Genomic DNA, 112,303 nt, shown 5'->3' with positions numbered 1-112,303 from the left:
CAGCCGCTGCGCAAACTGAGCGCCGGCGACCGTTTAATTAAGCCGCTGCTGGGTACACTGGAATACGGCCTGCCGCACCGCAACCTGGTGAAAGGGATCGCGGCGGCGATGCATTTCCGTAGCGAAGACGATCCGCAGGCTCAGGAGCTGGCGGCGCTGATCGCCGACAAGGGGCCGCAGGCCGCGCTGGCCCAGATTTCCGGCCTTGACGCGGCAAGCGATGTCGTCGCGGAGGCCGTTAACGACTACAACGCGGTAAAATGATGCACAACCTGGCGCGACCGACGTCGCGCCCATTACGACTCCTGTCAGATATGCAGGCAATGATGGAAGAAACACAAGCATTTGAAAACCGTGTGCTTGAGCGTCTGAATGCTGGCAAAACCGTACGAAGCTTCCTGATCGCCACCGTCGAGCTGTTAACGGAAGCGGTCAATATTCTGGTGCTTCAGGTGTTCCGTAAAGACGACTACGCGGTGAAATACGCCGTCGAGCCCTTGCTGGAGGGCAGCGGGCCGCTCGGCGATCTCTCTGTACGCCTGAAGCTGATTTATGGCCTTGGGGTGATAAGTCGTGCCGAATATGAAGACGCCGAGCTGCTGATGGCCCTGCGCGAGGAGCTTAATCACGACGGCAATGAGTACAGCTTTACCGACGACGAAATTATCGGTCCGTTCGGCGAACTGCACTGCGTCGCCGCCCTGCCGCCAACGCCGCAGTTTGATGACAGCGACGCCGAACTGCTGGCAATGCAGAAACTGCGTTACCAGCAGATGGTGCGTTCAACGATGGTGTTGTCCCTGACTGAGCTGATTTCACGAATCAGCTTAAAAAAAGCCTTCCAGAAATCAACGCTCTGATTCCGGCTCCGTCTGGTCGCAGGTCGGCCGGTAAAGCTGACGATAATATTCCAGACGCTGCAGAAACAACGCTTCCTTATCCTGCGGGATATCTCGCGGTACATGCTGCAGCCGCGGAGACTTTTTCAAATACTCCATAAACGCCTGACTGGAAGCCATAAAATCAACCGCTTTGTCGATTAAACGTGGTACGCCGTCGCCGATCTTTGCCATCACGTCCTCCTTTTGGGAATAATCTGATTAAGCATTAGCCAATTCACCGGCGTGGGTTAAGGAAAACGTGCTTATCTGCCGACCGGCTTCACAGAAATGAAATTAGAGCGGGTATCAGAAAGAATATTAATAAAATTCAAATTATTAGCAGGTTCAGGTATCGTATTCTGACGGCGATTAACGGCGAATTTTTGATAAATAGCTATCAACAATAGCGGTCACGGCACATACTATAGGCGAATGAAGCCCCTTTATTAACAGATCAAATCACCATGAAAGAAGTCGAAAAGAATGAAATCAAACGTCTGAGCGATCGTCTCGACGCCATCCGCCACCAGCAGGCCGAGCTGTCGCTGGTGGAAGCCGCCGATAAATACGCTGAGCTGGAAAAAGAAAAAGCCACTCTGGAAACGGAGATTGAACGTCTGCGTTCCGTCCAGAGCCAGAAGCTGAGCAAAGAGGCGCAAAAGCTGATGAGCCTGCCGTTCCGTCGCGCGATTACCAAAAAAGAGCAGGCCGATATGGGCAAGCTGAAGAAAAGCGTCCGCGGCCTGGTGGTCGTCCATCCGATGACCGCCCTGGGCCGGGAAATGGGTCTGAAAGAGATGACCGGTTTCGCCCGCAGCGAATTCTAATCCCCAGCCCTCTCCGTCCGGAGAGGGTTATTCTGTCCTACCGCCACCCTTTTTCGTCCCCTGCTGGCAGATTGGTCCAACCAATAAATTCATCTACCCCCCAGCAGTTCACAAATCCATCAAAATGCATCACAAACCCGTTGCCTAAGAGTAACATCTGGTTAACCATTCGTTGTCATCAACCCTGCTATCCCTAATTGGCCGGGCCAATTTTACCTAAGACGGATTCGGCAATGAGCGCAGACTCAGCCCACTCGTCCTGGCGGCCCGATGGAGACCCTGCATGAATCTCTGGCAACAAAACTACGATCCCGCCGGTAATATCTGGTTATCCAGTCTTATCGCATCGCTACCGATTCTGTTTTTCTTTTTTGCGCTGATTAAGCTCAAACTGAAAGGCTATCTCGCCGCTACCTGGACCGTTGCGATCGCCCTGGCCGTTGCATTGCTGTTCTATAAAATGCCGGTGGACCGCGCCCTGGCCTCGGTAGTGTATGGCTTCTTCTACGGACTGTGGCCCATCGCGTGGATTATTATCGCCGCGGTCTTTGTCTATAAAATCTCGGTGAAGACCGGACAGTTCGACATTATCCGCTCGTCGATCCTGTCAATTACGCCTGACCAACGCCTGCAGATGCTGATCGTCGGATTCTCGTTCGGCGCCTTTCTCGAAGGGGCAGCGGGGTTTGGCGCGCCGGTGGCGATTACCGCCGCGCTGCTGGTCGGCCTCGGGTTTAACCCGCTGTATGCGGCTGGCCTGTGCCTGATCGTCAACACCGCGCCGGTGGCCTTCGGCGCGATGGGCATCCCAATCCTGGTAGCCGGCCAGGTAACCGGTATCGACAGCTTCGCCATCGGCCAGATGGTGGGCCGCCAGCTGCCGTTCCTGACCATTATCGTGCTGTTCTGGATCATGGCCATCATGGATGGCTGGCGGGGCATCAAAGAGACCTGGCCGGCGGTGATGGTCGCAGGCGGCTCGTTCGCTATCGCCCAGTACCTCAGCTCTAACTTCCTTGGCCCGGAGCTGCCGGACATCATCTCATCGCTGGTCTCCCTGGTCTGCCTGACCCTGTTCCTCAAACGCTGGCAGCCGGTGCGCATCTTCCGCTTTGGCGACATCGGCGCCTCGCAGGTGGATATGACGCTGGCCCGCACGCGCTACACCGCAGGACAAGTGATCCGCGCCTGGTCGCCGTTCCTGTTCCTGACCGCCACCGTAACCCTGTGGAGCGTGCCGCCGTTCAAAGCGCTGTTCGCACCGGGCGGCGCGATGTATGACTTCGTCATCAATTTTTCGGTGCCGTTCCTCGACAAAATGGTCGCCCGCATGCCGCCGGTGGTCAGCGCCGCGACGCCTTACGCCGCCATCTATAAGTTTGACTGGCTGTCGGCAACCGGCACCGCCATTCTGTTCGCCGCCCTGCTGTCCATCGTCTGGCTGCGTATGAAGCCGAAAGACGCGCTGACCACCTTCGCCGGGACGCTGAAGGACCTGGCGCTGCCGATCTACTCTATCGGCATGGTGCTGGCGTTCGCCTTTATCTCCAACTACTCCGGGCTGTCGTCAACCCTGGCCCTGGCGCTGGCCCATACCGGCCACGCGTTTACCTTCTTCTCGCCGTTCCTGGGCTGGCTGGGGGTATTCCTGACCGGTTCGGACACCTCGTCTAACGCCCTGTTCGCCGCGCTGCAGGCAACGGCGGCGCAGCAGATTGGCGTCTCCGATATCCTGCTGGTCGCGGCCAATACCACCGGCGGCGTCACCGGCAAGATGATTTCCCCACAGTCGATCGCCATCGCCTGCGCCGCGGTTGGCCTGGTGGGTAAAGAGTCGGATCTGTTCCGCTTTACCGTCAAACACAGCCTGATCTTCACCTGTATGGTGGGCCTGATCACCACGCTGCAGGCCTACGTTTTAACCTGGATGATCCCGTGATAGTGATGCCTAAACGCCTGGCCGACGATGTAGCCCGTCGCGTCCGGGCGCTGATTGAAGAACAACAGCTGGAGGCGGGCATGCGACTGCCCGCCGAGCGTCAGCTCGCCGCTCAGCTCGGCGTCTCGCGCAATTCCCTGCGCGAAGCGCTGGCGATGCTGGTCAATGAAGGGGTACTGCTGAGCCGTCGAGGCGGTGGCACTTTCGTCCGCTTTCAGCATGAACCGTGGTCGGAGCAAAACATCGTCCAGCCGCTGAAGATGCTACTAGCCGATGACCCTGACTACAGCTTCGACATCCTCGAGGCCCGCCACGCCATCGAAGCCAGCACCGCGTGGCACGCGGCGATGCGGGCCACCGACGCTGATAAAGAAAAAATTCGCCTGTGCTTTGAAGCGACCCAGAGCGAAGACCCGGATATCGCCTCGCAGGCGGACGTCCGCTTCCATCTGGCCATCGCCGAAGCCTCACATAACGTGGTGCTCCTGCAAACCATGCGCGGCTTTTTCGACCTGCTGCACTCCTCCGTCAAGCAGAGCCGTCAGCGTATGTATCTGGTGCCGCCGGTATTTGCCCGCCTGACCGAACAGCACCAGGCCGTCATGGAGGCGATTGTCGCCGGCGACGCCGAGGCGGCGCGCCAGGCGATGATGGCCCACTTAGGCTTTGTCCACGCCACCATTAAACGTTTTGATGAAGACCAGGCCCGCCAGGCGCGAATTACCCGCCTGCCCGGCGATGCTATTGATAATTCCAGGGAGAATTCGTGATGATTATTTCCGCCGCCAGCGACTATCGCGCCGCCGCCCAGCGTATCCTGCCGCCTTTCCTGTTCCACTATATCGACGGCGGGGCTTACGCCGAACATACCCTGCGCCGCAACGTGGAAGATCTCTCCGACGTGGCGTTACGCCAGCGTATTCTGCGCAATATGTCGGACCTGAGCCTCGAGACCACCCTCTTCAACGAGAAGCTGGCGATGCCGACGGCGCTGGCGCCGGTGGGGCTGTGCGGGATGTACGCCCGCCGCGGCGAAGTGCAGGCCGCTGGCGCAGCGGATGACAAAGGTATTCCGTTTACCCTCTCCACCGTTTCCGTCTGCCCGATCGAAGAGGTCGCCCCGACTATCAAGCGGCCGATGTGGTTCCAGCTGTACGTTCTGCGCGACCGCGGCTTTATGCGCAATGCGCTGGAGCGCGCTAAGGCGGCGGGTTGTTCAACGCTGGTCTTTACCGTCGATATGCCGACCCCCGGCGCCCGCTACCGCGACGCCCATTCCGGCATGAGCGGCCCGAACGCCGCCCTGCGCCGCTACTGGCAGGCGGTCACCCATCCGCAGTGGGCATGGGACGTTGGCCTCAACGGCCGTCCGCACGATCTGGGGAATATCTCCGCCTATCTCGGCCAGCCGACCGGCCTGGAGGATTACATCGGCTGGCTGGCGAATAACTTCGATCCATCGATTTCATGGAAAGACCTCGAGTGGATCCGTGATTTCTGGGACGGTCCGATGGTGATCAAAGGGATCCTCGACCCGGAGGACGCCCGCGACGCGGTGCGCTTTGGCGCCGACGGTATTGTGGTCTCCAACCACGGCGGCCGCCAGCTTGACGGCGTGCTCTCCTCCGCTCGCGCCCTGCCGGCAATTGCCGACGCCGTGAAAGGTGACATTACCATTCTCGCCGACAGCGGCATCCGCAACGGTCTCGACGTCGTGCGGATGATCGCCCTGGGCGCCGACAGCGTACTGCTGGGCCGTGCTTACCTGTACGCCCTGGCGACCCATGGCAAGCAGGGGGTGGCGAATCTGCTGAATCTAATCGAGAAAGAGATGAAGGTGGCGATGACCCTGACCGGCGCGAAAACCATCGCGGACATTAGCCGTGATTCGCTGGTGCAGAACGCGGAGGCGCTGCAGACCTTCGATGCGCTGAAGCAGCATAACGCGGCATAAGCTGCGCCGTTGTGCTCTCTCTCCTCACCCTAACCCTCTCCGTCAGGGAGAGGGAACCGTCCGGCAGCCAGGCTAGCGGTAGCGTTCGCCTTACCCTACGTCCAGGTAAAGTACCGAAGGTTGGGTGAGTCCTTTTACCCGCGTCCTCCGGCCCACCGGCCGGCGCCGGTTTTCCCCCTCTCCCTCAGGGAGAGGGCCGGGGTGAGGGTTAACCAAATATCTGCTATTCTGCCCCCCGCAATTAAGGGGGCAGTATGCTGAACATCGTGTTATTCGAACCAGAGATCCCGCCGAACACCGGGAATATTATCCGCCTGTGCGCCAACACGGGCTTCAGTCTGCATATCATTGAGCCCATGGGCTTCACCTGGGACGATAAGCGCCTGAGACGCGCCGGACTGGACTATCACGAGTTCACCGCCGTGCAGCGCCACGCCGATTACGCGGCGTTTCTCGCCAGCGCACAGCCGCAGCGCCTGTTCGCCCTGACCACCAAAGGTACGCCGGCGCACAGCGCGGTCAGCTATCAGGATGGCGATTTCTTGATGTTTGGTCCGGAAACCCGCGGTCTGCCGGCGAGCATTCTGGATGCCCTGCCGCCGGAGCAGAAAATTCGGATTCCGATGATGCCGGACAGCCGCAGCATGAACCTGTCGAATGCGGTGTCGGTGGTGGTGTATGAAGCCTGGCGGCAGTTGGGGTATCCAGGCGCCGTGCTGCGCAGCTAGCCTGAGCGATTCCCGGATTGCAGCGCACGGCGCCTTATCCGGGCGACAGGCTGGCGGGATGAGATCGTAGGCCCGGTAAGCGCTGCGCCACCGGGCAAGACGTTAAATCCCGTCGCCGTACTCGAAAGTGTGGTGAATACCGTTGAAATGCTGATCCATATCCATCGCCGGCTTATCGCTCTCCGGCTTGCCGACGATGCGCGCAGGAACACCTGCGGCGGTGGTATGCGGCGGCACCGGCTGCAGCACCACTGAGCCTGCGCCGATTTTTGCCCCACGCCCGACTTCGATATTGCCGAGGATCTTCGCTCCGGCGCCAATCATCACGCCTTCGCGAATTTTCGGGTGACGGTCGCCGCTGGTTTTACCGGTACCGCCGAGGGTGACCGACTGCAGAATAGAGACGTCATCCTCAATCACCGCCGTTTCGCCAACCACAATACCGGTGGCGTGGTCGAGCATGATCCCGCGGCCGATTTTCGCCGCCGGGTGGATATCCACCTGGAAAGAGACGGAGACCTGGTTTTGCAGGAAAATCGCCAGCGCACGCCGGCCCTGCGTCCACAACCAGTGGCCGATACGATAGGCCTGCAGGGCATGGAAACCCTTCAGATAGAGCAGCGGCGTGGAGTATTTATCCACCGCCGGGTCACGCGTGCGCACCGCCTGAATATCGCAGGCGGCGGAGGCGATCATTTCCGGGTCGGCGGCGTAGGCTTCTTCCACCACTTCGCGAATGGCGATCGCCGGCATAATCGGGGAAGCCAGCTTGTTGGCCAACATATAGCTCAGTGCGCTGCCCAGATTTTCATGCTTGAGTAACGTTGCGTGGTAAAAACTGGCGAGCATTGGCTCACAGTCAGCCAGAGCCCGGGCTTCGGCTTTAATATTATTCCAGACGATATCCAGTTCTTCACACGGCATTGCATACTCCAGGCGATATGGTAATGACCTGCCAGTTCTGCGCTGGCAGGGTCATTCAGGTGACAAAGGAAAGCTAATTGCTGCTGCGCTCGTCCTTGCGGGCGCGACCCAATAAGGTCAATGCTGCCTCGCGCGCAATTTTTCCGCAATACAATACCTGATAAATTTCCTCGGTTATTGGCATTTCGACACCTAAACGCTGTGCCAGAACGCGAACTTCCTTGGTATTGCGGTAGCCTTCAACCACCTGGCCAATCTTTTCCTGGGCGCTTTGCACGTCCATCCCCTGGCCGAGCATCATGCCGAAGCGACGGTTACGGGACTGGTTGTCGGTGCAGGTGAGCACCAGGTCACCGAGGCCGGCCATCCCCATAAAGGTTTCCGGGTCGGCGCCCAGCGCCGCGCCAAGGCGAGACATTTCCACCAGGCCACGGGTAATCAGCGCCGTCCGCGCATTGGCGCCGAAGCCGATGCCGTCCGACATCCCCGCCCCGATGGCGATGACGTTTTTCACCGCGCCGCCGAGTTGTACGCCGATAAAATCCGGGTTGATGTAGACGCGGAAGCTCTTGCCGCAGTGCAGCAGGTGCTGCAGATCCTCGGCAAACTGCGGATCCGTCGCCGCCAGCGAAATCGCCGTCGGCAGGCCGGCGGCCAGCTCTTTGGCGAAGGTTGGCCCGGAGATCACCGCCAGCGGGATATCATCGCCCAGCGCTTCACGCGCCACGTCCTGCAGCAGACGACCGGTTTCGGCCTCAAGGCCTTTGGTCGCCCACACCAGACGCGCGTCAGGACGCATCAGCGGTTTAATCTGGCGTAACACCTGACCAAACACATGGCTTGGCACCACCACCAGAATATCGCGGCTGGCGGCCAGCGCGGTGGCCAGGTCGCTTTCAAGATGCAGCGTATCCGGGAAAGGCACATCGGGAAGGAACGCGGCGTTGCAGCGATCGTGTTGCAGCGTCGCGATATGTTTCGGGTCATGGCCCCAGAGCACAACGTGGTGGCCATTTCTTGCCAGGGTGATGGCAAGAGCGGTGCCGTAAGAGCCGGCACCGATCACAGTCATTGCAGCATTAAGTGCGTTCATCAGGCATCCTGATGTTGTTCAGCACCTTCGCCAGCCTGCTGCTGCAGATAGTTCATAAACAGCGCGTCGAAGTTCACTGGCGCAAGGTTAAGTTGCGGGAAGGTACCGCGGGAAACCAGGCTGGTGATGCACTCGCGCGCGTACGGGAACAGAATGTTCGGGCAGTATGCGCCAAGGCAGTGCGCCATCTGGGTGCCTTCGATGCCGTCGATGGAGAAAATACCGCCCTGCTGTACTTCGCAGAGGAACGCGGTCTCTTCGCCCAGAGCGGCGGTCACGGTTACACGCAGCACCACTTCATAAACGCCTTCAGCCAGCTGGGTGGAGGCGGTATCCAGATCAAGTTTAACTTCCGGCTGCCAGTCTTTCTGGAAAACTTGCGGCGCGTTCGGCGCTTCAAAAGAGATATCTTTGGTATAGATACGCTGGATCTGGAAGGTCATTTCGGTGCTGTTTTGTTCTGACATAGTAAAACCCTTTCGTGTTGTCCTTAAATACGCGCTTCCGGCAGGGAAAGCGCGCAAAAATTAGCGCAAGAGGGGATCAAGTCCACCACGTGAATCAAGCGCATACAAGTCGTCACAGCCGCCAATGTGCTGCGCATCAATAAAAATCTGCGGAACCGTCGTCCGTCCGCTGCGCTGGATCATCTCCTCACGCTTCGCGGCATCGCCATCGATCGGCAACTCATGGAACGTTACGCCTTTGCTGTTCAGCAGCGCTTTCGCGCGGATGCAGAACGGGCAGGTCGCTTTGGTGTAGATCTCAATATTGGCCATGACTTCACTCCTGTTATTACCCTGAGGGTTTTACGCCGCAGCCTGTGTTCCCCTCACGTCAGGCGCGACGGGGAAAACGCGGCGGCATCACCACGCGGGGTAAGTTATTTGCCGCGTACCAGAGGGAGGTTTTCGCCGCTCCAGCCAGCAATGCCCTCTTTCAGTACAAAGACTTTTTCAAACCCGGCTTTGTTCAGCGCGTTGGCTGGCTCTTGCGCCTGCATGCCGGAACCGTCTACCACAATAATGGGTTGCGATTTGTGTTTTTCCAACTCGCCGACGTTATTCGCTTTGATATCGCTGGGCAGCAGGTTGATGGCGCCGGCAATATGGCCTTTACGGAAATCGTCACGCTGACGCAGGTCGACCACTACCGCGTCTTCTTTATTGATAAGACGCGTCGCTTCACCACGGGTGATGACTTTAACTTTCGACATCAGGCCCTTGAAGGTGGTGAACAGCACCGCCCCCAGCAGCGCGATCCACGCGATGCTCAGAACAGGGTGACGGCCGATGAATTGCATAATTTCTTGCATGGGGGGTTACAACTCCCGACTAAGTGAGAAAAAAACCAGGAAAGGAGTATACCTGTGCCTTGCGGCAATTACAGCCAGTGAGCGCGATGTAATGTATTTTCTGCGGGCGGCGGCGAAAAAAAGCCGTTCTCGCTGACGCGCCGCGGACTGGCCGCTCCCTTTCTTTGATCTTTCACGGGGATTTAAACGATTCAGCTGTAGTAAAATTACGCAAAATTTCTGTCTTTGAGCATGAGGTTGTCGCAATGTCGGTTACTAAAAAACCTATGGTACTGGTGATTCTGGATGGCTACGGCTATCGCGAAGACCAACAGGATAACGCCATTTACAGCGCTAAAACGCCGGTAATGGACGCCCTGTGGGCCAAACGTCCGCATACCCTGATCGATGCATCCGGCCTGGAAGTTGGCCTGCCTGACCGTCAGATGGGGAACTCCGAAGTGGGTCACGTCAACCTGGGCGCCGGTCGTATCGTCTATCAGGACCTGACCCGTCTCGATGTGGAAATTAAAGAACGCACCTTCTTCGCCAACCCGGTACTGACCGCCGCGGTCGATAAAGCGGTTGCCGCCGGCAAAGCGGTACATATCATGGGTCTGATGTCGCCAGGCGGCGTCCACAGCCACGAAGATCACATCATGGCGATGGTGGAGCTGGCGGCAGAGCGCGGCGCTGAGAAGATCTACCTGCACGCCTTCCTCGACGGCCGTGATACGCCGCCGCGCAGCGCGGAAAAAACGCTGGCGACATTCGAAGCCAAATTTGCCGCGCTGGGCAAAGGCCGCATCGCGTCGCTCATCGGCCGCTACTACGCCATGGACCGCGACAACCGCTGGGATCGCGTTGAGCAGGCCTATGACCTGATGACCCTGGCGAAAGGCGAATTCCAGGCCGATACCGCCGTCGCCGGTCTGCAGGCTGCCTACGCCCGTGACGAAAACGACGAGTTCGTGAAAGCGACCGTGATCCGCGCCGCCGGCCAGGCCGATGCGGCGATGGAAGATGGCGATGCGCTGATCTTCATGAACTTCCGTGCTGACCGCGCGCGCGAAATCACCCGCGCCTTCGTCAACGCCGACTTCGACGGCTTTGCGCGTAAGAAAGTGGTTAACCTCGACTTCGTGATGCTCACCGAATATGCCGCCGACATCAAAGTGGCCTGCGCCTACCCGCCCGCCTCGCTGGCCAATACCTTCGGCGAGTGGATGGCGAAGCACGATAAAACCCAGCTGCGCATCTCCGAAACTGAGAAATACGCCCACGTCACCTTCTTCTTCAACGGCGGCGTAGAAGAGCCGTTCAAAGGCGAAGAGCGGATTCTGATTAATTCGCCGAAAGTAGCGACCTACGATCTGCAGCCGGAAATGAGCTCCGCCGAGCTGACCGAGAAACTGGTCGCGGCCATCAAAGGCGGCCAGTACGACACTATCATCTGTAACTACCCGAACGGCGATATGGTTGGCCATACCGGGGTGATGGAAGCCGCCGTAAAAGCCGTTGAAGCGCTGGATCACTGCATCGATCAGGTGGCGCAGGCGGTGGAATCCGTTGGCGGTCAGCTGCTGATCACCGCCGACCACGGTAACGCCGAGCAGATGCGCGACCCGGCCACCGGTCAGGCGCATACCGCCCACACCAACCTGCCGGTTCCGCTGATCTACGTCGGTAACAAAGCGGTTAAAGCGGTCAATGGCGGCAAACTTTCCGACATCGCCCCAACCATGCTGTCGCTGATGGGAATGGAAATCCCGCAAGAGATGACTGGCAAGCCGCTGTTCATCGTGGAATAATCCTTCCCCATGAGGGGAAAGGCGACGTATTCAACTACATGGATCGCAACGGCAGTTCGATCCGTCCTTTACGCCAGCGCGCTCAGCGCTGGCGTATTACTGTGCGCGTCATCTGCGCACGCCGACGATCGCGATCAGCTTAAGTCCATCCAGGCCGACATCGCCGCCAGGCAGCGGGCGATTAAGCAACAGCAGCAGCAGCGCGCAAGCCTGCTCGCCCAGCTCAAAGCGCAGGAAGAAGCGATCGCCGCCGCGGCCCGCAAACTGCGCGAAACCCAGGACAACCTGAACCAGCTCAATAAGCAGATTGACGAAATGAACGCCTCTCTCGCCAAGCTGGAGCGCCAGCGCGCGTCTCAGGAGCGTAACCTCGCCACGCAGCTTGACGCCGCGTTCCGCCAGGGGCCGCATACCGGCATCCAGATGGTGCTGAGCGGTGAAGAGGGCCAGCGCAATCAGCGGATGCAGGTCTACTTCAGCTATTTCAACCAGGCCCGTCAGGAAACCATCGCGGAACTGAAGAAAACGCGCGAAGAGATGGCGGTGCAAAAGTCGATGCTCGAAGAGAAGCAGAGCCAGCAGCAGACGCTGGTCTACGAGCAAAAAGCTCAGCAGGCGAAGCTGGAGCAGGCGCGTAACGAACGGAAAAAGACCCTTTCCGGACTGGAATCCTCCATTCAGCAAGGTCAGCAACAGTTAAGTGAATTGCGGGCTAACGAATCGCGCCTACGCGGTCGTATCGCCCAGGCGGAGGCTGCCGCCAAAGCCCGAGCCGATCGGGAAGCACGCGATGCGCAGGCGGTGCGCGACCGCCAGCAGGAAGCATCGCGCAAAGGCACCACCTATAAACCAACGGAAAGCGAGCGTTCGCTGATGTCACGCACCGGCGGGCTGGGCTCGCCGCGCGGTCAGGCGTTCTGGCCGGTTCGCGGTCCGCTCCTTCATCGATATGGCGAACAGCTGCAAGGTGAACTACGTTGGAAAGGGATGGTTATCGCCGCGTCTGAAGGCACCGAAGTCAGAGCCATTGCCGATGGTCGGGTCATTCTGGCCGACTGGCTGCAGGGCTATGGTCTGGTGGTGGTGGTCGAGCATGGCAAAGGCGACATGAGCCTGTATGGCTATAACCAAAGCGCGCTGGTCAGCGTCGGTACGCAGGTGCGTGCCGGTCAGCCTATCGCGCTCGTAGGCAGCAGCGGCGGTCAGGGCCGTCCGTCGCTCTATTTCGAAATTCGCCGCCAGGGTCAGGCGGTCAATCCACAGCCGTGGTTGGGAAGATAAGTTTTGCTTCAATTTCGCGCAATTGCTCTTGCCGTAGCCGGTTCGCTGGCTCTGGCGGCGCCAGCGTTCGCTGGCAAACTCTCCATCGTTATTGACGATTTTGGCTACCGCCCGCAGACCGAAAATCAGGTGCTGGCGCTGCCTTCCACTATCTCCGTCGCCGTGCTGCCGAACGCGCCGCACGCCCGGGAAATGGCCACGAAAGCGCATAATCTGGGCCATGAAGTGCTCATCCACCTGCCGATGGCGCCGCTCAGCAAACAGCCGCTGGAAAAAGACACCCTGCGTCCCGAAATGAGCAGCGAGGAGATCGAGCGCATCATTCGCGAAGCTTACGGCAAAGTCCCCTACGCCGTCGGGCTGAATAACCATATGGGCAGCGCGATGACCTCCAACCTGTTTGGCATGCAGAAGGTGATGCAGGCCCTGGAGCGCTACAATCTCTATTTTCTCGACAGCGTGACCATCGGCAATACCCAGGCCATGCGCGCCGCGCAGGGCACCGGGGTGAAGGTGATTAAGCGCAAGGTGTTTCTTGACGATACGCAGAATGAAGCCGATATCCGCACCCAGTTCAACCGCGCCATCGCCCTGGCGCGGCGTAACGGTTCGGCGATAGCCATTGGCCATCCGCATCCGACGACGGTGCGGGTGCTGCAGCAGATGGTCTATAATCTGCCGCCGGATATCACGCTGGTGCGCCCGAGCAGCCTGCTCAACGAGCCGCAGGTCGACAATTCGACGCCAAACTACGCTCAGCCGCCCGCGCAACAAACGGCGCCGCAGCAGCAGAAGCCGCGTAATCCGTTCCACGGCGTGAAGTATTGCAAGCCGAAGCGCCCGCTGGAGCCCGTGAACGCCAGCCGCTTCTTCACTATCCTCAGCGACAGCATCAGCCAGAGCGCGCTGGTCCAGTACTATCGCCTCAAATGGCAGGGCTGGGACAATCCCGGCAACTAGACCACTCAGGGGTCCGTTCGCTTTTGCGCGACGGGCGCCTGGTTATCTTCGTGGGCGTACCACGCCTTAAAATATTTGAGAAAGCTATAAAACGTGGCGTACAGGCCGGTGACCACGCCGACTTTGCCATAGCGCCACGCCCCGCTGAACAGATACCATTTAAAGAAAGCGCCAATCGCGCTGACGATCCCCCGCGCCAGCGAAGGTTTGATCTGCTGGTGCTTCACCAGCCGGGTGGTATAGCTGTTCAGCTTATTAAACACTTCATGCAGCGAATAAAAGGTGTCATGGCGTACAAAGCCCGGCAGCCTGACGGATCGCGCGTGTCCAACCACCTGGTCATCCACCGGCCGGTCGTTAAATCGCGCCTGCTGGCGGTTAAAGAGGCGCACCGGGTAATCCGGCGAGGAAATGGGGTAGATCGTCCGCACCTGCTTGCCGAGGACAAACCAGTAGCGCGGCAAACGCCAGGCGCATGCCGCGTCAGGCTCCTCCCCCGCTTTTAACGCCTGAATGGCCGACACGACGTCGTTATCAAGAATTTCATCGCTGTCCATGCACAGCACCCAGTCATGGCTGGCCAGCCCAATGGCATAGTTCATCTGCGCGCCGTGGGCTTTATAGGCATGGTGATGGACGGTGAGACCAAACTGCTGACAAATAGAGACCGTTTCGTCGGTGCTACCGGAGTCGACGACAATACACTCATCGGCCACCCTCAGCAGCGGGGGCAGCACCTCCATGAGCAGACGTGCAGAGTTACAGGTCAGTAAGCATACGGAGAGTTTAAGCATGATAGTTACAAAGTTAAACCGCGACTAAACACACTGTATAAGCGAATAACCGTAAAATCGATGTAGAAATTGTGCGCTTGATATTAAGCAGGCTAAAAATGTTATCCAAATCTAAATTAAGGCGCCCGCAGGCGCCTTTTTTGCTGGTTTTTACAACAGACCGGAGGCGTTATTCCCAGCTCAGAACCACTTTACCGGACTGGCCGGAGCGCATGGCGTCAAAACCCTTCTGGAAGTCGTCAATGCCGAAGCGGTGGGTGATGATCGGTGAAAGATCCAGACCAGACTGGATCAGCGCCGCCATCTTGTACCAGGTTTCGAACATCTCGCGGCCGTAGATCCCTTTGATAAACAGCCCCTTAAAGATGACCTTGGTCCAGTCAATGGACATATCTGACGGTGGAATACCCAGCATCGCGATACGACCGCCGTGGTTCATGGTATCCAGCATGCTGCGGAACGCCGGCGGCGCGCCGGACATCTCCAGGCCCACGTCGAAACCTTCGGTCATCCCCAGCTCGGCCATCACGTCATTGAGGTTCTCTTTCGCCACGTTCACCGCGCGAGTGACGCCCATTTTGCGCGCCAGCTCAAGACGGTACTCGTTAACGTCAGTGATCACCACATTACGCGCGCCGACGTGTTTCGCCACCGCCGCCGCCATCACGCCGATCGGGCCGGCGCCGGAGACCAGCACGTCTTCCCCCACCAGATCGAAGGAGAGCGCGGTGTGCACAGCGTTGCCGAACGGGTCGAAGATAGACGCCAGGTCATCAGAGATATTGTCGGGGATTTTAAAGGCGTTAAAGGCCGGGATCACCAGATACTCGGCAAAGCAGCCCGGGCGGTTGACGCCCACGCCAATGGTGTTGCGGCACAGGTGGGTACGGCCCGCGCGGCAGTTACGGCAGTGGCCGCAGGTGATATGCCCTTCGCCGGAGACGCGGTCGCCAATCTTAAAGCCGCGCACTTCCTGGCCAATCCCCACCACTTCGCCGACATATTCGTGCCCGACCACCATCGGTACCGGAATAGTCTTCTGCGACCACTCATCCCAGTTGTAGATGTGCACGTCGGTCCCGCAAATGGCGGTCTTGCGGATTTTAATCAGCAGATCGTTATGGCCGACTTCCGGTTCCGGTACGTCGGTCATCCAGATGCCTTCTTCCGCTTTCAGTTTGGATAACGCTTTCATCTCACACCCTTATTAGGCGATGACGCCCAGTTGTTTACCGATGCGGGTAAAGGCTTCCACCGCACGCTCAATTTGTTCAGGGGTATGCGCCGCCGACATCTGGGTGCGAATACGCGCCTGGCCTTTCGGTACCACCGGATAGAAGAAGCCGGTGACATAGATCCCTTCTTTCTGCAGCTCGCGGGCAAAGTTCTGCGCCACCACCGCTTCGCCCAGCATCACCGGAATGATGGCGTGGTCGGCGCCCGCCAGAGTGAAGCCTGCCGCGGTCATTTTTTCACGGAACAGACGCGCGTTGGCCCACAGGCGATCGCGCAGGTCTGCACCCTCTTCGACCATCTCCAGCACTTTGATGGAGGCGGCCACGATGGCCGGCGCCAGAGAGTTGGAGAACAGATACGGACGGGAACGCTGGCGCAGCCACTCGACCACCTCTTTGCGTGCGGCAGTGTAGCCGCCGGAGGCGCCGCCCAGCGCTTTACCCAGCGTGCCGGTGATAATGTCGACGCGACCCATCACGTCGCAGTATTCGTGGGAGCCGCGGCCGTTTTCGCCGACGAAGCCGACGGCGTGGGAGTCATCGACCATCACCAGCGCATCGTATTTATCCGCCAGATCGCATACGCCTTTCAGGTTGGCGATCACGCCGTCCATCGAGAAGACGCCGTCGGTGGCGATTAACACGTGACGCGCCCCGGCGTCGCGGGCTTCTTTCAGGCGCGCTTCCAGCTCCTGCATGTCGTTGTTGGCATAGCGGAAGCGTTTCGCTTTACACAGGCGTACGCCGTCGATGATAGAGGCATGGTTCAGGGCGTCGGAGATAATGGCGTCTTCCGGGCCGAGCAGCGTTTCAAACAGGCCGCCGTTGGCGTCGAAGCAAGAGGAGTAGAGGATCGCGTCTTCCATACCTAGGAAATCCGCCAGCTTCTTCTCCAGCTGCTTGTGCGTATCCTGGGTGCCGCAGATGAAGCGTACCGAGGCCATCCCGAAGCCGTGGCTGTCCATACCGGATTTCGCCGCGTCGATCAGCGCCGGGTGGTTGGCCAGACCCAGATAGTTATTGGCGCAGAAGTTAATCACGTGGCTGTCGCCGACGGTAATGTCCGCCTGCTGCGCCGAGGTGATGATGCGCTCTTCTTTAAACAAGCCTTCGGCCCGAGCGGTCTCCAGATTGCTAGTTAACTGTTTGTAGAAATCACCACGCATTGCAACTCTCCAGATTCGGCAAAATTTGGCACATATTACCCAAAGCTATACGCTGATACGAGATGATGCATGCCTGAATGAATTATTTGCAGCATAAATCACGTCAGCCCAGCACCTTATTCTGCGAATGGCTGTAGGCTTGCTCATGTGGTGATATGATATGAGCATTCATGTCCGGATTGTCTCCGGGCTCTCAACTTCAAAGGTACAGTTATGATCATCGTAACCGGCGGCGCAGGCTTTATCGGCAGCAACATCGTTAAAGCGCTGAACGACAAGGGCATTACCGACATTCTGGTTGTCGACAATCTGAAAGACGGCACCAAGTTTGTGAACCTGGTTGACCTGAACATCGCTGACTACATGGATAAAGAAGACTTTCTGATCCAGATTATGGCAGGCGAAGAGTTCGGCGACATTGACGCTATCTTCCACGAAGGCGCGTGCTCTTCCACCACGGAGTGGGACGGCAAGTACATGATGGACAACAACTATCAGTACTCCAAAGAGCTGCTGCACTACTGCCTGGAGCGCGAAATTCCGTTCCTGTACGCCTCTTCGGCAGCCACCTACGGTGGACGCACCAGCGATTTCATCGAGTCCCGCGAGTACGAGCAGCCGCTGAACGTCTACGGCTACTCCAAATTCCTGTTCGATGAATACGTCCGTCAGATCCTGCCTGAAGCCAATTCGCAGATCGTCGGCTTCCGCTACTTCAACGTTTACGGGCCGCGCGAAGGCCACAAAGGCAGCATGGCGAGCGTCGCTTTCCACCTCAACACCCAGCTGAATAATGGCGAAAGTCCGAAACTGTTCGAAGGCAGCGACGGCTTCAAGCGCGACTTCGTCTACGTCGGCGACGTGGCTGACGTCAACCTGTGGTTCTGGGAAAACGGCGTTTCCGGCATCTTCAACCTCGGCACCGGCCGCGCGGAATCCTTCCAGGCCGTCGCCGATGCGACCCTGGCGTACCACAAAAAAGGCAGCATCGAGTACATCCCGTTCCCGGACAAACTGAAAGGCCGCTACCAGGCGTTCACCCAGGCGGATCTGACTAACCTGCGTAAAGCGGGCTATGACAAACCGTTCAAAACCGTTGCCGAAGGCGTAACGGAGTATATGGCCTGGCTGAATCGGGGCGCGTAAGAGATAACATGAAAATTCTGGTGGTAGGCCCGTCTTGGGTGGGCGACATGATGATGTCGCAAAGTCTTTATCGTACGCTCAGGGCGCGCTATCCCCAGGCGATTATCGACGTGATGGCGCCTGCCTGGTGCCGTCCGTTGTTATCGCGCATGCCGGAAGTGAACGAAGCGCTCCCGATGCCGCTGGGCCACGGCGCGCTGGCTATCGGCGAACGCCGCAAGCTCGGGCACAGCCTGCGCGAGCGTCGCTACGATCGCGCTTACGTGCTGCCGAACTCGTTTAAATCGGCATTAGTCCCCTTCTTTGCCAACATCCCGCTGCGCACCGGCTGGCGCGGCGAGATGCGCTACGGCCTGCTCAACGACGCCCGGGTGCTGGACAAAGACGCCTGGCCGCTGATGGTGGAACGCTACGTGGCGCTGGCCTACGACAACGGCGTGATGCGCTGCGCCAAAGATCTGCCGCAGCCGCTGCTGTGGCCGCAGCTGCAGGTCAACGAAGGGGAAAAGTCGCAGGCCTGCAGCGCCTTTAACCTGTCCAACGATCGGCCGATCATCGGCTTCTGCCCCGGCGCGGAGTTCGGCCCGGCAAAACGCTGGCCGCACTATCACTATGCTGCGCTGGCGAAAAAGCTCATCGACGATGGTTATCAGATTGCGCTATTTGGCTCGGCAAAAGATAACGAGGCCGGCAAAGAGATCATCGCCGCCCTCAGCAGCGAGCAGCAGGCCTGGTGCCGGAATCTGGCGGGTGAAACCCAGCTGGAGCAGGCGGTGATCCTGATTGCCGCCTGTAAAGCGGTGGTGACTAACGATTCGGGGCTGATGCACGTCGCCGCGGCGCTGGACCGCCCGCTGGTGGCGCTGTATGGCCCGAGCAGTCCGGACTTTACCCCGCCGCTGTCGCATAAAGCGCGCGTGGTCCGCCTGATTAGCGGCTACCACAAAGTGCGCAAAGGCGATGCCGCCGAAGGCTATCATCAGAGCCTGATCGACATTACGCCAGAGCGCGTCCTGCAAGAGCTGAATGAATTGTTGACGGATAAAACCGGGCACGAGGAAGCGTAGCGGATGCGGGTATTGATTGTAAAAACCTCATCGATGGGCGACGTGCTGCACACGCTGCCCGCGCTGACCGACGCCGCGCAGGCTATCCCCGGCATCCGCTTCGACTGGGTAGTGGAAGAAGGCTTCGCGCAGATCCCCTCCTGGCATGAAAGCGTCGAGCGGGTGATCCCGGTGGCGATCCGCCGCTGGCGTAAAGCCTGGTTCTCCGCGCCGATCAAAGCGGAGCGTAAAGCCTTTCGCGAGGCCGTCCAGGCGGTAAAGTATGACGCCATCATCGACGCCCAGGGGCTGGTGAAAAGCGCTGCGCTAGTCACCCGCCTGGCGCACGGCGTCAAGCATGGTATGGACTGGCAAACGGCCCGCGAGCCGCTGGCCAGCCTGTTTTACAACCGCCGCCACCACATTGCGAAACAGCAGCACGCCGTGGAGCGTACCCGCGAGCTGTTCGCCAAAAGTCTCGGATACGCGAAACCCCAAACCCAGGGGGATTACGCCATTGCGCACCATTTCCTGCAGCACGAGGCTAGCGCTGCCGCCCCCTATCTGGTGTTCCTGCATGCCACCACCCGCGACGATAAGCACTGGCCGGAAAACCGCTGGCAGGAGCTGCTCGATCTGCTGGCCGACAGTGGCGTCCGCATTAAGCTGCCGTGGGGCGCCCCGCACGAAGAGGCGCGGGCGAAGCGGCTGGCGGAAGGCCGGGAGTATGTTGAAGTGCTGCCGCGCATGAGCCTTGAGCAGGTAGCGCAGGTTCTGGCCAGCGCCCGGGCCGTCGTCTCGGTCGATACCGGCCTCAGTCATCTGACCGCCGCGCTGGATAAACCGAACTTCACGCTTTACGGCCCGACCGATCCGGGGCTGATTGGCGGATACGGTAAAAACCAGCACATCGTGCGGCCGGAAAACAGCGCCAGCACCGGCGATATTACCGCCAGCCGGGTTCATCTTCTTCTGCACAATCAGGGGCTGCTCTGATGGGATCTCTGTTTAAGCAGATCTATCGCTACACCCGCCCTCGCGCTTATCGTCACAATGAAAATCTGTGGCCTTTTACCCGCATCACTCGCGCGCCGAGCGGCGAAATCAGCGCGTTGCGCTATAGAGGGAAAACGGTGCCGCTGGTCAGCCTGAGCGCGCTGAAAAACAGCATGCAGGGTGAAGTCCTGCTGACCGCCACCGGCCCTTCGACCCGCAATATCGATTTTTCCCTGTTGTCGAAAACGATCCCAGTGATGGGCGTCAATGGCGCCTGGCATCTTGCCGACCGCCTGCACTTTTCGCTCTATACCATCGTCGACATGGAGTTTTTCGATAAGAAGCCGGACATTATCCGCGCTATCGTCAGCCAACCGGACATTCTGCTGTTCACCACCATGCATGGGATCGCCAAAATCGTCGATCGCTATGCGGACGCGCTGCGCTGCCGTTTGGCGTTGATTGAGGACGGTTGCTATAAGATTTACCAGCCGAAAGTCGCCAGCGAAGCGATAAAGCGCACTTACCAGCAGAATACGGCGATGTGCTTTCATCCCCAGCGCCCGGATATCTGTTTTAGCACCGATATTCGCCAGGGCGTCTTCGATGCCGGTACGGTGGTCTACTGGGCGCTGCAAGTTCTCGCCTGGCTGGGCTTCAATACTATCCTGGTGAGCGGCCTGGATATGACCAATTTTAACCAGCCGCGATTCTACGAAACACAACAAGAAAAATTGCCTTCTTACCTAGCAACAAAAGTGGATACCCTCGTCATGCCCTCCTTTGCGCATGCCGCGCAGGTACTGCAGCAACGCCAGATCCGGGTGATTAATTTTTCCCCAGAAAGCGCTGTACCGGATACTATTTTCGAAAAGGTTGCGTTTAATGAGTACTTTAAAAGTGAGTAACTTCGCCCGACAGGGTTACTCGATTGTCTTTCCTTTGTTTTTATTTTTCAGCGCGATTTTTTGTATGTCCACCCGGACCAATAATCTGCTGCATTTATCGATCCTGCTGCTGTTGCTGTCGCTGGTACGCCAGGAAAATCGCCAGGCGCTGGCCGACGTGTTACGCGAGCAGTGGCAGACCTGGACGCTGCTGGCGGCCTTCTTTACCTATTACGCCCTCAGTAACCTGTGGGGCCATACGCCGCAGCATATTGATTCGCCGATCACCCACGGTGTGTATCTGACGGGCTATCTGTTGCTGATGGCGATGCTGCTTAGCGACGAACGAACCCGCCGCCTGGCCATGCTGGCGGTGGTTGGCGGGATCACCGTGCTCTCGCTGTGGACGCTGATGTTCGACCACACGCTGGTCCTCACCGAACGAGCGGTCTCCCCCGAGAACCCCGGGCCAACAAACGTTATCGACCTTGCCGGATACTGCGGCATCGGCATCTTAATCTGCGGCATGCTACTGAAAGAAAAAGCCAGCCACTGGCTCTATCTGCCGGTGGCCATCATGCTGGTGATGATGCTGCTGACCCAAAGCCGCGGGCCGATCATCGCCCTGGTGCTGGCGGTCGGCTGTACGCTGCACCTGCACGTCTTCACCCGCCGCAACCTGCTGATCGCCGCGGCGCTGGCCGTGCTGGTGGCTCTGCTTTTGGTCATGACGCCGGTGGGCGACATGCTGCTCGCCCGTTTCGAAGAGTTGGGCACCCAAAGCGGGCTGCGTCTGAGTATCTGGCACCATACGCTGTCGGAGATGGCCAGCCAGCCCTGGCTGGGACGCGGTTTCAGCTATGAACTGGATTTCATCAACTACAGCGGCGAACACATCACCACCACCCACAGCGTGTATATGGGCGCGCTGCTGAAAGGCGGCATCGTGGGTTTACTGCTGCTGCTGGCGGTCATTGCCTGCGGACTCTGGCAGGCGTGGCGCAAGCGCCGCTCCGACAGCCGCTACAGTCTGGCGATCCTGTTTTACGCTCTGGTGTTTATGGCCTCGCAGGGGATGTTTATCATCAGCAACCCCCGGGAGACCTGGGTGCTGTTCTGGCTGCCGCTGGGCATTGCGCTCAGCAAAGGGCTGGCGGAAAAGCGTTAACAAAAAAGGGCCGCTGACGGCCCTTTTTTATAGTCACTTTTATATTAACTGCGGGCGGCGACCAGCCGGTCGGCCTGCTCTTTAATCACCGGCCACACCGACTCAATCGCCACATCGGCGACATTCGCTTCTTCACAGACGATCTGCCTCGCTTTGTCATAGCCCGGCGCCCAGATATGATAGCCGGGCAGGCCGGTATCCTTGAGTTTACGTTTGTTATAGACCGCCACCATCGGTTTATCGAAGGCGCGGGCGATATGCACGATCGAGGTGTCCGGCGTAATGACTAAATCACAGCTGCGGATCACCTCCACGGCGGAGTTGATGGTACTGTCGGCGATGTACAGCGCCATATCCAGCCCCAGCTGCTGAATCTTCTCACTGCGCCCCACCATCACGATACAGACCCGGTAAGGCAGAGCATGTAGCCGCTCGACCAGGGTCGCCACCTGATGACGACAGAAGTCTTTATCTTCGGAGGCGGTAAAAGGGTTAATGGCGATGCGCAGTGCGACCTCTCCGGCCTGGGAAAGCAAGCGCGCCACCTTCTCCCGCTCATGGCGGCAGCCGGGGAGATGGTAGTGATACGGGTGGTCGTCAACGACGCCAAAAAGCTTCACCACCTGTTTATAGCGCTGGGAAATATGGCTGTTGCTGTCAAAAAAAGCGATCGAATGATCGTAAAGTTTATAGGGCTCTTTATTAAACCCAATCACGCTGGTCGCCCGTAAATCGGCGAGTAATTTAAAACGTTCATAGCTGGTCACGTCATCAAAATCGATAACCGCATCAAAACCCGCCGCCCGTAACGTATTTAAGGACATGCGTGGTCGATATAAATATACTTGCTCGATGAATTCTGAGCCGGCTAATATTTCGCAGCATATTGGTCCGGTTAACACCGAAACCTGATATCCCCGTTCGGCCAGTATTCTGGCGCAGCCGGTGGTCACCACCATATCGCCGACTTTATCGTCCAGACGCAATAGCAGCACGCGGCGCACGGGGACCGGGTCGAAGGGTTTGCGCGCCGGCTTATTTCTGTATCGATAGTTAATTAAATTAAATTTAATGCCGCGGAAAAAAGCGTTCTTTTTCCGCGTCAATTGTTTAAGGATACGCATACGGTACCTTGAGCTGTGTTAGCGCTGTGTGATTTTCCGCTGGTAATATTCTGCCAACGTCATGCCCTTCACCTGCGGCGCCAGCCAGCTAAAAAAGGCTTCAAGGTCAGCGTATAAACGCTCAATATCCCGTTCATTCTGGAACGTAGGGCTGCCGCCGGGCATATACTCTGAAGAGTGGAGCATATATTCCACGTAGTCATTGCCCTGCGTCAACGTTTGTTCGACGACTTTTTTCATCGTCTCCACATTGCCGCCCATCGGTCGCAGCCAGTGTACGGAGGGGGAACGCACTTTGCCGCGCAGGCGGTCGTAGCCCTGCTTCACGCTGTTCATCCACGCGGAGTGCTTGTACTGAATGCTCATCGGCACTTCCAGCAACGGCGAGTGGCCTTCGCGGCTGATGTCATTTTCATCGAGGAAATAGGCATGCTGCGGGAAGCGGCGATAATCGGTCCCGCCATCGCCCTGCGGCGCCCCCTTGGCGGTCTTCCAGTTCACCCGCGGGGTCACCGAGCAATCCACCTGATAACCGTGCTCCACCAGCAGACGCGCATAGCGCTCGTCAAAGGCCCAGCGCCCGGCGCGATGGCTAACCATTTTGGTCTGGAAGGTGTCCTCCAGCAGATGCGTCATATAGTCGACCTTTTCACGCATCATGGCATCGCTGTATTCAATGAGATAAGGCTTATGCCGCCAGTCGTCGGCGGTCAGCGGCTCGGTCGGCGGGCTGTTCCAGGCATGCAAATGCATACCGACTTCCGCGGTGCCGCGGGCAATCACGTCTCTGGCGAATTCGATATAAAAGGGGTCGATGGCCATTTCATAGTTGGTCAAATAGACCGGTTTAAAGCCATACTTTTCGCAAAGCTGCTGAAAACGCGGGAGATAACGCGCATTCTCGGTGGTGATGCTGTCATGTTTTTGCCAGAGGTTATCGCCCTCTGTATCAATCGTGATGAGAAATGCGGGATTGTGCACGAAAACGTCCTCAGGCCATACGTATCGGGTCATGGTAGAGCAATACAACGCTTCTCTCAATCTGTCTGATCCCCTAGAATCGGAACCCTTATCCTGGATGAAGAACAGAGTATGACGCCTGAAACCCTCTCCCGCAGCCCCTTGAACCCGGCGCGGATCCTGGTCATTAAGCTGCGCCATCATGGCGACATGCTGCTGATCACCCCGCTTATTCACGCGCTGAAACAGCAGTACCCCGCCGCCTGCGTGGATGTCCTGCTGTATGAAGAGACCCGGGATATGCTCGCCGCCAACCCCGATATTCACCAAATTTATGGTCTCGACCGCCGCTGGAAAAAGCAGGGGAAAAAGCATCAGTTGAAGATGCAATGGCAGCTCATTCAGACGCTGCGCCAGCAGCGATACGATATGGTGCTTAACCTTGCCGACCAGTGGCCGAGCGCGATTATCAGCAAACTGACCGGCGCCGCGACGCGGATCGGCTTTGATTTTCCGAAGCGTCGCCACCCGTTCTGGCGCTATTGCCACACCGCGCTGGCCGCCACCCAACAGCATAATCAGCTGCATACGGTACAGCAGAATCTCTCTATCCTCGCTCCGCTCGGTATCCAGTTGAACGACGCGCCGGCGCGGATGGGCTACAGCGAAGCAGACTGGGCCACCAGCCGCGCCCTGCTGCCGGAGGACTTCCGGGATAACTACATCGTCATCCAGCCAACGTCGCGTTGGTTCTTTAAATGCTGGCGCGAAGATCGGATGAGCGCGCTGATCAACGCGCTGTCCGCCGAAGGGTACGCGGTGGTGCTCACCTCCGGCCCCGACGACAGAGAGAAGCAGATGGTGGAGACCATCATCGCCGGCTGCCCGCAGGCGCGGCTGCACTCTTTAGCCGGTCAGTTAACGCTGCGCCAGCTGGCGGCGGTGATCGATCACGCCCGGCTGTTTATCGGCGTCGACTCGGTGCCGATGCATATGGCAGCGGCTCTCGGCACCCCGCTGGTCGCCCTGTTCGGCCCCTCGAAGCTGACCTTCTGGCGTCCGTGGCAGGCGAAAGGCGAGGTGATCTGGGCCGGCGACTTCGGACCGCTGCCCGACCCGGACGCCATCAACACCAACACCGACGAACGTTATCTCGATTTAATTCCTACCGACGCCGTGATCGCGGCGGCGAAAAAGGTACTGGCATGAGTAAATTCAGGCTGGCTCTGGTGCGGCAGAAGTACCGCCCGGACGGCGGCGCAGAACGGTTTGTCTCCCGCGCGCTGGAAGCCCTCGACAGCAGTCATCTGCAGCTGAACGTCATCACCCGCGAATGGCAGGGGCCGGTCAAGCCCGACTGGCAGATCCATATCTGTAACCCACGCAAATGGGGGCGCATCAGCCGCGAGCGTGGGTTTGCCAACGCCGCGCGAGCGCTCTGGCAGCGCGAGTCCTTCGACCTGGTGCAGAGCCATGAGCGTATTCCCGGCTGCGATCTCTACCGCGCCGGCGATGGCGTTCATCGCCGCTGGCTGCAACAGCGCTCGCGCATCTTACCGGCCTGGAAAAGCCGCCTGCTGTTCGCCGACCGCTACCACCGTTATGTGATGAAAGCGGAACGGGAGATGTACGAAGACCCGCATCTGCGCGGGGTGATCTGCAACGCCGAGATGATCAAGCGCGAGATCATTGAAGACTTTGGCCTGCCGGCGGACAAGATCCACGTTATCTATAACGCCATTGATAACCAGTGCTTCCTGCCGCCGGGCGAAGACACCTTTGCCGCCTTACGCGCCAAATGGCAGTTGCCGCTGCAGGCAACCTGCCTGATTTACGTCGGCTCCGGCTTTGAGCGTAAAGGGCTGGCGGCGGCGATCCGCGCCATCGCCCCGACCGATCGCTATCTGCTGGTGGTTGGCAAAGATAAGGATCAGCCGCGCTACCAGGCGCTGGCGAAAAGCCTGAACTGCGAAGCGCGGGTGCGCTTCTTCGGCATGCAGTCGGAGACGCTGCCGTTCTATCAGATGGCCGATGGCCTGCTGCTGCCCACTCTCTACGATCCGTTCCCCAACGTCATCCTCGAGGCAATGGCCTGCGGTCTGCCGGTGATCACCACCACCGGCTGCGGCGGGGCGGAGTTTATCGTCAACGGCCACAACGGTTACGTCTGCGACGCCCTGGATATCCCGGCGCTGCAGCAGGCGGTGATGGCCCTCCCCGCCCGCGCGCTGGGCTCCGTGGAAGGCGACCGCGCCCGCGAGCGCATCATGGCCTGCACCAGCGAGCGCCTCTCCACCCAGCTGCTTTCCCTTTATCAGGATCTGGTGAAATAACGATGCGCATCTTATTTGTGATTGATGGATTGCCCGGCGGCGGCGCGGAAAAAGTGGTCCTGACCCTGGCGGCACAGTTCCTGCGCGACGGCGATCGGGTATCACTCATTTCGCTACGCGACGTCTGCGAGTACCCCTTGCCCGAGGGGCTCGACTACCAGGTGGTGGCCGATCGCTGCCGCAAACCCTGGCGCAAGCTGACCGAGCTGTCCCGCCGCGCCCGCCAGCTGGACGCCGCGGTCATCCGGGCCGAGCAGCAGGGACAATTTGACCTTGTGCTCTCCAACCTGCATAAAACCGACCGCATCGTCGCCCGCAGCCGGGCGCTGCGCGAGCGCAACGTCTGGTTCTGCCTGCACGGCGTCTTCTCGGCCTCTTATCTCGGTCACCGTACCGGCTTTGACCGCTGGATGAAGCAGCAGAAAATTAAGCAGATTTACCAGGGACGCAACGTGGTGGCGGTTTCCGACGCCGTGGGGCGCGATCTGGTGGAAGCCTTCGCCCTGCGCCCGGCGCAGCTGAAAACCATCTATAACCCCTTCGATATCGCCGCCCTGCGCGCAGAAGCGGAAGCCGACAGCGAGCGCCCGGACGGCGACTACCTGATTCACGTCGGCCGCTTCCATCCCGGTAAACGTCACGACCGCCTGCTCGAAGCCTACGCGCAAAGCGGCATTGACGCGCCGCTGGTGCTGTTAGGACAGGGGAAACCGGAGCAAGAGCAACGCCTGCGCCAGCTGGCCAAAACGCTTGAGATTGAAGACCGGGTGTGGTTCAAGGGTTTTCAGAAAAACCCCTTACCGTGGATCAAAGGCGCGCGGATGCTGGTTTTGAGCTCGGATAGCGAAGGATTCGGCAATGTGGTAGTGGAGGCGCTGCTGTTACATACCCCGGTCGCCAGCACCCGCTGTCCCGGCGGCGTCACCGAGATCCTGACCGGCGAACTTGCCCGGGGTCTGGCGGATCTCACCAGTCCGGCGCTGGCTCAGACGATGCAAAGCATTTACCATAACCCGCCGGCCATCGACGATGCCGCGCTGGAAAAATTCAGCGTCGTGTCCATTTGTCAGCAGTACCGTCAGCTGCAGCGCACCTGACGCCGTTAGTTAACCAGGATCGAAGATTTATGAGTCAAACGCCTTTACTGAGCATCGTGGCTGCCGTCTACAACGGTGAGAAATTTCTTGCGCAATTCTTTGAGTGCATTGAACAGCAGCAGCTGGACAGCTATGAACTGATCCTGGTGAACGATGGGTCGACGGACAACAGCCTGGCGGTGATCGCCGAATGGCGGGATCGGCTGCAAAACGTCCAGGTGCTGGAGCAGGAAAACCAGGGCGTCTCGGTCGCGCGTAATACCGGCCTCGCCGCCGCCAGCGGCAAGTACCTCGCGTTTCCGGACATCGACGATAAACTCTATCCGGGCATGTATCGCACGCTGCTGGAAATGGCCGAGAAAGCACATCTCGATGTCGCCACCTGCAACGGCACCTACGTGTACGAAAAGCGCCGCGAGAGCCACCCGATCTTCCCGCTGGATCGCTTGCCCTCGACCGGCGTGTTGCCGGGCCATGTCTGGCTCAAGCAGGCCCTGGACTCGCGGAAATTTCTGCACGTCACCTGGCTCAATATCTATCGCCACGATTTTATCCGCCAGCATCACTTCCATTTCGAGCCCGGCCTGCGCCATCAGGATATCCCGTGGACCACCGAGGCGCTGCTGGCCGCGGAGCGCGTGCAGTACACCAGTCAGCAATTCTATGATTACTACATCCATTCTGAGTCGGTATCGCATAAGCCGGACAACGACGACACGCTGATGCGTTCGGCGCGCCATTACATGAAAATTCTGGAGATGCTGGAGGCGATCAACCAGCGTTACCCGGATAAAGTGCGCCATATCGCCGCCTGTCGCTGGCAGATCGCCAAAGAAGGCCTGGGGATCATCCACACCTTCGACAGCATGAAAGATGAGTCGAAAAAGCATGTTATTATTAAAGAATTCTTCGACCGCGGTATCTGGCGGTTAATCTGGAAAAACGCCTGTACTTTCCGTTTACGCTGGCGCCTGGGACGCCGTTATCTGCGTATTAAGCGTTATCGCCACGCGGGATAGACCAAAAACCCGCTGTTTCCGCCAAAGAGATAGCTTTACGCGGGCTAAATGCTTAGAATTTGCCCGCCAAAACAGAGAACGGATAAATAGTTTGGAATTGCTTTATACCACCCTACTTTACCTTATTCAGCCGCTGGTGTGGCTGCGGCTGCTGCTGCGCAGTCGTAAGGCTCCTGCCTACCGTAAACGCTGGGCGGAACGCTATGGCTTCTGTCAGAACAAGGTAGAGCCGGATGGCATTCTGCTGCACTCTGTTTCCGTCGGCGAGACCTTAGCCGCCATTCCGCTGGTTCGCGCCCTGCGCCACCGCTACCCTTCTCTGCCGATTACCGTCACCACCATGACGCCGACCGGCTCCGAGCGCGCCATGTCGGCCTTCGGCAAAGATGTCCATCACGTCTATCTGCCCTACGATCTGCCCGGCGCCATGAACCGCTTCCTGGACACCGTTCAGCCGAAGCTGGTGATCGTCATGGAGACCGAGCTGTGGCCGAACATGGTGGCCGCGCTGCATAAGCGTAAGATCCCGCTGGTGATTGCCAACGCCCGCCTGTCCGAACGTTCCGCCAAAGGCTATGCCAAACTGGGCGGCTTTATGCGCCGCCTGTTGAGCCGTATTACGCTTATCGCCGCTCAGAATGAAGAAGATGGCAACCGCTTCCTCGCGCTGGGACTGAAGCGCAATCAGCTGGCGGTCACCGGCAGCCTGAAATTCGATATCTCCGTTACGCCAGAGCTGGCGGCGCGCGCGGTGACGCTGCGTCGGCAATGGGCGCCGCACCGCAAAGTCTGGATTGCCACCAGCACCCACGATGGCGAAGAGCAAATTATCCTCCAGGCGCATAAAAAGCTGCTGGAGACCTTTCCGAACCTGCTGCTGATCCTTGTTCCCCGCCATCCGGAGCGCTTCCCTGACGCCCGCGACATGGTGCAAAAAGCCGGAATGAGCTTCACTCTACGCAGCACCGGCGAGATCCCCTCCTCCAGTACCCAGGTGGTCATTGGCGATACCATGGGCGAACTGATGCTGCTCTACGGCATTGCCGACCTCGCTTTCGTCGGCGGCAGCCTGGTGGAGCGCGGCGGCCATAACCCGCTCGAGCCGGCGGCGCACGCCATTCCGGTGCTGATGGGGCCGCATACCTTCAATTTCAAAGATATCTGCGCCAAGCTGCAGCAGGACGATGGCCTGATCACCGTCACCGACGCGAACTCGCTGGTCAAAGAGGTTTCCACGCTCCTGACCGATGAAGACTACCGCCTGTGGTATGGCCGTCACGCGGTGGAAGTGCTGCACCAGAACCAGGGCGCGCTGTCGCGTCTGCTACAGTTACTGCAACCTTACCTGCCGCAGCGGAGTCATTAATGTCTAACCGGCTTTCCGTGGTGATGATCGCCAAAAACGCAGCGGACCTGCTGCCGGATTGTCTGGACTCCGTTAGCTGGGCGGATGAAATTATCGTCCTCGACTCCGGCAGTACTGACAGCACCGTCGAGCTGGCTCGCCGCCTCGGGGCGCAGGTCTATACCCATACCGACTGGCGAGGCTATGGCATTCAGCGCCAGCGCGCGCAGGACTACGCCACCGGCGACTGGGTGTTGATGATCGATACCGATGAGCGCGTCACGCCAGAACTCAGGCAGGCTATTCTTAAGGTACTGGAAGCCCCGCAGCGCGGCGCCATCTACAGCATCGCCCGCCGTAACTATTTTCTCGGACGCTTTATGCGCCACAGCGGTTGGTACCCCGATCGCGTCCTGCGCCTGTACGAACGCGCCCGTTACCGCTATAACGATAATCTGGTCCATGAATCGCTGGATAGCCTGGGCGCCGAGATCATTCCGTTGACCGGCGATCTCCTGCATCTGACGTGCCGCGACTTCGCTGGCTTCCAGCAAAAACAGCTGGCGTATGCCGCCGCGTGGGCTCTGGAACGCCATCAGAAGGGCAAGAAGACCTCGATGGCGGGGATATTCAGCCATACGCTGGGGGCGTTCCTGAAAACGCTGCTGCTGCGCGGTGGGGTGCTGGACGGTAAGCAGGGCTGGTTACTGGCGATGGTCAACGCGCAGTATACGTTTACAAAATATACCGAGCTGTGGGCGCTGAGCCACGGCTACTCGGAGAAAGAGTCATCATGAGCACAAAAGCGATCTATCCGGGTACCTTCGATCCCATCACCAATGGCCATATCGATATTGTCACCCGCGCGGCGAGCATGTTCGATAAAGTGGTGCTGGCTATTGCCGCCAGCCCGAGCAAAAAGCCGATGTTCAGCCTTGATGAACGCATTGCGCTGGCGGAGCAGGCGACGGCCCACCTGGTGAACGTTCAGGTGGTCGGCTTCAGCGACCTGATGGCCAGCTTCGCGCGCGCGCAGCAGGCCAACATCCTGATCCGCGGCCTGCGGGCGGTGGCGGATTTCGAGTATGAGATGCAGCTGGCCCATATGAATCGCCATCTGATGCCCACCCTTGAGAGCGTGTTCCTGATGCCGTGCAAAGAGTGGTCGTTTATCTCCTCTTCGCTGGTGAAGGAAGTCGCGCGCCACCAAGGCGATGTCTCTCATTTCCTGCCAGCCAACGTCCACCAGGCGCTGTTGAATAAGCTGAAGTAACGCATCTGCTGGGGCGTGAGCCACACGGGCTGGCGCTGCGCTGCTGGGCCATCCACACCGGCTCTGTCTCTGTCTTGATGCCAGGTGGCGCTGCGCTTACCTGGCCTACAAACGCCCCGGGTCCGCCAGATGCGCACCCGCAGTTTCGCTGACCTGGCCGACAATCATTCCAGTTCCGGTGACTATTTCTGACACTGGCGGCAATAAAAGGTCGCCCGCTGGGCATGCTTGGTCCCGACGACCGGCGTGCCGCAGATCCGGCAGGGTTCGCCCTTGCGGCCATAGACCTGTAGCTCCTGGGCAAAATAACCGGGCTTGCCATCGCTTTGCAGGAAGTCCTTCAGCGTGGTGCCGCCCTGCTCTATCGAGCGCAGCAGGACCAGCTTAATCACCTTCACCAACTGCTCGCACTCGTCCCGCGACAGCGAGGACGCCAGCCTGTCAGGGTGGATCCCGGCGGAGAACAGCGATTCACTGGCGTAGATATTGCCGACGCCCACCACCAGCTTGTTATCCATCAGCCAGGGTTTGATCGCGGTTTTCTTCTTCGCGCATTTCTGCTGGAGATAGTCGGCGTTGAAGGCATCGCTTAGCGGTTCCGGCCCCAGATGCGCCAGCACCGGGTGGCCTTCCAGCTCTTTGGTCCATAGCCAGGCGCCAAAGCGGCGCGGATCGGTATAGCGCAGGACTTTACCGTTACTCATAACCAGATCAACGTGATCGTGTTTTTCCGCAGGCAGCTCTTCGCTCAGGATGCACAGGCTCCCCGACATCCCAAGATGGACGATGATCCAGCCGTCCGGGAGTTCCAGAAGCAAATATTTGGCGCGACGTCGCACGCTGAGCACCGGAACGTCGCTCAGGCGATAAATCTCTTCGGAAACCGGCCAGCGCAACCGTCCGTTGCGCACGACGGCGTGCAGAATGGTGGCGCCAACCAGGTGCGGCTCAATGCCGCGACGGCTGGTTTCAACCTCTGGTAATTCAGGCATGATTTTCCTCCATTAACCCGGCGTATTGTGCTTCACGGACAGGTGGCTGAAAAGGGAGTGTGTGAAAGCAATATGGGGGAGTTTTAAAAACAAAAAACCCCGCCGGAGCGGGGTTTTTATACAAGGAGGCTAAAATTATTTGATTTTAGCTTCTTTGTAGATAACGTGCTGACGTACAACCGGATCGTACTTTTTCAGTTCCATTTTTTCCGGTTTGGTACGTTTGTTCTTCGTGGTGGTGTAGAAGTGACCAGTACCAGCGGAAGAAACCAGCTTGATTTTCTCACGAATACCTTTAGCCATGATTTATTTCCTCTAAGTACTTAGTACTTTTCGCCACGGGCACGCAGTTCAGCCAGAACTGTATCGATGCCTTTCTTATCGATTACACGCATACCTTTAGCAGATACGCGCAGGGTGACAAAACGCTTCTCGCTCTCAACCCAGAAACGGTGAGAGTGCAGGTTCGGCAGGAAACGGCGTTTAGTCGCGTTCAGTGCGTGGGAACGGTTGTTACCGGTCACCGGACGCTTGCCAGTAACTTGGCAGACTCGGGACATGTCTATTCTCCAAAAATCAAATTAGCTCGAGCTTCGTATGGGGTATTGGCGCCTCGTCAGGCTTTACAGCCTGGTCATCGCAGTTCAATGTGAACTCTCGACTGCCAGGCCCAAATGCCAAACCCGAGATTCTCAAAGGTGGCGTAGTATACGCTGACTCGGCGATGTGCTCAAGTCCCGAACAGACAAAGATCCCGAAGGATCGCCAGTTCGGGGCTAAATCCAGCCACGTTCGGCAAAAGATACATACGCACCGCGGCCGATAACCAGATGGTCAAGCACACGTATCTCCATGAATCGACAACACTTTACCACCCTTTCGGTAATCAGCCTGTCAGCCTGACTCGGCTCCGGACTACCGGAGGGATGATTATGCGCAAGGATCACGGCGGCGGCGTTCACTTTGATGGCTTCGCGTACAATTTCTCGCGGATGCACCTCAACGTGGCTAAGAGTACCAGAAAAAAGGCGGCTATGTTTCAACACGCGGTTCTGATTATCTAAAAAGATCACCATAAAGATCTCGCGCTCCTCTTCCGTCAGCTGGCTTTGCAAAAATTCCCGCGTCATCGAGGGGGTGACCAGCGCGGCCTCCTCAACCAGCTGCGAGCTAAAATAGCGCCGCGCCAGCTCGGCAATCCCCTTCAGTTGCGCATATTTCGCCAGCCCCAGCCCGTCAACGGCAACCAGTTGCGCTTTATCAGCGGAAAGCAGAGCGTAGAGCGAACCAAAACGCTGCAATAACGCCTGGGCGTAGCTCAGCACATCCTGACGGCGTGTGCCAATGCGCAGAAACAGCGCCAGTAGCTCAACATCCGTCAGCGCCTCGATGCCGAATTGCAGCATCTTCTCCCGTGGCATCAGATTTTCCGTTCCGTCCATGCGCCCTCCTGCGTGAATCAGCCTATCCTGGCACAACCTGACGACGCTGCCGACCCGCCGCTTTTCACCCTGCGTAGCCGCTCGCAAAGTGAATGCCCGTCAGAGGCACGACCACGTCAGGATTGTGATAAGATGCGCGGATTCTGGTCTACGGCAACAGGAATACATCATGATGACTCTGGCGGGTAAAAAAATCGTCCTGGGCGTCAGCGGCGGTATCGCGGCGTATAAAACCCCGGAACTGGTGCGGCGACTGCGTGAACGCGGCGCGGAAGTGCGTGTCGCAATGACGGAGGCGGCAAAAGCGTTCATCACCCCACTCAGCCTGCAGGCGGTATCCGGCTATCCGGTTTCCGACAGCCTGCTCGATCCGGCGGCGGAAGCGGCCATGGGCCATATTGAGCTCGGAAAATGGGCCGACCTGGTGATCCTCGCCCCGGCGACCGCCGATTTGATCGCCCGCGTGGCGGCAGGCATGGCCAATGATTTGGTGTCGACGATCTGTCTCGCCACCCCTTCCCCGGTTGCCGTCTTGCCCGCCATGAACCAGCAGATGTATCGCGCGCAGGCCACCCAGCATAATCTGCAGACGCTCGCTTCCCGCGGCCTGCTGCTGTGGGGACCGGACAGCGGTAGCCAGGCCTGCGGCGACGTCGGCCCGGGGCGAATGCTCGATCCGTTAACCATCGTGGAGATGGTTGCACAGCATTTCGCCTCCCCTGTCAAAGATTTGCAACATCTCAACCTCATGATTACCGCGGGCCCGACCCGTGAGCCGTTGGATCCGGTGCGTTACATCTCAAACCACAGCTCCGGTAAGATGGGCTTCGCGATTGCCGCCGCCGCCGCACAGCGCGGCGCGAACGTGACCCTGGTCAGCGGACCGGTATCGCTACCGACACCGCCCTTTGTGCAGCGCATTGATGTCACTACCGCGCTGGAAATGGAAGCGGCCGTCCAGGCCAGCGCTCAGCAGCAGCACATTTTTATTGGCTGCGCCGCGGTGGCGGATTACCGCGCCGCCGCCATCGCCGAAGATAAAATAAAAAAACAAGGTGATGAATTAACAATAAAAATGGTTAAAAACCCGGATATCGTCGCCGGGGTTGCAGCGCTAAAATCGCATCGCCCCTACGTCGTTGGGTTTGCCGCCGAAACGAATAATGTGGAAGAATATGCGCGGCAAAAACGTGCCCGCAAAAACCTCGACCTGATTTGCGCCAACGATGTTTCCCAGCCTAATCAGGGATTTAACAGCGATAGCAACGCATTACACCTTTTCTGGCAGGATGGGGAAAAGCGCTTACCACTTGAGCGCAAGGAACTCCTGGGCCAATTATTACTCGACGAGATCGTGACCCGTTATGATGAAAAAAATCGACGTTAAGATTCTGGACCCGCGTGTCGGCCAGCAATTTCCGCTGCCGACCTATGCCACCTCCGGCTCCGCCGGACTTGACCTGCGAGCCTGTCTCGACGACGCCGTAGAGCTGGCGCCGGGCGCAACCACGCTGTTGCCGACCGGCCTTGCGATTCATATCGCCGATCCCTCTCTGGCGGCGGTGATCCTGCCGCGCTCGGGCCTGGGTCATAAGCACGGCGTGGTGCTGGGCAACCTGGTGGGCCTTATCGACTCCGATTACCAGGGGCAGCTGATGGTGTCCGTCTGGAACCGCGGTCAGCAGAGCTTTGTTATCGAGCCGGGCGAACGTATCGCGCAGATGGTCTTTGTGCCGGTCGTGCAGGCGGAATTTAACCTGGTGGAATCTTTCGATGCCACCGACCGCGGCGAAGGCGGCTTCGGTCACTCAGGGCGCAAATAGGCCCAGCAACACGGAATCTGCATCCCAACGCGCATAATGCAATAACACCACCGCAAACTCTGGTTTGCGGTCGCGTTGTGGATGTCTGCCTGACAAGTGCTTATTTTCAGGGGTATTTTAAAACATGGCAGAAAAGCAAACTGCGAAACGGAATCGTCGCGAAGAAATACTTCAATCTCTGGCGCTAATGCTGGAATCCAGCGATGGTAGTCAACGTATTACCACCGCGAAACTGGCAGCTTCCGTCGGCGTCTCTGAGGCCGCGCTGTATCGCCATTTTCCCAGTAAAACCCGCATGTTTGACAGCCTGATCGAGTTCATTGAAGACAGTCTGATTACGCGCATCAATTTGATTCTGAAAGATGAGAAGGACACGTCCGCGCGCCTGCGCCTGATTGTTCTGTTGATTCTTGGGTTTGGCGAGCGTAATCCTGGGCTGACGCGCATCCTCACCGGACACGCGCTGATGTTCGAACAGGACCGGCTGCAGGGCCGTATCAACCAGCTTTTTGAACGCATCGAAGTGCAGCTGCGTCAGGTGATGCGCGAGAAAAAAATGCGCGAAGGCGAAGGCTACACGCTCGACGAAACGCTGCTGGCCAGCCAGCTGCTCGCCTTCTGCGAGGGCATGCTGTCGCGCTTTGTGCGCAGCGAGTTCAAATACCGTCCGACGGATGATTTCGACGCCCGCTGGCCGCTGGTCGCCGCACAGCTGCAGTAGTTTTCTTTGCATTGCCCGGTAGCGCTCTGCTTACCGGGCTTTTTCGTTACACGCCGTAGGCTTCGCGATAAGCGCGAACGGCGGCCAGGTGTTCCGCCATCTCCGGTTTCTCTTCCAGATAAGCGATCAGCTCTTTCAGGGTTACGATCGAGATAACCTGGCAGCCGTAATCCCGCTCCACTTCCTGAATGGCGGAGATTTCACCGCGGCCGCGCTCCTGACGATCCAGGGAGATCAGCACGCCCGCCAGCTGCGCGCCGTTGGCCTGGATGATCTCCATGGATTCGCGAATCGCCGTACCGGCGGTGATCACGTCATCCACCAGCATGACCCGCCCTTGCAGTGGACTACCGACCAGATTGCCGCCTTCGCCGTGAGTCTTTGCCTCTTTACGGTTAAAGCAGTAAGGCAGGTCGCGGTCATGGTGTTCGGCTAACGCCACCGCGGTGGTGGTGGCGATCGGGATCCCTTTGTAGGCCGGGCCAAACAGCAGGTCGAACTCAATCCCGGAATCCACCAGCGCCTCGGCATAAAAACGGCCCAGCAGAGCCAGATCGCGCCCGGTGTTAAACAGGCCGGCGTTAAAGAAATAGGGGCTCTTACGCCCGGATTTCAGCGTAAACTCGCCAAACTTAAGAACCTGCTTGCTAAGCGCAAACTCAATAAACTGGCGCTGATACGGCTTCATGGATTCGCTCCTCATCTTACTTTTTTACGGTCAAAAAAAAGGCGACTTCTCAGTCGCCTTAAAAACTAATCTGCTAACGCCGCCTTCTGCGTCGTAATAATGGATTCGATCCCCCCTCGGGCTAACGCCAGGAGAGTGAGGAGCTCTTCATGGGTGAACGGCTCGCCTTCTGCCGTACCCTGCACCTCAATGATGCGACCATCTTCGGTCATCACCACGTTCATGTCGGTTTCCGCGGCAGAGTCTTCGATGTACTCCAGATCGCAGATGGCTTCGCCATTAACGATCCCAACAGAGACCGCCGCCACCATCCCTTTCATCGGGTTAGTTTTCAGCTTGCCGGCCGCCACCAGCTTATTCAGCGCGTCGGCCAGCGCCACGCAGGCACCGGTAATAGACGCGGTGCGGGTGCCGCCGTCGGCCTGCAGCACATCGCAGTCGAGGGTGATAGTAAATTCGCCCAGCGCTTTCAGATCAACCGCCGCGCGCAGCGCACGGGCGATCAGGCGCTGAATTTCCATCGTCCGGCCGCCCTGCTTGCCTTTTGCCGCTTCACGCGCGTTACGCGTGTGCGTTGAACGCGGCAGCATGCCATATTCAGCGGTGATCCACCCCTGTCCCTGTCCTTTCAGGAAACGCGGAACGCCTTCGTCAATGGAGGCGGTGCACAGCACTTTGGTATCACCGAATTCAACCAGCACAGAGCCTTCAGCGTGTTTTGTGTAATTACGGGTCAGGGTGACGGGGCGCACCTGGTTGGCGCTACGACCTGCTGGACGCATGATAGAAATCTCCGGCTTGAAACGAATGTGGCTGCGCATTATACGGATTAAAGGCGCTTATTCCTATCCTGATAAGGCCTCGAAAGCTATAATCCTCCCCACTCTCCTTTAAAAACAGGAACGACTATGATCCGCAGTATGACCGCCTATGCCCGCCGTGAAATCAAGGGTGACTGGGGTAGCGCCGCATGGGAGCTGCGCTCGGTAAACCAGCGCTATCTGGAAACGTACTTCCGCCTGCCGGAGCAGTTCCGTAGCCTGGAGCCCGTGGTACGCGAGCGCATTCGCGCCCGCCTGACTCGCGGTAAAGTCGAATGCACCCTGCGTTTTGAACAAGACCCCAGCGCTCAGGGCGAACTCATTCTCAACGAAAAACTGGCTAAACAGCTGGTTAACGCTGCCAACTGGGTGAAAATGCAGAGCGATGAAGGGGAAATCAATCCGGTTGATATCCTGCGCTGGCCGGGCGTGATGGCCGCCAAAGAGCAGGATCTTGACGCCATCGCCGCCGACATTCTGGCAGCCCTTGACGGCGCGCTGGATGACTTCATCGTCGCTCGCGAAACGGAAGGCCAGGCGCTGAAAACGCTTATCGAGCAGCGTCTTGAAGGCGTGAGCGGCGAAGTGGCGAAAGTTCGCGCTCATATGCCGGAAATTCTCCAGTGGCAGCGCGAGCGTCTGGTCGCCAAGCTGGAGGATGCGGAAGTGCAGCTGGAGAATAACCGTCTCGAGCAAGAGCTGGTGCTGATGGCGCAGCGTATCGACGTTGCCGAAGAGCTGGACCGCCTCGAAGCCCACGTGAAAGAGACCTACAACATTCTGAAAAAGAAAGAGGCCGTGGGTCGCCGTCTCGACTTTATGATGCAGGAGTTCAACCGTGAGTCGAACACCCTGGCGTCAAAATCGATCAATGCCGAGGTCACCAACTCTGCGATTGAGCTGAAAGTGCTGATCGAGCAAATGCGCGAGCAGATCCAGAATATCGAGTAACGCGCTCTCGTCTGTTAAAGTCTTTCCGTTCACAAGGCCATGATCAATCATGGCCTTTTTATTTATCTCTACCGCAGGCTGACGATAAGCTGCCGTAAAAAATAGTCGTCCAGTTTTCGGTTGTGGCCAATGAGCACAACGCGGCACAGTCAGGGGAAACACCACTGCGGGAGAAAAGAATGGACTTCAACGCGCTTCACCAGCAAAACCAACCTTTGTTGCTTGCCAACGTCTGGGACGCCAGCAGCGCTCAGGCCGCTCAGCAGGCCGATTACCAGGCGCTGGGAACCTCCAGCGCCGCTATCGCCGCGATGTTAGGCTATAAAGATGGCGAAGAGATGAGTTTTGACGAGCTGTTCTATATCGTCTCACGCATCAAAGCCGTTAGCGAACTGCCGTTAAGCGTCGATTTAGAGGCCGGCTACGGCGCCACAACCAGCCACATTATTGAGAATATTCAGCGTCTGGCGCATCTCGGCGTGAGCGGAATAAACCTCGAGGATAGTCAGGTGGTAAACAACAGGCGTCTTCTTGATGATCCGAAGCGCTTTGCCGTCAAACTGCAGGCAATCACCCGCGCCTGTCCCGGCATGTTTGTTAATGTCCGCACCGATACCTTTCTTCTCGACGTTCAAGATGCGCTGGATCAGACGCTCTATCGCGGTCAACTCTACGCGAACCACGGCGCAGACGGTTTTTTTGTGCCTTGCGTCACCCAAGCAGAGGATATTACCTCCATCGTTCGCCGCGTGCCTTTACCATTAAACGTAATGTGTATGCCTGAGCTGGCAGACTTCAGCGCCTTATCTGCGCTGGGCGTAAGACGTATTTCAATGGGCAATTTTTTGCACGCTGCCACACAGACCAAACTGAAAGACTTATTCTGTCAGGTACAAGCTCATCACTCTTTCTCGGACGTTTTTTTACCATGAAAATTACCGACAGTGTCCAGTGCGATATCTGGTATCAGGCGCTGCTTGAACGCGCAGTGGAATTCACCGGCGTCTTTTTCGTTGGCGTCAAAACCACCGGTGTATTTTGTATCTCGGTCTGCCGGGCGCGAAAACCCAGACGCGAAAACGTCGAATTTTATAATGACGTTAAATCCGCGCTGGATGCTGGATTCCGGCCATGCAAAGTCTGTCGCCCGACGGAGAATGCCCGGACGGCTCCCGCCTTTGTTGAGCAAGCGCTTCGCCTGCTGCGAGAAAATCCGAAGGTTCGCCTCAGCGATAACGAACTACGTCAGCATGATATTAGCCCGGAACGCGTTCGCCGCTGGTTCCTGCAAAATCACGGGATCACTTTTCAGGCTTTTCAACGGATGCAGCGCGTGAATATGGCGCTTCAGGAGCTGAAAGCAGGCCGCTCAACTACCGATGTCGCTTTCGATAGCGGCTACGAATCCTTAAGCGGCTTCGGCTATACCTGCAAAAAATTGACCGGTTCCGCTCCCAGCGCGCAACGCCAGATTGTTTTAATTCATCGCTTTACCACTCCGCTAGGACCAATGTTCGTGTGCGCAACGCAAGGGGGAATTTGTCTGCTGGAATTTGTCGACAGACGAGCGCTGGAGACAGAATTCAGCGACCTGCAGCGACGGTTCGACGCCAGCATCATCGCAGGAGAAAACGCCCACACCCGGCAGGCGCAACAAGAAATAACAGAGTATTTTGCCGGGCAGCGCCAATCATTCGAGGTGGCGCTTGATACGCCAGGCAGTGAGTTCCAGCGAGCGGTCTGGCACAGTTTACAGCGCGTTAGCTTCGGCGAGACGACGAATTATCAATCCATTGCCATGGATATAGGTAAGCCGACGGCCACGCGGGCGGTCGCTTCCGCAAATGGTGCCAATCGTGTCGCCATCATCATCCCCTGTCATCGAATTATCGGCAAAGATGGTTCGATGACGGGTTATGGCGGCGGCATTGCGCGTAAAAAATGGCTTATCAACCATGAGGCAACCATCAGGCAAAATTGCGGCTGATTTTACTTCCAGGATGAATGGCCCTCTCCCGGTTCACTTTCGCTGCAGCTCATTAACCGCTTTCTTATCCAGTACCCGGCAGGTCAAAAACGCCCCTGCCGCGCACAGCAGCGTCGGGGCCAGATAGCTGTGATCCATGTGGGTGAATTCCATCACCAGCACCACCGCCGTCAGCGGCATCTGCATGGAGGCGGCGAGAAAAGCGGCTGCTCCCACCAGGGCGAAACTACTTTCATCTCCGCCGGGGAACCCTGATTGCCAGAGCGCGCAGAGCAGCAGGCTGGCCAGCCCGCCCACCGCCAGCCCCGGGGTTAGCAACCCGCCCTCCGCGCCGCCGCGCAGCACCGCCAGGATCACCACCATCTTCAGCCCTAACAGGATCGCGACCATGGAGAGAGGCAGCCCGTCGCTGAGCGCCAGCTGCATCGGCCCCTTGCCATTGCCCGGTAGCGCAGGGAACCAGAGGCTCAGGACGGCAAGAAGTGAAAACGCCAGCAGACAGAACACTGGCATCTGCCAGTTACTTCGCACGCGTGAACGCGCTGCGTTGGTCGCTTTGCGAAAGAGCCAGGCGCCGGCGCCCAGAATCGGGCCCACCAGAATCGCCCACCAGAGAAAGGTGTGCGGAAGCGCGCTGGAAACAAAATGGTATTGCGATTCATCCCCTAACCCGAGGGTGGCCGTCCAGGCGGCAATCGCCGAGGTCATTATCGCCGCCAGCGTTTTTTCCCAGCTAAACGACAGCAGCATGACCTCGAGGGTGAACAACGCCCCTGCCAGCGGGACGTTATACACCGCCGCCAGGCCCGCGCCCGCCCCACAGGCAATCAGCGTGCGGGTGTCATCCTCCAGCAGGCTCAGCTTACGCGCCACCATCCCCCCTCCCAGCGCGCCCATTTCCCGCGGCGCCACTTCGCGGCCAAGCGGGGAACCCAGCGCTACGGTGACGATCTGCAACAGGGCGTGGATCGTCGTGGTGCCCGCGGGCATGGGGACGGAAGGGTTAGCCGCCGCCGCGGCAATGGAAACCCGCTTCTGCCCATAGCGACCAAGCAGCCACCAGCCAAATCCGGCGACGATGCCGCCGGCCACGATTGCCGCGATGCGACGTGGCCAGGGCGACGCCGTGACGCCCTGTAAAAATGACACCGAACCGACGATCTGCCCGGAACTGTAGCCAAAAGCCAGGTGCTGAATGGCGTGTAAAATCAGTGCCAAAACCATGCCGGACAGACCGGCCAAAATCCCGGTTAATACCACGGCCAACAGGCGAGTCAGAGAATGTTTGCTCCCGGCGGCGACACGCATTTTCTCATCTCCTCGAGAAAGAAAATAAAAGGATAAAGGTCGGGACTTAAACATTAGGTATTCGTAGCGTTTTCAATATAGAAAATCGATCGGGAACAAGTCATTACTTTTTCTAATCTTTAAAAATTCAAAAAATAGAAATCAACCGCCAATTAAAGCCAATTTAATCTATATTGGCATTAGTTTTTCCTAGCCTAACGATTTCACTTTAGAAAATCTCAATCGTGATCCTGCGCACAAATCGTTAACCTGCCGGCCACTGTCTGGGGGGATCTATGCTGCTTCATGTTCTGTATTTAATCGGTATCACCGCGGAAGCCATGACCGGAGCGCTGGCTGCCGGGCGTCGGCGGATGGATACGTTCGGCGTCATTATTATCGCCACCGCGACCGCGCTGGGCGGGGGTTCCGTTCGCGATATCCTGCTGGGACACTATCCTCTCGGCTGGGTGAAGCATCCGGAATACGTCATTATTGTCGCCGTCGCCGCCGTCCTTACCACAATTGCCGCCCCGGTAATGCCGCACCTGCGCCGGCTTTTCCTGGTGCTGGATGCGCTGGGGCTGATCGTATTTTCCATCATCGGTGCGCAAATCGCCCTGGATATGGGAGAAGGGCCGGTTATCGCCTCTATTGCTGCGGTCATCACCGGCGTTTTTGGCGGTGTACTGCGCGATATGTTCTGCAAACGCATTCCGCTGGTCTTCCAGAAAGAGCTGTACGCCGGGATCTCGTTTGCCGCAGCGGTACTCTATATAGCGCTGCAACATTACGTTAGCAGCCACGATGTGGTGGTCCTGGCCACGCTGCTGTTCGGCTTTACCGCCCGCATGCTGGCGCTGCGCTGGAAGCTCGGGCTACCGGTCTTCCACTACACCCACGACGCCCACTAACCGCCTCAAAACCCGGGGATGCGTTGCCCGCTAAGCCATTGCGCCAGCGCCGCCACGTCAGGGTGATGCAGGAAAGCCACCAGCTGTCGGGCTCTGATCGCCCCCACGCCCGGCAGCGTGCGCCATTGCGCTTCACTCTTTGCCGTGAGGAGGCGCCAGTTTTCATTTCCAGGCTGCGCCAGCGCCTCCTGGGGCACCGGGATCCCCATCGCCAGCACCCAGCGTATAAAAGGCCGTTTACGAATAAGATCAAACTGATGCCAGAGGTGCTGCCCACGGGCGGCCGAGATCCCAGGCATCGCCTGCAGCTGCTCCGACGTGAGCGCCAGCCAGGAAAAAAGATGCTCCATCGGGTGCTGCCGCTGAATGACGCGCCATACGTTTTCCCCTACGCCATCGATATCCAGCACCGACTTTGATGACAACCAGACCAGCCGGGAAAGAAACTGTTCGCTGCACTCAGGGGTGGCGAAATAGCAGGTTAGCGCATTGAATTTGGCCGCCGGCGGCGTCGGTTTAAGGCGCTCGGCCATCCGCCAGACGACCGCGTCGATCCGTGGAATACCCTGACCTGCCAGACTGATCTGCAGCTGATCGCCAACCCCAATATCCAGCGCCTGCCAGCGGGCCACAGAGCCAACGTTAACCCGCTGCACGCGTTTGTCATCCAGTCGCTGGGGCTCAAGCTCAGCCACTACGTTGACTCTACCGCTGCGGCCGGTACTGAAATGGATCGCCCGCACCTCCATCACCCGCGATGCCGGAGGATATTTCCAGGCTGCCAGCCATTCGCCCTTTCCCGGTGACCAGACGCGCCCCGCCGGTTCGCGCCCTTCACGCACAATCACGCCATCGCTGACGAAGGGCAGCGGCGAGCGATACCACCGCTGGCGCCACTCCGCCACCTGCTCAACACGCGTCACCGGATGGGTGTATTGTCCGCTGTAGATAAACCCCGCCTGCGCCAGCAGCTTCTGACGACGGCGCATATCCAACGGACCGTCTGGCCAGGCCCAGATAAAAACGTCCAGCTGGCTGAGGGGCGCCGCCGCGTCAGCCCGCATCATCAACCCGGCGACTTTCGCCCGCGCGTTCATTCCGCCAGCCTGCTGCTGAACATGCCCCTCCCGACGCAGAAACAGCTCCCCCTGCAGCACGCTGTTGGCCAGTTCGCCGGTCGTCAGCTTCGCCAGCGCCGGGATCTGCCGCGCTCGGGCGGTCCACAACTCACCGCGCAGGCCATCCCCGCGGCTGATAGCCTGAACCAGATGCCCCTGGCGATAGACCAGGGTTACCGCCACGCCGTCCACCTTAGGCTGTATCCACAGGTCGGTTTTATTTTTCATCCAGCGGGCCAGGCTGGCTTCATCCGCCAGCTTGCGTACGCCGGTATGGGCGACCGGATGACGCGTATCGCCGGTCGGTGGAGACAGACCGTCCTCCTCAGGCGTCGCGCCCGGAAAGCATTGCCGCCACTGCGTCAGGCGCTGGGTGAGCTGGTCGTAAACGTCATCACTCACCTCGCTGGCGCCCTGTCGCCAGTAAGCCTCGTTCCAGGCGTCAATCTGTTGATGAAGACGTGCAATCTCCTGTCTGCCTTTAGCCGGCGGCCAGTCCGGGCACGTCGCCAGCGCGCTGGCAGAGAACATCCCTATCGCCAGCCACCCCCCTCCTTTACGCATTGCAGTTCCCTCCTTCAGCACCTGACGGAGAGTCTGCGGCAGAATACCGGAAACCGCGACGGGGGCTTTTTCACCCTGCGAAGCGCCTTCCAGGATTTGCACCTCGTTGCAGCAACAGCTGGCGAATTCAGGAAAACGGCAGGCAAAATGAAAGAAACAGCGGCAAAAAGTGTGACAAGGACTGCGTCACGCCGCGGCGACGTGTATAATAGGCTCGTATGTAGGACCTCTTTCGATAACCACATACAAAAGACACTCATGGCTCAAGGCACGCTTTATATTGTTTCCGCCCCTAGCGGCGCGGGTAAATCCAGCCTGATTCAGGCTTTATTAAAAACCCAACCGTTGTATGACACCCAGGTATCGGTTTCCCATACCACGCGGGCGCCGCGTCCGGGTGAAGTGCACGGCGAACACTATTTCTTCGTGAATCACGACGAATTCCGCTCGATGATTGGCGAAAACGCGTTTCTGGAACATGCAGAGGTCTTTGGCAACTATTACGGCACGTCGCGTAAAGCGATCGAGCAGGTGCTGGCGACCGGTGTTGATGTCTTCCTCGATATCGACTGGCAGGGCGCGCAGCAGATCCGTAAAAGCATGCCGGGCGCACGCAGCATTTTTATTCTGCCGCCGTCAAAAGATGAACTGGACCGTCGCCTGCGCGGCCGCGGCCAGGACAGCGAAGAGGTGATCGCGAAACGAATGGCCCAGGCCGTTGCGGAAATGAGCCATTACGCCGAGTATGATTACCTGATTGTGAATGATGATTTTGACACCGCCCTGAGCGACCTGAAAAATATCATCCGCGCTGAACGTCTGCGCATGAGCCGCCAAAAGCAGCGACATGGCGCTTTAATCACCAAACTATTGGCAGACTGAACCCACATTCAGTATCATGCCCAGTCATTTCTTCACCTGTGGAGCATTTTAAGTATGGCACGCGTAACTGTTCAGGACGCTGTAGAGAAAATTGGTAACCGTTTTGACCTGGTACTGGTCGCCGCGCGTCGCGCTCGTCAGATGCAGGTAGGCGGAAAGGATCCGCTGGTACCGGAAGAAAACGATAAAACCACCGTAATCGCACTGCGCGAAATCGAAGAAGGTCTGATCAACAACCAGATCCTCGACGTACGTGAGCGCCAGGAACAGCAAGAGCAGGAAGCCGCTGAATTACAAGCCGTTACCGCGATTGCTGAAGGTCGTCGTTAATCACACAGCGGGTCGCCCTTGTATCTGTTTGAAAGCCTGAATCAGCTGATTCAAAACTACCTGCCGGAAGACCAGATCAAACGTCTGCGGCAGGCGTATCTCGTTGCACGTGACGCTCACGAGGGTCAGACACGTTCAAGCGGTGAACCTTATATTACGCACCCGGTCGCGGTAGCCTGTATTCTGGCCGAGATGAAGCTCGACTACGAAACGCTGATGGCCGCGCTGCTGCATGATGTGATTGAAGATACTCCCGCCACCTACCAGGACATGGAACAGCTTTTTGGTAAAAGCGTCGCCGAACTGGTAGAGGGGGTATCGAAACTTGATAAGCTCAAGTTCCGCGATAAGAAAGAGGCGCAGGCCGAAAACTTTCGTAAAATGATCATGGCGATGGTGCAGGACATCCGCGTCATCCTCATCAAGCTTGCCGACCGCACCCACAACATGCGTACCCTGGGCTCGCTACGCCCGGATAAACGCCGCCGCATCGCCCGCGAAACGCTGGAAATCTACAGCCCGCTGGCGCACCGTTTAGGTATCCATCACATCAAAACTGAGCTCGAAGAGCTGGGCTTTGAGGCGCTGTACCCGAACCGCTACCGCGTCATTAAAGAGGTGGTCAAAGCGGCGCGCGGCAACCGTAAAGAGATGATCCAAAAGATCCTCTCGGAAATCGAAGGGCGTTTGCAGGAAGCGGGGATCCCCTGCCGCGTCAGCGGTCGCGAAAAGCATCTGTACTCGATCTACTGCAAAATGGTGCTCAAAGAGCAGCGTTTTCACTCGATCATGGATATCTACGCCTTCCGCGTTATCGTCCACGATGCCGATGTCTGCTACCGCGTGCTTGGCCAGATGCACAGCCTCTATAAACCGCGTCCAGGTCGTTTCAAAGATTACATCGCCATTCCGAAAGCGAACGGCTATCAGTCTTTGCACACCTCGATGATCGGCCCCCACGGCGTCCCGGTCGAGGTACAAATTCGTACCGAAGACATGGATCAGATGGCGGAGATGGGGGTCGCAGCGCACTGGGCTTATAAAGAGCACGGCGGCGAAAGCAGCACCACCGCGCAAATCCGCGCCCAGCGCTGGATGCAAAGCCTGCTGGAGCTGCAGCAGAGCGCCGGCAGCTCGTTTGAATTTATTGAGAGCGTTAAATCCGATCTGTTCCCCGATGAGATTTACGTTTTCACCCCGGAAGGGCGCATTGTCGAACTGCCCGCTGGCGCCACGCCGGTGGACTTCGCCTATGCGGTGCATACCGATATCGGCCATGCCTGCGTCGGCGCGCGCGTCGACCGCCAGCCCTATCCACTGTCGCAGCCGCTCTCCAGCGGTCAGACTGTCGAAATTATTACCGCGCCGGGCGCACGTCCGAATGCCGCCTGGTTGAACTTTGTCGTCAGCTCGAAGGCGCGCGCCAAGATCCGTCAGCTGCTGAAAAACCTCAAGCGCGATGACTCGGTCAGCCTTGGCCGTCGTCTGCTCAACCACGCGCTGGGCGGTAGCCGCAAACTCGCCGAGATCCCGCCGGAGAATATCCAGCGCGAGCTCGACCGGATGAAGCTGGCCTCGCTTGACGATCTGCTGGCGGAGATCGGTCTGGGCAACGCCATGAGCGTGGTGGTGGCGAAAAACCTGCAGCAGGGCGAAGCCGCTGCGGCTCCGGTGCCGGCCAATGCCTCAAACCACGGCCATCTACCGATCAAAGGCGCCGATGGCGTGCTGATCACTTTTGCCAAATGCTGTCGTCCGATCCCCGGTGACCCGATTATCGCCCACGTCAGTCCCGGCAAAGGGCTGGTTATCCATCATGAATCCTGTCGTAACATCCGCGGCTACCAGAAAGAGCCGGAGAAATTTATGGCGGTTGAGTGGGATAAAGAGACCGCTCAGGAGTTCATTACGGAGATCAAGGTGGATATGTTTAACCACCAGGGCGCACTGGCTAACCTGACGGCGGCGATCAACACCGCCTCTTCCAATATCCAGAGTCTGAATACGGAAGAGAAAGATGGCCGCGTATACAGCGCCTTTATCCGCCTGACCGCCCGCGACCGCGTGCATCTGGCGAATATCATGCGCAAAATCCGCGTCATGCCGGACGTGATTAAAGTCACCCGTAACCGAAATTAGCTTTTAGACAAAACATTCGAATTGCATCAAGGCAGCAAGCGAATGACAAATCTGCCGGGAGCAGATTTGAACGCTGCTTGCAGGCCCCGTCAGGGGCGAGGTCCAGGGATGGGCCGCGTGATCCGCAGCGACTAAAGAGGTAATTCGAAGGATGAAGTGTAATGAATTCACAGCGTTATGCGCGTATCTGCGAGATGCTCGCCAGGCGTCAGCCTGACCTGACGGTCTGCATGGAGCAGGTCCATAAGCCCCATAACGTCTCTGCGGTCATCCGGACCGCAGACGCCGTTGGCGTACACGAGGTGCACGCGGTCTGGCCGAGCAGCCGGATGCGCACCATGGCCTCCGCCGCCGCGGGCAGCAACAGCTGGGTGCAGGTGAAAACCCACCGTACCATCGCAGATGCCGTCGGCCACCTCAAAGGCCAGGGTATGCAAATCCTCGCCACCCATCTTTCCAGCAAAGCCATCGATTTCCGTGAAATCGACTATACGCGCCCAACCTGCATCCTGATGGGTCAGGAGAAAACCGGCATCACTCAGGAAGCGCTGGCCCTGGCCGATCAGGACATTATTATCCCGATGATCGGCATGGTGCAGTCGCTGAACGTCTCCGTCGCCTCGGCGCTGATCCTGTATGAAGCCCAGCGGCAGCGACAAAACGCCGGGATGTACCAACGCGCCAACAGCATGCTGCCGCCGGAAGAGCAGCAGCGCCTGCTGTTTGAAGGCGGCTATCCGGTGCTGGCCCGCGTCGCGAGACAGAAAGGGCTGCCTTACCCCCACGTTAACGAGCAGGGCGAAGTGGAAGCCGATGCCGCGTGGTGGGCCACCATGCAGGCTGCGAGGTAAACCCCATGTCAGGCCGCCTGTTAGATGCCGTTCCGCTCAGTTCACTCACCGGCGTTGGGGCTGCGCAGAGCAGCAAGCTGGCGAAGATCGGCCTGCATACGGTACAGGATCTGCTGCTGCACCTGCCTTTGCGCTACGAAGATCGCACCCATCTTTACCCGATAGCCGATCTGCTGCCCGGGGTTTATGCCACCGTGGAAGGCGAAGTGCTCAACAGCAATATCACCTTCGGCGGCCGTCGAATGATGACCTGCCAGATCAGCGATGGCACCGGCATCCTCACCATGCGCTTTTTCAACTTCAACGCGGCGATGAAAAACAGCCTCGCGACCGGTCGACGAGTGCTGGCCTACGGTGAAGCCAAACGCGGGAAGTACGGCGCCGAAATGATCCACCCGGAATACCGCGTCCAGGGCGATATGAGCACCCCGGAGCTGCAGGAGACCCTGACGCCGGTCTACCCGACTACCGAAGGCATTAAGCAGGCGACCCTGCGCAAGCTCACCGATCAGGCGCTCGAGCTGCTCGAGACCTGCGCAATTAGCGAACTCCTGCCGCCGGAGCTGGCGCAGGGGATGATGAGCCTGCCCGAGGCGCTGCGTACGCTGCACCGTCCGCCTCCCTCCTTGCAACTTAGCGAGCTGGAAAGCGGCAAGCACCCGGCGCAGCAGCGCCTGATTCTGGAAGAGCTGCTGGCGCACAACCTTAGTATGCTGGCGCTACGGGCAGGCGCCCAGCGCTATCACGCCCTGCCGCTCGGCGCCAACGATACCCTGAAAAATCAGCTGCTGGCCTCCCTGCCCTTTAAGCCCACCGGCGCGCAGGCGCGGGTCACCGCCGAGATCGAGCGCGATATGGCGCTGGACGTGCCGATGATGCGCCTGGTGCAGGGCGACGTCGGCTCCGGTAAAACGCTGGTCGCCGCCCTGGCCGCTCTGCGCGCTATCGCCCACGGCAAACAGGTGGCGCTGATGGCGCCCACCGAACTGCTCGCCGAGCAGCACGCCAACAACTTCCGCAGCTGGTTTGCACCGCTGGGCATTGAGGTCGGCTGGCTGGCGGGCAAACAGAAAGGCAAAGCCCGCCAGGCGCAGCAGGACGCTATCGCCAGCGGCGAGGTGCAGATGATTGTCGGCACCCACGCCATCTTCCAGGAACAGGTGCAGTTTAACGGCCTGGCGCTGGTGATCATCGACGAACAGCACCGCTTCGGCGTACACCAGCGGCTGGCGCTGTGGGAGAAAGGTCAGCAGCAGGGTTTCCACCCGCATCAGCTGATCATGACCGCCACGCCGATCCCGCGCACCCTGGCGATGACCGCCTACGCCGACCTCGATACCTCGGTTATCGACGAGCTGCCGCCGGGCCGAACCCCGGTGACTACCGTCGCTATCCCGGACACCCGGCGCAGCGATATTATTGACCGCGTGCGCAACGCCTGCACCCACGAAGGCCGCCAGGCGTATTGGGTCTGTACGCTGATTGAGGAGTCCGATCTGCTGGAGGCCCAGGCGGCGGAAGCGACCTGGGAGGAGCTCAAGCTGGCGCTGCCGGAGCTGAATATCGGTCTGGTGCACGGGCGGATGAAACCGGCGGAGAAGCAGGCGGTGATGCAGGCTTTCAAGCAGGGCGAAATGCATCTGCTGGTGGCCACGACGGTCATTGAAGTCGGTGTCGACGTACCGAACTCGAGCCTGATGATTATCGAAAACCCGGAACGTCTGGGTCTGGCGCAGCTGCACCAGCTCAGAGGGCGCGTCGGGCGCGGCGCGGTCGCTTCCCACTGCGTGCTACTCTATAAATCGCCGCTCTCTAAAACGGCGCAGAAACGCCTGCAGGTGCTGCGTGACAGTAACGACGGTTTCGTCATCGCCCAGAAAGACCTTGAAATTCGCGGTCCCGGTGAGCTGCTCGGCACCCGCCAGACCGGCAACGCTGAGTTTAAAGTGGCGGATTTGCTGCGCGATCAGGCGATGATCCCCGACGTTCAGCGCATTGCGCGTCACATTCATGAACGCTATCCGCTGCAGGCCCAGGCGCTGATCGAGCGCTGGATGCCGGAAACCGAACGCTATTCCAACGCGTAGCGCGCTTTTGCCGCGCTGCGGGCAATCTTTCTACACAATGAGTGGATTATGAAACGAGAACTGGCCATCGAATTTTCGCGTGTCACCGAAGCCGCCGCGCTGGCGGGCTATAAATGGCTGGGCCGCGGCGATAAAAACTCCGCCGACGGCGCAGCGGTTAACGCCATGCGCATTATGCTTAACCTCGTCAATATCGACGGCACCATCGTCATCGGCGAGGGCGAAATCGATGAAGCGCCGATGCTCTATATCGGCGAAAAAGTGGGCACCGGCCAGGGCGATGCGGTGGATATCGCCGTCGATCCCATCGAAGGTACCCGGATGACGGCGATGGGCCAGGCTAATGCCCTGGCAGTGATGGCGGTCGGCGATAAAGGCTGCTTCCTCAACGCGCCGGATATGTATATGGAAAAGCTGATTGTCGGCCCAGGCGCTAAAGGCGCTATCGATCTCAATCTGCCGCTGGAAGAGAACCTGCGCAATATCGCCCGCGCGCTGAACAAGCCGCTGGGCGAGCTGACCGTCACCGTGCTGGCGAAACCGCGCCACGATGCGGCGATTGCTCAGCTGCAGCAGCTGGGCGTGCGCGTGTTCGCCATTCCCGATGGCGACGTCGCGGCCTCCATTCTTACCTGCATGCCGGATAGCGAAGTGGACGTGCTGTACGGCATCGGCGGCGCGCCGGAAGGGGTGGTTTCCGCCGCGGTGATCCGCGCGCTCGACGGCGATATGCAGGGCCGCCTGCTGGCTCGTCACCACGTGAAGGGCGACAGCGAAGAGAATCGCCGCATCGGTGAAAACGAGCTGGCGCGCTGCAAAACCATGGGCATCGAAGCGGGTAAAGTGCTGCGCCTTGATGAAATGGCGCGCAGCGATAACGTCGTCTTCTCCGCTACCGGCATCACCAAAGGCGATCTGCTGGACGGCATCACCCGTAAGGGCAATATGGCCACCACCGAGACGCTGCTGATCCGCGGCAAGTCGCGCACCATCCGTCGGATCCAGTCGATTCATTACCTCGACCGTAAAGATCCGGACGTCCAGCAGCACATCCTGTAATACCGCTTTCTCTCCTCCAGGCAACCGTCCGCGGGCGGTTGTCCTGTTCTTCGTTTATATTTGATCAATAGAGCTTTCTTGCGCCTGCGGGGTGGAAATCTTGCCCGTCTGGGCCGAAGATAAGGCATCGCTTGGCAACAGGAGAAGACGATGGCGGACTGGGTTAGCGGCAAAGTGACAAAAGTGGAGTACTGGACGGACGCCTTGTTCAGTTTATACGTGCGGGCGCCTGTCCATCCGTTTACCGCCGGGCAATTTACCAAGCTCGGGCTGGAAATCGACGGCGAACGCGTGCAGCGCGCCTATTCCTACGTCAACGCCCCCGGCAATCCCGATCTCGAGTTCTATCTGGTCACCGTCCCGGAAGGCAAGCTGAGCCCGCGTCTGGCGGCGCTGAAACCGGGCGATGAGGTCCAGGTGGTGAGCGAAGCGGCTGGCTTCTTCGTCCTCGAGGAAGTACCGGATTGCGATACTCTGTGGATGCTGGCGACCGGCACCGCCCTCGGGCCTTATCTGTCGATTCTCCAGGAAGGCAAAGATCTTGAGCGATTTAATCATCTGGTGCTGGTCCACGCCGTGCGCTACGCCGCGGACCTGAGCTATCTGCCGCTGATGCGCGAACTCGAGCAGCGCTACGCCGGCAAATTACGCATCCAGACGGTGGTCAGCCGCGAAACCGTGGCAGGCTCGCTGACCGGCCGGGTGCCGTTCCTGATTGAAACCGGGGCGCTGGAGGAGGCGGTCGGCCTGCCGATGACCCGCGACACCAGCCATGTGATGCTGTGCGGCAACCCGCAGATGGTGCGCGATACCCAACAGCTGTTAAAAGAGACCCGGCAGATGACCAAACATCTGCGTCGCCGGCCGGGCCACATGACGGCGGAGCACTACTGGTAATCAGGCGTCCGCTTTCCAGCGCACGTCCTGGGTCTCCTTGCCGAACTTATTCTCGCCCTGGGTGCCGACAAACGCCCCCAGGTCGATCAGCATCATGACGATAATCAGCGTCGGCACAAAGCGCCCAACGCCCCACTGCCAGACCTGCGGCAGCATCGCCCAGTTCCCCGCCAGCAGCATCCACGCCAGAATCATCAGCAGCGCCCACAGTCCGGATTTGCCGCGATCGTGCAGCCGCTTCACCACCACCGCCGCCGTCGGCCACAGCAGGCAGACAATAATAAACGCCGCCGTCTGCAGATTAAGCAGATTGCTGCCTGCCAGGGTGAACAGCGCGCTCATGGTCACCAGCCAAATGGCAATCCAGATCCAGAAATCGCGGCGGCCAATGCGCCCTTTAATTGAGAATAACCACTGCTGTAGGGTCATGCGTTTTTCCTTATCATCATCGTCTGCGTAGTTTACCCTGGCGTCGTGACTTTTTGACAAGCGCCGCGCTTCCCGATTTAATCGTCAGCAGGCAAAAAAAGGAACGACGGGCATGAAGAAGTGGACAATCTTGTGTTTCAGTGGGCTGATGGGCCTTGCCGTCGGCCCGCATGCGTTGTCCGCAGAAAGCGAATCGACGACCGCTGCCCCCTACCTGCTCGCCGGCGCGCCGAGCTTTGACCTGTCGATCAGCCAGTTCCGGGAAAAATTTAACGTCGATAACCCGAAGCTGCCTCTGAATGAATTCCGTTCCATATCAACCAGCCGCGATCGGGCTAACCTGACCCGCGCCGCCAGCAAGATTAACGAAAATCTCTATGCCTCCACCGCGCTGGAGCGCGGCACGCTGAAGATCAAATCCATGCAGATCACCTGGCTGCCGATCCAGGGGCCGGAGCAAAAGGCGGCGAAGGCCAAAGCGCTGGAGTATATGAGCGCCATGATCCGCGCCTTCGTGCCCACCCTTAGTCCGGCGCAGAGCCAGCAAAAACTGCAGAAACTGCTGACTGCCGGCAAAGGCAAACGCTACTTCTCCGACACCGAGGGCGCCGTGCGCTATGTGGTGGCAGATCATGGTGAAAAGGGTCTGACCTTCGCTGTTGAACCGATTAAGCTGGCGCTATCTGAAACGCTGGAAGGTAACAATAAATGACAAAAAGCAAAGCCTTTCCAGTGACGAGTCTCTATACTGTTTCACAGACCATGCTGCCCTCTGGGGCGGCTATATTCCTTAATTCGCTTAAGTAGCGTGGAGAATTAAAATGCGACATCCTTTAGTGATGGGTAACTGGAAACTGAACGGCAGCCGCCACATGGTAAACGAACTGGTTGCGAACCTGCGTACCGAGCTGGCTGGCGTAAGCGGCTGCGCAGTTGCCATCGCCCCGCCGGAAATGTATCTGGACCTGGCTAAGCGTGCGGCAGAAGGCAGCCACATCCACCTGGGCGCGCAGAACGTTGACGTAAACCTGTCCGGCGCTTTCACCGGTGAAACCTCCGCCGAAATGCTGAAAGATATCGGCGCACAGTACATCATCATCGGCCACTCCGAACGTCGTACCTACCACAAAGAATCCGACGAGCTGATTGCGAAGAAATTCGCCGTGTTGAAAGAGCAGGGTCTGACTCCGGTACTGTGCATCGGTGAAACCGAAGCCGAAAACGAAGCGGGCAAAACGGAAGAAGTTTGCGCACGTCAGATCGACGCGGTACTGAAAACGCAGGGCGCTGCCGCTTTCGAAGGCGTGGTTATCGCTTACGAACCTGTATGGGCTATCGGTACCGGCAAATCCGCGACCCCGGCTCAGGCTCAGGCGGTGCACAAATTCATCCGTGACCACATTGCTAAAGCTGACGCGAAAATCGCTGAGCAAGTGATCATCCAGTACGGCGGTTCCGTTAACGCTGGCAACGCCGCAGAGCTGTTCACCCAGCCGGACATCGACGGCGCGCTGGTTGGCGGCGCTTCCCTGAAAGCAGACGCTTTCGCGGTGATCGTGAAAGCTGCGGAAGCAGCGAAAAAAGCGTAATCCGCTTTTCCCGGTGGCGACACGCGACCGGGATGACTGATAAATCTCTGAGGCCCGGCTTCGCACAACGCAAGCCGGGCTTTTTTTGCCGCTACAGTTTTCCCAACAGCTGATACCAGGCGTAGTCCAGCGGCAGTAAAATCAAATAGCTCACCGCCGCCAGCGCCAGACAAAGCAACATCCCCGCCCTCGCCGGGACTTTGCCTAACCCCATCGCGACCACGATCGGCGACGCCTGATACGGCAGCAGCGGCGTGGAATAGCCCAGCACCTGAATCATAATCACGCTCAGCAGCGGGAAGCCGGTGGCGTCGGCAAAGCTCTGGGCAAAGGTGGTATACAGCGCCGGCACGCCGTTGGCGGTCATAATAAAGTTCAGCGCGCTGGTAATTCCGGTCAGCGCCAGGAAGCTGATGAAAGGATTGTCTTTATCCAGGGGCATCACCTGCAGCAGCGCATTGCCCACCACGCCGCCAATCCCGGTTTGGGTGACGGCGATCGCCAGCCCCAAAATCCCGGCAACATAAATACAGGTGCGCATATTCACCCCGCTGGCAAACTCTTCGCCGCTGATAAAGCCCACCCGCGGCAACAGCGTGACCACCGCCGCCGCCAGGCCGGTCCACGCCGGGCCGATGCCATGCCAGCTCTCGGTCACCCACAGCGTGAGGACCACCGCCAGCAGCCACGCCAGACGCTTCTCGTCGCGGCTCATCGCCGGCAGCGGCGCCAGGTCGCGCGGCGGATGCGGCTTACCGGGAAACAGCCAGCAGATCAGCGCCACCAGCGCCGCCCCTTTCAGCCAGCCAAGCACCGGTGTATGCAGCAGTAAATAAGGAACATAATTCAGATGGATACCGTACGACCCCTCCGCCGCGCCGCTCATCACCAGATTCGGCACGTTGGCGGGCAGAATGGTCGCCGACAGCTGAAAGGTGCCGAACCCCACCGCCAGCGCCAGGCCGTACCAGCCGCGGCTGCCGTCGGCAATGCCCGCCCGGCGGGCCATCGCCGCCACGATCGGCATCAGCAGCGCGATGCGCCCCATGTTGGAAGGCATCACGAACGCCAGGGCATAGCTCAGGAGTACCACGCTGGCGACCATCCGCGGCCAGGAGTCGGTTAGCCGCGCCGACAGCGCCTGCGCCGCCCGGTCCGCCAGCCCGGTTTTACGGATCGCGATGCCGAGCACAAAGCCGCTGAACACCAGCCAGAAGGCCGAGGAGGCAAAGCCGCCGAAGATCACCTCCGGCGGGGCGATTTTCGCCATCATCGCCGCAGCGAAAAACAGCAGCGCGGTGATAAATTCCGGCAGCAGCGACGTCGCCCAGAGCACAATGGTAACGCCGACAATCAGTGAAGGGAGGAACAGCGGGTGGGTAAGCCAGAGCGACATGCCTGTCTCCTGTCGTTTTTTTCAGCAAGAATACGACGACAGGTAAGACAGGTAAACGCCAGAACTAGTGGTTTGCGTTAAGGATGGCGCAGCGATGATCCTGAATTTCTTCCGCTGAAGCCCGGTTCAGGGACAGCAGGTTACGCTCCGTCGCCAGCAGCACCAGCGAGCCGTCGCTCTGCTGCGCCATCGCCAGCGCATAGCGTCCCATATGCTGACGCGCCTCCGGCACCTCTTCCGCCAGTATCAGGAACGGGCTGCGCTGGGCGAGCTCCGCCTCCGTCACCCGGCGCGCTAGATATTCATGGCCCTGAAGCCCACCCGGTAGTGGCAGCCAGCGGCTGCTGATCGCCGCCGAATCCTTGTCTAACTGCGCGCGCACATCGGGGCGTAGGCAGGAGATATGAATATGGAAATGGTTTTGCGTGCGTCCGCTGCGCGAGTTGATCGCCAGCGATACCGCGTTATCGGGAACCGGCGCGCCGTGGCGCTGGCTCATGATCTCACGCCCCTGCCAGGCCTGCCAGAAGAAGTTCGGCGTCAGTGGATCCAACAGCAGCGGGCTTTCGGTGCCGTTAATGCGGTAGGTCGGCATCAGCAAATACTGCAGCGGGCCGTTACGATCTTTAAACAGCACATAGCCGCCCTTGAGGTTCACTTCGGCGCACGGCGACGGGTTTTGCTGCTGTTGCTGATGGGGAACGCACTGCTGCAGAACAATCTTGCGCAACGCGTCCGGGTTGCCAGAGTGCAGCCAGTAGTAGCCGCCCGCCAGCGCCGCGAGGATCGCCACCAGCAGCGCCAGCAAAAAGTATCTTACTCTTCTCATTTTCATTCCCTGTTAAGCCTGAAGCGGAAGAGTAACGTAATTTGATGACTAAATGAAAACAGATGACGGGCGGAGCGTTTTCCGGGTCGCGGCTGGCGCCTTACCCGGGCTACGCACAGCGCAGAACTGTAGCCCTGCTAAGCCTAGTGCAAGCAGGGATTCCCGGGTGGCGTCTGGCGCCTTACCCGGGTTACGCACAGCGCAGAACTGTAGCCCTGCTAAGCCTAGTGCAAGCAGGGATTCCCGGGTGGCGTCTGGCGCCTTACCCGGGTTACGCACAGCGCAGAACTGTAGCCCTGCTAAGCGTAGCGCAAGCAGGGACAAGAGAATTAACGCTGGCTAATCTGGTCGAAGGTGCCGCCGTTGGAGAAGTGCTCTTTCTGCGCTTTCGTCCAGCCGCCGAACTCCTGATCGATAGTGAACAGTTTCAGTTTCGGGAATTCATTAGCATATTTCTTGGCCACGTTCGGATCGCGCGGACGGTAGAAGTTCTTCGCCGCAATCTCCTGGCCTTCCGGCGAGTAGAGATACTTCAGGTACGCTTCCGCCACCTGGCGGGTGCCTTTCTTATCCACGACTTTATCGACCACCGAAACGGTCGGCTCAGCCAGAATCGACTCACTCGGGGTCACGATTTCAAACTTGTCTTTGCCCAGTTCGTTGGTCGCCAGCAGCGCTTCGTTTTCCCAGGCGATCAGCACATCGCCGATCCCGCGTTCTACGAAGGTATTGGTCGAACCGCGCGCGCCGGAGTCCAGCACTTCCACGTTTTTATACAGCGCCTTGACGAAATCCTGGGCTTTCGCCTGGTCGCCATGGTTCTGATGCAGGGCATAGCCCCAGGCCGCCAGGTAGTTCCAGCGAGCGCCGCCGGAGCTTTTGGGGTTCGGGGTGATGACCGACACGCCCGGTTTGATCAGATCGTTCCAGTCATGGATCTGTTTCGGGTTGCCCTTACGGACGAGGAACACGATGGTGGAAGTATAGGGCGCGGAGTTATCCGGCAGGCGCTTCAGCCAGTTTTTATCGATACGGCCGCGCTCGGCGATCGCGTCGACGTCGTAGGCCAGCGCCAGCGTAACCACATCCGCTTCAATACCGTTAATCACCGAGGTCGCCTGCTTGCCGGAGCCGCCGTGCGACTGGCGGATCACCACGTTGTCGCCGGTCTCCTGCTTCCAGTGCGCGCTGAACGCTTTGTTGTACTGTTCGTACAGCTCGCGCGTTGGATCATAAGATACGTTTAATAGCTGAAAATCTTTTGCCAGAACGCTGGCGGATGCCAGCAACAGAGTTAACCCTACGCCCCACTTATTCATCGCACCGCTCTCTTTATGACGTGTTGTGATGGGCTAAGCGTGCCAGAAAGCGATTCAATGATTAAAGAATAAAAAAAGATTGGCTATAACTTGTGAGTATAAAGGAAGGGATAAGGATCACCCCCTCCCTGGCGGGAGAGGGCGTGAAGCGATTAGACTTCTTCCATGCGGCCCAGCAGCGCCTGCAGACGCTCCTGCCAGCCCTGCTGCTGCTCTTTCAGCTGGCTGTTTTCGCGCTCCAGCTCTTCACGACCATGCTGCGCGCTCTGAACTTCCTGCACCAGGGTGTTGTTCTTTTCTTTCAGCTCTTCGATTTCCATCTGCAACAGAGTGATGGTATCAATCGCCTGCTGAACCTTAGATTCTAATTTCTCAAACACTTCTAATGACATCGTCATACCTCTCCTGAACTTGCAAGGCGTTGATAGAAACTGGTGTTTCGTATACGCGGTCCCGCCTTAACGAAAATTAGCGCACATAGCGGTGTTATCGTCGATTGTATGAATCCCCGCCGCCCCTGTCCAGCGGCAAGCCGCGCAGATTGCGGTTTGCAACACTTTTCAGTCTTTACCTGGTACTTTCAGCGCAGTTCGCTCGTACTTCATGAGCCATTGTTAATATTATGGTTAACAAAATGCGAGGTGAAACGCTCCGGCAGCGCGCTTAATGCGCGCGAATGGCGCGAAAACGCTCATTTTCTTGACGTGGTACACACATTTGAAGTTCGATATTTCTCGTTTTTGCTCGTTAACGATAAATTAACACTATGCCTACATGGCAATATGGTCGTCTGTGACCACCCTACATACAATAATCATCACCACGCTTCAGGATTCGATTATGAGCCAAACATCAACCTTAAAAGGCCAGTGCATCGCAGAGTTCCTCGGTACCGGGTTGTTGATCTTTTTCGGCGTTGGGTGCGTGGCTGCGCTCAAGGTCGCGGGAGCCAGCTTCGGACAATGGGAAATCAGCATCATCTGGGGTCTGGGCGTCGCCATGGCGATCTACCTGACCGCAGGCGTATCCGGTGCGCACCTTAACCCTGCGGTGACTATCGCGCTCTGGCTGTTCGCCTGCTTCGATGGCCGCAAAGTGGTTCCTTTTATTATTTCGCAATTCGCTGGCGCCTTTTGCGCTGCGGCATTAGTTTACGGGCTTTATTACAATCTTTTCCTCGATTATGAAACCACCCACCATATGGTACGCGGCAGCGTGGAAAGCCTTGATCTGGCTGGCATCTTCTCCACTTACCCGAACCCGCATATCAATTTTGTGCAGGCCTTCGCGGTAGAGATGGTGATTACCGCTATCCTGATGGGCGTCATCCTGGCACTGACCGACGATGGCAACGGTGTGCCGCGCGGCCCGCTGGCGCCGCTGCTGATCGGCCTGCTGATCGCGGTGATTGGCGCCTCCATGGGACCGCTGACCGGCTTCGCCATGAACCCGGCGCGTGATATCGGCCCGAAAGCCTTCGCCTGGCTGGCCGGCTGGGGCGACGTCGCCTTCACCGGCGGTAAAGATATTCCTTATTTCCTGGTGCCGCTGTGCGCACCGGTGGTCGGCGCGGCGCTGGGCGCGTTCAGCTATCGTAAGCTGATTGGCCGCCACCTGCCTTGCGACACCTGCGTGGACGAAGAGCAAGAGAGCCCCTCCTCTTCCTCCACTCAACATAAAGCTTCGCTGTAATCTGACTACGGGACACCGACTATGACCGACAAAAAATATATCGTTGCGCTTGACCAGGGCACTACCAGCTCCCGGGCCGTTGTGATGGATCATGATGCCAATATCGTCAGCGTCTCCCAGCGAGAATTCGAACAAATTTATCCTAAGCCAGGCTGGGTTGAACACGACCCGATGGAAATCTGGGCGTCCCAAAGCTCGACGCTGGTCGAAGCGCTGGCCAAAGCGGATATCAACTCCGATCAGATCGCGGCCATCGGTATCACCAACCAGCGTGAGACCGTGGTGGTGTGGGAGCGCGAGACCGGCAAACCGATCTATAACGCCATCGTCTGGCAGTGCCGCCGCACCGCCGAGATCTGCGAGCAGCTCAAGCGTGACGGGATGGAGGAGTATATCCGCAAGGCCACTGGCCTGGTGGTGGACCCCTACTTCTCCGGCACCAAGGTGAAATGGATCCTCGACCATGTCGAAGGTTCCCGTGAGCGTGCGAAGCGCGGTGAGCTGCTGTTTGGCACCGTGGACACCTGGCTTATCTGGAAGATGACCCAGGGTCGCGTGCACGTCACCGACTACACCAACGCCTCGCGTACCATGCTGTTCAACATCCACGACCTGGACTGGGACGACAAGATGCTCGACGCGCTGGATATTCCGCGCGCCATGCTGCCGGAAGTGCGCAAGTCGTCCGAAGTGTACGGCCAGACCAACATCGGTGGTAAAGGCGGGACCCGTATTCCTATCGCCGGGATCGCCGGTGACCAGCAGGCGGCCCTGTTCGGCCAGCTGTGCGTCAAGGAAGGGATGGCGAAAAACACCTACGGCACCGGCTGCTTTATGCTGATGAACACCGGCGAAAAAGCGGTGACCTCCACTCACGGTCTGCTGACCACCATCGCCTGCGGTCCGCGCGGCGAGGTGAACTACGCACTGGAAGGGGCGGTGTTTATGGCTGGCGCCTCCATTCAGTGGCTGCGCGACGAGATGAAGCTCATCAGCGATGCGTTCGATTCCGAGTACTTCGCCACCAAAGTGAAGGACACCAACGGCGTGTACGTCGTGCCTGCGTTCACCGGTCTTGGCGCGCCGTACTGGGACCCCTATGCCCGCGGCGCGATTTTCGGCCTCACCCGTGGCGTGAACTCGAACCACATTATCCGTGCGACGCTGGAGTCCATCGCCTATCAGACCCGCGACGTGCTGGAAGCGATGCAGGCTGACTCCGGTATCCGTCTGCATGCGCTGCGCGTGGATGGCGGCGCGGTGGCCAACAACTTCCTCATGCAGTTCCAGTCCGATATCCTCGGCACCCGCGTGGAGCGTCCGGAAGTGCGCGAAGTTACAGCCCTGGGCGCCGCCTATCTGGCCGGTCTGGCGGTCGGCTTCTGGCAGAACCTCGATGAGCTGCAGGAAAAAGCGGTGATTGAGCGTGAATTCCGCCCGGGGATTGAAACCACTGAGCGTAACTATCGTTACAGCGGCTGGAAGAAAGCGGTGAAACGCGCGTTAGCGTGGGAAGAGCACGACGAAGCGTAAGATTGTGGAGGTATTCCCGGCTTGCGGCGTAAACGCCTTAGCCGGGCTACAAAACCCCAAACAGCACGATCTTGTAGCCCGGACAGGTGCGCAGCACCGCCTCCGGGTTTTTTATCAACCAAATATCGGCAGCAACAGGTACAGCTTAATCACCAGCGCGTTGACGATATCGATAAAGAACGCCCCCACCATCGGCACCACCAGGAAGGCCATATGTGACGGGCCGAAACGGTCGGTAATTGCCTGCATATTGGCGATCGCCGTCGGCGTTGCCCCCAGACCAAACCCGCAATGCCCGGCTGCCAGCACCGCGGCATCGTAGTTTTTACCCATCATCCGATAGGTGACGAACACCGCGTACAGCGCCATCGCTACCGCCTGCACCGCCAGGATAATAATCATCGGCAGCGCCAGAGAAGCCAGTTCCCAGAGCTTGAGGCTCATCAGCGCCATGGCGAGGAACAGCGACAGGCTGACGTTGCCCAGCACCGACACCGCGCGATCGAACACCCGATACAGCCCCGCCAGCGCCAGGCTGTTGCTGAGGATCACGCCGATAAACAGCACGCAGACAAAAGTCGGCAATTCAAAGACACTGCCCGCCAACAGTTGCGCAACCACCTTGCCCACCGTCAGACAGATAGCGATCAGGGCGATACTCTCGATCAGCACCAGCGAGGTGATCACCCGCCCCACGTCCGGCTTTTCGAAGGCGGTCGGCGCCACCTGATCGTCCGGCGTCCCGTCCGGCGAGGAAGAGTGTTTCACCAGGTAACGCGCCACCGGGCCGCCGATCAGGCCGCCGAGCACCAGGCCGAAAGTCGCGCAGGCCATCGCCACCTCGGTGGCGTTGGCAAAACCATAGCGCTCAACGAACAGCTTGCTCCATGCCGCCCCGGTGCCGTGGCCGCCGGAAAGGGTAATAGAACCGGCCAGCAGACCCATCAGCGGATCCAGGCCCAAAAGCTTCGCCATGCCGATACCGAGGGCGTTCTGCAGCAGCAACAGACCAACCACCACAATCAGAAAGGTACCCAGCACCTTGCCGCCAGCCCGCAGGCTGGCCAGGTTGGCGTTCAGACCGATGGTGGCGAAGAACGCCAGCATCAGCGGATCTTTGAGGCTCATATCGAAATCAATATCGATATCCATACTTTTTTTCAGCACCAGCAGCGCCAGCGCCACCAGCAGACCGCCGGCAACAGGTTCAGGAATGGTGTATTTCTTGAGGAGGGGTACGGTTTGGACGAGTTTTCTGCCGAGTAATAGCACAAGCGTTGCGGCAACGAGCGTCGATAAGGTATCGAGATGAAACATAAAAAGCTCCTTATGGGCGCATGATCCATTCACACGCGACGATATTCCTGGTGTCTTTAGCTTCTCTTCATGAGGAGGCAGAGGGGGATTTTACGCAGAACGGCGGAAAAAATGACAGAAAAAGATATTTTGTATCCTGAATGATGCGATTAAGCATACAAAATGTTAATAATCTCGTTGCGCATATTCACAGCATAAATTTTTATGGGCAAACGCTGGCAAACGTTTGCTTTTGGTCTACAGTCCGATAAAATTCCCGCTTTGCCACCTTGGGATTGCTTGTGATGTCCGTTAACACCGCAGAGTCAGAAAATGCGCAACCGGTTGCGCATAAACCAGCCAGCGAATTAATTTACCGCCTCGAAGATCGCCCGCCCCTACCGCAAACCCTGTTCGCCGCCTTCCAGCACCTGCTGGCGATGTTTGTCGCGGTGATCACCCCGGCGCTATTAATCTGCCAGGCTCTCGGTCTCCCGGCGCAAGATACCCAACATATCATCAGCATGTCGCTGTTCGCCTCCGGCGTGGCCTCCATTATTCAGATCAAAGCCTGGGGCCCGGTCGGTTCCGGACTGCTCTCCATCCAGGGCACCAGCTTCAACTTTGTCGCCCCGCTGATCATGGGCGGCACCGCGCTGAAAACCGGCGGCGCCGACGTCCCGACGATGATGGCCGCCCTGTTCGGCACCCTGATGCTGGCCAGCTGCACGGAAATGGTCCTCTCCCGCGTCCTGCACCTCGCGCGCCGCATCATTACCCCGCTGGTCTCCGGCGTGGTGGTGATGATCATCGGCCTGTCGCTGATTCAGGTTGGGTTGACCTCCATCGGCGGCGGCTACGCGGCGATGGCCGACCATACCTTCGGCGCGCCGAAGAACCTGCTGCTGGCGGGCATCGTGCTGGCGCTGATCATCATTCTCAACCGCCAGCGTAATCCCTATTTGCGCATCGCTTCGCTGGTGATTGCCATGGCGGCGGGCTATCTGGCGGCGTGGTTCCTCGATATGCTGCCGGCCAACACCGCCCCGACCAACAGCAGCCTCATCACCGTCCCGACGCCGCTCTACTATGGCCTCGGCATTGACTGGAGCCTGCTGCTGCCGCTGATGCTGGTGTTTATGATCACCTCCCTGGAAACCATCGGCGATATCACCGCCACCTCCGACGTCTCCGAACAGCCGGTCTCGGGTCCGCTGTATATGAAGCGCCTGAAAGGCGGCGTGCTGGCTAACGGCCTCAACTCCTTTGTGTCCGCGGTCTTCAACACCTTCCCGAACTCCTGCTTCGGCCAGAACAACGGCGTGATCCAGCTGACCGGCGTCGCCAGCCGCTACGTCGGCTTTGTGGTGGCGCTGATGCTGATCGTCCTCGGGCTGTTCCCGGCGGTGAGCGGCTTCGTACAGCATATCCCTGAGCCAGTGCTCGGCGGCGCCACGCTGGTGATGTTCGGCACCATCGCCGCGTCCGGCGTGCGCATCGTCTCCCGCGAGCCGCTGAATCGCCGGGCGATCCTGATTATCGCCCTGTCGCTGGCGGTGGGCCTCGGCGTGTCGCAGCAGCCGTTGATCCTGCAGTTCGCGCCGGACTGGCTGAAGAATCTGCTCTCCTCCGGTATCGCCGCCGGCGGTATCACGGCGATTGTTCTGAATTTAATTTTCCCGCCAGAAAAAGCCTGATTTAACGCGTCCCGGTCGTGCCATCGGCCGGGGCACCCTGGCGCTGCCCTCCACCGTCTGCCCCGTCACGGAAATAAACCACGCCTGCCTTGAGAAGTGCGCATAAATCGGGCATAACACGGTTATGTGCATCTCACAGAATGGAAGACCATGAAATTTCTTGGAAAGCTGATTCTCTGGCTGCTAGTCGCTCTGCTGCTCGTCATCGTTGGCGCGTGGTTCCTGCTGCAAACCCACTGGGGCGCCCGCCAGGCCAGCGCCTGGCTCAGCAATGGCACCGGCTGGCAGGTCTCCTTCGATGCGATGGACCACAATTTCTCCTCCCCTCTTCATGTGCAGTTGCAAAACGTCACCTTTGGCCGGGAAGGCAAGCCGGCAACCCTGGTGGCGAAAACGGTCGATATTGGCTTCAGCACCCGCCAGTTTAGCGACCCGCTGCATGCGGATGAGATTGTCCTTAACGACGGCACCCTGAATCTGTCACCCCACTCTGCCGACCTGCCGTTCGCTGCAGACCGGCTAATGTTGCGCAATATGGCCTTCAATAGTCCGGAAACCGGCTGGGCGCTCAGCGCGCAGCGCGTCACTGGCGGCGTCAGCCCGTGGGCGCCGGAGGCAGGCAATGTGCTGGGGAAAACGGCGCAGATCCAGATGAGCGCGGGCTCGATGACGCTCAATGGCGTCGAAGCCAGCAATGTTCTGATTCAGGGCAAGATTGATCAGGGCGAGGTCACCCTCTCCACCCTCGGCGCCGATGTCGCCCGCGGCACCTTAACCGGCAATGCGAAACGCAGCGCCGACGGCAGCTGGCTGGTGGATAACCTTCAGCTCAATGAGATCCGACTGCAGAGCGCCGCCTCGCTGGCCGACTTTTTCGCGCCGTTAACCACGGTCCCCTCTCTGCAGATTGGCCGCCTGGATATCACCGACGCGCGCCTGCAGGGGCCGGACTGGGCGGTAACCGACCTCGACCTGAGCCTGCGCAACCTGACGCTCAGTCACGGCGGCTGGCAGAGCCAGGACGGCACGCTGTCGATGAATGCCAGCGAATTTATCTACGGCTCGCTGCACTTTTTCGACCCGATCCTGAATGCCGAATTTTCACCCCAGGGTATTGCCCTGCGCCAGTTCTCCTCGCGCTGGGAGGGCGGCATGGTGCGAACCTCCGGCAACTGGCTGCGCGCCGGTAACGCGCTGGTGCTTGACGACACCGCCTTCGCCGGGCTGGAGTACACGCTGCCGGCGAACTGGAAGCCACTGTGGATGGCGCCGCTGCCGGCCTGGCTGCAAAGCCTGACGCTGAAAAAATTCAGCGCCAGCCGCAACCTGATCATCGATGTGGACCCAGCCTTCCCATGGCAAATTACCGCTCTCGATGGCTATGGCGGCGAGCTTCAGCTGGTGAAAAACGGCAGCTGGGGGGTGTGGAACGGTAGCGCGACGCTGAACGCCGCGGCGGCGACCTTTAACCGAATTGACGTGCGTCGCCCTTCACTCAAGCTGAGCGCCACGGCGTCGACGGTCAATATCACTGAGCTCAGCGCCTTCACCGAGCGCGGCATTCTGCAGGCCACCGCCGCCGTATCCCAGCTGCCGCAGCGCCAGGTCAATTTGAGCCTGAACGGCCGCGGCGTGCCGCTGAATATTCTGCAGGCCTGGGGCTGGCCTTCGCTCCCCATTAGCGGGGATGGTAACCTCCAGCTGACCGCCAGCGGCAGCGTGCAGGCCGATGCCCCGCTCAAGCCGACGGTCAACGCACAGCTTAGCGCCGTGAATATGGAGAAACAGCAGGTGGCGCAAACGATGCGCAACGGCGAGGTCAATACCGCCCCCGCCGCGCCAGCGCCCACTCCCGTCACGCCCTAGCGATGCCCCATCCCCCTCTCCCCCACGGGGAGAGGGAACGCTTCTCTGCAAACACTCCGCTCTGGCTACGCCCTTTCCCTTTCAGGGAGGGGGTCTGCAAGCATTCTGAAACCTGTGTGCAATAAGCGGCTATCTGTGCCTATTTACCGCTACTGGTTCCTTTCAAATATCAGAGTTGCTATAACCAAAATACTGGAAGTCGATAAAAACAAACCGCTCCCTGTACCTACAAAAATATAAAAGGATCAATCATGCCTGAAATACGTCAGCGTATTCTGGAGAATATGCAAAAATTCTCCCGGGCCATGATCGGCGCCGTATTGTTCTTGCCGGTCATTGGCTTAATTCTGGCCCTCAGTTCAGTATTAACTAATCCGACATTAATAGCTGAAACCAGTTTCCTGCACCAGCTTGGGCAGATGCTCGGCGACACCTTTTGGCCTCTATTTGGCAACCTCGGCTTATTATTTTGCGTCGGTATTAGCTATGGCCTGGCAAAAGATAAAAAAACCGAAGTCGCGCTGGTTGCGGTGATGTGCTTCATTATGTTTCTTGGCGCCAACCACTCCTGGCTGGAACACACCCACGGACTCGCCGAAAAAATTAACGGTGAATATTATGGCACCGGGCAAACCCAACTGCTGGGCTTTGTAGTGGTGGATATGGGCGTTTTCCTTGGCATTATTCTCGGCTGCACTATCGCGTGGGTGCACAATAAAGTCTCTACCATTGAGCTGCCCGGCGCGCTGTCGATGTACGGCGGCGCCAAGCTGACGCTGGTGGCGATGACGCCGGTGGTTATCTTCTACGCCATCGCCTTTACCTGGATTTGGCCGTTTATGACCCACGGCATCTCCGCCCTCACCGGCTTTATGAAAAATGCCGGGGTCGCCGGGGTCTTCGTCTATGGTTTCTTTGAAAAATTTCTTATCCCGACCGGCCTGCACCATTTTGTCTGGTCACCCTTCCAGCTCACCCAGATTGGCGGCACCCTGAACGTGGACGGTCAGGTGGTCTCCGGTACCCAGGCCATTTTTCTCGCCTATATGCGCCATCCGGATCTGACCCCGGTGATGAATGAGGCCCTACGCTTCTCACAGCAAGGGATGACCACCATCTTCGGCCTGGCCGGCGCCTCGCTGGCGTTCTACCACACCGCGAAGCCGGAGAAAAAAGTGATGGCCAAGGCGATTCTGCTGCCGGCAATTATCACCTCGATGCTGACTGGCATCACCGAGCCGATTGAGTTCACCTTCTTGTTTGTCTCGCCACTGCTGTGGGTGATCCATGCGACGTTAACCGCCGCCTCGCAGGCCATTTGCGACCTCTTCACCGTACGCCCCTGGGGAGCCTCGGGCCTGATCGAATTTCTGATCTATAACCTGCCGCTACCGGTCTCCTTAACGCGCTGGCCGGGATATGTCCTTATCGGTATCGGCCAGTTCGCCGTCTACTACGTGATTTTCCGCACTCTGGTGGTGAAGCTGAATCTGAAAACGCCGGGCCGGGAAGATGACGAGAACGTGAAGCTCTACAGCAAAGCGGAGTATCGCCAGAAAGTCGCGCAGCCGCAGTCGGTCACCGATGACATTATCCGCGGTCTCGGGGGTAAGGAGAATATTCTCTCCGTCGATAATTGTTTTACCCGCCTGCGCGTGGCCGTGCGCGATATGGCGCGGGTTGATGACGCGCAATTAAAAAATACCGGCGCCAACGGCGTAGTGCGCAATCGTAATGAGGTTCAGGTTATTTATGGCGTAAAAGTGGGACAGGTACGTTCCCGGGTTGATAACTGGTTAGCAGAAAATTAATGAGGAGTTTGTATGAAATTAACCGTATTAGGCGGGGGCGGCGTTCGCTCTGCATTTTTAGCGAAATCTCTGGCATATAATGCTCACCGCATTGGTTTAACGGAGGTGGTTTTTCTCGATAACTCTGCAGATAATCTGGCGATATTCGGCGAAATTGCCCGCTATGTATTTACGACCATTCGCCCGGATATTCATTTCACGACCACCACCGACCCGGTCGCGGCGCTACAAAACGCCAATTATATTATTACCACCCTGCGGGTCGGTGGTGATGAAAGCCGTATTCGCGACGAGCGCATTGCGCTGCAACATAACACCCTCGGCCAGGAGACCACCGGCGCCGGCGGCTTTGCGATGGCCATGCGTTCGATCCCGGCGATCCTCGACTATTGCCGGCTGATCGAAGCGCATGCCGCCGAAGACGCCATTCTGTTTAACTTTACCAACCCCTCAGGCCTGGTGACGGAAGCGATCGTTAAGTCCGGCTTTAAGCGTCGGGTCTACGGGATCTGCGATGCCCCCTCCGAGCTGATTCGTGAGCTGCCGGCGATCCTCGGCTGTGAGGAGCGCGACCTGAGCGTGGAATGCTATGGGCTGAACCATTTCTCCTGGTTTACCCACTTCACCGTGCGCGGGGAAGCGGTGACCGAGCGGCTGATCGCCAGCCCGGCGCTGTACCAGAAGACCGCGATGCAGTATTTCTCACCCGAACTGGTGCGGCTGTGCGATAACCAGTTACTCAACGAATATCTCTATTATTATTACTATCGTGACGAGGCGCTGAAGGCGATTCAGGGGGCAGGCGAAACGCGCGGGGAGCAGATCGCCCGTATCAATCAGGAGATGCGCCAGGCGCTGCGCACCGTGGATGCCAGAACGCAGCCGGAAGCCGCCTTCAATATCTGGATGCAGCACTACCTTCGCCGGGAAAACAGCTATATGCAGAACGAATCCCGGCAGGAGAAATTTCATACCCGCGAGCCGCTGACGCTGCGGCAGTTTATCGAAGAGCCGGACACCGGCGGCTATGCCGGGGTGGCGCTGGATATTCTGGAAGCGGTGAACAGCACCACCACCAAGCGGATCGTGGTGTCGATTCAGAATAATGGCACGCTCGACTTTTTGCGCCCTGACGACGTGATTGAGATCAGCTGCGACCTGAGCCGGGAGGGTCTCAAGCCGGTAACGCCGGTGAAGGTGCCGACGGCGCAGAAAAATATGATTTCCTGCGTGAAAGAGTATGAGCGGCTGGCGGTTGCGGCGATCCTACAGCAGGATAAGTCGCTGGCGGTGCGGGCGCTGATGGCGCACCCGCTGATCGGTTCCTATTCGCTGGCGAAAACCCTGGTCGAGGCCTACCTCGACGATGAGCAGTTCGCCGCCTGGCGGTAACCTGCTGCCGATGGGATTCCCCCGCTTGCGCTACGCTTAGCGGGGCTACGAACGGAGCGGTTTGTGTTTTATGTAGGTCGGGTCAGGCGTAAGCCGCCACCCGACAAATAGCCGCATCACCCGGTAGCCCGAATAAGGCGCCAGCCGCCATCCGGGAACTCCCCCGCTCGCACCGCGCTTAGCGGGGCTACGAACGGAGCGGTTATGATTTTATGTAGGTCGGGTCAGGCGTAAGCCGCCACCCGACAAATAGCTGCATCACCCGGTAGCCCGGATAAGGCGCCAGCCGCCATCCGGGAACTCCCCCGCTCGCACCGCGCTTAGCGGGGCTACGAACGGAGCGGTTATGATTTTATGTAGGTCGGTTCAAGCGTAAGCCGCCACCCGACAAATAGCTGCATCACCCGGTAGCCCGGATAAGGCGCCAGCCGCCATCCGGGAACTCCCCCCGCTCGCACCGCGCTTAGCGGGTCTAGCTATTGCTCCGTACGCGGGTAAACCACATCTTCAGTAGCCGCTCAAAGCCTAAGATGCAGTAGCCGAAAAACGGGTTGCTCCAGTAAATATCATCGTCAAACTTCTGCGGGTCGTGAATAATAAACGCCGTATCTGCAGCCTGCGCCAGCGGGCTCTGATAATCACCGGTAAAGCAGACCAGATTAATCTCCTTCCCCTCCAGGGCCTTCACCCAGTTAAGCGCTGAGCTGCTGCGCCCGGATTTCGAAATGATCCAGATGGAGTCGAAGCGAGCGGCGTTTTTCTGTTCAAGAATTTCGTAATCCGGCCACAGCGCCAGGCTGGCATTCACCCCAGTGACGAGAAACTTGTTATAAATATACTGGGCGATCAGCTGCGAAAAGCCGCTGCCGTGGATCAGGACGCGCTGCTGCGCGAGGCTTGCCAGCAGTGGCGTCAGCGCCTCCGCCGGCTGAATGCTCATATAGTCGATATCGTTGGTGACATCGAGCTTCGGCATGGTGATATTGAACTTGATGAAATAGACCAGCTCCAGCCAGCCGCTGAACTTAAGCTTTTTCGCCAGCCGTACCAGCGAGGAGGGATTACTGTAGCACTGCTCCGCCACGGCGCGGACCCCCTGGCGGATACACTGCTCCGGGTCGTTCTGGATAAAGCGCAGCACGGTCATTTCCGTTTTGCTTAGCTTCACGTCACGAAAGATATTTTCTACGTCCATGGCGGGCTCCTCTCAGCGGCAGAATACGCTATCACCGTTCAGCAACGGCGTCTGCGGCCTGAGTCACCAGACTGAAATGAATATTACTTTTTGTACAAAAATGGAATAAAAAACCCTCTCCGCCAGGCGAAGAGGGTCTCTGCCGTTAACGCAGTCTTTTACAACGTAATCGTCAGCGTATTGCCCTGGGCGCTCACCACCACACCCCATTCGCTGCCGGTCTGCGTGCCGCCCTGAACGCCGGCTATCTGCTGGATATTGCGCAGGCACAGCGTCCAGCCGCGGGCTTCGCCTTCGCCGCTCACGGCGATGGTGTTGCCCTGGCGCTTCGCCTTCAGGGTGAAGATCGTGGAACCGTCCGCCGCCGGAACCTGACAGCGCGCCTCGCGCCCCTCTTCGAGGTGGAACAGCTGGAAGGCGGTGCCTTCATGCCAGGCATAATCGGGTTTCTGGTCATTGTTGCCCAGCGCCAGCAGAGTATTGTCGCGAATGTAGACCGGCAGGCTCAGCGCATTATGATTCTGCTTATGCCAGCGGCTACCCGGCAATTCATCGTTATGCCACAGATGCGTCCAGCGCCCTTCCGGCAGATAAAACTGCACATCGCCCGCTTCGGAGAACACCGGCGCGACCAGCACTGAATCACCCAGCATGTACTGGCGGTCGAGATAGTCGCAGGTCGGATCGTCCGGGAACTCGAGCATCATCGCGCGCAGCATCGGGGTGCCGTACTCATTGGCCAATGCCGCCTGACGATAGAGATAGGGCATCATGCGGCATTTCAGCTGCGTGAAGTGGCGCACCACGTCGCAGGACTCTTCGTCGTAGGCCCATGGCACACGATAGGATTTACTGCCGTGCAGGCGGCTGTGGCTGGAAAGCAGGCCGAAGGCGCACCAGCGCTTGTAGACGTGGGCCGGGGCGGTATTCTCGAAACCGCCGATATCGTGGCTCCAGAAACCGAAGCCAGACATGCCGATCGACAACCCGCCGCGCAGGCTTTCCGCCATCGATTCGTAATTGGCGTAGCAGTCGCCGCCCCAGTGCACCGGGAACTGCTGTGCGCCCACCGAGGCGGAGCGAGCGAACAGCACCGCTTCTTTCTCGCCGACGGTCTCTTTCAGCACGTTCCACACCAGTTCGTTATAGATGAAGGCGTAATGGTTGTGCATTTTCTGCGGGTCAGAACCATCAAACCACTGCACATCGGTCGGGATGCGTTCGCCGAAGTCGGTCTTGAAGCAGTCGACGCCCATCGCCACCAGGCCTTTGAGTTTGTCGGCGTACCACTGACAGGCTTCCGGGTTGGTGAAGTCATATATCGCCAGCCCAGGCTGCCACTTATCCCACTGCCACAGCGAACCGTCCGGGCGCTTCAGCAGATAGCCCTTCTCTCTCAGCTCCTTGAACACCGGCGAGCGCTGGCCGATATACGGATTGATCCACACGCAGATCTTCAGCCCTTTCGCCTTCAGGCGCTTGATCATCCCTTCCGGGTCCGGGAAAGTCAGCGGATCCCATTCGAAATCGCACCACTGGAAGGCCTTCATCCAGAAACAGTCGAAATGGAAGACGTGCAGCGGCAGCTGGCGCTCGGCCATGCCGTCGATAAAGCGGTTCACCGTCGCTTCGTCATAGTTGGTGGTGAACGAGGTGGTCAGCCACAGACCAAACGACCATGCCGGCGGCAGCGCCGGGCGACCGGTGAGCTGCGTATAGCGGTTGAGCACCGCTTTCGGCGTCGGGCCATCGATCACGAAGTACTCAAGGTATTCACCTTCCACGCTAAACTGGACTTTCGAGACCTTCTCTGAGCCCACCTCGAAGGAGACGCGCTGCGGGTGATTGACCAGCACGCCGTAGCCGCGGTTGGTCAGGTAGAACGGAATGTTTTTATAGGATTGCTCGGTGCTGGTGCCGCCGTCTTCGTTCCAGGTTTCTACCGTCTGGCCGTTGCGCACCAGGGCGGTAAAGCGCTCGCCGAGACCGTAGACGGTTTCGCCGACACCGAGGTCGAGGCGCTCAAACAGATAATTGCGCTGGGTCTGACTATCCTGCACGTAGCCATTGTTTTTCAGCTGACTACCGGTGATACGCACGCCGTCGCGCAGAAAATCCAGCGCCCAGAATTCGCCTTTAGTAACGCGCACGCTAAGGCTACCGCTTTTCAGCTCGGCGAATTCGGCCGTATCCTCTATGGTGACATTGACGTCGTTCTGCACGTTCAGCGGGTAGTGCGGACCGTTATCCAGCGCGCCCTGGAAGTGCTCCATACGCACCCCGATCACCCCTTCCAGCGGGGAGAAAAAGCGCAGGGTGAATAACGGCGTATCCAGCTGCCAGGCGCGTTCGCGGACATCGCGCGGCGCGGCATAGACCACCATTTCATTCCCCTGCTGCTCCACCTCATAAACCTGTACGGGTTGGATCAGGGTGAGCCCTGGTTGAATGAGCCAGTTTCCATCACTGATTTTCATTAAAACGTCCTCTTAGTTTTGCCATTCTTTGTCGATCGGGGCTGTTGCGAAATCTTGTTCATTACGACGCGCGCCCTCGGCCAGCTCGGCCATCATTTTTTTCAGGAACGGCGTTTTCAGCGTGTAGTAGCGTTTGGCGATCGCCGCGCTCAGCAGGTAGCACACCGCTGGAACGAGGGTGAACAAGGCGATAATAATGGTGAGAGTGGCGCCGTTCTGGGTTTTGGCTGCGGCGTCGTAACCGCCGCCGGCCAGCATCCAGCCGATGAGCGCGCCGCCCAGCGCCAGGCCCAGCTTGAGCACAAACAGGGTGCCGGCAAAGCTGATGCCGGTCAGGCGTTTACCGTTGCACCATTCGCCGTAGTCGACGGTGTCGGACATCATCACCCACTGGATTGGCGTCACCAGCTGGTGCAGTACGCCAATGGCGAAGATAAAGACGAACATGGTGATTTCGGCATTCATCGGTACGAAAAACATCGCCACGCTGAGCACCGCCAGGAGGGCGTTGGTCCACCAGAAGACGCTGACTTTGCATTTCCAGTCGGTCAGCGGTTTCGCCAGCGCTGAGCCAATCAGGTTGCCGACGCAGTAAGTGGTGAGGAAGACGGTGAACAGCGCCGCCGAGCCCATGATCCAGGTGGTGTAGTACATCATCGCGCCGCCGCGAACGCAGACCGCGAGGATATTGAGGATGGTGAGCACGCCAACCACTCGCCACTGGTCATTGCGCCAGATATCGCGCAAATCTTCGCGCATCGAGGTGCTGCTCGGCGGCGCTTCGACACGCTCTTTGGTGGTAAAAAAGCAGAAGGCCAGCATCAGGAAGGCGATCGCCGACAGCACCGCGATGCCGCCCTGGAAGCCAAGCGCTTTGTCTTCGCCGCCGATAAAGTTGACCAGCGGCATCATCAGCACGGTGGAGAGCATGCCGCCTGCCGTCGCCAGCACAAAGCGCCAGGACTGGAGTGAGATGCGCTGTGTCGGGTTGTCGGTGATCACGCCGCCGAGCGCGCAGTAAGGGATATTCACCACGGTGTAGAGCAGGGTCAGCAGCGTGTAGGTTACCGCAGCGTAGATCAGCTTGCCGTGGTGGCTTAAGTCCGGCGAGCTGTAGGCTAGTACGCAGACGAGGCCGAACGGAATGGCGCCGAAGAGGATCCACGGGCGAAATTTACCCCAGCGGCTGCGGGTACGGTCGGCCAGCAGGCCCATGCACGGGTCGGAGATCGCATCCAGCGCGCGCGCCAGCAGGAACATGGTGCCGACAAAACCAGCGGGGATGCCGAAGATATCGGTGTAGAAAAACATCATATACAACATAACGTTATCAAAAATGATGTGGCTGGCGGCGTCACCCATGCCGTAGCCAATTTTCTCTTTGACGGACAAAATATGATCTTTCATATGGGCACAATTCCCTTAGCGGCGCCACGGATTGGTACCGGTTACATTTCTTGTAAACCTTTGCCGCAGGAAGATGAATTGCGATATCTCGTTATCAGATTACGTTTCTTGTTTTCTGTGATCGCGGTAGCCTGAAAGCGTATGAAAAAGTGTAACCCATGGATTTTGAACGGATTTGTTTCAGACTGTTCTGCAAAGTCCAGTTTTAACAGTAAAAAAGTGCGTTCAGGTATGTGGTAAACGGCTGAAAGTAGCTATAATGCGCCCCGCCTCCATGTAGCAATCGAGGCGCGGAAGATCGTCATCTCCGGTGAGGTGGCTGGACTTCAAATCCAGTTGGGGCCGCCAGCGGTCCCGGGCAGGTTCAACTCCTGTGATCTTCCGCCAGTTTGCCTCTGCTCCTCCACCGCCACGCCATACCAAACTGAGCCGCAAAACCCATCATCCCAGTCAATCATTTTCATCCAAACTCTGCGTTATTTTGTCTCCTGCGAACCCGTTACACTGGCGCAAAGGCCGCGTGCCGTTGCCAACCGAAACAGGAGAGCCATGATGACCCCCGAACTGAGACACTGTTTTTCCATTACCATCCAGGTTGATAAACCGATAATCGTTTCCCGCAGTCCGCAAACCGGCAAGCGCCAGCTGATCCCGATTCTCGGGGGCAGCGTTTCGGGTCAACTTCGCGGCCACGTGCTGCCCGGCGGCGTCGACAGCCAGATTATCGAGCCCGACGGCACGTGCAGGCTATCCGCCCGCTATGCCCTGCAGGTGGAGGAAGGAACGGTGTACGTGGAAAACAACGGTATTCGCCGGGTGCCGGCCCGCTATCATGACCAGCTGTTCGCCGACGATATGCGCTTTTTTAGCACTATTCCGCCGGAAGAAATCTATTTTCGCACCGTCCCCACCTTCGAGGTGGATACCCCCGCGCTCAGCTGGCTAACCACCTCGCTGTTTATCTGCGCGGGCGGACGTACTCAGGATGGGGTGATGCTCGATTTCTATCAGGTGGGCTGATTTTCACTTTCTGCATATAACTGTTATTGCCGTTAACCCGTTTTTCCCCTCCCGGCGCCGGTCTACTATCGCGTCATCGCTTTATTCACCCGATTCACAGACCGGAGCAGTTATGAAAGCTATCGCCATTACTCAAGCCGCCGCTGACGGCGACAATATCCCTTTTTTAACCGAGATCGACCTGCCGGTCCCTTCCGCCCACGGGCGTGATCTGCTGGTTGCCGTGAAGGCGGTCTCGGTCAATCCGGTGGACACCAAAGTGCGCGCCGGCTTCCAGGGCGACACGCCGCGGGTGCTGGGCTGGGACGCCGTTGGCGTGGTGCAGTCCGTCGGTGAGGAAGTGACGCTGTTCGCACCAGGCGATGAGGTCTGGTACGCCGGCGCCCTGGGCCGGGCCGGCAGCAACAGTGAATATCAGCTGGTGGATGAGCGCCTGGTGGCCCACAAACCGCGCACCCTCGATAACGCCTCCGCCGCCGCGCTGCCGCTGACGGCTATCACCGCCTGGGAGCTGCTGTTTCACCGTCTTGGCGTCACGGAAGGCGGCAACGCGGGCGACACGCTGCTGATCGTCGGCGCGGCGGGCGGCGTGGGGTCGATCCTGACCCAGCTGGCCAGCAAACTGACCGCCATGACGGTGATCGGCACCGCCTCGCGTCCGGAGAGCCAACGCTGGGTCCGCGAGGCGGGCGCGCACCATGTTATCGATCACAGCAAGCCGCTCTCCGACGAGCTGGCGCGCATCGGCATCAACGCGGTGACCCATGTCGCCAGCCTGACCAACACCGACCAGCACTTCAACGCGCTGATCGACGCCCTCGCCCCGCAGGGCAAGCTGGCGCTGATTGATGACCCGGAGACCCTGGACGTGGTGCCGCTGAAAGCCAAAAGCCTGTCCCTGCACTGGGAATTTATGTTCACCCGCTCAATGTTTGAGACGGATGACATGATCGCCCAGCATCAGTTGCTAACCCGCGTGGCGGCCCTGATCGACAACCACACGATCAAAACCACACTCGGCGAACACTACGGCGCTATCACCGCCGACAATCTGCAGAAAGCGCATCGCCAGCTGGAAACCGGACGCGCAGTGGGCAAGATTGTGCTGGAGGGATTTTAAGATGATAACCCTTCTCGCCGTGCTCAAGGCGAAACCAGGCCAAACGGACGCGCTGCGCAAGGTCCTGCAGGGTCTGCTCCTGCCGACGAGACAAGAGCCGGGCAATCTTGACTACGCGCTGTTCCAGCTGCGCGACGCGCCGGATACCTTCTACATGCGGGAGTCCTGGCGTGACCAGCAGGCGCTGGATGAGCATATCGACCAACCCTACTTTCAGGCCTTTATTGGCGAGATGGATTCCCTGCTCGCCGAGCCACTGCGCCTGGACTATCTGACGCCAGTCGCCCCCTGAAAAGTCTGCTCCTCACCCGGTGAGGAGCGGTTTTAACGCTTTGAGCTACCCGTCTCGCATCCCGGGCGCTCCAGGCTACGCTTATCCTTACCGCGCAAAAAACGCTCACCTCCGTCCGCCCGTTTTAACACCGATATAATCAAGAGGTTTCGCTATGCTGATCAACGCTATAGGTACCTACTCCGCCAGCCAACCGCTGGAATCAATGGCCATCACCCGCCGCGAACCGGGGCCGCAGGATGTGCAGATCGCCATCGCCTACTGCGGCGTCTGCCACTCCGATCTCCACCAGGCGCGATCGGAATGGGCCGGAACGCTCTACCCCTGCGTGCCGGGGCATGAAATTGTGGGCCGGGTCACCGCGGTCGGCGAGGCCGTCTCGCGCTACGCCGTCGGCGATCTGGTGGGCGTCGGCTGCATGGTCGATAGCTGTCAACAGTGCGAGGAGTGCGCTGAAGGGCTGGAGAACTACTGCGACCATATGGTGCTGACCTACAACGGACCGACCCAGGACGCGCCGGGCCACACCCTGGGCGGCTATTCACAGCAGATCGTGGTCAAAGAACACTACGTGCTGCGGATAACTCATCCCGAAGCGCAGCTGGCCGCCGTCGCGCCGCTGCTGTGCGCCGGGATCACAACCTACTCGCCGCTGCGCCACTGGCACGCCGGGCCGGGTAAAAAAGTCGGCGTGGTCGGCATTGGCGGCCTTGGACATATGGGAATCAAGTTGGCCCACGCCATGGGGGCCCACGTGGTGGCCTTTACCACCTCCGAATCCAAGCGTAATGCGGCCAGAGCGCTAGGCGCTGATGAAGTGGTGGTGTCGCGTAACGAAGAGGAAATGGCGGCCCACGTCAAAAGCTTCGATTTCATCCTCAACACCGTGGCGGCGCCGCATAATCTCGATGCCTTCACCACGCTGCTGAAGCGCGATGGCACGATGACGCTGGTAGGCGCGCCGGCCACACCGCATCCGTCGCCGGAAGTGTTCAATCTGATCATCCGTCGCCGGTCGATTGCCGGGTCGATGATTGGCGGGATCGCGGAAACTCAGGAGATGCTCGACTTCTGCGCTGAACACGGCATCGTCGCCGATATCGAACTGATCCGCGGCGATGAGATCAACGAAGCCTGGGAAAGAATGGTCAAGGGTGACGTGAAATACCGCTTCGTGATCGACAGCGCGACCCTCGGCGGCTAAGCGCCGCGGCGGAAGGTACGCCGCCATTCGGTCGGACTGACGCCAAAGCGCGCCTTAAACTGCTGACGCCAGGTGACGGCAGAGAGATAACCCACCGCCTCCGCCACCTGCTCGACCGGCAGATCCCCCGCCTCAAGCAGGCTCTGGCTGCGGCGCAGGCGTTCGGCGGTCAGCCAGTCGGTGATGCTCATCCCGGTCGCCCGGGCGAAGTGGCGGGTCAGGCTGCGGCGGCTCATCGCCACCACCCGGGCCAGCGAATCGAGATTATGCGGCTCGGCAATATGCTGCTGCAGATAATCCAGCAGGCAGTTGATTCGCGCATCGCGGGTATTTTTCGGCACCGGCTGAGCGATGAACTGCGCCTGGCCGCCCTCGCGGTGCGGCGAAACAATCAGCCGCCGGGCGATCTGGTTGGCCGCGAGGCTGCCGTAACGCTGGCGGATAATGTAGAGGCAACAGTCGAGCGCCGCCGCGGTGCCCGCTGAAGTAATGATCCGCTGATCGTCGACGTACAGGGCGTTGATATCCAGCCGCACCTGCGGAAACCGGTGCTGAAAATCCTGCTCAAACTCCCAGTGGGTCGCCGCGCGTTTCCCGTCCAGCAGCCCGGCGTAGCCAAGGACGAACGCGCCCAGGCACAGACCGACGATTTCCGCGCCGTTATTCCGGGCCCGCACCAGGCTATCAAGCAGCGCCTGCGGCGGGCGCCGGTCGACCTCGCCCCAGTAAGGCACCACCACGATATCCGCCTGTTCCAGCACGGCGTAATCGCCGCTGGCGTACAGCGCGAAGCCGTCGCGGGCGCGCAGCAGCCCCGGTCGCTCGGCGCAAATGTGCAGATTAAAGCGTTTGTTTTCAGAGACCGAATCGCCAAACAGCATGCAGGGAACGGCGTAATGAAACGGGCTAAAGCCCTCTACGGCAACAATCGCCACGTCGGTGAGCTTCATCGTTCCTTCCCCTTACGCACGTTAATAAACCACGGTTTCCCCATCCTGCGGGATACACACTACCTCGGCAATCTGATTATCCAGCGCATACTGGCGCATCTCTTCCCGACTCACCAGGCAGTGGTTGACCGCCTCCAGGTGGATAGCCATGATTTTCGCTTCCGGCAGGGTGAAGTGTACGTTCAGGAGATCCTCTTTGCCCATGATAATCGGGCCAAAGCCGATGACGTGGGCGTAGCCGGCGTTGAGGACCACCACGTCCGGACGCAGCTTCAGCAGGTCGGCCGCAATTTCATCACGCCAGATGGTATCCCCCACCAGCCACAGCGTCTTCTCCTGCGGATGGCGAAACAGCACGCCGCAGGCCTCGCCCAGGCGTTCGGCCATCGCCGGCACCGCGTAGGTGCGATCGCTGCCGTGCTGGCCGGAGGTGGTTTTCAGCAGGCGCACGCCGGCAAATTCGCTGTCTGCCGTCAGCAGGCGGATATCCTGGAATCCCTGGCTGCGCAGCAGCGCACCGTCGGCCTCGTGCTGGACGAACACCGGCAGGGTTTTCGGGATCGCGGCGATCGCCGCCTCGTCCCAGTGATCGTCATGGGTATGGGTGACGATCACTGCGTCAACGTCGATAATGTTATCGCGGGAAAAAGGCAAGGCCACCAGCGGGTTGCGCAGCTCGCTGCGCGCGGTGCCCGGAAATCCCGGCCAGGCGCCTTTGTCCGCCAGCATCGGATCGATCAGAAACTTTTTCCCGGCGTAGTCAATAATCTGGGTCGCGTTACGGATATGGGTGATGTTCATGTCGGCGTTCCTCAGGGGGTGATTTGACGAACATCGTACTGAGTACCAGCCTGGCGCAATAGGGGCATTTGGGCAAGGATCGATGAAATCGGGCCAACCTGCGGCGATTGCTATCCGTCTCCGGCTATGTTGTTCTGAAGGCTCCATTTTTGACAGGAGTGGCAGGATGAAGAAAAAACTGACCGCCGCCGATATGCACGACCCGCAGGTCATCGCCGAAACGCCGTGGTTCAGCATGCGCAAGGTGGGTATTGATATCGCCCCCGGCGAGCGCCGCGACTTTTACGCCATTCACTTTCCCCGCCCGGCGGTGGGGGTTGTGGCTATCCAGGAGGGCAAAGTGCTGCTGATTCGCCACTACCGCTACCTGATCGACAAGGTAGTGTGGGCCATTCCGTCAGGCGGCGTTGACGAAGGGGAAGATCCGGCGGCGGCCGCGCTGCGCGAGCTGCGGGAAGAGACCGGCTGGCAGGCGCAACGCGTCGAAGAGATCATTCGCTTCAACCCCTCCTACGGCAGCAGCGATCAGCTGTTTATCACCTGGCTGGCCACCGGTTTACGCTGGGTGGGGATGGATGCGGCTCAGGATGAGGTAATGGAAACCGGCTGGTTTACCTTTGAGGAGATAAACCAGCTGATCGCCCGCGGCGAAATGCCGGACGGGCTGTCGCTGGTGCCGCTGCTGCAATTGATGGCGCAGCCGCGCACCGGGCAGGCTACGGCTTAAGCATTCGCCAGCGGAACCACAGCTGGGCCACGAGGATCAGCACGCCGCCGATAATTTTCTGCAGCGGCAGCTGTTCGCCGTACCACAGCGCGGCGGCAATGACCGTCAGCAGCGGTTCGAGCACCATAATGATCGCCGCGCTGGCCACCGCCGCGTACTTTTGCCCCTTCATCTGCAGACCGAAGCGCAGGCTGGTGGCGATGACAATGCTGGCCACCAGCCAGCCGAAGGTCGGTAGGGTCATCGGCTGGTCCCAGCGTTCAACGGCAGCGGAGATGGTCAACCCGACGATACCAGTGATCGCCAGTTGCACGGTGGTCAGGGGGATCAGCGGTACTTCACGCGCGCAGCGGCTGGTGTAACAGAACCAGATCGACTGCACCAGCGCCGTCAGCAAAAACCAGCCCTGGCTGGGATGGAAGGCTATCGGCATGTGCAGGCTGAGCAGGCCCAGGCCCACCACCGCGATCGGCAGGCACTCCCACCAGGCCCGCGGCGGACGCACCTTCATCATCACCCACGCTGTCAGCGGGACGAACATCATCGACAGGCTCATAATAAACGCCCCTTCGCCGAGCGACGCCGTCGTGGAGACCGAGTAGATCCACAGGCAGAGGTTGAGCGCAAACCACAGCCCGCTGATGATGAGCTTTGGCCAGTGCTGCTTTTGCGGGCGAAACCCGCGGCAGAACGGCAGCAGCAGCAGCGCGGCGAAGAAGAAGCGCAGCCCAAGGAACGCGAATACCGGCATGCCGGCGATCGCCTCGCGGGAAAAAATCCAGCCGCAGGCGGCAATCACCGTCGCGGCAATCAGCAGCAGGTCAGCCTGCCGTTGGCGAACCATACGCGCCTCTCCCTGTGTGTTGGCTTACCAGCCCGGCACCGCGCCGCCGTTGAAGATAGTCTCTGCCGCCTTCGCCACCTCCGGCGACTGGTACGACTGCATAAACTCCTTCACGTTTTCCGCGTCTTTATTGTCTTCACGGGTCACGATGATGTTCACGTAGGGCGAGTTTTTATCTTCGATAAAGATGCCATCGCGAACCGGCGACAGCCCGGTTTGCTGCAGGTAGGTGGTGCTGATGATGGCCACGTCGACTTTAGGATCGTCGAGTACGCGCGGCAGCTGCGCCCCTTCCAGCTCCATAATTCTCAGGTGATGCGGGTTGTCGGTGATATCCACCGCCGTCGGCAGCAGGCCGGTGCCGGCTTTGAGGGTAATCAGCTTCTCTTTTTGCAACAGCAGCAGCGCCCGCCCGAGATTGGTCGGGTCGTTGGGGATGGCGATCGTCGCGCCGTCGTTCAGTTCGGCGACTGACTTGATCTTGCGCGAATAGCCGGCCATCGGGAAGACGAAGGTATTGCCGACCGCCACCAGATGGTAGTTATGCGCTTTGTTGTCCTGCTCAAGGAAAGGCCGATGCTGGAAGACGTTGGCGTCCAGATCCCCGGCGTTGGTCGATTCGTTAGGCAACAGCGAGCCGCTGAACCCCACCAGCTCAACCTCCAGACCATACTTCTCTTTGGCCACCTTCTTCGCCACTTCCGCCACATCCTGTTCAGCGCCATTAATCACGCCGACCTTAATGTGCTTCGCTTCATTACTCTTTTGGTCGCAGCCGACCAGCGCCAGACCCGCCAGCATTACCGCGGCGGCGGCACGTAAACGTAATCTCATCCTCTTCACCCTGTCCGTCCTGACTGTCATTGTTTTTTTCGTGCAAAACTATAGCGACTTTCGGGTGGGGTAATAAACAGCAAACCACGCAACCGGAAATAAAATCATCTTCCCCAGAGCGAAGCACTAGCCCCGTCGCCACTCGCCCGGCGTCACGCCATAGCGCATTTTGAAACGCTTCGAGAAGGACGCCAGCGACTGAAAGCCGCAGCGTTCGGCAATCACCTCGAGGTTGGTCTGACGCTCGAGGCGCAGCAGCCGGGCGGCCAGCGCCATTCGCAGCTGCGACAGCCACGCCTGCGGCGTCAGGTGATAAACGCGGGCAAAATGACGGGCAAAGGTGGCCCGCGACAGAAAGGCGCGGGCGGCCATGGTTTCCAGCGTCCACGGCTGCTCCGGGGTCGCCATCACCGCCAGCACCGCCGGCATCAGGCGTTCATCGCTCATCAGACGCAGCAGCCCGCCGGGCGGCTGCTGCTCGCCAAGCAGCATGCGCAGCAGCAGCACCAGCAGCGTATCGCCGAGGCTGCGCACGATAGCGCTGCCGCCGGGACGCTGCGCCAGGCTTTCGCGGACCAGTATGTTAAGCAACGGCTGCAGCTCCGGGCAGTCTTCGCGCGTATCGGTATGGAGATGGATCAGCGTCGATGCCTCAGTGAACAGCCAGCTAACGTGCGGACCAAAATAAAATTCGCCGCACAGCATCTCCAGCGCCCCCTCCGCCGGGCCGGCGCGCATTTCCGTCACCGTGCCGTTAAACCGGTGCGCTACCGGCAGCACCTGGCCCCACTCCACCAGGCTCTCCATCAGATGCGGCGAACCGTGCGGCAGGAGGACCACATCTCCCGCGCGCAGGTGATGAGTCTGGCCGCCGACGTTAAGCCGCCCCTCACCGCGCAGCACCACGTGCCACGGCACCACGCCGCTGCGCATTTGCTGGTGCCCGGCCTGCCAGCGGCCGCCGAAGCGACAGTGCAGGTTCACTTCGCAGCGCGGCGCCAGCAGCGCCAGCAGATGACTGAGACTGTCCATGCTTCTCCTGAGACGATAAGACAAAAAGGTGAGACGAAGACCGCCAGTCTAGCATGCGGCAACGGCCTAAGATGACCCCAATGCCAACACACACCCTCGATAACAACAGGAGTTAACTATGAGCCGTTTAGCTGATATCCGTGAACAAGACGCCACCGGCAAAGCCGCCGATATTTTCGCCGGGATCAAAAAAGCGATGGGCAAAGTGCCAAACGCCTACCTGACCATCGGCGGCCACTCGCCGGCGGCGTTGCAGCAGGCGCTGGCGCACAATGCGATGCTCCATAAAGGCAGCCTCAGCGCCCAACAGCTGGAGGCGATTAATCTGTCAGTCAGCGAAGCCACCGGCTGTGACTATTGCCTGGCCGCGCACACCCTGATGGCGAAAAAAGCCGGCTTCAGCAGCGAGCAGATCCACGCCCTGCGCCGCGGGGCGTATGCGGAAGAGACACAGCTTGATGCGCTGGTGAAATTTGCGCAGACTCTGGTCACCACCACCGGTACGCTGCCGGAAGCCGACGTCGCCGCGCTACGCAACGCCGGGTTTAGTGACCAGCAGGTGATTGAGATTATCAGCGCCATCAGCGCGATCCTGTTCACCAACATGGTGAACCGGGTTAACGACACGGTGGTCGACTTCCCGAAAGCCGATTAATCCGTCGCGCAGCGCCGGTTTTACAGCCCCAGATCGCTGAGCCCCGGATGATCGTCCGGGCGACGCCCCTGGGGCCAGTGGAACAGGCGCTCGCTTTCAGCGATCGGCAGATCGTTGATGCAGGCGTAGCGCGTCTGCATCAGTCCATGCTTATCAAACTCCCAGTTTTCATTGCCGTACGAGCGAAACCAGTTGCCGCTGTCGTCGCACCACTCGTAGGCGAAGCGCACGGCGATACGATTTTCCTGCCATGCCCACAGCTCCTTAATCAGCCGATATTGCTGCTCTTTGCGCCATTTTCGCTGCAGGAATTCGACAATTTCCCTCCTGCCATGAACAAACTCGCTGCGGTTGCGCCATTCGCTGTCCACGGTGTAGGCCAGAGCGACTTTTTCGGCATCGCGGCTGTTCCAGCCATCTTCTGCGGCGCGAACCTTCTGGATAGCGCTGTCACGGGTAAACGGCGGTAACGGGGGACGTTGTTCGGTCATGCTGACTCTCCTCTGCGAACTAATTGCTGCTGCAGGCGCTGATTCTCCTGCTCCAGGTCATGAATACGTTGCTGCAGGTTCTGGCTGTACTCCGCCACCTGCTGCGCGCTGTAGCGCGGCGTAATGTGCTGCGGGCAGTTCCAGTCAAACGCCTGCAAATGAAAAAGAAACAGACGTTCAATGCGGGCGCGATAGTTGGCCGGCGCCACCTGCGCCAGCAGCTGCGGGTGGTCCACTGCCGCCAGGACCTCGACGGTGGCGTAGATTTTCAGCCTGGCACGGCGTGGATAATCCATCAAAAACAGGCAGGCCCGGTCGCTGCCGCGCAGGTTGCCGGTGGTGATGTACTGACGGTTACCGCCGAAATCCGCCATCGCCAGGGTGGTGTCATCCAGCAGATGCAGAAACCCCGGCGGGCCGCCGCGGTGCTGGACATAGGGCCAGCCGCTCTGCGACACCGTCGCCAGATAGAAGCTGTCGCGGGTGGCGATCATACCCGCTTCGCTGTCGCCGAAGCGGTCGGCCTGGCGGCGGCTATGCGGCGTTTGCCACAGCTGGTCGCTGCCCATTTCATGCTGCACATCCATCACGTCCGGGGTGATGGCGATATCGAGAAAGGTTGCTGCCATAGCGCCTCCTGTTGTCTGGCGCCATCATGGACTGTACTGCGAAAAATGATAATACTGATTTAGTGGCAATCATCTTTCCAAAAATCGGGAGAATAATGGATCGATTAAGCGCGATGGCGCTGCTGGTGAAAGTGACCGAGCTGGGGAGTATGTCAGCGGCGGCGCGGGCGCTGAATATGCCGTTGACCACCGTCAGCCGCCATATCGGCGAGCTGGAGAACGCGCTGGGGGTGCGCCTGCTGGCGCGGACCACCCGCAAACTGACGCTCACCGACGCCGGGGTCGATTATGTCGCCGCCGCGCGGCGGATCCTCGAGGAGGTGGAAAACGCCGAACGCCAGGCGACGGGCGAGTATCAGGAGCCGAAAGGCGAGCTGGTGATCTCTGCGCCGACGATGTTTGGACGCCAGCACGTTCTCCCGGTGATCGCTGAATTTATCGCCCGTTACCCGCAAATTCGCGTCCGTTTGCTGCTCAGCGATCGTAACGCCGACCTGGTGGGCGACCATATCGATCTGGCGGTGCGGATTGGCGACCTGGCGGACAGCAGCATGGTGGCCACCCGCCTCGGCAGGATGCGCATTGTGGCCTGCGCCCATCCGGCGCTGCTGGCGAAATACGGCGAGCCGCAGCGGCCGCGCGATCTGGCGGCGCTGCCAATCATCCGCATTGAATCGCCGATGCCCTATCGCTGCTGGCGCTTTCGCGCCGCTGAGCGCGAGGACCAGCTAATTAATCTGCCGCCGGCGCTATCGGTCACCACGCCGGAGAGCGCTGCCGATGCCGCGCGGCTGGGGGTGGGCGTAGCTCGCTTACTGCACTATCAGGCGCTGGACGGCCTGCGACAGGGTGAGCTCCGTCTGCTGCTGGAACGCGTCGAGCCGGAACCGGCGCCGGTCCATTTGCTGTATACCGCGCGGGACCTGGCGCCGCTTAAGCTGCGCAAATTTATCGATTTTGCCGCGCCAGCGCTGCGTCAGGCGCTGCTGCGCATCGCCGGGGCCGCTTAGTGCGTCGCGGTCTTCAGCGGCGCCTCCTTTAACAGCCAGGAGAGGACAAACGCCACCGCCATAATGCCGGCCGCCATCAGGAACGCCGCATGGATCGCCGCGCCGAAGGCGTCGAGATAGTCGAGGCGGATATCCGCGGGCAGGTGCTGCACCGCCACCGGATTCATTCCCGGCGGCAGTACCGCGCCTTCCGGCAACAGCTTTTGCAGGTTGCTCTGCAGTACGTGTGTGAACACCGCGCCAAACAGCGCCACGCCGATGGAGCCGCCGATCGAGCGGAACAGGGTCACGCCGGAAGTGGCCACGCCGTACAGCTTCGCCGGCATCGCGTTCTGCACCGCCAGGACCAGCACCTGCATCACCAGCCCCAGACCCGCCCCCAGCACGCCGGTAAACAGGTACAGCTGCCACAGCGGCGAGTGAATGGTGATCCGGGTCAGCAGCACCATGCCGGTCACGCCAAGCAGGGTGCCGAGGATCGGAAACAGGCGATATTTACCGGTCCGGCTGATGATCCGCCCACTGATAACCGAGGTCAGCAGCAGGCCGCCCATCAGGGGGATCAGCTGCAGCCCGGCCTCGGTGGGGGTCGCCTCCTTCACCACCTGCAGATAGAGCGGCAGGAAGGTGACCGACCCGAACAGCGACATGCCGATGACGAAGCCGATCAGGCTGCACAGCAGGAAGCTGCGGTTGCGGAACAGCGACAGCGGAATAATCGGCTCGGCGGCCATCCGCTCTTCGTAGATAAAGCCGATGACACCCACGATGCCGAAGGCCAGAATGCACCACAGCTGCGGGTCATTCCAGGCATGGACGCTGCCCCCTTCCGAGGTAAACAGGATGATGCACAGCAACGCCATGCTGAGGTAAATCGCTCCCAGCCAGTCAATCTGATGCTGGCTGCGTTTATTGCTGCTGTGGAATACCGCGCCGATCACCAGCAGCGCGAAGAGGCCCAGCGGCAGATTGATGTAGAAGATCCAGCGCCAGGAGGCGTGTTGCACCAGAAAGCCGCCGATCAGCGGGCCGATCACCGTCGCCAGGCCAAAAACGCCGCCGAACAGCCCCTGATAGCGGCCGCGGTTGGCGGGCGGGATGACGTCGGCCACCGCCGCCATGCTGATCACCATCAGGCCGCCGCCGCCGAGCCCCTGCAGGCCGCGCATCAGCACCAGCTGGGTCATGTTTTGCGCCAGCCCGCAGAGGGCGGAGCCGACGAGAAACAGCCCAATCGCCACCTGCAGCACGATTTTGCGACCGAACAGATCGCCGAATTTACCGTACAGCGGCACCGCGATGGTGGAGCTGAGGATATAGGCGGTGACCACCCAGGAAAGCTTGTCCAGCCCCCCCAGTTCGCCGACAATCGTCGGCAGCGCGGTGGAGACAATGGTCTGATCCAGCGCGGAGAGCAGCATCACCAGCAGTAAGGCGCTAAACAGCAGGCGTATCGACTGCACCGGTGGGTTCGCGACTTGAGAAGTCATTACAACGCTCGCTTGAAATTAATTAAATGCATAATTAATATTTAGTGAAAGAATGAGTCGGGTCAAGAGATCGCCATATCATGACAGCACAAAAGGATCAGAATGCCCCCCGCCGCCCGGGGCGACCGCGCGGTAAAAAACCGGGTACCGCCAACCGCGAACAGCTGATGGACATCGCCCTGACGCTGTTTGCCCGCGACGGTGCGGCCCGCGTGTCGTTGAACGCCATCGCCAAAGAGGCCGGGGTAACGCCGGCGATGCTGCATTACTATTTCAGTTCGCGGGATGCGCTGGTGACGCAGCTGATTGAGGAGCGCTTTATGCCGCTGCGCAACCACATCAGCCGCATCTTTGTCGACCATCCGCAGGACCCGGTGCTGGCGCTGACGATGATGGTCGAAACGCTGGCGCATATGGCGGAGAAGAACGCCTGGTTCGCGCCGCTGTGGATGCAGGAGATCATCGGCGAGATGCCGATCCTGCGTCAGCATATGGACGCCCGCTTCGGCGAGGAGCGTTTTCAGGTGATGCTGGAGGCAGTGCGCCGCTGGCAGCTGGAGGGCAAGATTAACCCGGCGCTGTCGCCGGAGCTGCTGTTTACCACGGTGATTAGCCTGGTGCTGGTGCCGTTTTCGCGCATCCACAGCGATCCGCGTTTACAGGCGGTCAACCGCCAGACCATCGTCAGCCACGCGCTGGCGTTGATGGGCCACGGCGTCGGGGGTTAAGCGCAGCCGCCGACCGGCAAAAGCTTTTGTAGCCCGGATAAGGCGCCACGCGCCGCCATCCGGGATTTTCCCTGCTCGCGCTACGCTTAGCAGGGCTACAGTCGTAGGCCGGGTCAGGCGCAGCCGCCACCCGGCGAAATAACGGCACAACCGGAAATGTCCCTGTTCGCACTATGTTTGGCAGGGCCACTACGTTTAGCAGGGCTACCACTCCCGTGTTATGTCCGGGCAGATTGCGCTCCCGGTTGATCTTCTGCGTTATGTCTCTTATGGAGCAGGGAGCGCACAGGGGGCGGCCAGTCGCCGCCGCCCCCTGTACTCCCGGGCTCCGGCCAGCAAAATCGCCGCTACGCGGTGCCTTCGACTTATCCCTTCAGGCTTCGGGTCGGGCCGAGGCAGCGTCCATGCAAAACACGGCCCTCAGCCCGCATCCATGCGGGCTGCCCCGGCCTTCCGGGAACGTCTCAGCGATTTTGAGGCCGCCAGCACCGGCAGTTTCAGTCGCGCAAGTGGTTAAATTAACAACAGGTCGCACGAACCCCAGGACGGGTAAGGCGACAGGCTCCACCCGGCAAGAATACAGGTGACGTGCCTGATATCCTGCCCGGCGGCGCTGCGCTTGCCGGTCCTGGGTGGGGCGAAACTATGGGAGAACGGTGTAGGCCGGATAAGGCATTTATGCCGCCATCCGGCACAATCACAGGTACGGTACCTGACCGCCCGGCGATATCAGGATCGTTACAGCGCTTTCGACAAATAGTGACGCTGCATCCCCGCGTGCGGGAAGTCGGGCAGCGACATCTGCAACTGATAGCCTAATTTCTGATAAAACGGCAGCGCCTGGAAGCTAAAGGTATCCACCAGCAGATGGCTGCAGCCCAGCGCCTGCGCCTGCCGCTCCGCCTCCTGCATCAGCTCGCTTCCCAGCCCGCGTCCGCGGGTCGCCTCGCTGACCCACAGATACTCAATACACAGCCAGTTGCCTTTGCGTTTGGCAATTAGCCCGCCCTGCATCACCCCTTGCGCATCGCGGGAGTAAACGCCCAGATCGCCAAACTGCGCCGCATCAAGATACTGCTGATTATAGTGCCGCAGACCGGCAAACAATTCTTGTTGATCGTCGGGATTAATGCTTTTTGTAATGATTAACGCCATTAACTATCTCCAGTATCGCGATGCCGAATGGTTATTTTCCTTCTCCACTTTCACAAAAAATTCTTATTTTCTCCATGATTATTTGCCTTAATTTTTTGCGTTCTAAAAGTAAGCAAAAAAACCTTTCCATTATCGCTGCGGATCGTATAATGGCAAAAAATGAGAATGATCATTCTCATCATGAAACCAGAGGAGATGCGCTTTTCACCTCCTGAAGGCCGAAGAGGTTGGCTTCAGCGGAGACACAATAACAATCACGTTCAGGAACATCTGTGTTCCTTTTTTGTCATTTTCGCTTAGCCGAAAATGCCTCAGCGCCCAACCTATTTCCTCGTTTTTAAATAAACGGGGCGGACGTCTTATATCTTGAGAAAATATAATGAAATACATCATAGCTCCCATCGCGACAGCATTATTTCTCCTTAGCGGATGCGATAATGCGCAGACATCTGCCCCGCAGCAACCCACGCCGGAAGTGGGCGTGGTCACTCTGCAAAGCCAGCCGGTTCCGGTAGTCAGCCAGCTCACCGGCCGCACCACCGCCTCGCTCAGCGCCGAAGTACGCCCGCAGGTGGGCGGTATCATCCAGAAGCGCCTGTTTACCGAAGGCGATATGGTGAAGGCCGGGCAGGCCCTTTACCAGATCGATCCCTCCAGCTATCGCGCGACCTGGAACGAAGCGGCGGCGGCGCTGAAACAGGCCCAGGCGCTGGTAGTCTCCGACTGCCAGAAGGCTCAGCGCTACGCGTCGCTGGTCCGGGATAACGGCGTCTCCCGCCAGGATGCCGACGACGCCGCCTCCACCTGCGCCCAGGACAAGGCCAGCGTGGAATCGAAGAAAGCGGCGCTGGAGAGCGCGCGCATCAACCTGAACTGGACCACCGTCACCGCGCCGATTGCCGGGCGTATCGGCATCTCGTCGGTCACGCCGGGGGCGCTGGTCTCCGCCGATCAGGATACCGCGCTGGCGACGATCCGCGGGCTCGACACCATGTATGTCGATCTGACGCGATCCAGCGTCGATCTCCTGCGCTTACGCAAACAAAGCCTGGCCAGCAACAGCGACACCCTCAGCGTGACGTTAACCCTGGAAGATGGCAGCACCTATCAGGAAAAAGGGCGTCTGGCGCTCACCGAAGTCGCCGTCGATGAATCCACCGGCTCGGTAACCCTGCGCGCTATCTTCCCCAACCCGCAGCATGTCCTGTTGCCGGGGATGTTTGTTCGCGCGCGCATCGATGAAGGCATCATGAACGACGCGATCCTCGCCCCGCAGCAGGGGATTACCCGCGATGCCAAAGGCAACGCCACGGCGCTGGTGGTCGATGCCGACAACAAAGTTGCGCAGCGCGCCGTGGAAACCGGCGACACCTACGGCGATAAATGGCTGGTGCTGAGCGGCCTGAAAGCGGGCGACAAGCTGATCGTCGAAGGCACCGGTAAAGTGGCCCCTGGCCAGACGGTGAAGGCCGTTGCCGTCAACAATAACGGAGGCAACGCCTGATGTTCTCCCGTTTCTTCGTGCGTCGCCCGGTCTTTGCCTGGGTGATCGCCATTCTGATTATGCTCGCCGGCGTGCTGGCGATCCGCACCCTACCGGTGGGCCAGTATCCGGACGTCGCCCCGCCGGCGGTGAAAATCTCCGCCACCTATACCGGCGCCTCTGCCGAAACCCTGGAGAACAGCGTCACCCAGGTCATCGAGCAGCAGCTTACCGGCCTCGACCATCTGCTCTACTTCAGCTCTACCAGCAGCTCCGACGGCTCGGTCAGCATCACCGTCACCTTTGAGCAGGGGACCGACCCGGACACCGCCCAGGTGCAGGTGCAGAACAAAGTCCAGCAGGCGGAATCGCGGCTGCCGAGCGAAGTCCAGCAGTCCGGCGTGACGGTGGAAAAATCGCAGAGCAGCTTCCTGCTGATCCTCGCGGTGTATGACAAAACCGACCGCGCCACCAGCTCCGATATCTCCGACTGGCTGGTCAGCAACCTGCAGGACCCGCTGGCGCGCGTGGAGGGCGTCGGCAGCCTGCAGGTGTTCGGCGCCGAATACGCGATGCGCGTCTGGATGGACCCGACCAAACTCGCCTCCTACTCGCTGATGCCTTCCGACGTCCAGTCGGCGATTGAGGCGCAGAACGTGCAGGTCTCCGCCGGTAAAATCGGCGCCCTGCCGTCGTCCAGCGCCCAGCAGCTGACCGCCACCGTACGCGCGCAGTCGCGGCTGCAAACCCCCGATCAGTTCAAAGCGATCATCGTGAAAAGCCAGGCCGACGGCTCGGTGGTGCGCCTGAGCGATGTCGCGCGGGTGGAGATGGGCAGCGAGGATTATACCGCTACCGCCAATCTGAACGGCCATCCGGCCGCCGGGATCGCGGTGATGATGGCCCCCGGCGCCAACGCGCTGGATACCGCGACCCTGGTGAAAAGCAAGATCGCCGAATTCCAGCGTCAGATGCCGCAGGGCTACGATATAGCCTATCCGAAGGACAGCACCGAGTTTATTAAAATTTCGGTCGAGGACGTGATTCAGACCCTGTTCGAAGCGATCGTTCTCGTGGTCTGTGTGATGTATCTGTTCCTGCAGAATTTCCGCGCGACGCTCATTCCGGCGGTGGCGGTGCCGGTGGTGCTGCTCGGCACCTTCGGGGTGCTGGCGCTGTTCGGCTACTCGATTAACACCCTGACGCTGTTCGCCATGGTGCTGGCGATCGGCCTGCTGGTGGACGACGCCATCGTGGTGGTGGAGAACGTCGAGCGCATTATGCGCGACGAAGGGTTGCCCGCCCGCGAAGCCACCGAAAAATCGATGGGCGAAATCTCCGGCGCGCTGGTGGCGATTGCCCTGGTGCTGTCGGCGGTGTTCCTGCCGATGGCCTTCTTCGGCGGCTCGACCGGGGTCATTTATCGCCAGTTCTCGGTGACCATTATCTCAGCGATGATGCTGTCGGTGGTGGTGGCCCTGACCCTCACCCCGGCGCTGTGCGGCGCGCTGCTCAGCCACTCCAGGCCTCATACCAAAGGGTTCTTCGGCGCGTTTAACCGCCTGTGGGGGCGTACGGAAGCGGGCTACCAGCGCCGCGTGCTCGGCGGCCTGCGCCGGGGCGCGGTGATGATGGGCGCTTACGTCCTGATTTGCGGGGCGATGGCGCTGGCGATGTGGAAACTGCCGGGCAGCTTCCTGCCGGTGGAGGACCAGGGCGAGATCATGGTCCAGTACACCCTGCCCGCCGGGGCCACCGCGGTGCGCACCGCCGAGGTGCGCCGCCAGGTAACCGACTGGTTCCTGACGAAAGAGAAAGCCAATACCAACGTCATTTTCACCGTCGACGGCTTCAGCTTTAGCGGCAGCGGTCAGAACGCCGGGATGGCCTTCGTGTCGCTGAACAACTGGTCGCAGCGCAAAGGCGACGACAATACCGCCCAGGCCATCGCCCTGCGCGCCAACAAAGAACTTGGGGCGATCCGCGACGCCACCCTGTTCGCCATGACGCCGCCATCGGTGGACGGCCTTGGGCAAAGTAACGGCTTCACTTTCGAGCTGATGGCCAGCGGCGGTACCGACCGCGACAGCCTGATGAAGCTGCGCAGTCAGCTACTGGCGGCGGCCAACCAGAGCGGCGAGCTGCAGTCGGTGCGCGCCAACGACCTGCCGCAGATGCCGCAGCTGCAGGTGGATATCGATAACAACAAAGCGGTCTCGCTGGGGCTGTCGCTGAGCGACGTGACCGATACGCTCTCCAGCGCCTGGGGCGGCACCTACGTAAATGACTTTATCGATCGCGGCCGGGTGAAGAAGGTCTATATCCAGGGCGAGAGCGACGCGCGCGCGGTGCCCTCCGACCTTGGCAAATGGTTCGTTCGCGGCAGCGATAACAGCATGACGCCGTTCTCCGCCTTCGCCACCACCCACTGGCAATACGGCCCGGAAAGCCTGGTGCGCTACAACGGCTCCGCCGCCTTTGAGATCCAGGGCGAAAACGCCGCCGGCTTCAGCTCCGGCGCGGCGATGGACAAGATGGAAAAGCTGGCCGACAGCCTGCCGGCGGGCTCCACCTGGGCGTGGAGCGGCATTTCGCTGCAGGAAAAGCTGGCCAGCGGCCAGGCGATGAGCCTGTACGCCATTTCGATTCTGGTGGTGTTCCTGTGCCTGGCGGCGCTGTATGAGAGCTGGTCGGTGCCGTTCTCGGTGATCATGGTCATCCCGCTCGGCCTGCTCGGCGCGGCGCTGGCGGCGACGCTGCGCGGCTTAAGCAACGACGTTTACTTCCAGGTGGCGCTGCTGACCACCATCGGCCTGTCGTCGAAGAACGCCATCCTGATCGTCGAGTTCGCTGAATCCGCCGTGGATGAGGGGTATTCGCTCTCCCGGGCGGCGATCCGCGCCGCGCAGACCCGTCTGCGCCCCATTGTCATGACCTCGCTGGCGTTTATCGCCGGGGTGCTGCCGCTGGCCGTCGCCACCGGCGCCGGGGCCAATAGCCGCGTGGCGATCGGCACCGGCATCATCGGCGGCACCCTGACGGCCACCCTGCTGGCGGTGTTCTTTGTGCCGCTGTTCTTCGTGCTGGTGAAACGCTTCTTCACTCGCCAACGTCCTTCTCAGGAGTAAAGTATGTTTCGTTTGAGTTTTATGTTTATCGCGCTCCTGACCGCGGGCTGCGTCTCGCTTGACCCGCATTATGATCGCCCGGCCGCGCCGGTGCCGGCCACCCTGCCCGGGGCGCACGGCGAATCGACGGCGGTGGTCGGCGACTGGCAGAAAGTGGTCAATGACGCGCGGCTGAAAAAAGTGGTCAGTATCGCGCTGAACAGCAACCGCGATGTGCAAAAGGCGCTGGCCGATATCGAGGCCGCGCGCGCCCAGTACGGCGAGACGCGGGCGTCGCTGTTTCCCACTGTCGATGCCGAGCTGAGCCATACCCGCAGCAAAACGGTGGCCAGCGGCCTGAGCTCAACTTCGCAGGCCGACGGCGCGGTCTCCAGCTTCGAGCTGGATCTGTTTGGCAAGAACCAGAGCCTGTCGCGCGCGGCGCGCGAAACCTGGCTTGCCAGCGAATTCACCGCGCAGAATACCCGACTGACGATGATTGCCGATTTGACCACCGCCTGGGTGACGCTGGCGACGGATAACAGCAATCTGGCGCTGGCGCAGCAGACCATGGACAGCGCAGCAAACTCGCGCAACATCGTCGCCCGCCAGATGGCGGTGGGCACCGCCTCCGCCGGCGATTTAAGCTCGGCGGAAAGCGTCTATCAGCAGGCGCGCGCCAGCGTCGCCAGCTACCGCACGCTGGTGGCGCAGGATAAAAACGCCATTAACCTGCTGGCGGGGGAAACCGTGCCGGAGAGCCTGCTGCCCGGCACCCTCGAAAGTCTGGGGGATAACAGCATCGCCCTGGTGCCGGCGGGGGTGTCGTCGTCGGTGCTGCTGCGCCGGCCGGATATACAGGAAGCGGAGCACAACCTGAAGAGCGCCAATGCCGATATCGGCGCGGCGCGGGCGAATTTCTTCCCGTCGATTTCACTGACCGCCAGCGCCGGGGTCGGCAGCGACTCGCTGTCGTCACTGTTCAGCCACGGGATGCAGGTGTGGTCGTTCGCCCCCTCCATCAGCCTGCCGCTGTTCACCGGCGGCAGCAACCTGGCGCAGTTGCGCTATGCGGAAGCGGAGAAAAAGGGGCTGATCGCCACCTACGAGAAATCGATTCAGAGCGCCTTTAAGGACGTTGCCGATGCGCTGGCCCGCCGGGAAACGCTGAGCGAAGAGCTCGATGCCCAGCGGCAGTACGTCGCCGCCGAGCAGACCTCGCTGGATATCGCCATGAAGAGCTATCAGGCCGGGGTCGGCGATTATCTGTCGGTGCTTACGGCCCAGCGCACGCTGTGGTCGGCGAAGACGACGCTGCTGTCCCTGCAGCAGACCGACCTCAATAACCGGATCACCCTCTGGCAGTCGCTGGGCGGCGGCGCCAGTTAATTTCACCCGCCGGGCGGCCGCGCCCGGCTTCTGTAAGGAATCGTTATGCCACGTGTTTCCCTCTCCTGGGCGCTGATCCTCGGCCTGCTGTCGGGCATCGGCCCGCTGTGCACGGATTTTTATCTGCCGGCGCTGCCGGAGATAACTCAGCAACTGCAGGCCACCAGCACCCAGACCCAGCTGTCGCTGACCGCCGCGCTGATTGGCCTCGGTCTGGGTCAGCTGTTTTTCGGCCCGCTGAGCGACCGCATTGGCCGCCTGAAACCCCTGGCGCTGTCCCTGCTGCTGTTTATCTTCTCTTCGGCGATGTGCGCCCTGACAAGGGATATCAACATGCTGATTGTCTGGCGTTTTTTACAGGGCTTCGCCGGCGCCGGCGGTTCGGTGCTGTCGCGCTCCATCGCCCGCGATAAATACCAGGGCACCCTGCTGACCCAGTTTTTCGCCCTGCTGATGACGGTGAACGGCATTGCGCCGGTTCTGTCACCGGTGCTGGGCGGCTACGTTATCACCGCCTTCGACTGGCGAATTCTCTTCTGGACGATGGCCGCCATTGGCGGCGCGCTGCTGGTGATGAGCCTGACTATTCTGCGGGAAACGCGCCCGGCCGCGGCAACCAATGCGACCCGCCAGCGGCCCGACCAGCCGGTGCTGAAGAATCGTCGTTTTCTACGCTTCTGCCTGATTCAGGCCTTTATGATGGCCGGACTGTTCTCCTACATCGGATCCTCTTCCTTCGTGATGCAGAGCGAATACGGCATGAGCGCCATGCAGTTCAGCCTGCTGTTCGGTCTGAACGGTATCGGGCTGATTATCGCGGCGATGATCTTTTCCCGTCTGGCGCGCCGCTTCAGCGCCGAAAGCCTGCTGCGCGGCGGCCTGACGCTGGCGGTGAGCTGCGCGGCGATCATGCTGCTGTTTGCCTGGCTGCAGCTGCCGGTGCTGGCGCTGGTCGGCCTGTTCTTTACCGTGTCGCTGATGAGCGGCATCAGCACCGTCGCCGGCGCGGAGGCGATGAGCGTCGTTGACGCCGCGCAGTCCGGGACTGCGTCCGCGCTGATGGGCACCCTGATGTTTGTCTTCGGCGGCATCGCCGCGCCGCTGGCGGGCCTCGGCGGCGAAACGATGCTGAAAATGAGCCTCGCGATGGCGATCTGCTATCTGCTGGCGCTGCTAATGGGCCTCAGCCAGCCGCGCAGCGCGCGCTAAACGCCAGGTGCGGTAATAAAATATTCCATCTTTATTACCGCACTATTTCCCGCCATATCTACCATTCTCCTATTATTTTCCGCGTACTAATCGTGATACTCTTCACAGGCAAGGAATAAATAATTCCTTATACTGCGCGCCACTGAGAATAACGAGGTTTCTATGAGTATCGACCTGAGCAAACTGCTGACCGAGCGACGTAACGCCAACAGCGCCAACATTGACACCCTCTCCACCCTCGAGATGCTGACGGTGATAAACCAGGAAGACCAGCAGGTAGCCCAGGCGATAACGCCCTATCTGCCGCAGATTGCCGAGGTGGTGGATAAGGTCGCGGCGGCGCTGCAGGCCGGTGGCCGCTTGATTTACATTGGCGCGGGTACCTCAGGGCGTCTGGGGATCCTCGATGCCAGTGAATGCCCACCGACCTTCGGCACCCGCCCGGAGCAGGTGGTGGGGATCATCGCCGGCGGACATAAAGCGATTCTCAGCGCCGTGGAAAACGTGGAAGACAACAAAGCGCAGGGGGCGATGGATCTGCAGAACCTGAACTTCAGCCACCGCGATGTGCTGGTGGGGCTGGCGGCCAGCGGACGCACGCCGTACGTCATTGGCGCCATGGAGTATGCCCATCGCCAGAATGCCTTTGTCGCCATCGTCAGCTGTAACCCGCATGGCGAAATGGCCCAGTTGGCGGACGTCGCCATTACTCCGGTGGTCGGCCCGGAGGTGGTGACCGGCTCAACCCGCCTGAAAGCCGGCACTGCGCAGAAGCTGGTGCTGAACATGATCTCCACCGGGGCGATGATCCGCGTCGGCAAGGTCTACAGCAACCTGATGGTCGACGTCGAAGCGACCAACGCCAAGCTGATTGAGCGCCAGGTTTCCATCGTGATGGAGGCGACCGACTGCGATCGCCCCACCGCCCAGAATGCGCTGGAGGCCTGCGGCCGCCACTGTAAAACGGCGATCGTGATGGTGCTGGCAGACTTAAGCGCCGAAGAGGCGCAGTCGCTGCTGGCGAAAAACAACGGCTACATCCGCAAGGCGCTCAGCAACGCCTGAGCGCCGACAGACAGGTAACGGGCAATGGCAAAAATAACGAAAGAGATGATAGCGCGGATCCTCAGCCACGTGGGCGGCGCCGCAAACGTCGCGCAGGCGGGCAACTGCATGACGCGCCTGCGCTTGACCCTGCGCGATGAAGGTCTGGCCGACACCACCGCCATCCGCCAGATTGACGGCGTGATGGGGGTGATCGTCAGCGACGAGCAGTTCCAGGTAGTGCTCGGCCCCGGCAAAGCGCAAACCGCCGCCGAGATGATGAACGGCCTGCTGGAGGAGGCCCCTGCCGCGCCGTCGCTGGCCGACGTCGCGGCGGAGAGAAAACAGGCGCTGAAGGGCAAGCAGACCAGCGCGGTACAGAAGTTTCTCGCCAAATTCGCCACCATCTTTACGCCGCTAATCCCCGGCTTTATCGCCGTCGGGCTGCTGCTGGGCTTCGCCACCCTGGCGGAACAGGTTTTCGTGCTGGAGAACGCCCATCCGAACGCCAGCCTGGTGGCGCTGATTGGCTATATGAAGGTCTTCAGCAAAGGGATGTTCACCTTCCTGAGCATCCTGATTGGCTATAACGCTCAGAAGGCGTTCGGCGGCTCCGGGGTAAACGGCGCGATTATCGCCTCGCTGTTCGTGCTGGGCTACAACCCGGAGGCGACCAGCGGCGTCTACGCCGGGATCTCCACCTTCTTCGGCCACGGCATCGATCCGCGCGGCAATATCATCGGCGTACTGATCGCCGCCATCCTTGGCGCGTGGGTTGAACGCCAGGTGCGGCGGGTCATGCCGGCCAACCTCGATATGATCCTCACCTCGGCGGTGACGCTGCTGATCATGGGCGCGGTGACCTTTACGGTGATCATGCCGATTGGCGGCTGGTTGTTTACCGGCATGTCGTGGTTGTTCCTGCATCTTAATGGCAATCCGTTTGGCTCGGCGGTGCTGGCCGGTCTGTTCCTGCTGGCGGTGATGTTCGGCGTCCATCAGGGGTTTGTCCCGGTCTATTTTGCGCTGGTGGATGCCCAGGGCTTTAACTCGCTGTTCCCGATCCTGGCGATGGCCGGGGCCGGGCAGGTGGGGGCGGCGCTGGCGCTGTTCTGGCGGGCGAAGCGCGATTCGCTGCTGCGAACCCAGATTAAAGGGGCGATTATTCCGGGCTTCCTCGGGATTGGCGAGCCGCTAATCTACGGCGTCACCCTGCCGCGGATGAAGCCGTTTGTTACCGCCTGCCTCGGCGGCGCCTGCGGCGGCTTCTTCGTCGGACTGATCGCCTGGCTGGGGCTGCCGGTCGGCCTGAACACCGTGTTCGGTCCGTCCGGGCTGGTGGCGCTGCCGCTGATGACCTCCGGCAGCGGGATTTACGCCGGGATGGCGGTTTACGCCGGCGGACTGGCGGTCTCCTACCTGTGCGGCTTTGTGCTCACCTGGCTGTTCGGCAGTAAAAATGTCGATTTAAGCTAGAACGCGATTGTCGGGTCATGCCCGGCGGCGACTTCGCCTTCCCGGGCCTGCAAAATCGTTACCCCGGCGCGGCCAACTACCATTTCCTGCCCCGCCGCCCGGGCGGGCGCATGTTATGATTCCCCTTTGTCACATTTCACCAGAGGAAAAGATGGGCTCCAGCAAAAAAGGGATGCTGAACGTACTGATTGCCGCCGTGCTGTGGGGCAGTTCCGGGGTATGCGCGCAGTTTATTATGCAGGAAAGCCAGATGTCGTCGCCGTTTCTGACCATGACGCGTCTGCTGTTCGCCGGGCTGATCCTGCTGATGCTCGGCTTTGTTCACGGCGACCGCATTTTCCGCGTGCTGCAAAACCGCCGCGACGCCGTCAGCCTGCTGTTTTTCTCGCTGTTTGGCGCGTTAACCGTGCAGTTCACCTTTCTGATGACCATTGAAAAATCGAATGCCGCCACGGCCACAGTGCTGCAGTTCCTGTCCCCGACGATCATCGTCGCCTGGTTCGCCCTCGCCCGCAAAGCGCGCCCCACTCCGTTGGTGCTGGGGGCTATCTGCACCTCGCTGGCGGGCACCTTTCTGCTGGTAACCCACGGCAACCCGACGACGCTGTCGATTTCGCCGGCGGCGCTGTTCTGGGGGATCGCCTCGGCGTTTGCCGCCGCGTTTTATACCACCTATCCCTCGACGCTAATTGCCCGCTACGGGACGCTGCCGATCGTCGGCTGGAGTATGTTGTTCGGCGGTGCGATGCTGCTGCCGTTTTACGGCGGCCAGGGCACCGATTTTGTGGTGAACGGCAGCCTGCTGTTAGCTTTTTTCTACCTGGTGGTGATCGGTACTTCGCTGACATTCAGCCTTTATCTTAACGGCGCGCAGAAGATTGGCGGCGCCAAAGCGGGGATCCTCAGCTGCGCCGAACCGCTGAGCAGCGCCCTGCTGTCGCTCCTGCTGCTGGGGATCACCTTCACGCTGCCGGACTGGCTGGGCACTCTGCTGATCCTGGCGTCGGTGGTGCTGATCGCTATCGACTCGCGGCGGCGGGTGAGAGCCGCCTGAGGCGATGATAACAAACGCCTTTTCAATAAGTTAAATTAACCGCTATTTGCGTGTTTTCCCACCTGCGCATATAGTTGACGGAAGCGATTACGGAAGGAGAAGCCTGATGAAAGCATGTTGGATGGTATGCCTGGTCACCGCCCTGAGCGCCACGTCGGCGTGGGCCGAATCACCGCTGCAAAGCCTGCAGTTCGAGCAGCAAAAGCAGCAGGTGCTCAAAGCGGTGAAGGAAAAATGCGCGCCAGCAAGCCACCTCAGCGACAACGATTTTGCCAATAAAGTGCTGGCGACCGACGGCAACAAGAACGCGGTCCGCGAAGCGACGCTGGCGAAAGAGCGCAATAACCAAAAAAGCTACCAGGCCGCAATCGACAAAATCGTCTGTCCGGCCAAATAGCGGTTATTTCAGCCTGGCGACCAGCGTTTTCCAGTCAAACGGCGTCAGCTGCCTGTAGCTCAGGCTACGGGCGGCCATCTGCTCCGGAAGCTGGCGCTGGCTTTTCGCGATCGCCTCGCTCATTATCCCGGCGCTCCCCACATCACGCAGGGTTTTCACCACCTCTTCCATCTCTTCGCTGCGCCGAACGCCATGTTCCGCCACCCGGCTGATCAGATAGTCGGGAAACGCGCCTGTCCAGCCCAGAGACGGGAAACTATGATGCAAGGAGCTAAGCACCTCCTCCTCGACGCCATATTCACGGGCCGCGAACAGGCATTCTGTGGTGAGCGCTTCAAGACCTTTGATCATCACGCTACGGCACATTTTTATCGCCGACACCTGGCCCACCGTACTGGCGCCATAGCGGGCATTCAGCCCCAGCCCCTGCAGACGCGGCGCGATCGCCTCCGCCTGCGGCCCGCCGATCAATAACGGTGTCTGCAATCGGGCCGGCGGCACCGGCGCCATCACCGCGACATCAATGTAGGCGCCGGGCAGAAAATGTTCAGCTGCCTGCCGTTTCGTTTCCGGCGCCACGGAGTTGAGATCGAGGAAATATTGCCCCGGCTGCAGCAGCGCGGCGGCCTGCTGCGCGACCTTTAACGCCTCACCGGCGGTCACAGTAGAAAAAATCAGCGCGGCGCTCTCCAGCGCCTGCGCCAGCGAACTCCCCGCCTGAACGCGCGAATCACCGGCTTTCCTGACCATTGCCTCTCGCTCCGGGCCATTGAGCTTGCAATCCCATATGGTCACCGCATGCTCACGGGCCAGATCTGCCGCCAGAATGCCACCCGCCTCGCCAAAACCAATAAACGCGATTGTCGTCATCATTACTCCTCACGCGGCCAGACGCGGGCCGGAATAAAAACTTCGCCAGCAAACAGCAGTCGCGCCGTGCGTAACAGGCCGCAGCCTGTCAGGGCGCCGTCTGCGTCAAGCTGAAGCGTCACGCTAAATTCGCCTGTCGGATGCTCGACGCTGAGCAGCGGCGTAGCGCCTGGCGCGACCTGCGCCATGCCCTGCGCGACGGATCCAGGAAGCAGACAGGCGCTGGCCACGCTCACCGCGCCAAATACGCCGATCGACGCGTGGCAGCGGTGCGGGATAAAGGTGCGGCTGCTGATGGCGCCGCCGTGTCGCGGCTCGGCGATCAGGGTCATCTTGGGCACCGTGCGCTGGCTGACGTCGCCAAGCTGCATCAGCGGCCCGGCCTGCAGGCGAATCGACTCCAGGCGACGTTTAAGCGCGTCGTCATTATCCAGCTGTTCGCGCGTCTCATAGCCGGTGCAACCGAGGTCGCACGCGCGCAGCAGGATCACCGGCATTCCGTTATCGATGCAGGTCACCTCGACGCCGTCAAAACGGTCACGGACCCGGCCGGTCGGCAGCAGTGTCCCGCAGCTGGAGCCTGCCACATCAAGAAAATGGAGCAGGATCGGGCTGGCGCTGCCCGGCACGCCATCGATACGACTCTCGCCGACGTAGTCGACCCCGTCGGCATCGCAGGGGATCTCTGCCACCGCCAGTTGCCCCGTATTCTCCATATAAATACGCACCCGAGTGAGCGGCGCATCGTGGCGAATCAGCCCACGCTCGATGGCGAAAGGGCCAACGGCGGCAAGAATATTGCCGCAGTTTTGGCCGTAGTCCACAGAGGCCCCCGTCACGTTCACCTGGGCAAACAGATAGTCCACATCGGCGTCAGGCCGTGCGGAGCGGCGGATAATCGCCACTTTACTGGTCAGCGGATCGGCGCCGCCGATCCCGTCAATTTGCCGGGGATCAGGCGAGCCCATCACCGCCAGCAGCACCGCATCACGTTGCACCGGATCGGCAGGCAGATCGTCAGCCAGAAAACAGGCCGCCTTCGAGGTGCCGCCGCGCATCCATAGACAGGGAATTCCGCGTTGCGCCATCTTACTCCTCCACCTCATCTGCGCTGTCGTAATACCGCAGCCCCTTTTCCGCCAGACGCTGGCGCATCGCGTAAATATCCAGCCCCAGCTCGCCATGGCGCATCCGCTCACGCTTCGCAAGCTCATTGCTCATGCGTGCTTCCGCTTTATCGAGCACATCACGCACCTGGGCGTGAGGCAGCACCACGACGCCATCGTCGTCGGCCACCACGACATCGCCCGGCTGCACAAGCTGGCCTGCGCAAATCACCGGGACGTTAACCGAGCCGAGGCTCTCTTTCACCGTTCCCTGGGCATAAACCTGACGGGACCAGACAGCGAATCCCATCTCCCGCAACGTTTGCGAATCGCGAATGCCGATATCGCCCACCAGACCGACCACACCGCGCGATTGGAGAGACGTCGCCAGCAGATCGCCGAAGAAGCCATCGCCGCACGGCGACGTCGGGGCCACCACCAGAATATCGCCGGCGCGGCACTGCTCGACCGCGACATGAAACATCCAGTTGTCGCCTGGCGTCACCAGTACCGTGACCGCGTTGCCCGCCCGGCTGACGCCCTGCTGAATCGGACGGATTGCCGGCCCCATCAGCCCCTGGCGTGCCCAGGCTTCATGGAGCGTCGCCACCCCGGCCGCCTCACAGCGGCGCAAAACCGCCTCGTCATGGCGCGGCAGATGGCGGATCACAAGGCCTTTTTTATTTAACAGCTTCATGCCAGGTTCTCCGTTACGCGGGGGAAGATGCTCTGGAAGGCTTCACCGTGAACGATATCACGCGCGGCCGTGATGCCGATGTTGCGTTTGGCCTGCACTCCGCGCTGCAGCGCCACGCGGGTGTAGTACTCCCACAAATGCTCCTGGCCCTGCATACACTGAATGGCCTGATACTTTTTCTCCCAGACAGTGGTGATGTCCAGCAGCACATCAGGCTTCCAGTTGCACTGCTCCGGCTGGTGCGGTTCGAAACAGTAAACCGGGGGAGCAGCGACAATTTTCTCGCCAGGGCGATAGCCTTCTGCCTGAGCGATAATCCGAGCCTCCTGAGCCAGGTGGGAGGCCAGCGGGTGATCGTAGTTATAGGGATCCTGCAGCGAGTGCGTCAGAACAAAGTGGGGCTGGATACGGCGATACACATCCGCCAGACGAAACAGCGTCTCTTTATCGGCGCGCAGCGGATAGTCGCCGATATCAAAGAATTCGACGCTGGCGCCCAGGATCTCGGCGGCGGCCTGCGCCTCTTCGCGACGGACTTGCTTCACCGCCTCCTCGGTCATGTTGCCTTTACGCCACAGTTTGGCGGACTCGCCGCGCTCGCCAAAGGACAAACAGACCACATGGACCTGATAGCCCTGCAGGGCATGCAGGGCTATCGCACCGCCCGCGCGCCAGACGAAATCGGCCGAGTGGGCGCTGACGACAAGGGCACTTTTTTCGCTAACCGGATGAGACATGATGGCTTCCTCTGTTGTTTTTTTCAGCTTGTCATGTCCCGCCGCTGGAAGGTAATTCGTTAACTTGCGAAGGCTATGATTTTTATTTATGTTGTCGACTCACTCACTATTTCAGGCCTGACGAATAATGCTGAAGAGAAAGCACGATAAAATCATAAATATCATGCAGCTGCGCTTTTTTTGTCAGGTCGCGCTGCGCGGAAGCGTCTCGCGTGCTGCCGATGACTTATTCCGCACGCAGTCAGCGATAACCCGGGCTATCCGCGACCTTGAAGCCGCGTTGAACGTCACGCTGTTCGAACGCCATTACAGCGGCATGGTGCCCACCGAGTATGGCAAGTGCATCCTGCCGCGCGCCCGGCGGGCGATTGACGACCTGCAGGCCATCCCGGCGCTGTTGCAGAAGCACCATACCCGCACCAGCGGCCCGCTGGCGGACGCCGGTTGGCTGTTCAATACCCGCCGGTTAGCCATTTTTATTCAGCTCTATCACGTCAACCATACCCAAACCGTCGCGCAACAGTTGGGGATCACCCAGCCGGCGGTCAGCGCCGCGCTGAAGGTCCTGGAGAAAGGGGCGGATTCGGCGCTGTTTCGCCGAACGCCAGAAGGGGTGCGTCCCACGCCTGCCGCAGAACTGCTCTATCCCCCGGTGAGCAGAGCGCTCAACGAGCTGGAAAACATCTGGAGCGATCTCGCCGCCCGTCGCGGGGTGCTGGAGGGCACCGTGCGCATTGGCGCCCTGCCGCTGAGTCGCACCCGGCTACTGCCCTCCGCCATTGCCGCCTTTCTGGCCCAGCACCCGGGTATTACCCTCATGACCAATGAAAGCCCGTATGAGTCGCTGGTCGCCGATATGCGCGCAGGTAATATCGATTTTATTATCGGCGCCCTGCGTCAGGATGAAGATCTCCCGGACCTCTGTAGCGAGGCGTTATTCGAAGAGGATATGCTGATTTTACTGCGTAATAACCACCCGCTGCTGCGCCATCCGGACCCGCGCAGCCAGCTGGCGACGGCGCAATGGGTGCTGCCGCGCGCCAACGCGCCGGCGCGCCATTTGCTGGATAAGGCGTTTGTCACCCTGGGGCTGCCGCTGCCCCAGCCGACGGTGGAGACCGGGGATGCGGCGATGGTGCGAGGATTGCTGCAGGACTCCGACATGCTGGCGGCGGTTTCCGCCAGCCAGATGCGTTTTGAAACTGACAATGGGTTGCTCAGCGTGTTGCCGGTCCCCCTGCCCGATACCACCCGGCGTATCGGGCTGACGTTTCGCGCCGGCAGCCTACCCTCCCCGGCGACGCAGGCGCTGTTGCGTTTTATTTATCAGCAGGTTCAGGACGGGACTGTTTAACGTTTACCCGCCACCGAATAGGTTACCTGTTGGTTGCGCGTTTGCTGAAACGCCTCCAGCGTCTGCCCGCGCATCGCGGCGTAAATATGCAGGTTGGATACGCCGACCACCGCGCCCATTTTCTCCAGCAGGAAGAAACTGGCGCCATACTGAATCAATCCCCGCCAGTCGCGTGCGTTGAGCAACTGCTGTTCCTCCTCACTCAGTCCGGCTTCGGCATAAAGCGACTGAGGCGACTGCAGAAAACGTTCGCGCCAGGCAGGCTCAATCAGCCGATGCAGGAAACGGTTAAGCCGCAAGCCATTCAGGCTGCGCTCGTGGGTAAAAGGATAGGTTCCCGGCAGTTTCTCCACCCCGGCCAGCTGCTGCGCCATATGCTGGCGATGGCGCGTCAGGGTATCGACGGGGGGCAGGCGCGCATTGTTCTCAAGGATCAGCGTAGCGATACCGGTCATCGACGGCAGGTAATAGTCGCGCCAGGTTTCGGTGACATTGGCTGATAGCGCGCCGCGCATCACCAGCCACATGATCACCTCAGACCCTTCCATTCCCCCCAGCTCGGCATATTCGCCAAGGGTCATTTCGGTAAGCTTTTCCGGGTCATTAACCAGCATGTCAACAAACTGGGCATCCCAGTCGGGATTATTAAATCCGCAGCGCTCGCCATGAACCTGATGCGAGAGCCCGCCGGTCGCGACAATCGCCACATTGATATCTTCCGGGAAGCTTTCAATTGCCCGGCGCAGCGCCTGGCCGAGTCGGTAACAACGGCGCGCGCTCGGTACCGGAAATTGCAGCACGCCGATCTGTAACGGGATCACCGCCGTCGGCCACCCCTGCGCTTCATCCCAGGGCAACAGCGCCGAAAGCGGCGAGAAAAGGCCGTGGTCGAGCTTTTTATCCATAAAGAACGACATATCAAACTCATCGGCCATCAGGCTGGCGCCAATGTGCCTTGAGAGCGCCGCATTGCCCTGGACCGGCGGCAGACAGCGTGGTCCGCCGCCTTCATCGGCAACGTCATATTGACTATCGATTCCCAGCGTAAATGTCGAATAGTGATCGAAGAAAAAGGCGGTCACATGGTCATTAAAGATGTACACCAGCGCATCCGGTTTTTTCTCCTCCAGCCAGCGCTGCAGCGGTTCGAAGCTCTGGAAGATCGGCGACCATGCCGGGTCCTGCTGTTTATGATGATCGACCGCGAAGCCGATAGTCGGGGTATGAGAGACGGCGATACCGCCGAGAATGTTAGCCATCAGATAACTCCACTTATCGGTGTTCCAGGGGGGATGACAAAGCGTCCAGTTCTGCCTCTGTGAGTCGAGGCTTAGCGTGATTCATACGGTGCAACAAAATACAGGTCCCCGCCAGGCAGGCCGGCAGCGCAAGCACCAAAAAGATCGACGAGTGTCCCGGCACGACCAGCATCAGCATCCCGCCCAGCGTGGAGCTGAGAATAGCCCCGGTACGGCCGATACCATGCATCCAGCTGACGCCGGTAGCACGGATCTCGGTTTGATAATAGGCTGGCGAATAGGCCTGCAGACCGTTCTGCGCGCCGTTAATGCACATCCCGCTGATAAAAATCAGCACCGACAGCGCCGCCGATCCGAAGTCCATCAACCCCTGGGACAACAGGCACAGGCAGCCGAGGAAATAGGTTGCCGCAATCACCGCTTTCGCCGAAGCACGATCCATCAGCATACCGACAAGGATCCCGCCCAGCGGGCCGCCGAGCTGGAACAAGCCGGTCATCATCGCCGCCTGCTGCAGCGACAGCCCGCCGGAGCGGAGAATGGTTGGCAGCCAGCCGTTCAGCAGATATATCACGAACAGCCCCATAAAATAGGTTAGCCACAGCGCTATCGTGCCGCGGGCATAACCATGCCGAAACAGCTGTGCCACTTTACTGCTCCGCGTGATGGGCGGCGCATTCAGCTGGAAGACGGTGTCAGCCGTAAACTGGCCTCCAAGCCGGTTAAGCGCCCTGGCGATCTGCTCGCCCGGTAGTCGGCGCGCCACCATGCTCATCGCCGACTCCGGCAACATCACGATCATAAAGGGAAGCACCACGAGCGGCAGCACGCCGCCAAAAATCAGCGCCGAGTGCCAGCTGTAATGCGATAACAACCCGGCAGCGATAAAGCCGCCGAGGCCGGAACCCACGTTGAATCCGCTGTACATCAGGGTGATCATCACCCCTTTACGCCGCTCCGGCATATATTCCGCCACCAGCGTGACGCAATTGGGCATCACGGCGCCAAGTCCGAGGCCGGTGAGAAAGCGCAGCAGCGCCAGCTGCGACGGGCTTTGCGCCACGGCGCCGGCCAGGCTGAACAGCGCAAACAGCGCCACCGACCAGAGTAAAATGCGTTTTCGGCCGTAGCGGTCAGAAAGCGGGCCCGCCACCAGCGCGCCAATGGCGACGCCGAACATAGCCGCCCCAAGAATCGGCCCCATTTCAGCCCGGCTGATGCCCCAGTCCTCGATGAGCGCCGGGGCGACAAAGCCCATCACCGCAGCGTCATACCCATCCAGCATAATGATGATGAAACAGAGCAGCAGCACGTTCCATTGAAAGCGCGAGACCGGGCGGGCATCTATCCACGCTTTCACATCGACAACGTTCATGTGATTCATAGGGTGACTTCCTCAAGCAGGCGGTACGAATGTTCTGGTTAGTGTTTTTTTTGAGTGGAACTTTCGTACTCAACTTAAGGCAGGTTACGCAGGCTGTCCGGTTCGAAAACCCGGCGACAGATATGAGTTTTATTTATAATGTGAGGGATACGACAAAAAACAGCCAATAAAAAACCCGCAGCCAACGGCGGCGGGTCAGGGCAAGAGCGACGATCAGTGCTTTGGAATAATTAAATCGCCGCGCAGCGGGCTGCCGCCCGGGTTGTCCGTTTTCTCGGTCAGCCAGTTGACGATCCGCGACGCCATCGCGTCCATGGAATATTCAATCGCCGGGATAGTCGGGATTCCGGGCAGCTGTAACGATCCGGCGAGGCTAAACACCATCACATTTTGCGGAACGGCGCGGTTAAACGCCTGCAGCTGCGGCACCACGCGCTGCGCCTGCAGCTCATCGCTCACCAGCAGCGCGTTAAAGTTCAGCGTCGTGGCGTTATTGACCAGCTCCTGCACCGCCACCGACGGCGAGGTGTTATCCAGAAACACCAGATTGCGATTAAACGGCAAAAAGTTTTTTTCCAGCGCGTGCTTGTAGCCCAGCAGCACCTGATCGGCAAAGCCGCTGCTCTGCGGATGGATCAGCGCAATCTGCCTTCTGCCCTGGCTTATCAGATAGTGGCAGGCGGTTTCGGCGGCGAAGGCGTGATCGAACTGAATGCTGTTTTCGCCCTCGCTGTCGAGGCAGTCCACCAACACCACGTCCGGGCGGTTAATATTCAGAGGAAAACGCGCGCCGATGATCAGCACGTTATCGCACAGCCCGCAGGTTAACTCCTCCAGCGAGTTCATCACGCCGCTGCTGGTGTTGGCGAAGCGCAGCAGCAGGTGCTTCTGGTGCTGGCTGAGCTGTTTTTCCAGGGCGTAGAGATAGCTGGTGGTTTGATTGATATTGTCCTGGGCGCAGATGACGCCGATGCAGCCGGTGGACTGGCTAAGCAACGACTGGGCTATCATGTTTGGCCGGTAATTGAGCGCTTCCGCCGCCTGCAGCACCGCCTGACGACTGGCTTCCTTCACGCCACGTGAGCCGCTCAACACTCGCGACACCGTGGCTTTGGAAACCCCGGCAAGTCGTGAAACATCATTGATTGTCGACATCATTTTCCCCTGCGCGGGCGCCACGTCCCGCCAAAATCCTGTAAACCTGAATCGCTTCAATTATGACCAGCGCAGTATAGCCATTTCGCCATTTGTTTGGAAACCGATTTTCCATTTCAGCGCAAAACATCGCCAAATCGACAGAATAATGTGAGCCAAATCCAATAAATCCGCCCCATAAGCAGGAGATCTTGACCACTATCACAGTTCTGCTTTTTATAAATGGAAACCGGTTTCCGTCTGATATCAAATCATCCACGCAATAACTTTTTACATTTTGAGGATGGTCGTCGATGTACAAGATTATGCTGTGCTGCTCTGCCGGAATGTCCACCAGTCTGCTGGTCAGAAAGATGGTGGAGGCGGCGAATGAACGTGATCTGCCGGTGCAGATTGACGCCTATGGCGTTTCCGAATTTGACATCCAGTTTCCGCAGTATCAGGTGGTGTTGCTAGGCCCCCAGGTGAAATACATGTTGAAAACCCTGTCTGACAAAGCGGCTTCCCTGAACATTCCCGTTCAGCCCATCGATACGATGGACTACGGTATGCAGCGGGGAGACAACGTCCTGAATTATGCTCTGTCGCTGATCGCAGCGACGCACTGAGAGGTGTTGAAATGAGTTCTCTGTATCAGTCCATGATTGCCGTGATCGAGCAATCTATTACTCCGCTGGCAGGACGCCTTGGGCAGCAGAAATATGTTATCGCTATCCGCGATGGCTTCACTGCCGCATTGCCGTTTATGATCATCGGCTCTTTCATGCTGGTATTTATCTTTCCGCCGTTTTCACCCGAGACCACCAACGGCTTTGCCCGCGGCTGGCTCGATTTCTCCCAGCACTACCGCGAACAGCTGATGCTGCCGTTTAACCTCAGCATGGGCGTAATGACCTTCTTTATCTCGGTCGGCATTGGCGCCAGCCTCGGTCGTCAGTTTCAGCTGGATCCGGTGATGTCCGGTCTGCTGGCGTTTATGGCCTTCCTGCTGGTCGCCGCGCCCTATGCCGATGGAAAAATTTCCACTCAGTATCTGTCCGGCCAGGGCATTTTTACCGCCCTCATCACCGCCATCTACTCCACCCGCGTCTACGCGTGGCTGAAGCAAAACAACATCACCATTCGACTGCCGAAAGAGGTACCGACCGGCGTCGCTCGTTCGTTTGAAATCCTTATCCCGGTGCTGGTGGTGATTGGTACTTTGCATCCGCTAAACCTGTTTATCGAAGCGCAGACCGGGATGATCCTGCCGCAGGCGATCATGCATCTGCTGGAGCCGCTGGTTTCCGCCTCCGACTCGCTGCCGGCGATTTTGCTCTCCGTCCTGATGTGCCAGATTTTCTGGTTCGCTGGGATCCACGGCTCGCTGATTGTCACCGGCATTATGAACCCGTTCTGGATGGCTAACCTCTCGGCAAACCAGGCGGCGCTGGCGGCCGGCACGGTGTTGCCGCACGTCTATCTGCAGGGCTTCTGGGATCACTATCTGCTGATTGGCGGCGTCGGTTCGACCCTACCGCTGGCCTTCCTGCTGCTGCGTAGTCGGGCCACGCATCTGCGCACCATCGGCAAGATGGGCATCGTGCCGAGCTTCTTTAATATTAACGAGCCGATCCTGTTCGGGGCGCCGATCATCATGAACCCGATGATGTTTATCCCCTTCGTCTGCGTACCGATGGTCAACGCGGTGCTGGCTTACGGCGCGACGCGTCTTGGCTGGCTGAGCCAGGTGGTGTCCCTCACTCCGTGGACCACGCCGGCACCGATTGGCGCCTCGTGGGCGGCCAACTGGACGCTGAGCCCGGTAGTGATGTGCCTTATCTGCATGGTGATGTCGGCGGTGATTTACCTGCCGTTCCTGCGCGCCTATGAACGTTCCTTAATGAAAACCGAAGTTGAGAAAACCAAAAATAGCGTTCCGGTAGCAGAAACCGTTAGCTAATTCCTCTCCGCCCCGGAGAGATAATATGATGGCAGCGTAATAATGCAGAAAAAGGACTTTCACTGCATTATTAAATAATAAAGACCTCAGGAATACACATGATTGAATTAGAAGATGCGGTAATGGAAATTATCGTTAATGCGGGACAGTCACGCTCATTATGTTTTGAAGCGCTACATGCGGCCCGAACCGGAAATATCGACGAAGCGCGTTTACTGTTAAATGAAGCCGACGGTTACGCCCGTCGGGCGCATCAGATGCAGACCCAGCTCATCGAGCAGGATGCCGGTGAAGCGCGTCAGCCTATGACGCTGATTATGGTACATGCCCAGGATCATCTGATGAATTCGCTGCTGGCCCGCGAGTTCTCAGAAGAATTAATCCATCTGTACCAGCGTTAATTAATATGGAATAACGCCTGCGAGAATATTATTCTCCGGCGTCGCTGTACCCTAAAAAACAAATCAGCTTATTTTGGCTATATATTTTAGCCAGAATGGGATGGTTATTATCTGAAATATATTAATTATTAAAGCGAGATAACCATGAATACTGTGAAAAAACTGCCTTTAGCCATGGCGGTTGTCGCCGCGCTGTGCCCAATTTCCGTAATGGCGCAAGAATTTACTCAGGAACAGATCGACGCCATCGTCGCCAAAGCCGTTGATAAAGCGCTGGCCGAACGCCAGGCGAAAATCGACGCCGCGGCTGACAAAAAGGTCGACGTGATCACCAACCCGCAGACCACCGCCGCCTCGCCGGATATGGACATTCCGTTCGGCCTCAAGTTCAGCGGCTATGCCCGCTATGGCGCCCACTTCCAGACCGGCGACCAGAAATATGTCGGCGTCGACGGCTCCTATAACGGCGCCTCGGCGATCGGCCGCCTGGGCAAC

The 112,303-nt window shown here is 59.3% G+C and carries 111 protein-coding genes, 1 tRNA gene and 1 pseudogene (1 of these 113 cut by a window edge); 67 read left to right on the top strand and 46 right to left on the bottom strand.

Annotation, left to right across the window (positions count from 1 at the left end; translation table 11 throughout):
• On the top strand, window positions 1-264 hold the 3' end of the coding sequence (gene mtlD, locus GT756_RS19485) for a mannitol-1-phosphate 5-dehydrogenase (RefSeq protein ID WP_004205038.1). It extends 885 nt beyond the left edge of the window; only the last 264 of its 1,149 coding nucleotides appear in the window; its start codon lies off the left edge, out of view; it ends in the stop codon at window positions 262-264.
• Window positions 264-860: a mannitol operon repressor MtlR gene (gene mtlR / locus GT756_RS19480; RefSeq protein WP_002922401.1), complete on the top strand. Its 597-nt coding sequence runs from the start codon at window positions 264-266 to the stop codon at window positions 858-860. The genes mtlD and mtlR overlap by 1 nt, the downstream gene beginning before the upstream one ends.
• On the opposite strand, the gene GT756_RS19475 is transcribed toward mtlR, so the two are convergent.
• On the bottom strand, window positions 849-1,073 hold the full coding sequence (locus tag GT756_RS19475) for a hypothetical protein (RefSeq protein WP_002922402.1): 225 nt from the start codon (window positions 1,071-1,073) through the stop codon (window positions 849-851). The genes mtlR and GT756_RS19475 overlap by 12 nt on opposite strands.
• A 272-nt stretch (window positions 1,074-1,345) precedes the next feature.
• On the opposite strand from GT756_RS19475, the gene GT756_RS19470 reads away from it, so the two are divergent.
• The 5 genes from GT756_RS19470 (at window position 1,346) to trmL (ending at window position 6,329) form a co-directional block, all read left to right on the top strand.
• Entirely contained in the window at window positions 1,346-1,708 is a 363-nt protein-coding gene (locus tag GT756_RS19470) for a YibL family ribosome-associated protein (RefSeq protein ID WP_002922410.1), read from the top strand.
• A 283-nt stretch (window positions 1,709-1,991) separates the two neighbouring features.
• Window positions 1,992-3,647 carry an L-lactate permease gene (gene lldP / locus GT756_RS19465; protein WP_004205040.1) on the top strand — a complete coding sequence of 552 codons (1,656 nt, stop codon included), beginning with the start codon at window positions 1,992-1,994 and terminating at the stop codon, window positions 3,645-3,647.
• A complete protein-coding gene (gene lldR / locus GT756_RS19460) occupies window positions 3,644-4,417 on the top strand; it encodes a transcriptional regulator LldR (protein ID WP_160125012.1) in 774 nt (257 codons plus the stop codon). The genes lldP and lldR overlap by 4 nt, the downstream gene beginning before the upstream one ends.
• A complete protein-coding gene (lldD, locus tag GT756_RS19455) occupies window positions 4,417-5,601 on the top strand; it encodes an FMN-dependent L-lactate dehydrogenase LldD (protein WP_004205042.1) in 1,185 nt (394 codons plus the stop codon). Before lldR ends, lldD begins: the two co-directional genes overlap by 1 nt.
• A 254-nt stretch (window positions 5,602-5,855) precedes the next feature.
• Window positions 5,856-6,329 carry a tRNA (uridine(34)/cytosine(34)/5-carboxymethylaminomethyluridine(34)-2'-O)-methyltransferase TrmL gene (trmL, locus tag GT756_RS19450; RefSeq protein WP_004205043.1) on the top strand — a complete coding sequence of 158 codons (474 nt, stop codon included), beginning with the start codon at window positions 5,856-5,858 and terminating at the stop codon, window positions 6,327-6,329.
• A 102-nt stretch (window positions 6,330-6,431) separates the two neighbouring features.
• Here the strand turns inward: trmL and cysE are convergent, their stop codons facing one another.
• The 5 genes from cysE to GT756_RS19425 all read right to left on the bottom strand — a co-directional run bounded on the left by cysE (window position 6,432) and on the right by GT756_RS19425 (window position 9,661).
• Complete coding sequence (cysE, locus tag GT756_RS19445; protein WP_002922426.1) at window positions 6,432-7,253, bottom strand: serine O-acetyltransferase; 822 nt, start codon at window positions 7,251-7,253, stop codon at window positions 6,432-6,434.
• Between the two features lie 73 nt (window positions 7,254-7,326).
• Window positions 7,327-8,346, bottom strand: a complete 1,020-nt coding sequence (gene gpsA, locus GT756_RS19440; RefSeq protein WP_004205045.1) for an NAD(P)H-dependent glycerol-3-phosphate dehydrogenase — start codon at window positions 8,344-8,346, stop codon at window positions 7,327-7,329.
• The gene (gene secB, locus GT756_RS19435) at window positions 8,346-8,813 is read right to left on the bottom strand and encodes a protein-export chaperone SecB (protein ID WP_002922428.1); all 468 of its coding nucleotides are present in this window, start codon (window positions 8,811-8,813) and stop codon (window positions 8,346-8,348) included. Before secB ends, gpsA begins: the two co-directional genes overlap by 1 nt.
• Window positions 8,814-8,873: 60 nt before the next feature.
• Window positions 8,874-9,125 carry a glutaredoxin 3 gene (grxC, locus tag GT756_RS19430; protein WP_002922429.1) on the bottom strand — a complete coding sequence of 84 codons (252 nt, stop codon included), beginning with the start codon at window positions 9,123-9,125 and terminating at the stop codon, window positions 8,874-8,876.
• 104 nt (window positions 9,126-9,229) lie between these two features.
• Entirely contained in the window at window positions 9,230-9,661 is a 432-nt protein-coding gene (locus tag GT756_RS19425) for a rhodanese-like domain-containing protein (protein WP_004205046.1), read from the bottom strand.
• Between the two features lie 245 nt (window positions 9,662-9,906).
• On the opposite strand from GT756_RS19425, the gene gpmM reads away from it, so the two are divergent.
• From gpmM to GT756_RS19410, 3 genes are read left to right on the top strand one after another with little or no spacing between them, the layout of a single operon-like run.
• Window positions 9,907-11,451, top strand: coding sequence for a 2,3-bisphosphoglycerate-independent phosphoglycerate mutase (gene gpmM, locus GT756_RS19420; protein WP_023319322.1), 1,545 nt, complete (start codon window positions 9,907-9,909; stop codon window positions 11,449-11,451).
• Window positions 11,452-11,460: 9 nt separating this feature from the next.
• A complete protein-coding gene (envC, locus tag GT756_RS19415; RefSeq protein WP_135730232.1) occupies window positions 11,461-12,732 on the top strand; it encodes a murein hydrolase activator EnvC in 1,272 nt (423 codons plus the stop codon).
• Between the two features lie 3 nt (window positions 12,733-12,735).
• The gene (locus GT756_RS19410; RefSeq protein WP_004205049.1) at window positions 12,736-13,692 is read left to right on the top strand and encodes a divergent polysaccharide deacetylase family protein; all 957 of its coding nucleotides are present in this window, start codon (window positions 12,736-12,738) and stop codon (window positions 13,690-13,692) included.
• A 5-nt stretch (window positions 13,693-13,697) separates the two neighbouring features.
• On the opposite strand, the gene GT756_RS19405 is transcribed toward GT756_RS19410, so the two are convergent.
• From GT756_RS19405 to kbl, 3 genes are all read right to left on the bottom strand, one after another.
• The gene (locus GT756_RS19405; RefSeq protein WP_160125011.1) at window positions 13,698-14,486 is read right to left on the bottom strand and encodes a glycosyltransferase family 2 protein; all 789 of its coding nucleotides are present in this window, start codon (window positions 14,484-14,486) and stop codon (window positions 13,698-13,700) included.
• A 169-nt stretch (window positions 14,487-14,655) separates the two neighbouring features.
• Complete coding sequence (tdh, locus tag GT756_RS19400; protein WP_004205051.1) at window positions 14,656-15,681, bottom strand: L-threonine 3-dehydrogenase; 1,026 nt, start codon at window positions 15,679-15,681, stop codon at window positions 14,656-14,658.
• Window positions 15,682-15,693: 12 nt separating this feature from the next.
• Window positions 15,694-16,887 carry a glycine C-acetyltransferase gene (gene kbl, locus GT756_RS19395; RefSeq protein ID WP_017900044.1) on the bottom strand — a complete coding sequence of 398 codons (1,194 nt, stop codon included), beginning with the start codon at window positions 16,885-16,887 and terminating at the stop codon, window positions 15,694-15,696.
• 213 nt (window positions 16,888-17,100) lie between these two features.
• On the opposite strand from kbl, the gene rfaD reads away from it, so the two are divergent.
• Genes rfaD through GT756_RS19370 form a run of 5 tightly spaced genes read left to right on the top strand, consistent with a single transcriptional unit; the run spans window position 17,101 to window position 22,130 of the window.
• Window positions 17,101-18,033 carry an ADP-glyceromanno-heptose 6-epimerase gene (rfaD, locus tag GT756_RS19390; protein WP_004205054.1) on the top strand — a complete coding sequence of 311 codons (933 nt, stop codon included), beginning with the start codon at window positions 17,101-17,103 and terminating at the stop codon, window positions 18,031-18,033.
• 8 nt (window positions 18,034-18,041) lie between these two features.
• Window positions 18,042-19,100 carry an ADP-heptose--LPS heptosyltransferase RfaF gene (gene rfaF, locus GT756_RS19385; RefSeq protein ID WP_160125010.1) on the top strand — a complete coding sequence of 353 codons (1,059 nt, stop codon included), beginning with the start codon at window positions 18,042-18,044 and terminating at the stop codon, window positions 19,098-19,100.
• A 3-nt stretch (window positions 19,101-19,103) separates the two neighbouring features.
• Complete coding sequence (rfaC, locus tag GT756_RS19380; protein WP_160125009.1) at window positions 19,104-20,075, top strand: lipopolysaccharide heptosyltransferase RfaC; 972 nt, start codon at window positions 19,104-19,106, stop codon at window positions 20,073-20,075.
• Window positions 20,075-20,983 (top strand): hypothetical protein, encoded by a 909-nt coding sequence (locus tag GT756_RS19375; RefSeq protein WP_064178617.1) that lies wholly within the window; start codon window positions 20,075-20,077, stop codon window positions 20,981-20,983. The genes rfaC and GT756_RS19375 overlap by 1 nt, the downstream gene beginning before the upstream one ends.
• Window positions 20,961-22,130 (top strand): O-antigen ligase, encoded by a 1,170-nt coding sequence (locus GT756_RS19370; protein ID WP_017900046.1) that lies wholly within the window; start codon window positions 20,961-20,963, stop codon window positions 22,128-22,130. The genes GT756_RS19375 and GT756_RS19370 overlap by 23 nt, the downstream gene beginning before the upstream one ends.
• A gap of 44 nt (window positions 22,131-22,174) precedes the next feature.
• On the opposite strand, the gene GT756_RS19365 is transcribed toward GT756_RS19370, so the two are convergent.
• Together GT756_RS19365 and GT756_RS19360 are read right to left on the bottom strand one after the other, a co-directional pair.
• Window positions 22,175-23,254, bottom strand: coding sequence for a glycosyltransferase family 9 protein (locus GT756_RS19365; RefSeq protein WP_057212694.1), 1,080 nt, complete (start codon window positions 23,252-23,254; stop codon window positions 22,175-22,177).
• An 18-nt stretch (window positions 23,255-23,272) separates the two neighbouring features.
• On the bottom strand, window positions 23,273-24,235 hold the full coding sequence (locus tag GT756_RS19360) for a polysaccharide deacetylase family protein (RefSeq protein ID WP_012540311.1): 963 nt from the start codon (window positions 24,233-24,235) through the stop codon (window positions 23,273-23,275).
• Window positions 24,236-24,346: 111 nt separating this feature from the next.
• Here GT756_RS19360 and rfaQ point away from each other — a divergent pair, with 111 nt between their 5' ends.
• The 7 genes from rfaQ (at window position 24,347) to coaD (ending at window position 31,281) form a co-directional block, all read left to right on the top strand.
• The gene (rfaQ, locus tag GT756_RS19355) at window positions 24,347-25,423 is read left to right on the top strand and encodes a putative lipopolysaccharide heptosyltransferase III (RefSeq protein WP_017900048.1); all 1,077 of its coding nucleotides are present in this window, start codon (window positions 24,347-24,349) and stop codon (window positions 25,421-25,423) included.
• Window positions 25,420-26,547, top strand: coding sequence for a glycosyltransferase family 4 protein (locus GT756_RS19350; protein WP_065903755.1), 1,128 nt, complete (start codon window positions 25,420-25,422; stop codon window positions 26,545-26,547). Before rfaQ ends, GT756_RS19350 begins: the two co-directional genes overlap by 4 nt.
• A 2-nt stretch (window positions 26,548-26,549) precedes the next feature.
• Window positions 26,550-27,644: a glycosyltransferase gene (locus tag GT756_RS19345; RefSeq protein ID WP_017900050.1), complete on the top strand. Its 1,095-nt coding sequence runs from the start codon at window positions 26,550-26,552 to the stop codon at window positions 27,642-27,644.
• Window positions 27,645-27,673: 29 nt separating this feature from the next.
• Entirely contained in the window at window positions 27,674-28,663 is a 990-nt protein-coding gene (locus GT756_RS19340) for a glycosyltransferase (RefSeq protein WP_004205064.1), read from the top strand.
• A 91-nt stretch (window positions 28,664-28,754) separates the two neighbouring features.
• Entirely contained in the window at window positions 28,755-30,029 is a 1,275-nt protein-coding gene (gene waaA / locus GT756_RS19335) for a lipid IV(A) 3-deoxy-D-manno-octulosonic acid transferase (protein WP_004205065.1), read from the top strand.
• Window positions 30,029-30,805 carry a glycosyltransferase family 2 protein gene (locus GT756_RS19330; protein WP_064150995.1) on the top strand — a complete coding sequence of 259 codons (777 nt, stop codon included), beginning with the start codon at window positions 30,029-30,031 and terminating at the stop codon, window positions 30,803-30,805. The genes waaA and GT756_RS19330 overlap by 1 nt, the downstream gene beginning before the upstream one ends.
• On the top strand, window positions 30,802-31,281 hold the full coding sequence (coaD, locus tag GT756_RS19325) for a pantetheine-phosphate adenylyltransferase (protein ID WP_004205067.1): 480 nt from the start codon (window positions 30,802-30,804) through the stop codon (window positions 31,279-31,281). Before GT756_RS19330 ends, coaD begins: the two co-directional genes overlap by 4 nt.
• A gap of 182 nt (window positions 31,282-31,463) precedes the next feature.
• On the opposite strand, the gene mutM is transcribed toward coaD, so the two are convergent.
• From mutM to radC, 4 genes are all read right to left on the bottom strand, one after another.
• On the bottom strand, window positions 31,464-32,273 hold the full coding sequence (gene mutM / locus GT756_RS19320; protein ID WP_160125008.1) for a bifunctional DNA-formamidopyrimidine glycosylase/DNA-(apurinic or apyrimidinic site) lyase: 810 nt from the start codon (window positions 32,271-32,273) through the stop codon (window positions 31,464-31,466).
• A gap of 135 nt (window positions 32,274-32,408) precedes the next feature.
• Window positions 32,409-32,576 carry a 50S ribosomal protein L33 gene (gene rpmG / locus GT756_RS19315; RefSeq protein WP_002922510.1) on the bottom strand — a complete coding sequence of 56 codons (168 nt, stop codon included), beginning with the start codon at window positions 32,574-32,576 and terminating at the stop codon, window positions 32,409-32,411.
• 20 nt (window positions 32,577-32,596) lie between these two features.
• Window positions 32,597-32,833, bottom strand: a complete 237-nt coding sequence (rpmB, locus tag GT756_RS19310) for a 50S ribosomal protein L28 (protein ID WP_000091955.1) — start codon at window positions 32,831-32,833, stop codon at window positions 32,597-32,599.
• Window positions 32,834-33,049: 216 nt separating this feature from the next.
• Window positions 33,050-33,715, bottom strand: a complete 666-nt coding sequence (gene radC, locus GT756_RS19305) for a DNA repair protein RadC (protein ID WP_017900054.1) — start codon at window positions 33,713-33,715, stop codon at window positions 33,050-33,052.
• Between the two features lie 172 nt (window positions 33,716-33,887).
• On the opposite strand from radC, the gene coaBC reads away from it, so the two are divergent.
• From coaBC to slmA, 3 genes are all read left to right on the top strand, one after another.
• Window positions 33,888-35,102, top strand: a complete 1,215-nt coding sequence (coaBC, locus tag GT756_RS19300; protein WP_004205070.1) for a bifunctional phosphopantothenoylcysteine decarboxylase/phosphopantothenate--cysteine ligase CoaBC — start codon at window positions 33,888-33,890, stop codon at window positions 35,100-35,102.
• Window positions 35,080-35,538, top strand: coding sequence for a dUTP diphosphatase (gene dut / locus GT756_RS19295; RefSeq protein WP_017900056.1), 459 nt, complete (start codon window positions 35,080-35,082; stop codon window positions 35,536-35,538). Before coaBC ends, dut begins: the two co-directional genes overlap by 23 nt.
• A 124-nt stretch (window positions 35,539-35,662) precedes the next feature.
• Window positions 35,663-36,259, top strand: a complete 597-nt coding sequence (slmA, locus tag GT756_RS19290; RefSeq protein WP_004205072.1) for a nucleoid occlusion factor SlmA — start codon at window positions 35,663-35,665, stop codon at window positions 36,257-36,259.
• A 46-nt stretch (window positions 36,260-36,305) separates the two neighbouring features.
• On the opposite strand, the gene pyrE is transcribed toward slmA, so the two are convergent.
• Together pyrE and rph are read right to left on the bottom strand one after the other, a co-directional pair.
• Window positions 36,306-36,947 carry an orotate phosphoribosyltransferase gene (pyrE, locus tag GT756_RS19285; protein WP_004205073.1) on the bottom strand — a complete coding sequence of 214 codons (642 nt, stop codon included), beginning with the start codon at window positions 36,945-36,947 and terminating at the stop codon, window positions 36,306-36,308.
• A gap of 65 nt (window positions 36,948-37,012) precedes the next feature.
• Complete coding sequence (gene rph / locus GT756_RS19280; protein ID WP_023319338.1) at window positions 37,013-37,729, bottom strand: ribonuclease PH; 717 nt, start codon at window positions 37,727-37,729, stop codon at window positions 37,013-37,015.
• 126 nt (window positions 37,730-37,855) lie between these two features.
• Between rph and GT756_RS19275 the strand changes: the two genes are divergently transcribed.
• From GT756_RS19275 to GT756_RS19265, 3 genes are all read left to right on the top strand, one after another.
• Window positions 37,856-38,719, top strand: coding sequence for a YicC/YloC family endoribonuclease (locus tag GT756_RS19275; protein WP_004205076.1), 864 nt, complete (start codon window positions 37,856-37,858; stop codon window positions 38,717-38,719).
• A gap of 179 nt (window positions 38,720-38,898) precedes the next feature.
• Window positions 38,899-39,651, top strand: a complete 753-nt coding sequence (locus GT756_RS19270) for an isocitrate lyase/phosphoenolpyruvate mutase family protein (RefSeq protein ID WP_160125037.1) — start codon at window positions 38,899-38,901, stop codon at window positions 39,649-39,651.
• Window positions 39,648-40,706 carry a bifunctional transcriptional activator/DNA repair enzyme AdaA gene (locus tag GT756_RS19265; RefSeq protein WP_043522736.1) on the top strand — a complete coding sequence of 353 codons (1,059 nt, stop codon included), beginning with the start codon at window positions 39,648-39,650 and terminating at the stop codon, window positions 40,704-40,706. Before GT756_RS19270 ends, GT756_RS19265 begins: the two co-directional genes overlap by 4 nt.
• A gap of 33 nt (window positions 40,707-40,739) precedes the next feature.
• Here GT756_RS19265 and GT756_RS19260 read toward each other — a convergent pair whose 3' ends face one another.
• Window positions 40,740-42,014 carry a chloride channel protein gene (locus GT756_RS19260; RefSeq protein WP_043522738.1) on the bottom strand — a complete coding sequence of 425 codons (1,275 nt, stop codon included), beginning with the start codon at window positions 42,012-42,014 and terminating at the stop codon, window positions 40,740-40,742.
• Between the two features lie 275 nt (window positions 42,015-42,289).
• Here GT756_RS19260 and GT756_RS19255 point away from each other — a divergent pair, with 275 nt between their 5' ends.
• The gene (locus GT756_RS19255; RefSeq protein WP_002922654.1) at window positions 42,290-42,907 is read left to right on the top strand and encodes a trimeric intracellular cation channel family protein; all 618 of its coding nucleotides are present in this window, start codon (window positions 42,290-42,292) and stop codon (window positions 42,905-42,907) included.
• A gap of 5 nt (window positions 42,908-42,912) precedes the next feature.
• On the opposite strand, the gene ligB is transcribed toward GT756_RS19255, so the two are convergent.
• Window positions 42,913-44,589 carry an NAD-dependent DNA ligase LigB gene (gene ligB / locus GT756_RS19250; protein ID WP_043522741.1) on the bottom strand — a complete coding sequence of 559 codons (1,677 nt, stop codon included), beginning with the start codon at window positions 44,587-44,589 and terminating at the stop codon, window positions 42,913-42,915.
• Between the two features lie 258 nt (window positions 44,590-44,847).
• Here ligB and gmk point away from each other — a divergent pair, with 258 nt between their 5' ends.
• The 7 genes from gmk to fpr all read left to right on the top strand — a co-directional run bounded on the left by gmk (window position 44,848) and on the right by fpr (window position 52,834).
• Window positions 44,848-45,471: a guanylate kinase gene (gene gmk / locus GT756_RS19245; RefSeq protein ID WP_002922664.1), complete on the top strand. Its 624-nt coding sequence runs from the start codon at window positions 44,848-44,850 to the stop codon at window positions 45,469-45,471.
• Between the two features lie 54 nt (window positions 45,472-45,525).
• Window positions 45,526-45,801 carry a DNA-directed RNA polymerase subunit omega gene (gene rpoZ, locus GT756_RS19240; RefSeq protein WP_000135058.1) on the top strand — a complete coding sequence of 92 codons (276 nt, stop codon included), beginning with the start codon at window positions 45,526-45,528 and terminating at the stop codon, window positions 45,799-45,801.
• A gap of 18 nt (window positions 45,802-45,819) precedes the next feature.
• Window positions 45,820-47,940, top strand: coding sequence for a bifunctional GTP diphosphokinase/guanosine-3',5'-bis pyrophosphate 3'-pyrophosphohydrolase (gene spoT, locus GT756_RS19235; RefSeq protein WP_004205080.1), 2,121 nt, complete (start codon window positions 45,820-45,822; stop codon window positions 47,938-47,940).
• A gap of 161 nt (window positions 47,941-48,101) precedes the next feature.
• Window positions 48,102-48,791, top strand: coding sequence for a tRNA (guanosine(18)-2'-O)-methyltransferase TrmH (trmH, locus tag GT756_RS19230; protein WP_004205081.1), 690 nt, complete (start codon window positions 48,102-48,104; stop codon window positions 48,789-48,791).
• Between the two features lie 5 nt (window positions 48,792-48,796).
• Entirely contained in the window at window positions 48,797-50,878 is a 2,082-nt protein-coding gene (gene recG / locus GT756_RS19225; RefSeq protein ID WP_023319342.1) for an ATP-dependent DNA helicase RecG, read from the top strand.
• Window positions 50,879-50,926: 48 nt separating this feature from the next.
• Complete coding sequence (glpX, locus tag GT756_RS19220; RefSeq protein WP_004205085.1) at window positions 50,927-51,937, top strand: class II fructose-bisphosphatase; 1,011 nt, start codon at window positions 50,927-50,929, stop codon at window positions 51,935-51,937.
• Between the two features lie 150 nt (window positions 51,938-52,087).
• Entirely contained in the window at window positions 52,088-52,834 is a 747-nt protein-coding gene (gene fpr / locus GT756_RS19215; protein WP_004205086.1) for a ferredoxin--NADP(+) reductase, read from the top strand.
• Here fpr and GT756_RS19210 read toward each other — a convergent pair whose 3' ends face one another.
• Window positions 52,835-53,263: a DUF805 domain-containing protein gene (locus tag GT756_RS19210; RefSeq protein WP_004173894.1), complete on the bottom strand. Its 429-nt coding sequence runs from the start codon at window positions 53,261-53,263 to the stop codon at window positions 52,835-52,837.
• A 112-nt stretch (window positions 53,264-53,375) separates the two neighbouring features.
• Here GT756_RS19210 and GT756_RS19205 point away from each other — a divergent pair, with 112 nt between their 5' ends.
• Together GT756_RS19205 and tpiA are read left to right on the top strand one after the other, a co-directional pair.
• On the top strand, window positions 53,376-53,975 hold the full coding sequence (locus GT756_RS19205) for a YiiQ family protein (protein ID WP_043522751.1): 600 nt from the start codon (window positions 53,376-53,378) through the stop codon (window positions 53,973-53,975).
• 109 nt (window positions 53,976-54,084) lie between these two features.
• Entirely contained in the window at window positions 54,085-54,852 is a 768-nt protein-coding gene (gene tpiA / locus GT756_RS19200; RefSeq protein WP_002922909.1) for a triose-phosphate isomerase, read from the top strand.
• Window positions 54,853-54,943: 91 nt separating this feature from the next.
• Here the strand turns inward: tpiA and GT756_RS19195 are convergent, their stop codons facing one another.
• The 4 genes from GT756_RS19195 to zapB all read right to left on the bottom strand — a co-directional run bounded on the left by GT756_RS19195 (window position 54,944) and on the right by zapB (window position 58,794).
• On the bottom strand, window positions 54,944-56,248 hold the full coding sequence (locus GT756_RS19195; RefSeq protein WP_160125007.1) for an SLC13 family permease: 1,305 nt from the start codon (window positions 56,246-56,248) through the stop codon (window positions 54,944-54,946).
• A gap of 64 nt (window positions 56,249-56,312) precedes the next feature.
• A complete protein-coding gene (locus GT756_RS19190; RefSeq protein ID WP_174562449.1) occupies window positions 56,313-57,083 on the bottom strand; it encodes a CDP-diacylglycerol diphosphatase in 771 nt (256 codons plus the stop codon).
• Between the two features lie 323 nt (window positions 57,084-57,406).
• Window positions 57,407-58,396 (bottom strand): sulfate ABC transporter substrate-binding protein, encoded by a 990-nt coding sequence (locus GT756_RS19185; protein WP_004205090.1) that lies wholly within the window; start codon window positions 58,394-58,396, stop codon window positions 57,407-57,409.
• Between the two features lie 152 nt (window positions 58,397-58,548).
• Complete coding sequence (gene zapB, locus GT756_RS19180; protein WP_004150222.1) at window positions 58,549-58,794, bottom strand: septal ring assembly protein ZapB; 246 nt, start codon at window positions 58,792-58,794, stop codon at window positions 58,549-58,551.
• A 442-nt stretch (window positions 58,795-59,236) separates the two neighbouring features.
• Here zapB and GT756_RS19175 point away from each other — a divergent pair, with 442 nt between their 5' ends.
• Window positions 59,237-60,088: an MIP/aquaporin family protein gene (locus tag GT756_RS19175; protein ID WP_004205091.1), complete on the top strand. Its 852-nt coding sequence runs from the start codon at window positions 59,237-59,239 to the stop codon at window positions 60,086-60,088.
• A gap of 21 nt (window positions 60,089-60,109) precedes the next feature.
• The gene (gene glpK, locus GT756_RS19170) at window positions 60,110-61,621 is read left to right on the top strand and encodes a glycerol kinase GlpK (RefSeq protein ID WP_004873089.1); all 1,512 of its coding nucleotides are present in this window, start codon (window positions 60,110-60,112) and stop codon (window positions 61,619-61,621) included.
• A 114-nt stretch (window positions 61,622-61,735) separates the two neighbouring features.
• On the opposite strand, the gene gltS is transcribed toward glpK, so the two are convergent.
• Entirely contained in the window at window positions 61,736-62,938 is a 1,203-nt protein-coding gene (gltS, locus tag GT756_RS19165) for a sodium/glutamate symporter (protein WP_004901437.1), read from the bottom strand.
• A gap of 284 nt (window positions 62,939-63,222) precedes the next feature.
• Here gltS and GT756_RS19160 point away from each other — a divergent pair, with 284 nt between their 5' ends.
• The 4 genes from GT756_RS19160 to GT756_RS19145 all read left to right on the top strand — a co-directional run bounded on the left by GT756_RS19160 (window position 63,223) and on the right by GT756_RS19145 (window position 69,683).
• Window positions 63,223-64,614: an NCS2 family protein gene (locus GT756_RS19160; RefSeq protein ID WP_004150226.1), complete on the top strand. Its 1,392-nt coding sequence runs from the start codon at window positions 63,223-63,225 to the stop codon at window positions 64,612-64,614.
• 150 nt (window positions 64,615-64,764) lie between these two features.
• On the top strand, window positions 64,765-66,480 hold the full coding sequence (locus GT756_RS19155) for an AsmA family protein (RefSeq protein ID WP_023319346.1): 1,716 nt from the start codon (window positions 64,765-64,767) through the stop codon (window positions 66,478-66,480).
• A 251-nt stretch (window positions 66,481-66,731) separates the two neighbouring features.
• A complete protein-coding gene (locus GT756_RS19150) occupies window positions 66,732-68,291 on the top strand; it encodes a PTS transporter subunit EIIC (protein WP_004205095.1) in 1,560 nt (519 codons plus the stop codon).
• A gap of 12 nt (window positions 68,292-68,303) precedes the next feature.
• Window positions 68,304-69,683 (top strand): 6-phospho-beta-glucosidase, encoded by a 1,380-nt coding sequence (locus GT756_RS19145; protein WP_023319347.1) that lies wholly within the window; start codon window positions 68,304-68,306, stop codon window positions 69,681-69,683.
• Window positions 69,684-70,155: 472 nt separating this feature from the next.
• Here the strand turns inward: GT756_RS19145 and GT756_RS19140 are convergent, their stop codons facing one another.
• The 3 genes from GT756_RS19140 to GT756_RS19130 all read right to left on the bottom strand — a co-directional run bounded on the left by GT756_RS19140 (window position 70,156) and on the right by GT756_RS19130 (window position 74,762).
• Window positions 70,156-70,878: a MurR/RpiR family transcriptional regulator gene (locus GT756_RS19140; protein WP_004205097.1), complete on the bottom strand. Its 723-nt coding sequence runs from the start codon at window positions 70,876-70,878 to the stop codon at window positions 70,156-70,158.
• A 158-nt stretch (window positions 70,879-71,036) separates the two neighbouring features.
• Window positions 71,037-73,355 carry an alpha-xylosidase gene (yicI, locus tag GT756_RS19135; RefSeq protein WP_032456738.1) on the bottom strand — a complete coding sequence of 773 codons (2,319 nt, stop codon included), beginning with the start codon at window positions 73,353-73,355 and terminating at the stop codon, window positions 71,037-71,039.
• A gap of 12 nt (window positions 73,356-73,367) precedes the next feature.
• On the bottom strand, window positions 73,368-74,762 hold the full coding sequence (locus GT756_RS19130) for a glycoside-pentoside-hexuronide family transporter (RefSeq protein ID WP_094334437.1): 1,395 nt from the start codon (window positions 74,760-74,762) through the stop codon (window positions 73,368-73,370).
• 292 nt (window positions 74,763-75,054) lie between these two features.
• Between GT756_RS19130 and GT756_RS19125 the strand changes: the two genes are divergently transcribed.
• The 5 genes from GT756_RS19125 to GT756_RS19105 all read left to right on the top strand — a co-directional run bounded on the left by GT756_RS19125 (window position 75,055) and on the right by GT756_RS19105 (window position 78,398).
• A tRNA-Sec gene (locus GT756_RS19125) sits at window positions 75,055-75,149 on the top strand.
• A gap of 165 nt (window positions 75,150-75,314) precedes the next feature.
• Window positions 75,315-75,782, top strand: a complete 468-nt coding sequence (locus GT756_RS19120) for a DUF3237 domain-containing protein (RefSeq protein ID WP_004205101.1) — start codon at window positions 75,315-75,317, stop codon at window positions 75,780-75,782.
• 112 nt (window positions 75,783-75,894) lie between these two features.
• A complete protein-coding gene (locus tag GT756_RS19115; RefSeq protein ID WP_004205102.1) occupies window positions 75,895-76,902 on the top strand; it encodes a zinc-binding alcohol dehydrogenase family protein in 1,008 nt (335 codons plus the stop codon).
• 1 nt (window position 76,903) lies between these two features.
• The gene (locus GT756_RS19110; RefSeq protein ID WP_004205103.1) at window positions 76,904-77,194 is read left to right on the top strand and encodes a putative quinol monooxygenase; all 291 of its coding nucleotides are present in this window, start codon (window positions 76,904-76,906) and stop codon (window positions 77,192-77,194) included.
• 154 nt (window positions 77,195-77,348) lie between these two features.
• A complete protein-coding gene (locus GT756_RS19105) occupies window positions 77,349-78,398 on the top strand; it encodes an NAD(P)-dependent alcohol dehydrogenase (RefSeq protein WP_004205104.1) in 1,050 nt (349 codons plus the stop codon).
• Here the strand turns inward: GT756_RS19105 and GT756_RS19100 are convergent.
• On the bottom strand, window positions 78,395-79,348 hold the full coding sequence (locus tag GT756_RS19100) for a GlxA family transcriptional regulator (RefSeq protein ID WP_069135558.1): 954 nt from the start codon (window positions 79,346-79,348) through the stop codon (window positions 78,395-78,397). The two genes, GT756_RS19105 and GT756_RS19100, sit on opposite strands and share 4 nt — an antisense overlap.
• 21 nt (window positions 79,349-79,369) lie before the next feature.
• Window positions 79,370-80,149 (bottom strand): MBL fold metallo-hydrolase, encoded by a 780-nt coding sequence (locus GT756_RS19095; protein WP_004205106.1) that lies wholly within the window; start codon window positions 80,147-80,149, stop codon window positions 79,370-79,372.
• A 166-nt stretch (window positions 80,150-80,315) separates the two neighbouring features.
• Here GT756_RS19095 and GT756_RS19090 point away from each other — a divergent pair, with 166 nt between their 5' ends.
• Complete coding sequence (locus tag GT756_RS19090) at window positions 80,316-80,876, top strand: NUDIX domain-containing protein (RefSeq protein ID WP_160125005.1); 561 nt, start codon at window positions 80,316-80,318, stop codon at window positions 80,874-80,876.
• On the opposite strand, the gene GT756_RS19085 is transcribed toward GT756_RS19090, so the two are convergent.
• The 3 genes from GT756_RS19085 to GT756_RS19075 form a co-directional block, all read right to left on the bottom strand.
• Window positions 80,866-81,720 carry a DMT family transporter gene (locus GT756_RS19085; protein WP_004205109.1) on the bottom strand — a complete coding sequence of 285 codons (855 nt, stop codon included), beginning with the start codon at window positions 81,718-81,720 and terminating at the stop codon, window positions 80,866-80,868. The two genes, GT756_RS19090 and GT756_RS19085, sit on opposite strands and share 11 nt — an antisense overlap.
• Before the next feature lie 24 nt (window positions 81,721-81,744).
• Window positions 81,745-82,554 carry a lipoprotein NlpA gene (gene nlpA / locus GT756_RS19080; protein WP_048293920.1) on the bottom strand — a complete coding sequence of 270 codons (810 nt, stop codon included), beginning with the start codon at window positions 82,552-82,554 and terminating at the stop codon, window positions 81,745-81,747.
• Window positions 82,555-82,680: 126 nt separating this feature from the next.
• Window positions 82,681-83,586 (bottom strand): AraC family transcriptional regulator, encoded by a 906-nt coding sequence (locus GT756_RS19075; protein WP_017900756.1) that lies wholly within the window; start codon window positions 83,584-83,586, stop codon window positions 82,681-82,683.
• Window positions 83,587-83,704: 118 nt separating this feature from the next.
• Here GT756_RS19075 and GT756_RS19070 point away from each other — a divergent pair, with 118 nt between their 5' ends.
• Window positions 83,705-84,241, top strand: a complete 537-nt coding sequence (locus tag GT756_RS19070) for a carboxymuconolactone decarboxylase family protein (protein WP_004205112.1) — start codon at window positions 83,705-83,707, stop codon at window positions 84,239-84,241.
• Window positions 84,242-84,261: 20 nt separating this feature from the next.
• Here GT756_RS19070 and GT756_RS19065 read toward each other — a convergent pair whose 3' ends face one another.
• Both GT756_RS19065 and GT756_RS19060 read right to left on the bottom strand, forming a co-directional pair.
• Window positions 84,262-84,732: a nuclear transport factor 2 family protein gene (locus GT756_RS19065; RefSeq protein ID WP_004205113.1), complete on the bottom strand. Its 471-nt coding sequence runs from the start codon at window positions 84,730-84,732 to the stop codon at window positions 84,262-84,264.
• Window positions 84,729-85,361: a pyridoxamine 5'-phosphate oxidase family protein gene (locus GT756_RS19060; protein ID WP_049093059.1), complete on the bottom strand. Its 633-nt coding sequence runs from the start codon at window positions 85,359-85,361 to the stop codon at window positions 84,729-84,731. Before GT756_RS19060 ends, GT756_RS19065 begins: the two co-directional genes overlap by 4 nt.
• A gap of 95 nt (window positions 85,362-85,456) precedes the next feature.
• Here GT756_RS19060 and GT756_RS19055 point away from each other — a divergent pair, with 95 nt between their 5' ends.
• Window positions 85,457-86,371, top strand: a complete 915-nt coding sequence (locus GT756_RS19055; RefSeq protein ID WP_160125004.1) for a LysR family transcriptional regulator — start codon at window positions 85,457-85,459, stop codon at window positions 86,369-86,371.
• Here GT756_RS19055 and GT756_RS19050 read toward each other — a convergent pair.
• Window positions 86,368-87,861: an MDR family MFS transporter gene (locus GT756_RS19050; RefSeq protein WP_004205116.1), complete on the bottom strand. Its 1,494-nt coding sequence runs from the start codon at window positions 87,859-87,861 to the stop codon at window positions 86,368-86,370. The genes GT756_RS19055 and GT756_RS19050 overlap by 4 nt on opposite strands.
• A gap of 80 nt (window positions 87,862-87,941) precedes the next feature.
• Here GT756_RS19050 and GT756_RS19045 point away from each other — a divergent pair, with 80 nt between their 5' ends.
• Window positions 87,942-88,589 (top strand): TetR/AcrR family transcriptional regulator, encoded by a 648-nt coding sequence (locus GT756_RS19045; protein WP_004205117.1) that lies wholly within the window; start codon window positions 87,942-87,944, stop codon window positions 88,587-88,589.
• 738 nt (window positions 88,590-89,327) lie between these two features.
• On the opposite strand, the gene GT756_RS19040 is transcribed toward GT756_RS19045, so the two are convergent.
• On the bottom strand, window positions 89,328-89,744 hold the full coding sequence (locus GT756_RS19040; RefSeq protein ID WP_004205120.1) for a GNAT family N-acetyltransferase: 417 nt from the start codon (window positions 89,742-89,744) through the stop codon (window positions 89,328-89,330).
• On the opposite strand from GT756_RS19040, the gene GT756_RS25980 reads away from it, so the two are divergent.
• Window positions 89,719-89,835, top strand: a complete 117-nt coding sequence (locus GT756_RS25980; protein ID WP_032426093.1) for a hypothetical protein — start codon at window positions 89,719-89,721, stop codon at window positions 89,833-89,835. The genes GT756_RS19040 and GT756_RS25980 overlap by 26 nt on opposite strands.
• Here the strand turns inward: GT756_RS25980 and GT756_RS25975 are convergent.
• Entirely contained in the window at window positions 89,795-89,917 is a 123-nt protein-coding gene (locus GT756_RS25975) for a hypothetical protein (RefSeq protein WP_064178632.1), read from the bottom strand. The two genes, GT756_RS25980 and GT756_RS25975, sit on opposite strands and share 41 nt — an antisense overlap.
• A gap of 206 nt (window positions 89,918-90,123) precedes the next feature.
• On the opposite strand from GT756_RS25975, the gene eefA reads away from it, so the two are divergent.
• From eefA to GT756_RS19000, 8 genes are all read left to right on the top strand, one after another.
• Window positions 90,124-91,248 (top strand): multidrug efflux RND transporter periplasmic adaptor subunit EefA, encoded by a 1,125-nt coding sequence (gene eefA / locus GT756_RS19035; protein ID WP_032456753.1) that lies wholly within the window; start codon window positions 90,124-90,126, stop codon window positions 91,246-91,248.
• A complete protein-coding gene (gene eefB / locus GT756_RS19030) occupies window positions 91,248-94,355 on the top strand; it encodes a multidrug efflux RND transporter permease subunit EefB (RefSeq protein WP_065878887.1) in 3,108 nt (1,035 codons plus the stop codon). The genes eefA and eefB overlap by 1 nt, the downstream gene beginning before the upstream one ends.
• Before the next feature lie 3 nt (window positions 94,356-94,358).
• The gene (gene eefC, locus GT756_RS19025) at window positions 94,359-95,723 is read left to right on the top strand and encodes a multidrug efflux RND transporter outer membrane subunit EefC (RefSeq protein WP_004205125.1); all 1,365 of its coding nucleotides are present in this window, start codon (window positions 94,359-94,361) and stop codon (window positions 95,721-95,723) included.
• A gap of 45 nt (window positions 95,724-95,768) precedes the next feature.
• Window positions 95,769-96,932, top strand: coding sequence for a multidrug effflux MFS transporter (locus GT756_RS19020; RefSeq protein WP_126494031.1), 1,164 nt, complete (start codon window positions 95,769-95,771; stop codon window positions 96,930-96,932).
• Window positions 96,933-97,094: 162 nt separating this feature from the next.
• Entirely contained in the window at window positions 97,095-97,997 is a 903-nt protein-coding gene (gene murQ, locus GT756_RS19015) for an N-acetylmuramic acid 6-phosphate etherase (protein ID WP_126494030.1), read from the top strand.
• Between the two features lie 24 nt (window positions 97,998-98,021).
• A complete protein-coding gene (gene murP, locus GT756_RS19010) occupies window positions 98,022-99,452 on the top strand; it encodes a PTS N-acetylmuramic acid transporter subunit IIBC (RefSeq protein ID WP_064178598.1) in 1,431 nt (476 codons plus the stop codon).
• A gap of 151 nt (window positions 99,453-99,603) precedes the next feature.
• Window positions 99,604-100,506, top strand: a complete 903-nt coding sequence (locus GT756_RS19005; RefSeq protein ID WP_004205129.1) for a DMT family transporter — start codon at window positions 99,604-99,606, stop codon at window positions 100,504-100,506.
• A gap of 106 nt (window positions 100,507-100,612) precedes the next feature.
• The gene (locus GT756_RS19000) at window positions 100,613-100,903 is read left to right on the top strand and encodes a YicS family protein (protein WP_002923120.1); all 291 of its coding nucleotides are present in this window, start codon (window positions 100,613-100,615) and stop codon (window positions 100,901-100,903) included.
• Window positions 100,904-100,906: 3 nt separating this feature from the next.
• Here the strand turns inward: GT756_RS19000 and GT756_RS18995 are convergent, their stop codons facing one another.
• From GT756_RS18995 to galB, 4 genes are read right to left on the bottom strand one after another with little or no spacing between them, the layout of a single operon-like run.
• Entirely contained in the window at window positions 100,907-101,773 is an 867-nt protein-coding gene (locus GT756_RS18995) for an NAD(P)-dependent oxidoreductase (protein WP_023319368.1), read from the bottom strand.
• 2 nt (window positions 101,774-101,775) lie between these two features.
• Window positions 101,776-102,861 (bottom strand): 4-oxalomesaconate tautomerase, encoded by a 1,086-nt coding sequence (locus tag GT756_RS18990; RefSeq protein ID WP_032456756.1) that lies wholly within the window; start codon window positions 102,859-102,861, stop codon window positions 101,776-101,778.
• A 1-nt stretch (window position 102,862) separates the two neighbouring features.
• Window positions 102,863-103,576, bottom strand: a complete 714-nt coding sequence (locus tag GT756_RS18985; RefSeq protein WP_017900182.1) for a 4-carboxy-4-hydroxy-2-oxoadipate aldolase/oxaloacetate decarboxylase — start codon at window positions 103,574-103,576, stop codon at window positions 102,863-102,865.
• Window positions 103,573-104,313: a 4-oxalmesaconate hydratase gene (gene galB, locus GT756_RS18980; protein WP_004205133.1), complete on the bottom strand. Its 741-nt coding sequence runs from the start codon at window positions 104,311-104,313 to the stop codon at window positions 103,573-103,575. Before galB ends, GT756_RS18985 begins: the two co-directional genes overlap by 4 nt.
• A gap of 127 nt (window positions 104,314-104,440) precedes the next feature.
• Here galB and GT756_RS18975 point away from each other — a divergent pair, with 127 nt between their 5' ends.
• Window positions 104,441-105,667, top strand: a complete 1,227-nt coding sequence (locus GT756_RS18975; protein ID WP_017900183.1) for a LysR family transcriptional regulator — start codon at window positions 104,441-104,443, stop codon at window positions 105,665-105,667.
• Here GT756_RS18975 and GT756_RS18970 read toward each other — a convergent pair.
• The 4 genes from GT756_RS18970 to GT756_RS18955 form a co-directional block, all read right to left on the bottom strand.
• The gene (locus GT756_RS18970) at window positions 105,664-106,926 is read right to left on the bottom strand and encodes a gallate dioxygenase (RefSeq protein ID WP_004205139.1); all 1,263 of its coding nucleotides are present in this window, start codon (window positions 106,924-106,926) and stop codon (window positions 105,664-105,666) included. The two genes, GT756_RS18975 and GT756_RS18970, sit on opposite strands and share 4 nt — an antisense overlap.
• Before the next feature lie 13 nt (window positions 106,927-106,939).
• Window positions 106,940-108,310 carry an aromatic acid/H+ symport family MFS transporter gene (locus GT756_RS18965; RefSeq protein WP_094334428.1) on the bottom strand — a complete coding sequence of 457 codons (1,371 nt, stop codon included), beginning with the start codon at window positions 108,308-108,310 and terminating at the stop codon, window positions 106,940-106,942.
• 213 nt (window positions 108,311-108,523) lie between these two features.
• Window positions 108,524-109,465, bottom strand: a complete 942-nt coding sequence (locus GT756_RS18960; RefSeq protein ID WP_004205142.1) for a LacI family DNA-binding transcriptional regulator — start codon at window positions 109,463-109,465, stop codon at window positions 108,524-108,526.
• Window positions 109,449-109,724 carry a hypothetical protein gene (locus GT756_RS18955; RefSeq protein ID WP_125627477.1) on the bottom strand — a complete coding sequence of 92 codons (276 nt, stop codon included), beginning with the start codon at window positions 109,722-109,724 and terminating at the stop codon, window positions 109,449-109,451. Before GT756_RS18955 ends, GT756_RS18960 begins: the two co-directional genes overlap by 17 nt.
• Before the next feature lie 34 nt (window positions 109,725-109,758).
• Between GT756_RS18955 and GT756_RS18950 the strand changes: the two genes are divergently transcribed.
• The 4 genes and pseudogenes from GT756_RS18950 to GT756_RS18935 all read left to right on the top strand — a co-directional run.
• Window positions 109,759-110,073 (top strand): PTS sugar transporter subunit IIB, encoded by a 315-nt coding sequence (locus tag GT756_RS18950; protein WP_160125003.1) that lies wholly within the window; start codon window positions 109,759-109,761, stop codon window positions 110,071-110,073.
• Window positions 110,074-110,084: 11 nt separating this feature from the next.
• Complete coding sequence (locus tag GT756_RS18945; protein ID WP_004205144.1) at window positions 110,085-111,407, top strand: PTS sugar transporter subunit IIC; 1,323 nt, start codon at window positions 110,085-110,087, stop codon at window positions 111,405-111,407.
• 98 nt (window positions 111,408-111,505) lie between these two features.
• On the top strand, window positions 111,506-111,808 hold the full coding sequence (locus GT756_RS18940) for a PTS lactose/cellobiose transporter subunit IIA (RefSeq protein ID WP_004205145.1): 303 nt from the start codon (window positions 111,506-111,508) through the stop codon (window positions 111,806-111,808).
• Between the two features lie 144 nt (window positions 111,809-111,952).
• Window positions 111,953-112,303 (top strand): annotated as a pseudogene (locus tag GT756_RS18935) (hypothetical protein); the annotation flags it as partial.

This window comes from Klebsiella sp. Q2 (genome assembly GCF_009900705.1).
Taxonomy (GTDB): domain Bacteria; phylum Pseudomonadota; class Gammaproteobacteria; order Enterobacterales; family Enterobacteriaceae; genus Klebsiella; species Klebsiella quasipneumoniae.
The sequence above is the reverse complement of the archived record's forward strand: the minus strand, read 5'-3'. Positions and strand labels throughout refer to the sequence as shown.

Coding starts and splice junctions, on each gene's coding strand:
- mtlR (WP_002922401.1), top strand. CDS start 264: ATGCACAACCTGGCGCGACCGACGTCGCGCCCATTACGACTCCTGTCA.
- GT756_RS19475 (WP_002922402.1), bottom strand. CDS start 1,073: ATGGCAAAGATCGGCGACGGCGTACCACGTTTAATCGACAAAGCGGTT.
- GT756_RS19470 (WP_002922410.1), top strand. CDS start 1,346: ATGAAAGAAGTCGAAAAGAATGAAATCAAACGTCTGAGCGATCGTCTC.
- lldP (WP_004205040.1), top strand. CDS start 1,992: ATGAATCTCTGGCAACAAAACTACGATCCCGCCGGTAATATCTGGTTA.
- lldD (WP_004205042.1), top strand. CDS start 4,417: ATGATTATTTCCGCCGCCAGCGACTATCGCGCCGCCGCCCAGCGTATC.
- trmL (WP_004205043.1), top strand. CDS start 5,856: ATGCTGAACATCGTGTTATTCGAACCAGAGATCCCGCCGAACACCGGG.
- cysE (WP_002922426.1), bottom strand. CDS start 7,253: ATGCCGTGTGAAGAACTGGATATCGTCTGGAATAATATTAAAGCCGAA.
- gpsA (WP_004205045.1), bottom strand. CDS start 8,346: ATGAACGCACTTAATGCTGCAATGACTGTGATCGGTGCCGGCTCTTAC.
- secB (WP_002922428.1), bottom strand. CDS start 8,813: ATGTCAGAACAAAACAGCACCGAAATGACCTTCCAGATCCAGCGTATC.
- grxC (WP_002922429.1), bottom strand. CDS start 9,125: ATGGCCAATATTGAGATCTACACCAAAGCGACCTGCCCGTTCTGCATC.
- GT756_RS19425 (WP_004205046.1), bottom strand. CDS start 9,661: ATGCAAGAAATTATGCAATTCATCGGCCGTCACCCTGTTCTGAGCATC.
- gpmM (WP_023319322.1), top strand. CDS start 9,907: ATGTCGGTTACTAAAAAACCTATGGTACTGGTGATTCTGGATGGCTAC.
- envC (WP_135730232.1), top strand. CDS start 11,461: ATGAGGGGAAAGGCGACGTATTCAACTACATGGATCGCAACGGCAGTT.
- GT756_RS19405 (WP_160125011.1), bottom strand. CDS start 14,486: ATGCTTAAACTCTCCGTATGCTTACTGACCTGTAACTCTGCACGTCTG.
- tdh (WP_004205051.1), bottom strand. CDS start 15,681: ATGAAAGCGTTATCCAAACTGAAAGCGGAAGAAGGCATCTGGATGACC.
- kbl (WP_017900044.1), bottom strand. CDS start 16,887: ATGCGTGGTGATTTCTACAAACAGTTAACTAGCAATCTGGAGACCGCT.
- rfaD (WP_004205054.1), top strand. CDS start 17,101: ATGATCATCGTAACCGGCGGCGCAGGCTTTATCGGCAGCAACATCGTT.
- rfaF (WP_160125010.1), top strand. CDS start 18,042: ATGAAAATTCTGGTGGTAGGCCCGTCTTGGGTGGGCGACATGATGATG.
- rfaC (WP_160125009.1), top strand. CDS start 19,104: ATGCGGGTATTGATTGTAAAAACCTCATCGATGGGCGACGTGCTGCAC.
- GT756_RS19375 (WP_064178617.1), top strand. CDS start 20,075: ATGGGATCTCTGTTTAAGCAGATCTATCGCTACACCCGCCCTCGCGCT.
- GT756_RS19370 (WP_017900046.1), top strand. CDS start 20,961: ATGAGTACTTTAAAAGTGAGTAACTTCGCCCGACAGGGTTACTCGATT.
- GT756_RS19365 (WP_057212694.1), bottom strand. CDS start 23,254: ATGCGTATCCTTAAACAATTGACGCGGAAAAAGAACGCTTTTTTCCGC.
- rfaQ (WP_017900048.1), top strand. CDS start 24,347: ATGACGCCTGAAACCCTCTCCCGCAGCCCCTTGAACCCGGCGCGGATC.
- GT756_RS19350 (WP_065903755.1), top strand. CDS start 25,420: ATGAGTAAATTCAGGCTGGCTCTGGTGCGGCAGAAGTACCGCCCGGAC.
- GT756_RS19345 (WP_017900050.1), top strand. CDS start 26,550: ATGCGCATCTTATTTGTGATTGATGGATTGCCCGGCGGCGGCGCGGAA.
- GT756_RS19340 (WP_004205064.1), top strand. CDS start 27,674: ATGAGTCAAACGCCTTTACTGAGCATCGTGGCTGCCGTCTACAACGGT.
- GT756_RS19330 (WP_064150995.1), top strand. CDS start 30,029: ATGTCTAACCGGCTTTCCGTGGTGATGATCGCCAAAAACGCAGCGGAC.
- coaD (WP_004205067.1), top strand. CDS start 30,802: ATGAGCACAAAAGCGATCTATCCGGGTACCTTCGATCCCATCACCAAT.
- mutM (WP_160125008.1), bottom strand. CDS start 32,273: ATGCCTGAATTACCAGAGGTTGAAACCAGCCGTCGCGGCATTGAGCCG.
- rpmG (WP_002922510.1), bottom strand. CDS start 32,576: ATGGCTAAAGGTATTCGTGAGAAAATCAAGCTGGTTTCTTCCGCTGGT.
- rpmB (WP_000091955.1), bottom strand. CDS start 32,833: ATGTCCCGAGTCTGCCAAGTTACTGGCAAGCGTCCGGTGACCGGTAAC.
- radC (WP_017900054.1), bottom strand. CDS start 33,715: ATGGACGGAACGGAAAATCTGATGCCACGGGAGAAGATGCTGCAATTC.
- coaBC (WP_004205070.1), top strand. CDS start 33,888: ATGACTCTGGCGGGTAAAAAAATCGTCCTGGGCGTCAGCGGCGGTATC.
- dut (WP_017900056.1), top strand. CDS start 35,080: ATGATGAAAAAAATCGACGTTAAGATTCTGGACCCGCGTGTCGGCCAG.
- slmA (WP_004205072.1), top strand. CDS start 35,663: ATGGCAGAAAAGCAAACTGCGAAACGGAATCGTCGCGAAGAAATACTT.
- pyrE (WP_004205073.1), bottom strand. CDS start 36,947: ATGAAGCCGTATCAGCGCCAGTTTATTGAGTTTGCGCTTAGCAAGCAG.
- rph (WP_023319338.1), bottom strand. CDS start 37,729: ATGCGTCCAGCAGGTCGTAGCGCCAACCAGGTGCGCCCCGTCACCCTG.
- GT756_RS19275 (WP_004205076.1), top strand. CDS start 37,856: ATGATCCGCAGTATGACCGCCTATGCCCGCCGTGAAATCAAGGGTGAC.
- GT756_RS19270 (WP_160125037.1), top strand. CDS start 38,899: ATGGACTTCAACGCGCTTCACCAGCAAAACCAACCTTTGTTGCTTGCC.
- GT756_RS19265 (WP_043522736.1), top strand. CDS start 39,648: ATGAAAATTACCGACAGTGTCCAGTGCGATATCTGGTATCAGGCGCTG.
- GT756_RS19260 (WP_043522738.1), bottom strand. CDS start 42,014: ATGCGTGTCGCCGCCGGGAGCAAACATTCTCTGACTCGCCTGTTGGCC.
- GT756_RS19255 (WP_002922654.1), top strand. CDS start 42,290: ATGCTGCTTCATGTTCTGTATTTAATCGGTATCACCGCGGAAGCCATG.
- ligB (WP_043522741.1), bottom strand. CDS start 44,589: ATGCGTAAAGGAGGGGGGTGGCTGGCGATAGGGATGTTCTCTGCCAGC.
- gmk (WP_002922664.1), top strand. CDS start 44,848: ATGGCTCAAGGCACGCTTTATATTGTTTCCGCCCCTAGCGGCGCGGGT.
- rpoZ (WP_000135058.1), top strand. CDS start 45,526: ATGGCACGCGTAACTGTTCAGGACGCTGTAGAGAAAATTGGTAACCGT.
- trmH (WP_004205081.1), top strand. CDS start 48,102: ATGAATTCACAGCGTTATGCGCGTATCTGCGAGATGCTCGCCAGGCGT.
- recG (WP_023319342.1), top strand. CDS start 48,797: ATGTCAGGCCGCCTGTTAGATGCCGTTCCGCTCAGTTCACTCACCGGC.
- glpX (WP_004205085.1), top strand. CDS start 50,927: ATGAAACGAGAACTGGCCATCGAATTTTCGCGTGTCACCGAAGCCGCC.
- fpr (WP_004205086.1), top strand. CDS start 52,088: ATGGCGGACTGGGTTAGCGGCAAAGTGACAAAAGTGGAGTACTGGACG.
- GT756_RS19210 (WP_004173894.1), bottom strand. CDS start 53,263: ATGACCCTACAGCAGTGGTTATTCTCAATTAAAGGGCGCATTGGCCGC.
- GT756_RS19205 (WP_043522751.1), top strand. CDS start 53,376: ATGAAGAAGTGGACAATCTTGTGTTTCAGTGGGCTGATGGGCCTTGCC.
- tpiA (WP_002922909.1), top strand. CDS start 54,085: ATGCGACATCCTTTAGTGATGGGTAACTGGAAACTGAACGGCAGCCGC.
- GT756_RS19195 (WP_160125007.1), bottom strand. CDS start 56,248: ATGTCGCTCTGGCTTACCCACCCGCTGTTCCTCCCTTCACTGATTGTC.
- GT756_RS19190 (WP_174562449.1), bottom strand. CDS start 57,083: ATGAAAATGAGAAGAGTAAGATACTTTTTGCTGGCGCTGCTGGTGGCG.
- GT756_RS19185 (WP_004205090.1), bottom strand. CDS start 58,396: ATGAATAAGTGGGGCGTAGGGTTAACTCTGTTGCTGGCATCCGCCAGC.
- zapB (WP_004150222.1), bottom strand. CDS start 58,794: ATGACGATGTCATTAGAAGTGTTTGAGAAATTAGAATCTAAGGTTCAG.
- GT756_RS19175 (WP_004205091.1), top strand. CDS start 59,237: ATGAGCCAAACATCAACCTTAAAAGGCCAGTGCATCGCAGAGTTCCTC.
- glpK (WP_004873089.1), top strand. CDS start 60,110: ATGACCGACAAAAAATATATCGTTGCGCTTGACCAGGGCACTACCAGC.
- gltS (WP_004901437.1), bottom strand. CDS start 62,938: ATGTTTCATCTCGATACCTTATCGACGCTCGTTGCCGCAACGCTTGTG.
- GT756_RS19160 (WP_004150226.1), top strand. CDS start 63,223: ATGTCCGTTAACACCGCAGAGTCAGAAAATGCGCAACCGGTTGCGCAT.
- GT756_RS19155 (WP_023319346.1), top strand. CDS start 64,765: ATGAAATTTCTTGGAAAGCTGATTCTCTGGCTGCTAGTCGCTCTGCTG.
- GT756_RS19150 (WP_004205095.1), top strand. CDS start 66,732: ATGCCTGAAATACGTCAGCGTATTCTGGAGAATATGCAAAAATTCTCC.
- GT756_RS19145 (WP_023319347.1), top strand. CDS start 68,304: ATGAAATTAACCGTATTAGGCGGGGGCGGCGTTCGCTCTGCATTTTTA.
- GT756_RS19140 (WP_004205097.1), bottom strand. CDS start 70,878: ATGGACGTAGAAAATATCTTTCGTGACGTGAAGCTAAGCAAAACGGAA.
- yicI (WP_032456738.1), bottom strand. CDS start 73,355: ATGAAAATCAGTGATGGAAACTGGCTCATTCAACCAGGGCTCACCCTG.
- GT756_RS19130 (WP_094334437.1), bottom strand. CDS start 74,762: ATGAAAGATCATATTTTGTCCGTCAAAGAGAAAATTGGCTACGGCATG.
- GT756_RS19120 (WP_004205101.1), top strand. CDS start 75,315: ATGACCCCCGAACTGAGACACTGTTTTTCCATTACCATCCAGGTTGAT.
- GT756_RS19115 (WP_004205102.1), top strand. CDS start 75,895: ATGAAAGCTATCGCCATTACTCAAGCCGCCGCTGACGGCGACAATATC.
- GT756_RS19110 (WP_004205103.1), top strand. CDS start 76,904: ATGATAACCCTTCTCGCCGTGCTCAAGGCGAAACCAGGCCAAACGGAC.
- GT756_RS19105 (WP_004205104.1), top strand. CDS start 77,349: ATGCTGATCAACGCTATAGGTACCTACTCCGCCAGCCAACCGCTGGAA.
- GT756_RS19100 (WP_069135558.1), bottom strand. CDS start 79,348: ATGAAGCTCACCGACGTGGCGATTGTTGCCGTAGAGGGCTTTAGCCCG.
- GT756_RS19095 (WP_004205106.1), bottom strand. CDS start 80,149: ATGAACATCACCCATATCCGTAACGCGACCCAGATTATTGACTACGCC.
- GT756_RS19090 (WP_160125005.1), top strand. CDS start 80,316: ATGAAGAAAAAACTGACCGCCGCCGATATGCACGACCCGCAGGTCATC.
- GT756_RS19085 (WP_004205109.1), bottom strand. CDS start 81,720: ATGGTTCGCCAACGGCAGGCTGACCTGCTGCTGATTGCCGCGACGGTG.
- nlpA (WP_048293920.1), bottom strand. CDS start 82,554: ATGAGATTACGTTTACGTGCCGCCGCCGCGGTAATGCTGGCGGGTCTG.
- GT756_RS19075 (WP_017900756.1), bottom strand. CDS start 83,586: ATGGACAGTCTCAGTCATCTGCTGGCGCTGCTGGCGCCGCGCTGCGAA.
- GT756_RS19070 (WP_004205112.1), top strand. CDS start 83,705: ATGAGCCGTTTAGCTGATATCCGTGAACAAGACGCCACCGGCAAAGCC.
- GT756_RS19065 (WP_004205113.1), bottom strand. CDS start 84,732: ATGACCGAACAACGTCCCCCGTTACCGCCGTTTACCCGTGACAGCGCT.
- GT756_RS19060 (WP_049093059.1), bottom strand. CDS start 85,361: ATGGCAGCAACCTTTCTCGATATCGCCATCACCCCGGACGTGATGGAT.
- GT756_RS19055 (WP_160125004.1), top strand. CDS start 85,457: ATGGATCGATTAAGCGCGATGGCGCTGCTGGTGAAAGTGACCGAGCTG.
- GT756_RS19050 (WP_004205116.1), bottom strand. CDS start 87,861: ATGACTTCTCAAGTCGCGAACCCACCGGTGCAGTCGATACGCCTGCTG.
- GT756_RS19045 (WP_004205117.1), top strand. CDS start 87,942: ATGACAGCACAAAAGGATCAGAATGCCCCCCGCCGCCCGGGGCGACCG.
- GT756_RS25980 (WP_032426093.1), top strand. CDS start 89,719: ATGCTTTTTGTAATGATTAACGCCATTAACTATCTCCAGTATCGCGAT.
- GT756_RS19040 (WP_004205120.1), bottom strand. CDS start 89,744: ATGGCGTTAATCATTACAAAAAGCATTAATCCCGACGATCAACAAGAA.
- GT756_RS25975 (WP_064178632.1), bottom strand. CDS start 89,917: ATGATCATTCTCATTTTTTGCCATTATACGATCCGCAGCGATAATGGA.
- eefA (WP_032456753.1), top strand. CDS start 90,124: ATGAAATACATCATAGCTCCCATCGCGACAGCATTATTTCTCCTTAGC.
- eefB (WP_065878887.1), top strand. CDS start 91,248: ATGTTCTCCCGTTTCTTCGTGCGTCGCCCGGTCTTTGCCTGGGTGATC.
- eefC (WP_004205125.1), top strand. CDS start 94,359: ATGTTTCGTTTGAGTTTTATGTTTATCGCGCTCCTGACCGCGGGCTGC.
- GT756_RS19020 (WP_126494031.1), top strand. CDS start 95,769: ATGCCACGTGTTTCCCTCTCCTGGGCGCTGATCCTCGGCCTGCTGTCG.
- murQ (WP_126494030.1), top strand. CDS start 97,095: ATGAGTATCGACCTGAGCAAACTGCTGACCGAGCGACGTAACGCCAAC.
- murP (WP_064178598.1), top strand. CDS start 98,022: ATGGCAAAAATAACGAAAGAGATGATAGCGCGGATCCTCAGCCACGTG.
- GT756_RS19005 (WP_004205129.1), top strand. CDS start 99,604: ATGGGCTCCAGCAAAAAAGGGATGCTGAACGTACTGATTGCCGCCGTG.
- GT756_RS19000 (WP_002923120.1), top strand. CDS start 100,613: ATGAAAGCATGTTGGATGGTATGCCTGGTCACCGCCCTGAGCGCCACG.
- GT756_RS18995 (WP_023319368.1), bottom strand. CDS start 101,773: ATGACGACAATCGCGTTTATTGGTTTTGGCGAGGCGGGTGGCATTCTG.
- GT756_RS18990 (WP_032456756.1), bottom strand. CDS start 102,861: ATGGCGCAACGCGGAATTCCCTGTCTATGGATGCGCGGCGGCACCTCG.
- GT756_RS18985 (WP_017900182.1), bottom strand. CDS start 103,576: ATGAAGCTGTTAAATAAAAAAGGCCTTGTGATCCGCCATCTGCCGCGC.
- galB (WP_004205133.1), bottom strand. CDS start 104,313: ATGTCTCATCCGGTTAGCGAAAAAAGTGCCCTTGTCGTCAGCGCCCAC.
- GT756_RS18975 (WP_017900183.1), top strand. CDS start 104,441: ATGCTGAAGAGAAAGCACGATAAAATCATAAATATCATGCAGCTGCGC.
- GT756_RS18970 (WP_004205139.1), bottom strand. CDS start 106,926: ATGGCTAACATTCTCGGCGGTATCGCCGTCTCTCATACCCCGACTATC.
- GT756_RS18965 (WP_094334428.1), bottom strand. CDS start 108,310: ATGAATCACATGAACGTTGTCGATGTGAAAGCGTGGATAGATGCCCGC.
- GT756_RS18960 (WP_004205142.1), bottom strand. CDS start 109,465: ATGTCGACAATCAATGATGTTTCACGACTTGCCGGGGTTTCCAAAGCC.
- GT756_RS18950 (WP_160125003.1), top strand. CDS start 109,759: ATGTACAAGATTATGCTGTGCTGCTCTGCCGGAATGTCCACCAGTCTG.
- GT756_RS18945 (WP_004205144.1), top strand. CDS start 110,085: ATGAGTTCTCTGTATCAGTCCATGATTGCCGTGATCGAGCAATCTATT.
- GT756_RS18940 (WP_004205145.1), top strand. CDS start 111,506: ATGATTGAATTAGAAGATGCGGTAATGGAAATTATCGTTAATGCGGGA.